The organism is Pseudomonas sp. 15A4 (assembly GCF_016925575.1).
Lineage (GTDB): Bacteria > Pseudomonadota > Gammaproteobacteria > Pseudomonadales > Pseudomonadaceae > Aquipseudomonas.
The window spans coordinates 698488-813465 of the sequence record NZ_CP068986.1; the positions used below are offsets into that span (position 1 = coordinate 698488).

Consider the following 114978-nt stretch of genomic DNA (forward strand, 5'->3'; position numbering starts at 1 on the left):
GCATGAAAGCGTGCGCGGGACAGGCATCGTGCCGGACCTGATCATGCAGTCGATGCGTTCGCATGATCAGTACAACACCACTATCTATGGCCTGGACGACCGTTATCGCGGCGTGAAAGGTCAGCGTGACGTGATGTTCGTGAACGAGGCCGACATCATTCGGCTGGGCTTCGTACCGGGTCAGAAAGTCGACATCGTGTCGATCTGGGGCGATGACATCACCCGGCGCGTGAAGGGCTTCACCCTGCTGCCGTTCGACATCCCGGCCGGCCAGGCCGCTGCGTACTACCCGGAAGTGAACCCGCTGGTACCGCTGGAAAGCGTCGGCGACGGCAGCAGTACGCCAACGTCCAAGTTCGTCGCGATCAAGCTTGAGCGCCACGCGGACACAGCTCGGATTATCTGATCTGCGTAGCAAAGCATGTCTATGTGGGCGAGATGGCCCACATAGACATGCTTTCAGTCTCTAGAGAAATCGGCTGAATGTTCCGGCCCATTCGTGAGCAAGCTCACTCCCACAGGTTCAGCGGCCTAGCCAAATATCAAGTCGACCGCTGCGCACGTGGGGGCGAGCTTGCTCGCTAAGGCTTGCTTCCAGTCTCTAGAGAAACTGGCTGAATGTTCCGGCGCATTCGTGAGCAAGCTCACTCCTACACGTCCAGCGGCCTGGCCGAATATCAAGTCGACTGCTGTCCATGTGGGAGCGAGCTTGCTCGCGAGAGGGATCTAACAACCGCTGGATAGTTAGCGGATGTACCAGCCTCGTCGCAAGAAAAGCTCATCCTTCCTGCAGCCACAAAAAAGGCCCGAATCGCGAGATTCGGGCCTTATCAAGTAGCGTATGACTCACCAACTTGACTTAGGTTCCCGAGCCAAAACAATAAGTTAGGGTTTTGTATACAGGTCGTGCTATTCGTCGGAATTCGATTGTGACATTTTCTTCATGATCGCAGGATCGCGGCGTCATCCCTATGAGCATCCATATATGAAGTATTCCTCGATTCTGTTGTTGTCGTTCTCACTGGTCAGCGGTTTTGCCTCAGCAGGCGATAACGTGACGGCCGGCGTAGGCGGCGCATTGGGTGGGGTACTCGGCTCCGTCGTTGGCCAACAGGTCGGCGGCAGCACAGGTTCGGCAATTGGTGCCGGCCTTGGCGGTGCGGCCGGTGGCGCAGTGGGCGCCAACCGCCGGAACCGTACCGAAGCCGCAATCGGCGGCGGCCTGGGCGCCGCTGGCGGTAACGTGATCGGTCGCAGCGTCGGTGGTAGCACCGGCAGTTTGATCGGCGCAGCAGCAGGCGGCGGCGCGGGCGGCGCACTTGGTAACTACATGGGCGACGAAAGCCGCCGTGACGACGACCGAGGCCGTGGCTACCGTGGCTACCGTGGCGATCGCCGCGACTACAAACATGGTCGCGGCCACGCGTATGGTCATCGCAAGCACCATCGTGACTGATGCCGTCGAGTTCCTCTCGCGCATCTGACCCGATAAACGCCGGCCGCCGATAACGCGGCCGGTTTTATGTTCAGGCCACCAATCGCTCAAGCGCCTGCCGCAACCCTGCCGGGATCGGCACTGGCTGATTGGATGCCCGATCCACAAACACATGCACGAAGCGGCCTGCTGCCCGCGCCTCCTCCTCTCCCGCCTTGAATACTGCCAATTCATATTGCACCGAGCTGTTGCCCAGCTTGCCGACCCGCAGCCCGACCTCGATCAGCTCGGGATAGGCGATCGACGCAAAGTAATCGCACGACGAACTCACCACGAATCCCACTGTTTCACCGCCATGAATATCCAGCCCGCCCTGTTCGATCAGATAGGTATTCACCGCGCTGTCAAAAAAGCTGTAGTACGTGACGTTATTGATATGGCCGTACACATCGTTGTCGTGCCAGCGCGTCACGATCGGCTGGAAGTGGCGATAGTCGGCGCGCTGCGGGGTGTCATTCATGGGGCTCCCTCCGGTGTGTCTGTCGTGTTTCTTCGTTCATGAGGTTCGTGACCACTATTGGATCTGGCGCTGAATCCACTGACGCACCTTCGCATACGGATACGCCTCCAGCGCCGCAAATCCGCCGATATTACGGGCCTTGAGCCGGGTAAACATCGGCACGCTGATCCCGCAGAGAAACCGCGTCAGGCACTCAGCTCCAGGCTCATGCCCTCGGACCTCGAGGTGCTTGCTGACGAAATCGCTGCACAGGTCCGCAAAGTCCTGCTCGCTCAAGGACGTCAAGGCTGGCGGCTCGGGGAGTACGGCCACATGCCCCTCGCACACCGAACAATGACCACAGCGCTCGGGCGCACGGTCGTCGCCAAAGTATTGAGCGAGACGATGACTAAGGCACTGCTCGCTGGCGAACAGCTCGAGCATCGCTTGGATGCGCGCGACTTCGGTCTTTTCATGATGGACGAAGTAGTCATGCAACTCCTCGCTCAGCGCCTGTGCGTCGAAGTCGGCGGCGATCAGGCTGTAGACCTCGGTCATCTGCTTGCTTTCAAGCTCGATCCAGCCCTTCTCCTGAAAGAAATCCAGCGCCGTCACCACGCGCCCGCGCTCGGCCTGATACTGCTGATACATCGCGTCGAAGTTGACGGTTGCCCACGTCCGCGCCCGGCTTGATGTCTCGGTCAGCGCCTGCACGAATTCGCGTCGTTCGCCCTGAAACCGCTGCACCAGCACCTGCGGCTCGATCAGGTACTTGAAGCGGTACTCCGCGAAATACGAATAACGCGGCGCGATGATCCCGCGCAGTTCCAACTGCACCAGCAGCGTCTTCAGAGGCAGTTGGCGGATGTTGCTGAGGTCCGACAAGGGCGCCAGCAGAAACTCCCATTGACTGTCGTTGCGCGCGCCTTGCAGATCTTCCAGCACCAGTCGAATGCCTTCCTGCTCCGGCGTATCGCCGTACACGAAGTTCTCCAGCACGTTCAGGCTGTCGCGATTGGCCAGCACCAGACACTCCGACGTCGCCCCATCCCGGCCTGCACGACCGATTTCCTGGCTGTAGTTCTCGATGGATTTGGGCAAGTCGAAATGGACGACGTTGCGGATGTCACTCTTGTCGATGCCCATCCCGAAAGCGATCGTGGCGACGATGCAGTTGAGCCGCCCCTCCATGAACTGGCGCTGAATCGACTCGCGCTTATCGTGGGGCAGGCCTGCATGGTAAGCGTGCGCCGGGATGCCGTTCTGCGACAGATGAGCGGCCACGAACTCGGCAGTTTTCTGCAACGTGACGTAGACAATGCTCGGCTGCCCGGCCCGTTCGCCGAGCCACTCCACCAGCCGCCGGCGCTTGTCCCGACCTGCGACGGGCTCAACCCTCAGGGTAAGGTTTGGCCGGTAGAAACCGGTCGTCACCACATCGTCCGGCGCGATGCCGAACTTGCTCTGCATGTCATCGATGACTTGAGGTGTCGCGGTCGCTGTCAGTAGCAGCGCCTGGGGGATGTTGAACTCGCGCTGGTAGTCAGGGAGTTTCAGGTAATCGGGCCGGAAGTTGTGGCCCCACTCGGAGATGCAGTGCGCCTCGTCGACGACCAGCAGGGAAATCGGCACTTGGGTGATGAAATGCCTGAAGCGTTCGTTTTTCAGGCGTTCGACGGAAATCATCAGGATTTTCAACTCACCCGAACGCGCCCGGGCCATGACATCGGCGACCTCGTCGCGACTTTGCGCGGAGTCGATGCTCGCCGCCGCAATGCCGTGCCGCTGCAGGAAAGCCAACTGGTCCTGAATCAGCGCCAACAGCGGTGACACCACCAACGTCAGATGCGGCAGCAGCAATGCCGGCAGCTGATAGCAGAGGGATTTACCGGAACCCGTGGGAAAAATCGCTGCGGCGGAGCGCCCGGCCAACACCGTACTGATGGCGGCCTCTTGTCCGGCGCGAAACTGCCGATAACCGAAAACCTGCTCAAGGGTTTGATGCATGTGCTGCCACTCCTTTGACCGTCGCCAGGGCGTGAACCATAGCGCGGTGGGTCTGGGCGCAGTACACCTAAACCATTACAGAAATATCGGACAGGATACATCCCGGATACAAACACCGCGCGCAATGCTGGCAAAACGTCATTCCGAGGATTAATCTCGCGCGACGCGTATTCAAGCGCGGCACGTCAGACGCCCCAATCAACTGCAAACCGGTCGACACCACACGATTCGCCAAGGAGAGGCAATGCAATCCACGCCCCAGCCCGAGGATGACGGGCTCACCATGAAACGACTGGCGCCCGGCCAGTTCGACGTTGTACTCGGCTCTCACCCTGCCCGGCGAACCGCGGCGTCCGGCAATAGCAACTGGCCGTTCAGCAGCGTGCTGATCTGCTTGGCGCTGCTGATCGCAATCATCTTTCTGATCGCCCAGATGTTTCGCACACCCAAGCCAGCAGCGATGGTCATTCCCGCCCCGCCCACCGCGGAAGTCGTCAGCGAGCCCGAGGCGATACAACCCGTTGCCCCAGTGCGCAACGTCGAACAAGTCGTTTATATCGCCCCCAAGGCTGACGTCTCGCAACCCGTCACCGCGCGGCCGCTCGATACCTGCCTGAAAGGCGGCAACCTCATCGACCAGGATGTCGTGAACTGCCGCTTCGGGGACGCTCAGGGCAGCGACGCCCAAGCCGTCCGCCCCCAAGGGATGGTTTCAGAGCATTACATGGCGAGCTACAAGGCCGCTGCCGCAAAGCCCAGAACCGAGCCCGCTCGGCGTTATGAAGTAGCGGGTGTGTTTATCCGTGAAATCGACGGGCGAAACCGATATGAAGCCCGCTATCGTATTTCCAACAATCATATTGAAACCAGCAGTGTCTGCATGAACTTCCTGGCCGACAGTGTCGAACACCGTGAGTGCCGCCGGGCTGCCGTACCCTACTTCAAAGACATGTGCAGCGATTGGAGCAAACGCGTCGCCAAAGACAAAAGTGATAAAAATAAACTGGCGCAAGAACAGTACTGTACAGCGGCCCGGGATTATTCAGCGTGATGGATAACCCATTCACGCCGCTGGATATTTATTTACGCTCGTCACTCAACATGAAGTAACAACAACCGCGGACGCTTCCCCAAACAGTCTTCTAACCTCGTGGTTCCTATCAACCAACGAGGTTAGAAATATGACAACATTTACAATTTTCTTTTGCGGCACGGGCTCGACTAAATACGACAACCTGCACAAGAACTACTGGAACGGTGAACTGGTTGCGACGCTGGCCAATAACATTGCCGGTCACGAGTTCGCGGAGTGGATTGTTATCGACGGCCCGGGTAGCGGCAACATGCAGGCCGACGAACTGTTTACCGAATCCAAAGGATTTGGCTGGACTGGCACTGCATTCGGCAAAGGCTGGCATGAGAATGTGCAGCATGCTCTCAACATCATCCGGGGCCAATTCGATTGGCAAAGAACCAAGCTGTCTGAAGCCGACTACCAGCGTCTCAAGCGAGCCGACGTGCCTATTCCAGACGCGCAGGCGCACGGCTCGTGGTTCTGGCGGCAATACGACTACGGCAATCGCATCAGCCCGCAGGAACTCCAGCGACAGCTGATCAAGAACCTGAGAAAAGACGGCTTGATTCCCAAACAGATCAACCTGGTGGGGTGGAGCCGCGGCGGGGTGAGTTGCCACATGCTCGCCAACGCGCTGATGGCGAATCCGGAAACGCGCCAGATACCGGTCAACATATTCGCGGTAGATCCGGTGCCCGGTCCCTTGAATTACCAGCTTGAGAAAGTTTCTCTCGGCAGCAACGTCAAAGAATACGTGGCGTTCTATGCCCGCGACGAACGCTCTAAAGGGTTCTCATGCATCATTCCGAAAACAGACGCCAGAACTAAAGTCAGCATCTTTCCCATGGCAGGGCGCCATGCGTCTTTGGTAGGTAATGCGTCGCTCACAGGGGCAAGCGGGCCCGGAGACCTTACAGAACCGGGCACAATCGTTCGACACTATGCCGAAGTCTGCCTGTCCCGATGGGGCACGAAGCTGCAACGAAAACTGAATCTGTCAGCGACCGATGTCAGCCGGCTTCATCAGAGCGTCGTCATGCACGAGGCTGACTTCATCAAGATGCGCAATCATTCTTACACTGTCTTGCGTGAAGACCATAAAACAGAGCGTTACGTCAGCTATGCAGATAAAGGGACTGGCTTCAGCATGGTTGCCGGTACTCCATTCAAGCCAGCGCAGGGCCTGGCTGCCACACTCGCGAAGGGGAATGAAGCCTACAATGACATCTGCTGAAACCAGACCCGGCGTCATGGGCAACTAAAGCCCTCTGATGGCTGTCCAGTCCATCGCCAATGGCCTCCTCGCCGAGCGCCGCGGTGGCGAAAACCAAATTCCTGAAGAAACCGCCCACGAGGGCGGTTTCTTCATCCCGCTTTTTGTCATTGCTGGATTGACCCGTCAGCGCTTTCTGCGGTCATACGGAGCTACAGTCAGAGCCAACCGCAGCGATTACGGACGGAATACCATGCCTCAAGCAGCCACGCGAACCACCACCCGCCTTTTCCCGCTGCTATTGGCCGTCACGACCGCCATGCTGTGCGGCTGCGGCGATGATTCCAAGACCTCTGACGTCGCGACGGGAAGCGCCTCGCCAGCGCAGAAAACCATGAGCGTGGATGTCAGCGGTGCGTTGAACCTTCATTACGAAGCGCGCGGGGATCAGGTGAGCCTGGGCTTCTTGCCCGGCAAACTGCCTGGCTCCAACTGGTTGACGCTGAGCGCGGACCAGGAAGCAGAAGGTGACCGCAATGAGGTCAGCATCGGGCCGATCCTCGGATTCTCCTTCGATAACCCCGATCAGGAAAAGAAGGCGATCATGTTTCAGGGAGGCCGCGTCGAAGTGGCCCACGATGAAAACAGCGCGTCCTACGACACCGGTTCGTACTACCAGTATTTCGATACGGACAAGAACGGCAGCAACAGCAACGTCCAACTCGTCTTCAGCAAAATCGAGAAGCTAAGCTCCCTAACAAACTGCTCGACCGCTACCGGTTGATCGGTACGTTTCAGTTCAATGCGGCGCTGTCACCTGAGCAACCCACCGACGACTGCACCCGGGAAGCCGCTGCTTACGCGGCAGAGCACGGCGAGCGCCACCCGGGGTTCGACGCCAGGCTGTGTAACGCGAAAAGCGTCGTGGCGAAGGGCAGCTTTGATATCACCCAGGACTTTCCGGCAACGACGAAAGCAGACGGATAACATCGCGCAGGCATAAAAAAACCGCCCCGAAGGGCGGTTTCTTTTTAACAGGTGCCGATCTTACAGCTTCGGACCCGCTGCCTTGATCGCGTCGCTCACTTCAAACTTCTTGAAGTTCTCGATGAAGAGGCCGGCCAGAGCTTTGGCTGCTTCGTCATACGCGGCTTTGTCAGCCCAGGTGTTGCGCGGGTTGAGCAGGCCGGTTTCGACGCCCGGTACGGAAGTCGGGACGTCCAGGTTAACGGTGTCGAGGTGCTCGGTTGCTGCACCGATCAACGCGCCGCTCTGGATGGCCGCGATGACGCCACGGGTGGTCGGAATGTTGAAGCGTTTGCCGACGCCGTAGCCGCCGCCGGTCCAGCCTGTGTTGACCAGATAGACCTTGGAGCCGAAACCGCGGATGCGCTTGATCAGCAGCTCTGCGTATTCGCCCGCCGGACGCGGGAAGAACGGTGCGCCGAAGCAGGTGGAGAACGTCGACTTGATGCCAGCGCCCGAGCCCATTTCAGTGGAGCCGACCAGTGCGGTGTAACCCGACAGGAAGTGGTAGGCCGCTTGTTCTTCGCTGAGGATCGACACGGGTGGCAGCACGCCGGTCAGGTCGCAGGTCAGGAAGATGACTGCGTTTGGCTCGCCGCCCAGGTTCTTCTCGGAGCGCTTTTCAACGTGCTCTAGTGGATACGCGGCGCGGCTGTTCTGAGTCAGGCTGCTGTCGGCGTAGTCGGCATGACCGGCTGCGTCCAGCACCACGTTTTCCAGCACAGCGCCGTGCTTGATGGCCTTCCAGATAACCGGCTCGTTCCTCTCGGAGAGGTCGATGCACTTCGCATAGCAACCGCCTTCGATGTTGAAGACAACGCCTTCGCCCCAACCGTGTTCGTCGTCACCGATCAGGTAACGGGTCTCGTCGGCGGACAGCGTGGTTTTACCAGTCCCGGACAGACCGAAGAACAGCGTCACGTCGCCGTCTTCACCGATGTTGGCCGCGCAGTGCATTGGCAGCACGTCGGACGCCGGCAGCAGGAAGTTCTGCACCGAGAACATGGCTTTCTTCATTTCACCGGCGTAACGCATACCGGCAATGAGCACCTTCTTCTGGGCGAAGTTGATGATGACGCAGCCGTCCGAGTTGGTGCCGTCACGCTCAGGCACGCACTCGAAGTTGGCCACGTTGAGCACTTGCCATTCTTCACGACCGGCCGGGTTGTACTGGGCCGGGTTAATGAACAGGCAGCGACCGAACAGGTTCTGCCAGGCTGTCTGCGTGGTCATCTTGACCGCGAGGTAGTGATCTTCGGCTGCGCCTACGTGAACGTGGGAAACGAAGTGTTCCTGGGCGTTGTTGAACGCCTCGACACGGGCCCACAGAGCGTCGAACTTATCGGCAGGGAATTTGCGGTTGATCGGACCCCAGGCGATCGCGGCCTGAGTGGTCGGTTCATCTACGATGAAGCGGTCGACAGGCGAGCGGCCGGTGCGGTGGCCTGTTTCCACGACGAGTGCGCCAGTATCGGACAGCACGCCTTCTTCGCGTTTGAGGGCTTCTTTAACCAGATCGTCGACACTGAGATCGGTGTGAACGGCGTTATTGGCTTGCGTCATGAGATTCCCCGTCGGCTCGATGGCCGAGTGCTCCAAACGTTTTGTAGTAGAAAAACCAACACTACTACAGCTAAAAAGTGGCCGGATTATGCCAGAAAAGCCCAAAAAAGGTAGGGCCCTCCTGTCAGAACTACATGAAGAAGAGTCAAGCGGGCCGGGCGGAAAGCTTTCAGCGCAGGACCCGCACTACATTAATGGCGGGTATCGGAAGGGGTATCCACCCCACCCCCTGCAAACAGCTGCGCTACATCGGTCGCATCGAACAGATAGCGCTGATTGCAGAACTGGCAGTCGATCTCCACCGCACCGTGATGCTCGATCACCAACTGCTGTGCATCTTCCAGACCAAGACTGACCAGCGCATTGCCAGAACGTTCGCGCGAGCAGCTGCAACGGAACACCAATGGCTGGACGTCGAACATGCGCACGACGTCTTCGTGGAACAGCCGATGCAACACGGTTTCGTTGGTCAGGCTGAGCAGTTCCTCGGCGGTCAGGGTGTCGACCAGTGTGTTGACGTGCTGCCAGCTGGCCTCGCGTTCTTCAAGCTCTTTCAGCTTTTCAGCTGGCAGCTGTTGCAGCAGCAGGCCCCGTGCGCGCTTGCCGTCGGCCTTGATCCAGAAGCGAGTCGGCAATTGTTCCGACATCACAAAATACTCGGACAGGCACGCCGACAGGTCGACGCCATCAAGGCCCACGATGCCCTGATAGCGTTTGCCCTGACGCGGGTCGATGGTCATGGTCAGGTCGCCATTGGGCATCAGGTCGAGTAGCGTGGCGTCAGGCTTGACCAGGGTTTCGTCGTAGCGCGCAATGCCGCGCAATTCCCGCTCGCTGGAGCATTCGACCATCAGCAACGATACCGGCCCAAGCGACCGCGCCTGCAAAATCAGCAAGCCGTCGAACTTCAGTGTGCCGACCAATAGCGCGGCGGCGGCGAGCATCTCGCCGAGTAACTGGGCGACTGGCTCGGGGTACGGGTGCTTGGCAAGTACCTCGGCGTAGCTGCGCTCAAGGGCCACGAGCTCGCCGCGAACGTCGCTCTCGTCGAAGATGAAGCGCTGGGTGTAATCGGTATCCGCAAAGTCTGACATAGGAGAAGGTATCTGAATGGATGACAAAATGATGACAAGCGCCTATAAAGCGCGGTTTAGCACCGACGGGTGCACTGTCATGCCGATGGGGGCATTTTATGGACTATCCCGCATTGTTCCAACCCAAGTGGAACGCCAAAAAATTCATGCTGTGCAATCTGGTGGCGCTGGCACTGCTGCTGCTTTGGATCTGGCCCACGGGCCACGCGGCTTTCACGCACTTCGATGAAGGCCTGTTTCACGTACTGAACCGCCCGCTTGAGCAAAACAAGGCGTGGTTGTGGATCTGGACGATTGCCAGCATGCGGCCCTTCGATGTCGTCGTTGGCCTGATCCTTCTTACGCTGCTTATCAAAGGCGAGTGGGTATTCAAATCACTGCAAACGCGTGCTGCGCTGATCGGCTTTGTGTTGACGCTGATTCTGCTGCTTATCATTCGAACGGTGTTTTCCAAAATCATCGACCACAGCGCACTGCAACATGACAGCGCATCGATGATGATCCCTGATGCCATCAAGCTCAGCGACATATTCCCGGGGCTTGAAGACAAGTGGCAGCTCAAGGATCGCTCCAGCCAGAGCTTCCCGGGCGACCACGCTTCGGTGCTGTTGATCTGGGCGATGTTCATGAGCGTCTATAGCCGCACGGTTGGCCAGCGTGTCGTCATCTGGGCGCTGGCGTTCCTGTTCATGATGCCGCGCCTGGTTGCTGGCGCTCATTGGGGTCAGGACGATTACATCGGCGGCGTGATGATCGCGTTGCTCGCCCTTGGCTGGAGCTGCTACACCCCGTTCGTTGCCACCGTCACCGCTTTCCTGTTTCGACTGACCGCGCCCGTGTTCAATGTGCTGGGCCGCCTGCCGCTGCTCAAATGCCTGAGCATCATGAAGCAGGGCTCTCATTTGTAAGCTGCCTGTCGCCACTGAGCAGTCCGGGGTCGATGAGTGCGCGATCCCGGAAAGCGGCTAGATCGTCAGTCGTCACCCGAACGAAAATGAAACAATTGCCGGCGCTGCTTCTTGGTCGGCCTGCCGTCAGTCGTCACGCCCAGGCTTCCGGCCTTGCGCATCTCGGCGGCTTGCTCGCGTTTGGCAAGGCTCTCCGGCGTTTCGCTGTACAGCAACTGAGCCTCAGGCGCGCCACGGCGGACAATCGACAATGCCTTGACGACGACGGTCCGCTCATCGAAGCCTGCTCTGATCTGCAACTCATCCCCCACACGCGGCTCTTTTCCCGGCTTGCAACGCTCGCCGCGGCAATGAACCTTGCCGCTTTCAATGGCGGCTTTCGCCAAGGCGCGCGTCTTGAAGAAGCGTGCCGCCCAAAGCCATTTGTCCAGACGGACTTTGTCGTCCTCGTCTGACTTCTGTGTCATCTGAATTCCTCAATCGTGTAATGGTCAGAAACCGTACTACGTCACGCCGGGGACGCAGTAACCGCCACCCTCGTTTACACTGCCCACCAAGACTAAAGCACCGGCTTCAGGAGAACGACGTGACAGACTTCCCAACGTCATTGACTGGTGGGTGCCAGGGCTGCAAAGAAGGCTCCGCGCTGGATTTCGACTTTGAATTTGCCTATCAGCCTATCGTGGACGTCCGCGACCACTCGGTGTTTGCCCACGAGGCGTTGGTACGTGGCGTCAACGGCGAGGGTGCCTTGTCTGTGCTGAACCGGGTTGACGACACCAACCGTTACCGTTTCGATCAATTGTGCCGAACCCGCGCGATTTCAACTGCCGCCCGGCTGGGAATGGACGAACACCTGTCGATCAACTTCCTGCCAAATGCGGTTTATCGCCCCGAACTGTGCATTCGCAGCACCCTGGAAGCCGCCCGGGCCCACAACTTTCCGCTGGACCGACTGATCTTCGAGACCGTCGAAACCGAGCACATTTGCAACAACAGCCACCTGACCAACATTCTTCGCCAATACCGTCAGTTTGGCTTCAAGACCGCCATCGACGACTTTGGCGCCGGGCACTCGGGACTGACCCTTCTTGCCGACTTTCAGCCTGATTTGATCAAGCTCGACATGGCGCTGGTGCGCAATGTCCATCTCGACCCCGCACGGCAGGCCATCGTGCGTGGCATTGTCACAATGTGTGCGGAGCTGGGCGTTACAGTGATCGCCGAAGGCATTGAACATGCAGGCGAACGGGATTTTCTCGCCGACTGCGGCATTTACCTGATGCAAGGCTACTGGTTCGCCAAGCCAGCATTCCAGGCGCTGGCGCATATCGATGCCGCCGCCTGGCAGAACGTGTAAACGAACGGAACCGCTTTGAAAACATTTGACCATCTGACAGTTATCGGCCTTCGCGAATGGGTGGCTTTGCCCCATCTGGGAGTCGCCGGGTTGCGCGCGAAAATCGACACCGGGGCCAGCACTTCCAGTCTGCACGCGACAGAAATAGAACCGTTCGAACGGGACGGCGAGAAATGGGTGCGCTTCAACGCGCACCTGGGGACGGTGGTGCAGCTGCGTCATCGTCGCTGCGAGGCTCAACTGGTGGCGATGAAAACCATTAAAAGCTCCAACGGCCACGCCCAGGTTCGCTACGTCATTCGTACGACCTTGGCGCTGGGGGATCGGGTCTGGCCAGTGGAATTCACGCTGGCCTGCCGCAAGGCCATGCGCTACCGGTTGCTACTGGGCTCCAAAGCCCTGATTGATGGCCAGTTGGTGGTCAATCCGGGTGTTACTTATATTCAGGACAAGCCGGTATTCCCGGCTTCAAATCTCTCTGCCACAGGTGCTGCATGAAGATCGCTGTGCTTTCGCGAAACCCGCGTCTGTATTCAACTCGTCGTCTGGTCGAAGCTGGCATTCAGCGCGGCCACGAGGTCGTGGTGGTCGATACCCTGCGCGCCTATATGAACATCGCCAGTCATAAGCCGCAGATCCACTACCGAGGAAAACCCCTGGAAGGCTTTGATGCGGTGATACCTCGCATTGGCGCCTCCGTGACCTTCTACGGCTGCGCCGTGCTGCGTCAGTTTGAGATGATGGGCGTGTTCCCGCTCAATGAGTCCGTCGCGATCGCACGATCGCGCGACAAATTGCGCTCGCTGCAGTTGTTGTCGCGTCGGGGTATCGGTTTGCCCGTCACCGGCTTCGCTCACTCACCGGATGACATCCCAGACCTGATTCAAATGGTCAACGGCGCGCCCCTGGTCATCAAAGTGCTTGAAGGCACGCAAGGCATTGGCGTGGTGTTGTGCGAAACCGCGACGGCGGCCGAATCCGTGATCGAGGCCTTCATGGGTCTGAAGCAGGACATCATGGTCCAGGAGTACATCAAGGAAGCGGGTGGCGCCGACATCCGCTGCTTCGTGGTGGGTGACAAGGTCATTGCTTCGATGAAACGTCAGGCGAAGCCCGGGGAATTCCGTTCCAACCTGCATCGTGGCGGCACCGCCAGCCTGATCAAGATCACGCCGGAAGAGCGCATGACGGCCATACGCGCTGCCAAGGTCATGGGTTTGAGTGTTGCGGGCGTCGATATCCTGCGCTCCAACCACGGGCCACTGGTGATGGAAGTGAACTCGTCGCCAGGTCTTGAAGGCATTGAAACCACCACCGGCAAGGATGTGGCGGGAATAATCATCGAATACATCGAAAAAAACGGCGGGCCGCACATGACCCGCACCAAAGGCAAAGGCTAACGCCTTAGCCCGTCTCTGCACGGAGGCTTTGGTCGCGAGCACGCCAGTCGCCCAGAGCCCCCAGGCAGAATCACGAACGAATCAATCGGCATCCCGCGGCAACAACAGCCCCAACGGCAGCCGAACCCTGGCCTCCAGCCCGCCTCCCGAACGATTGCGCAGCTCGACATTGCCGCCGTGCATTGCCGCAATGCGCTTGACGATCGCCAGGCCAAGCCCTGTGCCCTTGCCACTTCTGGCGCGGTCGCCACGGATGAAGGGATTGAAAATCCCCTCCAGTTCCGACGGATCAATACCCATACCGCGATCCAGCACGCTTAGCACCACATAGGGCGCACCGCTGTCGCCGGAAACGTAGGCCGCCACTTCAACGCCGTCACCGGCATGGTGCATGGCATTGCCGATGAGGTTATTGAGCAGCCGCTTCATGGAAACCCGTCGCAGCGGGAAAGGCGGAATGGACTCCAGACACAGCCGGACCTGCTCTACCGGGTTGTTGTATGGCGCGACAACTTCGTGGACCAGCTCAACCAGATCGACTTCCTCGACCTCTTCATCACGCCCATCCCTGATAAATGCCAGGAACTGATCGAGGATGGCGTCCATGTCTTCGATGTCGCGCACCATGCCTTCCATGAACTCGTTGTTGGTCGGCATCAACTCCAGTGACAGGCGCAACCGGGTCAGCGGTGTCCGCAAATCGTGGGAAACTCCCGCCAGCATCAGCTCGCGCTCCTGACCGGCTTGCTCAACGTCTTCGGCCATCTGGTTGAACGCGCGGTACACCTCGGTGATCTCGCTGGGCGTGTCGCCGACCGGCAAACGCACACTGCGCCCCTGCCCTAGCTGGCGCGCGGCAAAGACGAGGCGTTTGAGCGGCTGATTGAGCTGGCTGACGAAGATCCACGCCGATGCCGTCGAGAGCAACCCGATCGCCAGGAACCAGCCCAACACGCTCCAGATTTTCTGCCCGCGCAAGGGATGTGGGTACAGCGGCACTTTCAGCCAGCCATCGCCGAGACTCGGCGCCCTCACCCACAACGCCGGGGGCGCGTGGACACGCAGGCGCACTTCGGTGTCCGCGCCCAACTCATCCTGCATTTGCCGCTGATAGATCTCTGAGTACGGCCAGTGCTGCTCGCCTTCCGGCACACCGCCGCCTACCACACGGATAAGCCCGGCAGCGTCGGCGATGGTCTGCCGGTCGCTCTCATCGGCCGCCCAGTAAGCCCGCAAAGTGAGTGCAACGCCGTGGCTGTACTGGCGATCGACCAGAACATCCTCGTTCATCAGCAGATAGACGAGGGTCAGCGCCTTCGAAAACAGCACGACAATGAGCACCAGCCACAGGGTGCGGGAGAAAAAGCTTTGCGGGAACCAGAGCGGTGTCTTCATAACAGCAGCTATACACTTTGCGGAAGCGAGGCGGGCTCGCGAATTTGCGGAACACATGACACAGCAAAAACCAGTCACGCCAATGGCCGCTTTCGCGAACATTGAGGTGACTGGCTAACGGAGGCGGGCGTGAGACAGGCCCGGCAGGTTACCGTCGAACTTGCTGCTACTGCTTGTTGGCACCGTCTGGCACGAAAACATAACCCACTCCCCAAACCGTCTGAATGTAACGCGGCTTGGCAGCGTCCACCTCAATCAGACGACGCAGGCGGGAGATCTGGACGTCAATGGAGCGCTCCAGCGCGTCCCATTCGCGGCCACGGGCCAGGTTCATCAGTTTGTCCCGCGTCAACGGCTCACGGGCATGCATGACCAACGCCTTCAGCACGGCGAATTCACCGGTGGTGAGCATGTGAACTTCGTCGCCGCGCTTGAGCTCGCGGGTGGCGAGCGACAGAGCGTAATCGCCAAAGGTGACGGTTTCGTCTTCGGTGGCGGGTGCGCCGGGTACGGGTGCGGATTGACGACGCAGCACGGCGCGGACGCGAGCCATCAGTTCGTCAGGATTGAAAGGTTTTGCGAGGTAGTCGTCGGCGCCGAGCTCAAGGCCCTTGATGCGGCTAAGCTCGTCGCCCTTGGCGGTCAGCATGATGATGGGGACTTGATTGTTCGCGGCGCGCAGGCGGCGGCAGGCGGACAGGCCGTCTTCGCCCGGCAGCATCAGGTCCAGCACCACGAGGTGGAACACTTCGCGCGCCAGCAGCCGATCCATTTGCTCCACGTTGGGCACAGCCCGGGCGCGGTAGCCCTTGCTGTTGAAAAAGCGTTCTAGCAGGCTGCTCAAGCCCGGGTCATCGTCAACGATGAGGATTTTCTCGCCTTCAGCCGTTTGTGCAGTGCTGCTCATTGGAAGCTCCTTTGATCTCGGCGCGCATTATGGCGTAGCTGCAGTTATGCGCACCGTGTGCATTGTTAGCAGATTTTTCCTGACTCCACATGGGCGCTCTCGTCCAGTCGCCTGAGGGAAATTCACAGCGTCCGCGCGGGCTGAAACCGGCGTATTGACGGGCCGATCCCCTATTCAGGGCTCACTGGGTATAATGCGCCGCCTTCAAGGTCAGGCAACGCTCGTTCAAGGCGGTTCGCCAGTCGCTGATTTTATGCACACACATTTGCCAGGTGGTTTTATGGACAGTATCAACAGCCGCATCGCCGAGGAACTCGGCGTCCGCCCGCAACAGGTCGAAGCGGCCGTAGCGCTACTGGATGAAGGCTCAACGGTGCCTTTCATCGCTCGCTACCGCAAGGAAGTCACTGGCAGCCTCGATGACACTCAACTGCGTCATCTGGAAGAGCGCCTGCGCTACCTGCGCGAACTCGACGAGCGCCGCATCAGCATCCTTGCCAGCATCGAAGAGCAAGGCAAGCTGAACCCTGAACTGGCGCGCGACATCAAGCTCGCCGACACCAAGACCCGCCTTGAAGACTTGTACCTGCCGTATAAGCAGAAGCGCCGCACCAAAGGCCAGATCGCACTGGAAGCCGGCCTGGGCGAGCTGGCCGACGGCATCTTCAACGATCCGACCCTGACCCCTGAAACCGAAGCCGCGCGCTTCGTCGATGCCGAAAAAGGCTTCGCCGACGTCAAAGCCGTACTTGAAGGCGCCAAATACATTTTGATGGAGCGCTTTGCCGAAGACGCGACGCTGCTGGAAAAGCTGCGCAGCTTCCTCAAGCACGAGGCCGTGATCAGTGCCCGGGTAGTGCCAGGTAAAGAGGAAGAAGGCGCCAAGTTCCGCGACTACTTCGGACACGACGAGCCACTCAAGAGCATGCCGTCACACCGCGCGTTGGCGATCTTCCGGGGTCGCAACGAGGGCGTGCTGAGCTCGGCCCTGAAAGTCGGTGAAGAGCTACCAGGCACCCTGCACCCCTGCGAGATGATGATCAGTGAGCGCTTCGGCCTGCAGAATCAGAACCGTCCTGCGGACAAGTGGCTGGCGGAAGTCGTGCGCTGGACCTGGAAGGTCAAGCTGTACTCCAGCCTCGAAACCGACCTGCTCGGCGAGCTGCGCGAAGGTGCTGAAACCGAAGCGATCAACGTCTTCGCTCACAACCTGCACGACCTGTTGCTGGCCGCTCCAGCGGGGCCGCGCGCCACGCTGGGCCTCGACCCGGGCCTGCGCACGGGCTGCAAGGTCGCCGTGGTCGACTCCACCGGCAAATTGCTGGACTACGCCACGGTTTACCCGCACGTACCGAAAAACCAGTGGGATCAGACCATCGCCGTGCTGGCAGCCCTGTGCGCCAAGCACTCGGTTGACCTGATCGCGATCGGCAATGGCACCGCCAGCCGCGAAACCGACAAGCTGGCCGGCGACCTGATCAAAAAGTACCCAGGCCTGAAGATGACCAAAGTCATGGTCTCCGAAGCCGGCGCTTCGGTGTACTCGGCGTCGGAACTCGCCGCCAAGGAATTCCCGGACCTCGACGTTTCGATCCGCGGCGCCGTGTCCATCGCCCGCCGCTTGCAGGACCCGCTCGCCGAACTGGTGAAAATCGACCCGAAATCCATAGGCGTTGGCCAGTACCAGCATGACGTATCGCAGCTGAAGCTGGCCCGCGGCCTCGACGCAGTGGTGGAAGACTGCGTGAACGCCGTCGGTGTGGATGTGAACACCGCCTCTGTCGCCCTGCTGGCGCGGATCTCCGGCCTGAACACCACGCTGGCGCAGAACATCGTTTCCCATCGTGACCAGAATGGCGCGTTCAAAACCCGGGCTGCGCTGAAGAAAGTCCCGCGCCTGGGCGAGAAAACCTTCGAACAGGCCGCAGGCTTTCTGCGCGTCATGAGCGGTGACAACCCGCTGGATTCGTCCGCGGTTCACCCTGAAGCGTATCCGCTGGTGCAGCGCATTGCCGCCCAGACCGATCGCGACATCCGCTCGCTGATCGGCGACGCAAGCTTCCTGAAGCGTCTCGACCCCAAGAAATTCACAGATGAAACCTTCGGGCTGCCGACCGTCACCGACATTCTTCAAGAGCTGGAAAAACCAGGCCGAGATCCGCGTCCGGGGTTCAAGACCGCTGAGTTCCAGGACGGCGTTGAAGACTTGAAGGATCTTCAGCCGGGTATGATCCTTGAAGGCGTTGTCACCAACGTCACCAACTTTGGTGCATTCGTTGATATCGGCGTTCATCAGGACGGTTTGGTACATATCTCTGCGCTTTCGGAGAAGTTCATCAAGGACCCTCGCGAGGCGGTCAAAGCCGGCGATGTGGTGAAGGTCAAGGTGATGGAAGTGGACATCCCGCGTAAGCGCGTGGGTCTGTCGATGCGCATGAGCGATACACCGGGTGAGAAGGTAGATGGCGCTCGCGGTGCCCGTCCGGGAGCCGCGCCGCGTCAGCAGCAAAGCAATGCCCCTCGCAAGGAAGCCGCCACCCCGGCGCCGAGCAATAACCCGATGGCGTCGCTGTTCGCCAACGCCAAGCAACTGAAGAAGCGCTGATGGATATCCCTGACGAACTGACCCAGAGCGCCTACTTCAAGACGCTCGGATGCCGAGTGGTGCAACTGGACGAAGGCGTTGCTGTGGTGGCCTTGCCGCTTGAGCCACACCTGCGCAATCGCGGCAACGTCATGCATGGCGGCGCGCTGTTCAGTCTGGTCGACATCACCATGGGCCTGGCCTGCTCCAGCGCCCACGGCTTCGACAAGCAAAGCGTCACCGTGGAATGCAAGATCAATTACATGCGCGCCGTGGCCGAGGGCGAAGTCATCTGCACCAGCACGGTGCTGCATGCCGGACGCCGAACGCTGGTGGTTGAAGCTGACGTTCGCCAGAACGACAAGCTGGTTGCCAAAGCGCAGGGCACGTTCGCGATCGTCTAGCTGTCCGATAGCGTTATGAGTTAATTTCGGCACTGTTCAGCAGTGTCGAAATTTTCTGATTTCCTAGTAGGAACGATCAGCGACGGGCATCGGCGTTAGGGCCATCGACGAGGCGAAAACGCCAGTTCCTTTCTTCACCCTTGTAGACCGCCATATCGCCCCCATATAGGGCCGACTGACGCGTGAAGGATTCCAACTTGAGCGAACTTCTCAACCGCCGCCTGACTCTGCTTGGCGAGCACTCCAACCTCTCCCTTCTGGAGAAGTGCTTGCACGGCATCGAGCGTGAATGCCTGCGCGTTACGGGCGAAGGCCGTCTGGCACAAACCCCGCACCCGGAAGCCCTCGGCGCGGCGTTGACCAATGAGCAAATCACCACCGATTACTCCGAGTCTTTGCTGGAGTTCATCACTCCGGCCTTGGCCAACCCGGCCGACACGCTGGAAAGCCTGGAGAAGATTCATCGCTTCGCATACAGCAAACTGGGCAGCGAATACATCTGGAGCCCTTCGATGCCGTGCCCGCTGCCGGCCGAAGCGGATATCCCGATCGCCTATTACGGCACCTCCAATATCGGCAAGCTGAAATATGTCTATCGTCAGGGCCTTGCCTTGCGTTACGGCAAAACCATGCAGTGCATCGCCGGCATTCATTACAACTTCTCGCTGCCCGAAGCCATCTGGCCCGTGCTCAAGCAGGACGCGAAATTCGAAGGTGATGACCGCGACTTCCAGTCCGAAAGCTACATCGGCCTGATTCGCAACTTCCGTCGTTACAGCTGGCTGCTGATGTACCTGTTCGGCGCATCGCCGGCGCTGGACGCCAGCTTCCTGCGCGGCCGCTCGCATCAGCTTGAGCAGTTCGACGCCGACACGCTGTATCTGCCGTACGCCACCAGCCTGCGGATGAGCGATCTGGGTTATCAGAGCAATGCCCAGGCGGACCTGACGCCTTGTTACAACGATCTGCTGACCTACACCGACAGCCTGCGCCGCGCGGTGGCAACGCCCTACGCGCCCTACGTCGAGATCGGCACACACAAGGATGGCGAGTGGATTCAGCTGAACACCAACGTCCTCCAGATCGAGAACGAGTACTACTCAACGATACGCCCGAAACGCGTCACCTACTCCGGTGAGCGTCCGATTCAGGCGCTCGTCGCGCGCGGGGTGCAGTACGTGGAAGTCCGCTGCCTGGACATCAACCCTTTCCTGCCGGTCGGCATCGACCTTGAGCAATCGCGCTTCATTGATGCGTTCATCCTGTACTGCGCGCTGCACGACAGCCCGCAACTGGCGAGCAACGAATGCGGCAACGCCAGCACGAACTTCCTGACCGTGGTCAAGGAAGGTCGCCGTCCCGGTCTGCAATTGAACCGCAACGACACGACAATTGACCTGAAGGTCTGGGCCAACGAGATGCTGGACACGATCAAGCCGATCTGTGAACTGCTCGACGCCAGCCAGGGCACGGATCAGCACGTGCAGGCGCTGGAGGTTCAGCGGGCAAAAGTCGCAGACGCTTCTCTGACGCCTTCAGCAAAGGTGCTGGCGGCGATGACCGAGCACAAGGAAGGCTTCACGGCCTTCTCGCTGCGCCAGTCACAGATTCATGCCGAGCATTTCCGCAGCAATCCGCTGAGTGCCGAAGACCAGACCCATTTTGAAAGCAAGGCGCGCGAGTCTCTGGCTCAGCAAGCGGAGCTGGAACAGACCGAAGAGAAAGTGGATTTCGATACGTTTGTGGGTGCCTATCAGGCAAGCATTCTGGCGATCAGCAACTGATCAGAGTGGGTCGTGTCATCACTGACACGACCCGATCAACCCTGTGGGAGTACCACGCCCTTCCTACATTGGATTTCGGTCGTTCAGCACCTGAGCAGCTGACCCACCGCCTTCGCGAGCAAGCTTACTCCCACAAGGTTTGTATCGAACCGAAAATGCGCGTCAGGCTTCAGGTCCTGACGCGCTTCGCTTAAATCGCCTTTTCGAAAATCTTCGAATTACGCTGGTAGTTGTAGAGCGACGCACGTGCGCTGGGCAGGCGATCAACACTGCTGGCCTCGAAACCGCGCTCCTGGAACCAGTGGGCGGTGCGCGTGGTGAGGACGAACAGGGTTTTCAGACCCAGTGCCCGGGCGCGTTCTTCGATGCGTTCAAGCAGCTCGTCACCGCGCCCGCCGTGGCGGTACTCGGGGTTCACTGCCAGACAGGCCAACTCACCCGTTTCGGAATCGGCAATCGGGTACAGCGCGGCGCAAGCGATGATCAAGCCTTCGCGCTCGACCACGCTGAACTGCTCGATTTCACGCTCAAGCACTTCCCGCGAACGACGCACCAGGATGCCCTGCTCTTCAAGCGGCGTGATGAGGTCGATGAGCCCGCCAACGTCGCCAATCGACGCTTCGCGCACCAGTTCGAACTGCTCCTGGGCCACCAGTGTGCCGCCGCCGGCGCGGGTGAACAGCTCCGAGAGCAGCGCGCCATCTTCGGCGTAGCTGACGATATGGCTGCGCGCCACACCACCACGACAGGCCTGAGCCGCCGCATCCAGCAGCTCCGCCTGGTAGTTGCTGCCCAGCCGCTGAAGGTGCGCGGGGACCTGTTGTGGGCGCAGCTCACGAACCAATCGGCCCTGCTCGTCCAGCAAGCCTGACTCGGCGCCAAACAACAGCAGCTTTTCCGCCCCCAGATCAATCGCCGCACGCGTCGCAACGTCTTCGCAGGCAAGGTTGAAAATCTCGCCTGTGGGCGAATACCCCAGCGGTGACAGCAACACGATGGAGCGTTCGTCGAGCAGCCGGCTGATGCCCTTGCGGTCGATGCGGCGTACTTCACCGGTGTGTTGGAAATCGACGCCTTCAAGGACGCCGATCGGACGCGCCGTGACGAAGTTGCCGCCTGTGACGCGCAACCGCGAGCCCTGCATCGGCGAGGCGGCCATGTCCATCGACAGACGCGCTTCGATGGCGATCCGCAGGGCGCCGACGGCGTCGATCACGCATTCAAGGGTGGCGAAATCGGTCACGCGCATGTCGTGATGAAAATGCGGCGTCAGGCCACGGGCCTGCAAGCGGCTTTCGATCTGCGGGCGGGAGCCGTAAACCAGTACGAGGCGCACGCCAAGGCTGTGCAGCAACACGAGGTCGTGGACGATGTTGCCGAAGTTCGGGTGCTCGACGCCATCGCCTGGAAGCATGACGACGAAGGTGCAATCCCGGTGGGCATTGATGTAGGGAGACGCGTGGCGGAGCCAATTAACGTAATCGGGCATATCCGAAAGGAGCCTGTAGTAGATGGACGAAGGGTGGAAACACTCAAGACGGCATGAGCTTTATCGTCGGAACAGGCATCGCAACACGCGTACTCTCCTTTTCGGTTGATTCTGAGACAGGCCCTGCCTCATGCAGCACCTGGGTGCACTTAAGGGGTACCCAGGCAGTAATGTTCGATCAATTGACGTAACAGACGCACTGTAGGCTGCAAACGTGACATTTCAAGATACTCACCGGGCTGGTGCGCGCAGGCAATGTCCCCAGGCCCCATCACGATGGTTTCGCAACCAAGGCGCTGAAGATAAGGCGCTTCGGTGCCAAATGCCACTGCTTCGGCCGTATGACCGGTCAGACGCTCGGCGATTCGCACCAGTTCCGCGTCGGCGCTTTCTTCAAAAGGTGAGACTTCCGAAAACAGTGGCGCGTAATCGATCTGCACCTGATGCAGCTCGGCGACGGGCTGCAGTTTTTGCCTGATAGCGTCCCGCAGCACTTCAGGGTCCATGCCCGGCAGTGGACGCAGGTCGAACTCCAGCGAGCATTGCCCGCAGATCCGGTTCGGGTTGTCGCCGCCATGGATGCAGCCGAAGTTCAGGGTCGGTTGCGGCACGCTGAACTGCGGATTGCGGTATTGCTCCTGCCATTGGCGGCGCAGGCCTTTGAGCTCGCCGATGGCGTCGTACATGGCTTCAAGGGCGCTACGCCCCAGGCTCGGGTCAGAGGAGTGACCGCTGCGGCCGAGGATCTCGATGCGCTCCATCATCACGCCCTTGTGCAGGCGGACCGGCTTGAGGCGCGTCGGCTCGCCAATAACCGCCGCGCGACCCAGCACACCGCCCGCTGCAGCCAAGGCCTTGGCACCTGCCATGGAGCTCTCTTCGTCGCAGGTGGCGAGGATGATGAGCGGCTGCTTGAACGGCTGATCGAGCAGCGGTTGAAGCGCCTCGATGGCCAGCGCGAAAAAGCCCTTCATGTCGCAGCTGCCCAGTCCTACCCAGTTGCCGTCGACTTCGGTCAGCTTGAGCGGATCGGTCTTCCACAACGCATCGTCGTAAGGAACGGTATCGCTGTGGCCCGCCAGCACCAGCCCGCCGGGGCCAGTGCCAAACGTCGCCAGCAGATTGAACTTGCCGGGGCTTACCTGCTGGATGTCGCAGGCGAAACCCAGATCACCCAGCCATCCCGCCAGCAGGTCAATGACGGCGCGATTGGACTGGTCGAGCGCTGGCTGCGTACAGCTCACAGACGGCGCTGCGATCAGGGCGGCGAACTGGTCTTTCATGGACGGCAACGGCATAGGCGACTCCGGTGATGGGGTGCGACACGCCAGCCATCATAGGTCGATTGGCCCGCATGAATAAACTGTCTCGGTTGATGTCCTGTACACTGCACGGCCCACGCAGCTGTGTCGATTCCGGCTGCGCCCCTCGTTATCAGCGATAGAGCGTTTGGATTCTCCGGCCATGCAGAAAGAAACCGAAATCAAACTCCGCGTCAGCCGCGAAACCCTCATAGCCCTGCGCGAGCACCCGTTGCTGAAGAAGCGCAACAAGGGTGGCTGGGAGCGTCTGGAGCTGTTCAATCAGTACTTCGACACCCCCGAGCGTGAGCTGGCCCATGCCAAGGTTGCGCTGCGGCTGCGTCGCGACGGCGACGCGATCATTCAGACCCTCAAGACCCGCGGCCAGAGCGTGGCGGGCCTGTCCGAGCGCAACGAATACAACTGGGACGTGCCCAAGGCCAAGCTGGACCTGAAGAAGCTCGACGGCGAATGCTGGCCCGAGCAACTGGCGGATCTGGACAAGAAAACCATCAAGCCGGTGTTCACCACTGATTTTGTCCGCGAGAAAGCGGAAATCGCATGGGGCCGTGGCAAGACCAAGGTGGTGATCGAAGCAGCACTGGACCTGGGCAAGGTTGTCGCTGGCAAGCAGCAGGAAGAAATCTGCGAGCTGGAACTGGAGTTGCGCGAAGGCGACCCTGCCGCCCTGCTGGAACTGGCCGCAGAGCTGGCCGAGAAGCTGCCGCTGATGCCCTGCGATATCAGCAAGGCCGAGCGCGGCTATCGTTTGTTCGACGCCAGCAGCTACTCGATCAAGCTGCCGACGCCCGAGCTGCATGGCGAACTCTCGGTAGACGACGCGTTTAACGCCATCGCCTGGTTCCTGCTCGGCAGCAGCCAGCGTCTGGCCGAACAATACCGCTTCAACGGCCACTGGAGCCTGTTGCAGGAATGGGTCGAAGTGCTCGCTGAACTGCGCGCCCTGGCCGGCAGTCTGGGCCAAGCCGCTCCGCGCTCAACGACCCATGACCTGCGCGCCGCGCTGGACGCCTTGCTGGAAGACTGGCGCACGCTGGTGCTCGCCGGCCAGGAAGATGGCGATGTACGCGCCGCTGCCCATGAGCAGTTCATCGAAGAGTTGCAGGACACCCGCTGGGGCCTGTTCTCACTGACCACCTCACGCTGGTTGATGGCGCGCAGCTGGACGGTCGAGCGCAATAATCGTGGCAATCGTCAGGGCCACGCGATGCTCAGCAGCTGGGTGCCGCGCTTCCTGGGTGATGAAGCCACCGCGCTGAACCTGCCGCGCTACCAGCAGCAGCCGGAAGACCTTGCCGAGCAACTGCCACGCATCGAGCGCATCCAGGTCTGGCTGCACTATGCCCGCCAGGCCCTCGACCTGCCTGAGCTGGACCGCTTGTATGGCGAGTTGAACAAGCTCGAGCAACTGGCGCATCTGGACATCACCGATGAAATCCTTGATGCCCGCGTCCAGCAAACCATCACCGTCCTGCAAAGCCGGGCGTGGAAGACATTGTTGAAGTTGTAAGGCGCTGGCAGTAGGACCGGCTGACGCTGTTTTGGTAGGACCGGCTTCAGCCGGGAAGAGGCCAGTAATAGCACCCTCAATTTTTGCAGTGTGCCTACCTACGCTTTCCCGGCTAAAGCCAGTCCTACGAAAGGCGCGCGGGTGTCAGTAGGACCGGCTTCAGCCGGGAAGAGGCCAGTAATAGCACCCTCAATTTCGCAGTGTGCCTACCGACGCCTTCCCGGCTAAAGCCAGTCCTACGAAAGGCATGCGTGTGTCAGTAGGACCGGCTTCAGCCGGGAAGAGGCCAGTAATAGCACCCTCAATTTCGCAGTGTGCCTACCGACGCCTTCCCGGCTAAAGCCAGTCCTACGAAAGGCATGCGTGTGTCAGTAGGACCGGCTTTAGCCGGGAAGAGGCCAGCCGCCCCTCAATTTTTGTAGTATGTCCAACGACGCCTTCCCGGCTGAAGCCGGTCCTACGAAATGCGCGCAGTATGTCAGTGGGACCGGCTTTAGCCGGGAATTCGCACCCTATCTGCCAATTGGCAAGCTCGTCGTCGATTTGATTTCCGACAGCGCCACGGTCGAATTCACTTCCTGAATCCCCGGCACCAGCGAGAGCTTTTCGAAGAAGAATCGCTCGTACGCTTCGATGTCCGGCGTGACGATGCGCAGCAAAAAGTCCACCGACCCCATCAGCACATAACACTCCAGCACTTCCGGGAAACTACGGATTGCCTCAGTGAATTCAGTGAAGTTGGACCGACCGTGGGCGTTGAGTTTTACCTCTGCAAATATTTGCGTATTCAAGCCGATCTTCTTGCGATCCAGCAGCGTCACCTGCCGTCGGATAACGCCCTCATCTTTGAGCCGCTGGATCCTGCGCCAGCAAGGCGATTGCGACAGGCCCACCTGCTCGGCGATTTGCGCGCTGGACAGCGACGCATCCTCCTGCAGCAGCGCGAGAATCTTCCGGTCGTAGGCATCCAGCTCAATTTGCATACTCAATTCCTGAAAGGAAGCTGCGGCACATAAACAAGTCCAATACAGCCTAATACAGCGCATCTCCGATCAGAAATTTCTTTTTCAACGTGTAAGACTTTCTGCCATTCAACGTCATTGCCACGACGAGATTGTCAGGAGATATCCCATGCCGCATTTCGACGCCGCCAGCCCTGCCCCTTTCCGCCACGATGCCTGGTCGGTCGGCAATGCTCATTGCCTGTCGCGCTACCAAATCCTCGCCGAGGCAGAAGCTGACGTGCTCTGCCGGCTGCTCAACCTCTTCGCGATGCAGTACCTGATCCCCCAACAGGTCAGTCTGCTGCAGCAGGACGGCATGCTGATGGTGAATGTCGAGGTGGGCGGCATGACGTGGCACCGCGCTCAGGTGATTGGCGAAAAAATGCGCAATCTGGTCAGTGTTTGCTCGGTTGAACTTGAACCCATGGGCAATTTGCACGTCGTAACCGAGGTCGTCTCACTCGCCGCCAGTTGAGTGCTCCGAAAATATTGGCAACGCTTCGCTACCGGCAGGGCGCTACAACTGGCACGCTTGGGACTACTCTTGCTCAACACCGAAGTAAGCCGTCTCGTCCGAAGGAGCCTGCATGTCCGTCCTCGCCTCATCATCTCAGGACCGCTGGCTGGATCTGAACGAAGTATTGCGTGACCTCGTCGCGCAGGGATACCTCGACCAGGACAACGCCGAATATGCGCTCACGCTGCGCCGAGCCGCGCAGAATCTCCACGCCCACCCGCTCGAACTCATCGCCACCCAGCAGTTCGACAATCACAAGCGGCCCGGCAAGAAACTAGACCTCGAAACCCTGACTGCCTGGCTGGCGGAGCAATCGGGCCAGCCCTATCTGCGCATTGACCCGCTGAAGATCAACGTCGCCGCCGTGACCCCGTTGATGTCCTACGCCTTTGCCCAGCGCCACAAGATTCTTGCGGTGGACGTCGATCGCGACGCAGTAACCATCGCCAGCGCGCAACCGTACGTGAATGCATGGGAAGCCGACCTCACCCACGTGCTGAAGATGCCGATCAAGCGCGTCGTCGCCAATCCCGTGGACGTACAGAAACTGGCCGTCGAGTTTTACCGGCTGGCAAAATCGGTCAGCGGCGCGAGTGCCAGCGATCAGAAAATCAGCAACATGGGCAACTTTGAACAGTTGCTCAAGCTCGGCGCCAGCGATCAGGAGCCGGACGCCAACGACGCGCACATCGTCAATATTGTCGACTGGCTGTTCCAGTACGCCTATCAGCAGCGGGCGAGCGATATTCACATTGAGCCCCGGCGCGAGGCCGGTACCGTCCGCTTCCGCATCGACGGCGTGCTGCACAACGTTTATCAATTCCCGCCCCAGGTGGCGATGGCCGTGACCAGCCGCCTGAAAAGCCTGGGCCGGATGAACGTGGCCGAAAAGCGCAAGCCCCAGGATGGCCGGGTGAAGACCAAGACGCCCGACGGTGGCGAGGTGGAGCTGCGGTTATCGACGCTGCCCACGGCCTTCGGCGAAAAGATGGTCATGCGGATTTTTGACCCGGAAGTGCTGCTCAAGGACTTCGACCAGCTCGGATTCTCCGGCGATGACTTGCGTCGATGGGAGGGCATGACCCGACAGCCCAACGGCATTATTCTGGTGACCGGCCCGACCGGTTCCGGCAAGACCACCACGCTGTACACGACGCTCAAGATGCTGGCGACTTCGGAGGTGAACCTCTGCACCATCGAGGACCCGATCGAGATGGTGGAGCCGGCGTTCAATCAGATGCAGGTGCAGCACAACATCGATCTGACCTTTGCCAGCGGCGTGCGCGCGCTGATGCGGCAAGACCCGGACATCATCATGATCGGCGAGATTCGCGACCTGGAAACCGCAGAAATGGCGATTCAGGCAGCGTTGACCGGTCACTTGGTGCTGTCGACCCTGCACACCAACGACGCGCCCAGCGCCATTAGCCGTCTGCTGGAGTTGGGTGTGCCGCATTATCTGCTCAAGGCAACGATCCTCGGCGTGATGGCGCAGCGTCTGGTGCGCACACTGTGCCCGCACTGCAAGGCGCCGATCGACATGGATGAGGTTGACTGGCAGACCCTGACGCGGCCATGGCAGGCACCCGTGCCAAGCGGCGCGCACCGGGCGGTGGGTTGCGCGGAGTGCCGTGACACAGGTTATCGCGGGCGTGCGGGGGTGTACGAGATCATGCTGATGTCCGATGCCGTGAAGTCGCTGATCACGGCGGACCTGGACCTGACGGCGTTGCGCCGTCAGGGCTTCAAAGACGGCATGCGCAGCCTGCGCTTGTCCGGCGCACAGAAGGTCGCGGCGGGCCTGACGACGGTTGAAGAGGTGCTGCGTGTGACACCGCAGAGCGAACAGCGCTAAACCGCCCCCACACGGGAGATGACCCGTCGCGCAGCAAACGCCGTCCATGTGGGAACGAGCTTGCTCGCGAAGGGGATCTCATAACCGCTGGATATTGAGCGGATGTCCCGGCCTTTTCGCGAGCAAGCTCGCGCCCACAGTTCCGATCAACCCTGGCACAGGCCTGAACTGACCGCAGTCCATTACTGGTCCGGCACCCCGAAATCCAGCACCACTTTCATCGCCTGCTGCTTGTCCCCCGCCAGCTCGAACGCCTGGACCGCGTCCTGAAACGCAAGGGTGTGGGAGATCACCGGCGTCACGTCGATTACCTTGCGGTTGAGCAGGTCCACCGCCTGAGCGAACTCGGGGTGGAAGCGAAAGGTGCCGCGCAGATCGATTTCCTTGCCCACCACGAGGTTCAGCGGAATCGCCACATCGCCACCGAGCCCGACTGTCACCACAATCCCGCGCGGGCGCATGCAGGTCAGGCCATCGCGCAAGGCTTGCGCGCTGCCGGAGGCCTCGAACATCACGTCGAAATAACCCTTGTCGGCGGTATAGCGCGCCAGTGCTTCAGGCTCGTCGCGCAGATTGTGGGTTTCGCTGGCACCCATGCGCCGCGCGCACGCCAGAGCGCTATCGCTCAGGTCCGCGGCAATGATCTGCAACGCACCTGCCGCACGCAGGCTGCCGATCAGGAGGTTGCCGATTGGACCGCAGCCGGTCACCAGTACGCGCTTGCCGAACACGCCACCGGCGCGCTGGATCGCATGAAGCCCGACCGACAAGGGCTCGGCCAGTGCGCCTTCAGCCAGCGTCGTGGTCGGCGCCAGCGCATGGGCCTGGCTTGACTCGATCACAAGACGCTCGCGGAACGCGCCCTGAATGTGCGGAAACGGCATCGCGCTGCCGTAAAAACGCATGTTCAGGCAATGGTTGAGCAGGCCTTCGTGACAGTATTTGCAGTCGCCGCACGGCCGTGACGGCGACACGGAAATCCGTTGCCCGACGCTGAAAGCGCTCTGGGCGTCGCCGACTTCTTCAATGACCGCCGAGATTTCATGGCCGAGAACCATAGGCTCTTTCAACCGAACGGCACCGAAACCGCCGTGCTGGTAGTAGTGAAGATCCGAGCCGCAGATACCGCCGCGAGCAACGCGTACGCGCAACTGGCCGGCAGACAACGGCAACGCTTCGGTACCGGGCTCGACACGCAGGTCTTTCGCGGCATGGCAGACAATCGCTTGCATCATCGTTCTCCGGATTACAGCGATGCCGTAATGGCACCGTCGACGTAAAGAATATGGCCATTGACGAAGCTGGCTGCGTCCGAGGCCAGAAACACCGCCGCGCCCGCCAGCTCCGACACTTCGCCCCAACGACGGCTCGGCGTGCGCTGCACCAGCCAGTCGCTGAATTCGGTATTGGCGACCAGCGCAGCATTCAGCTCGGTCTTGAAGTATCCCGGTCCGATTCCGTTGACGTTGAGACCGAAAGGGCCCCAGTCGATCGCCATGCCCTTGGTCAGCATCTTCAGCGCGCCTTTGCTGGCGGTGTACGGCGCGATACCCGGCCGGCCCAGCTCGCTTTGCACCGAACAGATGTTGATGATGCGCCCGCGACCACGGGGATCATGCAGCGCGCGACGGCCTGGCCGACGAAGAACGCACTGTCGAGGTTGGTGCGCATCAGCTCGTGCCAATCTGCCTCGGCGAACTCCGCCAGCGGCCCGCGCCGTTGGATGCCGGCGTTGTTGACCAGGACTTCCACCGGCCCGACGCGTTCTTCGATGTCCTGAACCGCAATGGCGACCGCCGCACTGTCCGTCACATCAAAACTTTGTGTGTGAACCCCATGACCCTCGGCCGCCAGGGCCTGGGCAGCTGATTGCAGCGTCTTGGCATTGCGGCCGTTGAGCACGACCGTGGCGCCCGCTTCGGCCAGACCCCGGGCAATCGCCAGACCAATGCCCGCGCTGGAGCCGGTGACCAACGCTACCCTGCCGTCGAGACGAAAACTTTCCAGAACAGCCATGACACCCTCCTATTGTTTTTGCGGCTTGAATCTCTATTGGCTGCGCCAGCCGTTCCTCCGCTCAAGCACAGAAGCCGCGCAGAATGCAGTTACCTTACTCTGCCCGATCGATTTCCCACCGTCATCAACCGTGACCCTCTGAACGATGATCAACTCCCGGGACCAGCCGACTTGGCAGGCCGTCGCACTATGACGCCCTTTGCCTGGGGAACTAGAGCAGGGAACGGCGTATCAAATCGTTTCAGAACAAACAAACATCGGAGTACCTCTCATGCGTCTCAAACTTGCTGTAGCTACGTTAGCCTTGCTTTCCCTGCCGGTCGGTTCAGCGATGGCTGACGGTTTTCTGCGGGACGTGCTGTCGTCTGGTGCCACAACCGGTTCCACCTACCTTACCTTCCGTCACCACAAGCTGATCGTCGCCGCACAAGACGACGCTGGCAGCTTCGTCGCCAGCAACGGCGAAATCCGCGGGCCATACCTGGAAGCAGCCATGGATCAGGTGCGCAAAGACAATCCGGCCCTGAAGGCATCGGACATGGACCTGGCAAACGCCATCCTGGCGAAGAATCTGGTTGCCGAGCAATAAGTCGGACCTGTTGTGACGAGTTGGCGGCATAACGTCAATCTCGCTTCCACAAAAAAGCCGCTCATCCGAGCGGCTTTTTTATGTCTGACCGACCGGCTTATTCGCCGATCAGCGCCTTGTAGCCCGCTGCGTCGAGCAGCTTGCCCAGGTCCGCGGCATTGGCTGGCTTGACCTTGAAGATCCATGACGCGTATGGCGCCTCGTTCAATGCCTCTGGGCCATCAGCCAGCGCCTCGTTGACCTCGACGACTTCGCCCGCCACTGGCGAGTAGATGTCAGACGCAGCCTTTACCGACTCAACGACACCTGCCTGATCACCTGCGGCCGAGAAAACTTTCCCAACCTCAGGCAGCTCGACGAACACGACGTCACCCAGCGCTTCCTGCGCATGATCAGAGATACCGACAACGATCAGATCACCCTCTTGCTTGGCCCACTCGTGGCTCTCGGCAAAACGCAGTTCGGCGGGAATAGTGCTCATGTTCTTCTCCTCTCTACTTCATCAGGTCAGCGGAAAAACCCGCCAGGGATGGCTTCAAAATCAGGGTTATATCAGGGCCTTGCCGTGACGCACGAATGCGGGTCGAACCACTCGGACCGGGTACCACTTGCCCCGGATTTCAACCTCGGCACGGTCAGCGGTGGCCATCGGCACTCGCGCCAGCGCGATCGACTTGCTTAGCGTAGGAGAGAAACTACCACTGGTGATCTCTCCTTCGCCAACTTCCGCTATTCGGACGACCTGATGAGCGCGCAAAACGCCTCGTTCTTCAAGGACCAACCCAACAAGCTTGGAGGGAATCCCTCGCATGCGCTCTGCTTCGAGTGCAGCGCGCCCGATGAACGTGCGGTCTTCAGGCATCCACGCGACCGTCCAGGCCATGTTGGAGATCAGGGGCGAAACCTGCTCGTCGATTTCCTGACCGTACAGGTTCATCCCTGCTTCCAGGCGCAGCGTATCGCGGGCGCCCAGACCGATCGGCGAGATACCGGCGCCGACCATGTCGTTGAAGAAACTGCAGGCCTCGGTTGCTGGCAGGATGATCTCGAGGCCGTCTTCACCGGTATAACCCGTGCGGGCAATGAACCACTCGCCCTCTTGCTGGCCTTCGAAGGGTCTGAGGGTGTGGATAAGCGCGGTGCGTTCCTGATTAACCAGTTCGCCGATCTTCTGCCGGGCGTTCGGCCCCTGAATGGCAAGCATCGCCAGTTCCGAGCGGTGCTTGACGCGCACGTCGTAGCCGGCAACGTTGGCGTTCATCCAGGCCAGATCCTTATCGCCGGTGGCTGCGTTGACCACCAGGCGATAACCCTCGTCGGTCAGGTAGACGATCATGTCGTCGACGATACCGCCCTGGGTGTCCAGCATCGCGCTGTAAAGCGCCTGCCCGGTCTGTTGCAACCTGCCGACGTCGTTGGCCAGCAGATGTTGCAGCCAAGGCTTGGCCTGGCTGCCGGATACGTCGAGCACATGCATGTGCGACACGTCGAAAATCCCGCAATCCCGGCGCACCTGATGGTGCTCCTCAACCTGCGATCCGTAGTGCAAGGGCATGTCCCAACCACCAAAATCAACCAGCTTCGCGCCAAGCGCGAGGTGCAGGTCAAAGAGGGGCGTACGCTGTCCCATGGGTTTCTCCTTCCGGGCGTGGCGAAGACGCGGTCACTGGCAATCCCGCAGATCCCCCGTGAATTGGGGTCTGACACCATTGCTAATTTGAGGAATTGTCTGACAGACCGAGTCGATTGCGGCGCATTGTAGCCGCAAGGTTAGGACCCCGCACCTAACCAATCGGTCTGGCCGAACGTCTAATCAGCCCGATGACCGGCAGCAGCCCGACGAACACCAGCGTCAGCGCAGGCAATGCCGCACGCGCCCACTCACCTTCGCTGGTCATTTCGAAGATGCGCACCGCCAGCGTGTCCCAGCCAAACGGCCGCATGAGCAGTGTGGCGGGCATTTCCTTGAGGACATCAACGAAGACCAGCAGCGCAGCGCTCAACGTGCCGGGTATGAGCAGCGGCAGATAAATCCTGAAAAACAATCGCGGGCCGCTGACCCCCAGACTGCGCGCGGCTTCGGGCAGTGATGGACGAATGCGCGACAGGCTGTTCTCGAGCGGCCCGTACGCGACCGCAATGAAGCGCACCAGGTACGCAAGCACGAGCGCCCCCAGGCTGCCCAGCAGCAAAGGCCTGCCAGCGCCGCCCAGCCAGCTGGATAACGGCACGACCAGTTCCCGGTCCAGATAACTGAACGCCAACATGATCGACACCGCCAGCACCGAGCCGGGCAGTGCGTACCCAATGTTGGCGACGCTGACGCCCGCGCGAATGGCGCGGGTGGGGGCAAGGCGCCGGGCAAACACGAGGATCATCGCGACGCACACCGTGACCAGCGCAGCGATGCCGCCCAAGTAAAGCGTGTGCAGGATCAACCCGGCGTAGCGCTCGTCGAGGTCGAAGCGCCCGCGTTGCCAGACCCAGACAATCAGCTGCAACAGCGGCACCACAAACGCGCAGGCGAACACCAGCCCACACCATGTGCTGGCGGCGACGGCTTTCAGGCCATGCAGGTGATACAGCGCATTGACCCTCGGACGCTCGTTGCTCGGTCGGCTCGCCCCCGTGCGCGATGCTCGCCGTACAGCAGGACCATGACGGCCAACAGCAGCAGGCTCGCCAGTTGCGCCGCGCTCGACAGGCTGAAGAAGCCGTACCAGGTTTTGTAGATGGCGGTGGTGAAGGTGTCGAAATTGAACACCGACACCGCGCCGAAATCCGCCAGGGTTTCCATCAACGCCAACGCGACCCCAGCACCGATCGCCGGCCGCGCCATGGGCAATGCCACGCGCCAGAACGCTTGCCACGGCGACTGCCCCAAAATGCGGGCGGCCTCCATGAGGCCTTTGCCCTGCGCCAGGAATGCCGTGCGCGCCAACAGATAGACGTAGGGGTAAAACACCAGCACCAGCACGATGATCACGCCACCGGTCGAGCGCACTCGCGGCAGACGCAGGCCGGAGCCGAACCACTCGCGCAACAGCGTCTGCACCGGACCTGCGAAATCCAGCAATCCCACAAAGACAAACGCCAGCACATACGCCGGGATGGCAAACGGCAGCATCAGCGCCCAGTCGAGCCAGCGCCGCCCCGGGAACTCACACAGCGCCGTCAGCCACGCGAGACTCACGCCCAAGACCGTAACGCCCAGCCCGACGCCGAGCACCAGCGTCAGGGTGTTGCCAAGCAACCGTGGCATCTGGGTTTCCCAGAGGTGGGACCAGATCTGCTGATCGACGGTTTGCCAGGAGGACAGCAGCACGCTCAACGGCAGCAGCACCAGCGCGGCGATGGTGAAAACCAGGGGTACCAGCGACGCTGGGGAGAGTGGGCCAAAGGGGTTACTCATGGAGAGTTGCGGGTTGCCGAAGCCCTTGGGGGAGCGACCGGGGTGGCGCTCCACCTTGCTCGCGAAGAGGCCGGCACATCCGCTAGATCTCCAGCGATTGAAATGCCGTCTTCGTGAGCAAGCTCACTCCCACAGGATCTTCACCAAAATGCAAAAACCGGCGTTAATCCGGGCTTTTTTTGCGAGAGATCAGTTCCATCCAGCACGGTCCATCATGCGAATCGCTTCGGCCTGCCGCCGACCGGCCACTTCAACCGGGATTGTGTCCGCCTTGAATGCGCCCCAGCTCGCCACTTCTTCGGACGGTGCGACTTTCGGGTTGGCCGGGAATTCCTGGTTGGTGCCGGCGAATATCGTCTGGGCTTCGGGGCCCGTCATCCATTCCACCAACGCCTTGGCGGCGTTGGCATGGGGCGCGTACTTGGTCAGGCCAATGCCGGAAAGATTGACGTGCACGCCGCGATCCGACTGATTGGGCCAGAACAAGCGCACGGCAAGGTCCGGATTGTCCTTGTGCAAGCGACCGTAGTAGTAAGTATTGACGATGCCGACGTCGCATTGGCCGGCATTGATGGCTTCCAGCACCGCGATGTCATCGGAAAACACATCGGTCGACAGGTTATTCACCCAGCCTTTGAGGATCTTTTCAGACGCCTCGGCGCCGTGGGTTTCGATCAGCGTGGCGGTCAGCGACTGGTTGTAGACCTTCTTGGCGGTACGCAGGCAAAGACGTCCTTCCCACTGTTTGTCGGCCAGCGCTTCGTAGGTGGTGAGTTCTTCAGGTTTGACGCGATCGGTGGAGTAGGCGATGGTCCGCGCGCGCAGGCTCAGGCCGGTCCAACTGTGAGTGGAAGAGCGGTATTGCGGGGGAATATTCGCGTCGATGACCGGCGAAGTGAACGGCTGCAGGATACCCATCTGTTCCGCTTGCCAGAGGTTGCCTGCGTCGACAGTGAGCAGCAGGTCAGCCGTTGCGTTCTGGCCCTCGGCCTTGATGCGCTGCATCAGCGGGGCTTCCTTGTCGGTGATGAACTTGACCTTCACACCGGTCTTGGCGGTGTAGGCATCGAACACCGGTTTGATCAGCTCGTCGATTCGGGAGGAATACACCACCACTTCATCTGCGGCCTGGGCGGTGCTGCCGAGCACGGTTAAAGCCAGGGCAGCCAAAAGACGCTTGCTCGCCTGCATGCAGGTTCTCCTGATTCGAGAGAGGGGAAAAACGAGGCGAAATGGTAGTGAATCGCATCTACCATCTCAACCGAAGTCAGGATTGAGCCGTTACCGGATGTTGCGGAGTGCTGGCGGTGACCCCCTGAACGCGCGCGGTTTCAGTGGGACCGGCTTTAGCCGGGAAGAGGCCGGCTTCAACGCCATCAGATTCCCCGCGTAGCAAATGGCGCTTTCCCAGCTAAGCCGGTCCCACAGTGAAGCGCGCGGACAGAAAGCGCTGTGCCGTCAGAGCTTCGCCAACTCGGGGAGGTCCCCGGTCAGCCCCAACGCCTGACGCACGAACAATGCTTTGGCTTCTGCCGAATGATCGACCATCTTCAGCCCGGCATTGCGCAGCAAACGAACCGGCAGCGCATCGGCCTGGAACAGCCGCTCGAAGCCTTCCATCGCCGCCATCAACGCCAGGTTATGCGGCATGCGCCGACGCTCGTAACGGCTCAACACACGCTCATCGGCCAGACGCTCTCCGCGCCCGACCGCATCTCGCAGCACTTCGGCGAGCACTGCTGCGTCGAGAAAGCCCAGGTTGACGCCCTGCCCTGCCAATGGATGGATGGTGTGGGCGGCATCGCCGATCAGCGCAAGGCCCGGCGCCACATAGCGCTTGGCATGGCGTTGACGCAGCGGGACGCAAACCCGCGAATCAGCTGAGATCACCTGCCCGAGACAGCCTTCGAACGCACTCTCCAGCTCACGGCAAAAGCGTTCGTCGTCGAGCTTCATCAAGCGCTCGGATTGCTCAGGCGTGACCGACCAGACGATGGAGCACCAGTGCTCACCCTCTCGGTCAAGCGGCAAAAAAGCCAGCGGGCCGTCGTCAGTGAAACGCTGCCACGCAGTTTTGCGGTGGGAATCCGCCGTGCGCACGCTCGTCACAATGGCGTGATGCAGGTAGTCCCATTCCCGCGTTGCGGTGCCGGTCATGCGCCGCACGGTCGAGTTGGCGCCATCGGCCGCGACCACCAGCGGCGCGCGCAATGTGCGGCCGTCGGACAGCGTCAGGAGCCAGTCATCGCCGGAGTGACGCATCTGCTCCAGACGTGCATCGGCCAACAAGCCGATGTCGCTGTCATGCAGACGTTCGACCAGCGCATCCTGCACCACGCGGTTTTCGACGATGTGCCCAAGCACCTCAGCGTGAACGCTTGAGGCAGAAAAATGCACCTTGCCTGTGCCGCTGCCATCCCACACATGCATGTCGCTGTAGGGGCTGACCCGCCGCGCGACGATACCGTCCCAGACGCCAAGCCGCTCGAGGATGCGCTGACTGGCGATGGACAGCGCGCTGACCCGGGCTTCAAATGGGGCATCAGCCACGAACGGTTTGACCGTCAGAGGACCACCATCCACCACGAGGATGTTCAGCCCACTGTCTCGCAGCGCCAGCGCCAGCGCGCTCCCCACCATTCCGGCCCCGACAATCAGCAGATCTGCGCGCGTTTCCATGCTTTAAATCGTTCTCGGTTGTGGCGACGGCCACGAATGAATGGAGTGTTCAGACATCGCTTCGCGTTCCCAGGCCCATGGCCTGACGGGCAAACCAGCTCTTGGCGGAAGGCAGCAGATCCAAACCAAGAAGGCCCAGGTTACGACCCGCCGTGACGAGGGACTGCTGACTGCTGAACAGCCGCGTGACCTGATCGGAGAAGCCGACGGTCAGTTTTTGATCAACCCGCTGACGCTCGCGGTAGGCCTGCAGCGTCGACAGCTCACCCAGCGGCGCGTCACTGACCAGCAGCGCCTCGGCCAGGGAGGCAGCATCACGCAATGACAGGTTGAAGCCCTGCCCTGCAATCGGATGCAGACTGTGGGCAGCGTTGCCGAGCACCACCAGATGGGATCGGATCTGCTCTTCGGCCTCGATCAACGCCAGCGGATAGTTGTGACGCGCACCCACTTGCTTCAGCGCGCCCAGACGGTAGCCGAAGACCCCCTGCAGTTCTTTGAGAAAGCTTCGGTCGTCCAGCGCCATCAGCCGCTGAACGTCATCGCCGGTGCGCGTCCAGACCAGTGCGCAACGATTATCCGGCAGCGGCAGCAACGCCATGGGGCCATTTTCGGTAAACCGCTCGAACGCCTCACCCCCGTGTGCGTCTCCCGGCGTGATGTTGGCGATCAGCGCGCTCTGATCATACGGCGTGTGTCGAACGGCAATCCCCAACTGCTCGCGCAGACTGGAACGGCCGCCGTCGGCCAGCACCGCGAGGTCGCAGGTGAGCAGAGTTTCGTCGTTGAGCGTGAGTTGGTAGCCATCGGGCAGCGCCTGCATGTGCGTGACTTCGGCCGGCACACGCCAACTGATCACGTCCTTGTCCAGCGCCTGCCACAGGCATTGGCCCAGCCAGGCGTTTTCAACCACATAGCCCAGGGCCGGAACGCCTTCCTCCATCGAAGACAGGTGCGCTGCGCCAAACCGGCCTTTGTCTGAAACGTGAATTTTGAGGATGGGCTCGGCGCGGTGGCTGATCTGCTGCCACAGGCCCAGACGTTCGTAGATCTGCCGCGCGCCGAACGACAGCGCTGAAGAGCGGGCGTCGTAGCTGGGCTGGTACGTGTCGCCGGGCGCAAACGGCTCGATCAGGACAATCTTCCAGCCCCGAGCCTTCGCTCCAGCTTGCAGGGCGAGAGCCAGGCTTGCGCCGACCAGCCCGCCACCGACGATGGCCAGATTAAAGCGGCTCATGCGGCTTGCGTTCGTGCGGCGGCCATTAACGCCTCGATCTCGGCCACGGTCTTCGGCACATCACCCGTCAGGATTTCACAGCCTTTTTTGGTCACCACGACGTCATCCTCGATTCGCACGCCAATCCCGCGCCATTTTTTAGCGACGGCCTGATTGTCCGGGGACACATAAATACCGGGCTCGACCGTCAGCGCCATCCCGGCCTCCAGCACACGCCATTCTCCGCCGACCTTGTATTCGCCGACGTCGTGCACGTCCATGCCCAGCCAGTGTCCGGCGCGGTGCATGTAAAAAGCTTTGTACGCTTCGGCGGCAATCAGTTCATCCACCGCGCCTCGCAGCAGCCCAAGTTCAACCAAGCCTTCGGTGATGACCCGAACCGTCGCCTCGTGGGCCTGATTCCAGTGATTGCCGGGTTTGATCGCCGCAAACGCTGCTTCCTGGGATTTGAGCACCACCTCGTAAATCGCTTTCTGTTCGGCGGAGAATTTGCCGCTTACCGGGAAGGTACGGGTGATGTCACTGGCGTAGCAATCAATCTCGCAACCGGCATCGATCAGCACCAGATCGCCGTCTCTGAGCGGCGCGTCGTTCTCCTGATAGTGCAGGATGCAGGCGTTGCGCCCCGACGCGACGATCGAACCGTATGCCGGCATCTTCGCGCCGCCCTTGCGGAATTCGTAATCGACCTCCGCTTCCAGGCTGAACTCGTAGAGCCCGGCGCGACTGGCCTGCATCGCCCGCACGTGGGCTCGGGCCGAGATCTGTGCCGCCTCGCGCATCACTTTCACTTCGGCCGCCGATTTGTACAGGCGCATGTCGTGCAGCAGGTGATCCAGCGCAACGAACTCTTTCGGCGGCTGCGCACCCAGATGCGCTTTGGACCGGATGACGTTGATCCACTCCATCACATGCCGGTCGAATTCGGGGTTGCTGCCCATGGACGAATACACCCGGTCGCGACCCTCAATGAGGCCGGGCAGGATGTCGTCGATGTCGGTGATCGGGAAAGCATCTTCGGCGCCGTACTCGCGCATCGCACCATCCTGACCCGCGCGCAGACCGTCCCACAACTCGCGCTCGGGGTTGCGCTCGCGACAGAACAGGACGTACTCACCGTACTCGCGGCCGGGGATCAGCACGATCACCGCCTCAGGTTCGGGAAAGCCACTCAGGTACTGAAAGTCGCTGTCCTGGCGGTACACATGTTCAACGTCCCGGTTCCGAATGGCCACAGCCGCCGCCGGCAGAATGGCTATGCTGTTGGGCTCCATCTGCTCCATCAACGCCTTGCGGCGGCGGGCATATTCGGCTTTCGGGATATGAATCATGGGCAAGTGCGGTTCTCCGGGAGGTGTGCGTCGGCCATCGCCGCGCATAGGCGGCGTGGCCGAGGCCGCATTGACGCGCTGTCAGTGCAAAGAAGGCTTGGCTTCGTCTTCAGCGTCGGATTTCTGGTTGAACTCGGTGAACAGCAGCAACGGCGCAACGCGCAGGTACTCCATGACTTCCATGTAGTCGCTCTCGCCGTCTTCGGACTCGTCCAGCGCGTCATGAACCTGAGCAATAGCGGCCAAGTCTTGCAGCACGTCCCTGGCATCATCGCTCAGCGACTGACCACCCACCCGGGCAAAGCCGCTGAGGAAACCCTGGCACCACTGGGCCATGGCGGCAGTGCGGGCAGCCAGAGGCTCATCATCGCCGGGCAACAGCAACACGACGGTCATGTCGTCGCCGGTCAGTTCGCTTTTGACCATTGCCTGCAGGCCGATCAGCGCTTGGCGCACTTTGTCGTCAGGCTCTGTTTCCAGCAGCAGATGAGCGTCGGCCAGCCACTCCTCAGCATCGAAGCCTGCGCCGGCGCAACTGCGGCCCAGCAAAAGGCCGTGCAATTCGGCAGGAGATACGTGATGACCACTGCTGGTGAGCAGGGTGGCGAAGCCGTTGTACGGGGAATTCTGAATAGGCATGGGCAACTAGGCGCCAAGCGGCGCAATGTCTAGAATGAAGGCCTTGTATCGTAGCACCGGCAGACGCGCCCAAGCTATCAGGCGATGCCCGGGGCGAATCCAGACGCCAGCGACTGCACCACTCATCTGAAAGTAATCAGTGGAAAACAATGGAAGACAATGACCTGCAAGCGCTGATGGCTCGACTGGAGTTATTGATCAATCGTGTCGAGCAACTAAAAAGTCAAAACGGACTCCTATTAGCTCAGGAAAAATCCTGGCGCGAGGAACGCGCTCAACTCATTGAAAAAAACGAAATCGCCCGGCAAAAGGTCGAGTCCATGATTTCGCGCCTCAAGGCCCTGGAGCAAGACTCATGAGTAATGGCAACAGCATCACAGTGCAAATCCTCGACAAAGAATATTCGATCATCTGTCCGCAAGAGGAGCGCACCAATCTGGTCAGCGCCGCGCGTTACCTGGACGGCAAAATGCGCGAGATCCGCAGCAGCGGCAAAGTCATCGGCGCCGACCGTATTGCGGTGATGGCCGCTCTGAACATTACCCATGACCTTCTGCACAAACAGGAACTGCCACCGGTAAAGGCCCAGGCCAATGGCGCCAATAGCGAGCAGGTTCGCGATTTGCTGGACCGAGTAGACCTGGTCCTTGCCACGGATTCGGATAAAGCACAAGGCTGATTGTTCGGACATCATTCGGTATACTTGCGACCGCTCCCTGGAGTGCTTGCCAGTCGGTCATGTCCCTGAGCCGATACGCACAACCACGGGGGTTGCACGTTGGGGTTGGTGTGCATGTCCGCTCGACGGAAAGCCTTAAAACCTCCTGCAATCTCCACCTTGAACTTTCGGGTTCAAGGGCTACACCGACAGCGGTTCGTCGGGGAGTCTCGAACCTTCTACCCATCGCCAGGCGCCCCGTCTGGCGGTGGGCATCGTGAATCGTCTGATTACACGACATCACCTTCTAAAGCCTCACGGACCCGCCAGCATGACCTCATCCGGCGCCGCTCCCCTCCCAGATCACTCAAACCTCTCTCGGCCACAGTTGCGTCGGTTGCTTCGTCACAATCGTCGCGCGCTGAGCCCGGCAGAACAGCGACAGGCGGCAAAGGGTTTGTACCGTCAGCTTGCGCAAAACCCTCTGTTTCGCCGCGCCCGGCACGTTTCTCTCTACCTTCCGATGGACGGTGAGATCGACCCGCGCCTGCTGCTTCGTGCCGCTCAAAAACGCGGCAAGACCACGTACTTGCCAGTGCTCAGTGCCTGGCCGCGAACGAAAATGGTGTTTCAGCGCGTCCGCCCTGGTGAGAAGTTCAAGCCGAACCGGTTCCGTATCCCGGAGCCACGTATCAATGCCAGGCGACAGCGCAAGATCTGGACGCTGGATCTGGTGCTGATGCCGCTCGTGGGGTTCGATCCGGAAGGGGGACGCCTTGGCATGGGTGGCGGCTTTTACGACCGCAGCCTGGCGTATCTCGCACGCCGTAAAACCTGGCGCAAGCCGATATTGCTAGGGCTGGCCCATGAGTGTCAGAAAGTCGCGAAGCTGGCGGTCGCCAGTTGGGACGTCCCGTTGGCGGGAACGGTGACGGATAAGCGTTGGTATATGGCGGGGTGAGTCGTCATCGAGGCGCGCTCTGCGAGGAAAGCGCGCTGCGAAAGAGCGGTTTAGCGGCGGAGCTGTGGCTGCTGTTGCTGAGTGATTTCGACCGGCGCGTCAGCCTTGGCAGCCCACAGACTTTGCGCGTAACCGGTGGTGACGATTCCCAAGCCGAACAAAATTGCCAAAATCCACAGTACATCCGGCTTGCGTCGCATTCATCGTCCCCTTTGTAACGAATCAGAATCTAAAATCGATAACGTTTAAACAGGCTGCCACATCGTGCAGCCCTTAAAATCCCGGCATTCTGCGGCAACGTGACGCAACACGCAAATACTGACGCCAGCCGACCGTCGGGTTGTCATCAAACCGTAGGACAACTTTCCCAACACCTGTTCAGGAGCCTTGTAAATGGCCTATTGGCTGATGAAATCCGAGCCCGACGAGCTCTCGATCAGCGGGTTGAAAAAGCTCGGGCAGACGCGCTGGGACGGTGTCCGCAACTATCAGGCCCGCAACTTTCTGCGCGCGATGGCCGTAGGCGATCAGTTCTTTTTCTACCATTCCAGCTGCCCCGAGCCCGGGATCGCCGGGATCGGAGAAATCGTCAAGGCCGCGTATCCCGATCCCACTGCGCTGGACCACAAAAGCCCCTACTACGACGCTAAAGCCACCGAAGAGAAGAACCCCTGGACCGCCCTTGATGTGGCATTCGTCGAGGCGTTTCCGAATGTGCTGGGGCTGGGTTTTCTGAAACAACAAGCTGCCCTTGAGCAGTTGCCGCTGGTGCAGAAAGGCAGCCGTCTGTCCGTCATGCCGGTGACCGACGAGCAATGGGCCGCCGTGCTTGACCTGCGCTGAATTCGGAGTGTCGCGCTTTACTGGGCAATAAAGTTATTGAACAGCAGATCATCAACCACAGGCTTGCCCGTTTCCTGGGTGAGCACTTGCTGGGTCTGCTTCAGTGCTTCCTGACGCAGTTTTTCCTTGGCATCGACGTTGCCCATGCTGTCGACCGTTTGCTGAGTGAACAGCGCCACCAGCTGATTGCGAATCAGCGGCTCGTTCTGCTTCACCAGTTTCTGCGCTTCGGCGCCAGTCACGCGCAAGGCGACGTCAGCCTTGTAGACGTGCAGTTTCGGGCTGCCATCCAGTGAGTAGTTGCCTACGAAGGGTGGCGTCAACGCCACGTAGGAAACCTTGTTCGGATCTTCTTTCTCGCCGCCCTCTTCGGCCAGCGCCGCAACAGGCATCGACAATGCCATCAACATCACAATCCACGCTTTCACAGTCCGCTCCTCAATCCGCTTCGCCGCATAGCTTACTTCAGCTTATGCATACCTATCAGGCCGGGCCATGCTCATTGACCCCACAACCTCGCTACCTGTACTTATCGGCCATCCCCGAAAAAGGAATAGCCCTCGATGAAAGCCGTGCTTTGTAAAGCCTTCGGTCCCGCTGCAGATTTGGTGTTGGAGGAAATCCCCAGCCCGGAGCCGAAGAAAAACGAGATTCTTCTGGACGTGCACGCTGCCGGGGTCAACTTCCCGGACACGCTGATCATCGAAGGCAAATACCAGTTCAAGCCGCCTTTTCCGTTTTCGCCCGGAGGTGAAGCCTCGGGCGTTGTGACCGCTGTCGGCGAGAAGGTCAGCCATGTCCGTGTCGGTGACCGGGTGATGGCGCTGACCGGCTGGGGCAGCTTCGCTGAACAGATCGCCGTCGTCGGTTACAACGTCCTGCCCATTCCCGAAACGATGGACTTCACAACCGCCGCCGCCTTCAGCATGACCTACGGCACGTCCATGCACGCCCTCACACAGCGCGCCAAGCTGCAGGCAGGCGAAACCCTTCTCGTCCTCGGTGCCTCCGGGGGCGTCGGCCTCGCCGCGGTAGAGATCGGCAAAGCCATGGGCGCTCGCGTGATCGCCGCCGCCAGCAGCACAGAAAAGCTGGAGGTCGCCAAAGCCGCAGGCGCCGACGAGTTGATCAACTACAACGAAAGCAATCTGAAGGATGAAATCAAACGCCTCACCAACGGCAACGGCGTCGATGTGATCTACGACCCTGTGGGCGGCGACCTTTTTGATCAGGCTGTTCGCGGCATCGCCTGGAACGGTCGATTGCTGGTGGTCGGCTTCGCCAGTGGTCGTATCCCTGAACTGCCCGTTAATCTCGCACTGTTGAAAGGTGCGTCGGTTGTAGGTGTGTTCTGGGGCTCATTTGCTCAACGCCAGCCCCAGGACAACGCGGCGAATTTCCAGCAACTGTTCACCTGGTTCAGCGAGGGCAAGCTGAAGCCTCTGGTGTCGAAGGTTTACCCGCTGGAGCAGGCGGGGAAGCCATTGATTCGTTGGCGCAGCGTAAAGCGGTGGGCAAGGTGGTGGTGAGCGTCAGGTAGCGTGTATCGAGACCGATCCCGTTCCGAAGGGGCCGACGTGGCGGTACTCCCCCACGCGCTCACAGCATCATGCTCACCTGATCAGGCAATACGTCCTTATAACGCAGTGCCGGATTCGCCCGGCATCGCTGAATGGCCTCCGGCACTGCCTCTGCCAGCGCATCACCCAGCGCGAACCTTTGCTCGTCGGACAGCTTTCTGTAAGTCGCCACCCTTGCAAGCACGCTGTAGGTATGCCGGAACACGCTCATCTCCACCTGTTCAAGATCAGACGAGTTCTGCTGGAAGTCTTTGAAGCGTTTGTTGAATTTCGCGCAGGACAGGTGGCGCAGACTGCGATGAAGCCAAGGGACGGGAGCATTTCCTTCACGCGGGTGGACGAAGTAATGCTCCTGACGCAGCGAAATGACTGCCGGACGCTGCTCACTGACGACCCAGGGTTTTACGCGCCACGTTGGCACAACGTTGACGACGGAGAGGGAAAACAGAGGGTGAGAGCTGTCCAGCACCTCAGGCTTGGAAACCCGTCCGTCATGGTGCGCCTTCAGGTCGTAGACGACCCACCCGGATATTCCGGATTTTGAAAGCGAATACGGCCAGGCGGGCGCCCTGCGGTAATCAAACTCCACACTGCGCTCATCTGCATTGGCACCGATACATGCCGCGAACATCATCCAAAAAATCCACCTGCTCATTAATGCAATCACCTGCGCGTTTCTTCCAGTCTGCCTCCTGCGCGGGTGCAAAAGGCTGGCGCGCATTCTGTGCGCCGGTCTGCGGCGGCAACAGCTCATGACTTCCCAGGGCTGCGTAGGATCGGTCCCAAAAAGGACACTTAGCTAAACAACCCACGACGGCGCCTGATGTGTTCCGTATATTTCACGGCCGATACATACCGAACGGGCTCTCATTCGGTATCGACTCCAATACACACTGCGGACCCCGTATTGATGACCGTCACTCTGATTTTGATCACGCTATACGCGCTGTCGATCGCGCTATTTTGCTTCGCCACCCGGCGTCTGCCGATTCTCTCCCAGGACGCGCTCCACCGCGTTTCGTCGCTGGACGGGCTGCGTGGCGTGCTCGCAACCGCTGTCATCGTCCATCACTTCATCGTCAGTTATTACTGGCACGTCAACGGCGTCTGGGAAACCACGGACAGTCGCGTGCTGAACAACATGGGCACGGTGCCGGTGTCGTTGTTTTTCATGATTACGGGTTACCTGTTTACCGCGAAGATCTACCGAAGCGAGCCTAAATGGCGTCAGATTCTGTCGTCACGGATACGACGAATCTTCCCGATGTACCTCTTCAGCGTCGCGCTGATTACGGCCATCGCGCTGTACCAGTCCGCAGGCATCAGCGCGCCGGTCATGGACACCATCAAGTCGCTCGGCCGATGGGCGATTTTCATCGGCAGTCCTATCAACGGGTTCCCGGACACCGTGCGTATCAACGCCTCGGTGCAGTGGACGCTGCTCTATGAAGCGGTTTTCTACCTGTCGCTGCCGGTGCTGTATTGCCTGCTTCGGCGCAAGCTCCCCGGCATGGCCGTCGTCGTCGCGCTGATAGTGCTGGCGTGCCTGTGGGGCGAATACCACCATCACTTTCACAACCGGTTCATCAAACTGTTTGCTGTCGGCATTGCAGTGGCGGTCTTTGAAGACCGGATGCGCCGGTGGAAAATCGACTTCTCGGGCGTGCGCTGCACGTTGGTTGCAGTCGCGATACTGCTGATCTGCATGAAGCTCAAATCGTATTCAACGCTGCAAATGCTGATCCTCGGCGTTCCGTTTGCGCTGTTTGTGCTCGGTAACAGTTTGCACGGGGTACTGGAGATCCGCGGGTTGAAGATTCTGGGCGAGGCCAGCTTCAGCATCTATCTGCTGCATGGCATCGTCATCTACAGCGTGTTCAGCCTGCTGGGCGCGTATGACTTCGCCACGCCGGATCCGCTCAGCTACTCGCTGTACTTACCGCTGATCATCCTGCTCACCAGCAGTATCAGCGTCGCGACGTACTGGTGCATCGAGCACCCATTCCTGCGCAAGGTATCGCCAAGTGCCAAAGCAACCCTGCCGAATGCTTAAGGTTCGATAACGGGTAACCGCGGCGGGCTGGCTGGGGGCGGACTGAAAACCTCGTTCGCCCAACTGGCCATGCTGTACCGCTGCACGACTTCTTCGGGCAGGTCCACGTAGTCCCCGTTAATGAACGACTCAGGGATAACGGGGTGATCGCTGTCGATGATCAGAATGTTGCACGGATCATAGAAGTCGTAATCCGCCACCGATGCATTGTTGGTGATCATTTTCTTGCGATACAGCAGCGCCTCAAAAAAACGGAAGCTCAAACCCGCGTGGCCCGGCCGGACGATGTCGATGAGTATTTCCGAACGCCTGACGTATTCGGCCGTTTCATCGATGTCCATGCGCTGGCGAAAGAATGTCAGTAACGAACTGGCTCCGGGCACTGGCTTGCTCTGCACCAGGAATTTGCAGGTACCGGTGTAGCCCAGTTGTTCAAACGCCTGGGCCACCCGGCCGAGCACATCAACGCGATGCTTGCCGCCCATCACGACAAAGGCCTTGAAGTCGGACGTTGTTTTGAAATCGGCGTGTTCTTCGTAGATGTAGTTGTAGAGCTCGCGCAGTCGATACTCGCGAGCATCAGCGCCATCGAAGGTGTAGACCTTGTCAAACGTCGCCAGTTGATCAATCGGCATCGATAATCGCGCAATCCCGTCAGACAAATAGGCGACGCTGAGCGCCGCCGCAACCTGGGCCTGCGTGACCAAACCCTGATCCAGCTGGCTTGGATTCACCACCAGCAGTGCATCGACATGGCCCGCCGCCCGAATGGCTGCACGAGCACGCTTAACGATCAGGTACTTTTTTAGCCATCGCCGCAGTTTCCCCGGAAGCCATGGCAGTTCCTTCGCGCCGCGGGTCAGGTCAATGAACACAACGTCGTTCGACTTGCCGAGAAAGTTGCCGAGCCGGGCGAGGTATCCGCCGATATCGCGGCACAGAATGATGATCTTTTGATTCTGAATCTCAAGCGGGGGTGACTGCATGTGGGTTTGCCAATCGTGAGCGCGTGAGCGCGCATTTTACCTGTCCCGCGCAACGAAACCCATCGTTGGGCAGCCCTGCACAAACGGGATGTTCGCAAAGGAATTTCCTCCCGGCCCGTGTTTACGCCCTTTTTATCCGATGAGAAGCCTTCCTATTTTCTGTAACGAAAATGTAATATTCGGATTCGCATAACAAGAAAATAAATGGAGTGTCCCGATGTTTGCCTTTTTCCGTCCTGCCGCGCATCAGGCTCCGCTGCCTGCGGAGCGTGTCGACTCCACCTACCGCCGCCTTCGCTGGCAGATTTTCGCCGGTATCTTCTTCGGTTACGCCGGCTACTACTTGCTTCGCAAGAATTTCTCGCTGGCCATGCCCTACCTGATCGATGAGGGATACACACGGGGTCAGCTGGGTCTTGCGATCTCGGCGATCGCCATTGCGTACGGCCTGTCAAAGTTCCTCATGGGGCTGGTGTCGGATCGCTCCAATCCGCGTTACTTCCTACCATTCGGGCTGTTGATTTCCGCGCTGGTGATGTTCGTGTTCGGATTCGCACCCTGGGCGACGTCCAGCGTGACGATCATGTTCATTCTGCTGTTCATCAACGGATGGGCGCAGGGCATGGGCTGGCCGCCAAGCGGACGCACGATGGTGCACTGGTGGTCGCAGAAGGAACGAGGCGGCGTAGTGTCGGTGTGGAACGTGGCGCACAACGTCGGCGGCGGCTTGATCGGGCCGCTGTTCCTGCTTGGGCTTGGCTGGACCAACGACTGGCACGCAGCGTTTTACGTGCCTGCGGCGGTTGCCCTGTTTGTCGCCCTGTTTGCCTTCGTGACCATGCGCGATACCCCGCAGTCTGTGGGCTTGCCGCCGGTCGAGGACTACAAGAACGACTATCCGGAAGGCTACGACGCGAGCCACGAAGAGGAATTCACTGCTAAAGAGATCTTCGTCAAATACGTCCTGCGCAACAAAATGCTCTGGTACATCGCGTTGGCCAACGTGTTCGTCTACCTGCTGCGTTATGGCGTGCTGGACTGGGCGCCAACGTACCTGAAAGAAGCCAAACACTTCGACGTCGACAAGACCTCGTGGGCCTACTTCTTCTATGAGTGGGCAGGCATTCCGGGCACGCTGCTGTGCGGCTGGATGTCCGACAAGATCTTCCGTGGCAACCGTGGCCTGACCGGCATCGTGTTCATGGCGATGGTGACCGTCGCGACGCTGGTCTACTGGCTCAACCCGCCAGGCAACCCCACCGTCGACATGATTGCGCTGGTCTCGATCGGCTTCCTGATCTACGGCCCGGTCATGCTGGTCGGCTTGCAGGCGCTTGAGTTGGCTCCAAAGAAAGCCGCTGGCACTGCAGCAGGGTTCACAGGCCTGTTCGGCTATCTCGGTGGCTCGGTCGCCGCCAGCGCGCTGATGGGTTACACGGTCGACCACTTCGGCTGGGACGGCGGCTTCGTGCTGTTGGTGTCCGCCTGCATCCTGGCGATAGCTTTCCTGGTGCCGACGCTGCGCCATACGCGGGTGGCGAGCCAGTCGCGAGAGGAGAAGGAGCAGGTATAACGTCACTCAGATGACTGTAGGAGTGAGCTTGCTCGCGATGAGGCCGAAATATCCGCTGAATATCATCGGTTGGAAGCCCGTCTTCGCGAGCAAGCTCACTCCCACAAGGGCAGTGTTCGCCGCATGTTAGCGTGGCGTACAGACAAAAACTTAAACCCTGCAGGTGGTACTGATACCGCCATCTTCGGCGGTAGCAGACGCGAAATAGCACACCGCTATATCGCCAACAACACCGGCCTGCAGCGCTTGAACCGCGCTTCCAGGCTCAGGTCCGGCATGGCGTGGGTGCGCAGCGCGTGGATGGTTTGCTCGACATATTCCCACGTGGTCCCGTACCGCCCGCTGGCATTGGCCAGCACCTGGGTGAGCACGCTGTCTGGCAGGTTGCCGGCGTAACTGGGCAGATGCCGCTCCAGCACAAACCCCAAAGCCTGCACCTTGGTGCCGTCTTCAAGTCGGCAGTTGAGCCAGTGTGGGCGATAGGACGGGAACGGCATTTCTCTCTGCCACAACGCCAGCAGGGACTCGTCGATATTGTCTTCGGGCAAACGGTACGCGAAGCCGCTGCAGGAGCCCCCGCGGTCGAGACCGAAGACCAGCCCTGGCTGCTCGGGCGTGCCCCGGTGTTCGTGGGACCAGAGATAGAGACCGCGGTGATAGCCGTGGACCCGACCGCGCTGACGCTCGACGGCGCTGCACTCGGGCCGCCAGATCAATGATCCGTACGCGAATAACCAGATTGGGCCGCCCTGGTGACGACTCATCGTGGCGTGGATAGAGGCAAGAAGCTGTTCCCGGGTGAGCTTCGGCCCAAGATCGATGACCGGCGGGTAGGACAACCCCAAGCCGTCATGGACAGCTTCCGCCAGGATATTGATTTGATTACCCATCTGGTTCCCCCCACCGGCAAGGCTGACGCCGGTGCAACGCTGAACACTCATGAAACGGGTCTGGCAACAACGAATGAACAATCAGACGGCATCGCAGGCAGTGTGACGTTGTGACTCGGTCGCCGGCGCATGGGTCACGCCGGAAAAACCGTTATCTGACAAACAGTCATGCAATACGCTGTCCACATCCCGTGTCGACGAGTGGCTGCGCTTCAGGGTCTCGGCGCATAAGCGAAGACATCGGCACGCATTTGATGCGCATCCATGCCGGCCAGCACCAGCGCATCCAGGGTCGAATAGACCATCGCCGGTGAACCGCTGGCGTACACATAAAGGGACCTCAGATCGCTGAAGTCCTCGCAGACCGCCTCGTGCAGCATGCCGCAGCGCCCTTCCCAACCGCACAGGTCACTGACAACTTTGTGCAGGAACAGGTTGGGCAGCGTCTGCCATTCATCCCAGTGCTTGAGCTGGTAAAAATCTTCCGGACGGCGCATTCCCCAATACACATGTACCGGATACGGAAAGCCTTTGGAGCGGCAATGCTCGATCAGGCTGTGCATCTGCCCCATACCGGTGCCTGCCGCGATCAATACCAGCGGACCATCGGGCAATTCGCCCAAGTGAGTATCACCGAAGGGCAGGTCAACCCGCGCCATGCCATCGCGCTGCAACTGCTTGATCAGATTTTGCGCACTCGCCTCACGGGCAAGCACGTGGAATTCCAGATCTCGCCCGCTCTCCGGCGCTGAGGCCATGGAAAATGCGGATTTCTCGCCGTCGTCCCGATGGATCATCAAGTACTGGCCGGCGTGATAACGCGGCGGCTTGCCCGCGGGCGCTCTGAGCATGACGCGCCAGACATCGCCGCCGACTTCCACACACTCGCTGACCTGGCAGGCAAAGGTGCGCACCGGCAGCTCGCCGAGCGCCAGAACGCTGTCCCACAGCACGACGCAGTCTTCCTGCGGCACCGCCAGGCACGTATAGATTTCGCCGTGGTTGCGGATCTCTCCAGCCTGCTCGACGCTGCCTTCAACTAGCAGCGCGGAACAGATGTGACAATTGCCGTTGCGACAGCTCTGGGGGCATTCGTAGCCCAGACGTTGAGCGGCGTCGAGGATCCGCTCGCCTGGCAATGTCTCGATGACCGCGCCCGATGGCTGCAAGGTTACACGCATCAATCAATTCCCAGCTGAGTCCAGATTTCATCGATCCGGCGGGTCACCGCTTCGTCCTTGACGATAGCGCGACCCCATTCACGGGTGGTTTCGCCCGGCCACTTATGGGTGGCATCGAGCCCCATTTTCGAGCCGAGACCTGAGACCGGCGAGGCGAAATCGAGGTAGTCGATTGGCGTGTTGTCGATCATCACCGTGTCGCGCTTGGGATCCATGCGCGTGGTGATCGCCCAGATGACGTCATTCCAGTCACGGGCATTGATGTCGTCATCGGTAACGATAACGAACTTGGTGTACATGAACTGTCGCAAAAACGACCAGACGCCCAACATCACGCGCTTCGCATGGCCGGGGTACTGCTTCTTGATCGTCACGACCGCCATGCGGTACGAGCAACCCTCGGGCGGCAGGTAGAAGTCGACGATCTCCGGGAACTGCTTCTGCAGGATCGGCACGAACACTTCATTCAGCGCGACACCCAAAATCGCGGGCTCGTCAGGCGGCCGGCCTGTGTAGGTGCTGTGGTAAATCGGCTTGATGCGGTGGGTGATCCGTTCGACCGTGAAGACCGGGAAGCTGTCGACCTCGTTGTAATAGCCGGTGTGATCGCCGTACGGGCCTTCATCGGCCATTTCGCCGGGATGAATCACGCCCTCGAGGACGATCTCTGCACTGGCAGGAACCTGGAGGTCGTTGCCACGGCACTTGATCAGCTCGGTACGGTTGCCACGCAGCAGGCCGGCGAATGCGTACTCGGAGAGGCTGTCAGGCACTGGCGTAACGGCGCCGAGAATGGTGGCCGGGTCAGCGCCCAACGCCACGGACACCGGAAATGGCTGACCCGGGTGCTTGTCGCACCAGTCCTTGAAATCCAGCGCGCCGCCACGATGGCTGAGCCAGCGCATGATCACCTTGTTGCGGCCGATTACCTGCTGGCGGTAGATGCCCAGATTCTGCCGTTCTTTATTGGGCCCGCGAGTGACCGTCAGGCCCCACGTGATCAGCGGGCCGACATCGCCGGGCCAGCAGGTCTGCACCGGCAGCATGCCAAGGTCGACGTCGTCGCCCTCGATTACGATTTCCTGACACGGGGCATCCTTGACGACTTTCGGCGCCATGGCGATGACTTTTCTGAAGATAGGCAGCTTGGACCAAGCGTCTTTCAAGCCCTTGGGTGGCTCGGGCTCTTTGAGGAACGCCAGCAGCTTGCCGATTTCCCGTAGTTCGGACACCGATTCGGCACCCATGCCCATGGCGACGCGCTCGGGTGTGCCGAACAGATTGCCAAGCACCGGAATGTCGAAACCCGTCGGCTTTTCGAACAGCAGTGCCGGCCCCTTGGCGCGCAGGGTCCGGTCGCAGATTTCGGTCATTTCCAGTACAGGGGAAATGGGTACCTGAATGCGTTTCAACTCTCCGCGCTGCTCAAGCTGCTGCACGAAATCCCGTAGATCCTTGAATTTCATTAACCCGGCCACTCACCAAATAGATGCACATCCTACCTGCTCTGACCGCAGACGGCAGCTTGTGTCCCACTCAAATGCGCGGTGTTGCGCGGAATACCGGTATGAACAGCGGCTGCATCTTCTCGCCGCCCAGATCCGACAGGTGATCTTCGTCCTTGTACAGAGAATGCCCGTCGACTTCGGCACGGCAAAGGCCGCCCTCACACAGCAGCGGTTTTGGATCAATCAGGTGAACGCCCGGATCCGCTTCGCTAAGGGTGGCAAACAGCTGACTGATGAACGCTTGCCGCGCATCGAGCTCCGCTGCCGGCCGTCCAACCTGTGCAGCGGAAAGCCCAACCCGCGCCAGACTGCTCAATCTTTCGATGGATCCCTTGCGCTGCTGCGGCACCTCCTTGAACAGCCATACCTGAGCGCCAGCTGCGCGCAATTCAGCGATCTGCGCTTTCAAAGCCTCGGCGAAATACGCTTCGTTTCGGGGAATGGTTTCGTGTTTCAGCAGCACGTTGCTCTTGTTGCCGTCTTCCAGGCCGTAGATATACAAACTCCAGCGTGCGGCCAGCGTCACGTCAGGGATTTTCTGTGCTCGAACGCGCTCGACGTTCAGGGCGTTGAAGTCCTGACAACGTTTGCTTGTTGCAGTGCTGACAAGCGGCGCGCATCCGCTCATGCTCGCCAGCCAGACAGGCGTGCGAGCTTGCTCGGCCGCACTTCTGACCCCAGGCCACAAGGCCGCTGCATGACTGTCGCCCCAGATCAGATGGGACGGCACGGCGTCCGCGCTGCCCCCCGCTTGACAGAGCTTGTCCAGGTCTTTGCTTTTCTTCGATCCCAGCAGGAAGCAGTCCATCTGCCCGGCGCCCCACTCCCGCGACTGCGCATACGTAAGCGCCTGACCCGACAGGCGTTGCGGCACACCTTCATTGGAGCGCACCGCCTGCCCCATCAGCGCCAGCACAGCCAGGGTCAGCAGGCCGCCAATCAGTATCGGCTTGCGGCCGGCCAATACGCGGCGCTCACGGAATGGGAGCTCGACGAAGCGCCAGCTCAGCCAGGCAAGCGCAGCCGCCAGCAGGATCCAGCCGATCGCTTCCGGATCAGAAATACCGTCGGCGGAAATGGCGTTGGCGTAGACATGAATAGGCCAGTGCCACAGGTACAGCGAGTAGGAAATAAGCCCGATCGCCACCAACGGTTTGATACTCAGGAAGCGCCCTACCCATGACGCGGGATGACCGTTGGCCCAGATCATCGCGGTCGTGCCCAGCACCGGCAGCAGCGCCGCCCAGCCGGGGAATTGAGTGGTTTTGTCAAAGCTCAGCATCGCCAGCACCACTGCAGCAAAACCGCTCAGGCTGATCGCTTGATAAAGCCAGCTCGGCAGCCGGTCTTTGGGCGTCGGCGCGACGGCCAGCATCGCCCCGCACAGCAGCTCCCATGCACGCATCGGCAGAAGAAAGAACGCGGCTTCGGGTTTGTGCTTCATCGCCCAGATGTTCAGCCCGAACGACAGCACCAGCAAGCCAAGCAGCAACCAGCGCCAATGCCGTACGTACCGCGTCGCCAGAACCATCAGCAATGGGAAGAAAATGTAGTACTGCTCTTCCACCGCCAGCGACCAGGTGTGAAGGAGTGGTTTGAAGTCTGATGCGGAATCGAAGTAGCCGTCCTGGCGCATGAACAGCAGGTTGGACATGAACATCGACTGATAGCGCACTTCCCGGCCCAGCTCGGCGTAGTCCTTGGGCGTCAGCAATATCCAGCCAAACGCCAACGTGGCCAGCACGACAACGGTGACGGCAGGGACGATACGCCTTGCTCGACGGGCCCAGAAGTCGACGAAGCTGAAGCGCCCTGCGCTGATCTCGCGGAAGATGATGGACGTGATCAGGAAGCCGGAGATGACGAAAAACACGTCGACGCCGACGAACCCGCCGTTCAGGCCAAGACCGAAGTGAAACAACAGCACCGGGACCACGGCCAAGGCTCGCAGCCCATCGATATCACGGCGATTGCCAAACGTGTGCATGACGCTCCTTGTCTACGGGAGATATCTAGTAAAAAGGTCAAAAAAAATGGTGCCCAGAAGGACACCATTTTTCTACGAGCGGTTCAGCGCGGTGTTACTTGCGCTTCATCGACAGGAAGAACTCATCGTTGGTCTTGGTCTGTTTCAGCTTGTCGATCAAGAACTCGATGGCTGCGACTTCATCCATGGGATGCAGCAGCTTGCGCAGAATCCACATGCGCTGCAGCTCGTCGTCGGCCGTCAGCAACTCTTCGCGGCGTGTGCCGGAGCGGTTGATGTTGATGGCCGGGAAGACGCGCTTCTCCGCGATCTTGCGATCCAGAGGCAGCTCCATGTTGCCGGTGCCTTTGAATTCTTCGTAGATCACTTCGTCCATCTTCGAGCCGGTTTCAACCAGCGCGGTGGCGATGATGGTCAGCGAGCCGCCTTCTTCGATGTTACGTGCCGCACCGAAGAAACGCTTTGGCTTCTCAAGGGCGTGTGCATCGACACCACCGGTCAGGACCTTGCCGGAGCTCGGAATGACAGTGTTGTAGGCGCGAGCCAGACGGGTGATGGAGTCGAGCAGGATGACCACGTCTTTCTTGTGCTCGACCAGGCGCTTGGCCTTTTCGATCACCATTTCGGCGACCTGCACGTGACGGGTTGGTGGCTCGTCGAAGGTGGAGGCAACCACTTCGCCGCGCACGGTGCGCTGCATTTCGGTTACTTCTTCCGGACGCTCATCGATCAACAGAACGATCAGATGGACTTCAGGGTTGTTGCGCGTGATGTTCGACGCGATGTTCTGCAGCATGATGGTCTTGCCCGCTTTTGGCGGAGCAACGATCAGGCCGCGCTGACCTTTACCGATCGGGGCACACAGATCGATGACGCGACCGGTGAGGTCTTCCGTGGAACCGTTACCGGCTTCCATCTTCATGCGAATGGTCGGGAACAGCGGCGTCAGGTTTTCGAACAGGATCTTGTTCTTCGCGTTTTCCGGACGGTCGAAGTTGATGGTGTCGACCTTGAGCAGTGCGAAGTAACGCTCGCCTTCCTTCGGCGGACGGATCTTGCCGACAATGGTGTCGCCCGTGCGCAGGTTGAAGCGGCGGATCTGGCTGGGCGAGACGTAAATGTCGTCTGGGCCGGCGAGGTAGGAGGCGTCTGCAGAACGAAGGAAGCCGAAGCCATCCTGGAGGATCTCCAGCACGCCGTCACCCGAGATTTCCTCGCCGCTTTTCGCGTGCTTCTTCAGCAGGGAGAAAATCACGTCCTGCTTGCGCGAACGGGCCATATTTTCTATGCCCATCTGTTCGGCCATTTCGAGCAGATCGGTAATAGGCTTTTGCTTGAGTTCAGTCAGGTTCATATAGGAATGACGTAATCATGTATGGAGGGGAAATTAAGCTTTTGGCTTAATGAGGCCGCGCCGCAGAGAAGGCGACAGGATCGCGTGCAAATCGAAAGGAGACGGTCGGCGACGGCTAGCAGGGGGCAACGGAGAAGCCGTTGCGGGGCCGAATGTACCACTTGATTTTCTAAGCGTCTAGTACGACGCCAGAAAAAACCCCGCGATTTGCGGGGCTTTAACGTCATCAGATATTGGCGTCGAGGAACGCCTGCAACTGTGACTTGGACAGTGCGCCGACCTTGGTCGCCGCAACTTGACCGTCCTTGAACAGCATCAGCGTCGGGATACCACGAACGCCGTGCTTGCTTGGGGTTTCCTGGTTGTCATCGATGTTGAGCTTGGCAATGGTCAGCTTGCCTTCGTAGGTAGTAGCGATGTCGTCCAGAACCGGAGCAATCATCTTGCACGGGCCACACCATTCAGCCCAGTAATCGACCAGTACAGGGCCGCTGGCCTTCAGGACATCGGCTTCGAAGCTCGCGTCGCTGACGTGTTTGATCAGGTCGTTACTCATGAGATTTCTCCGAGGTCATAGGCAAAAAAACGTGGGCCATCATAACTGTGTCGCGCGGTGACAGGAAGCCGAGGTTGATTGTCTCTTGCTATGACTCGACAGGGTTGCCTCAATCGACGGAGCTCAGCCGGAGGGTGCGACGAACACAATGCCGGTGCGTAACGCCGCGCCCCGAATGTGCTCTTGCATGGCCTTCTGAGCCGGGCCAGACGCATTTCGCGCCAGCGCCCGCAGGATCTTGCGGTGCTCCTGCCAGGTTTCCATGGCCCTGCCCGCGCGAATAAAAGGCAGTTTCTGGCTCTCCAGAAAAATATCGGCGCTGGTCGTGATGATCCCCAGAATCGCCTGATTGCCACTGGCGACGAGGATGCGCCGGTGGAAATCAAAGTCCAGCCGGGCCGCGCAGTCAAAATCCCCTGCCTTGAGTTCAAGGCGCATGGCTTCGACGTTGTCTTCCAGTACATCGCGCTCGTCGGCTGTCAGAGTGACCGCTGCAAGCCCGGCGGCGAACCCTTCCAGCGCATAGCGCAACTGGAAAGTTTCTGCGGGCGAGGCGTGCGCTGCATACGGCCAGGAAAATCCACTCGTGCTCCGTTGTGGTTCAGAAACCGCTTGCACGAAAACACCCTTGCCGGGCTGAACACTGACCAGCCCCAAAGCGCTCAGTGACGACAACGCCTCACGCAACGAAGCGCGACTGACGCCCAGACGAATTGCCAGATCCCGCTGGGATGGCAGGCTATCGCCGGGGACATAGCCTTGCTCGGCGATCAATTTGCGGATGGCCTGGAAGGCGGCTTCAGGCACTGCGACAGGGCTCGGATGCATGGCGATCAACGTGCGTAAACCGTGAGAAAACCCCTTGTATCGCCCCCGGAGGCATCCGGCAAGTGACGCCCAAGCGAGGGGCGCCGGGCCTTTCAGGCGCGCCAAAGCGGGGCGCCCTTCGCACTCACTGTTCAGACCAGTTAGACCGGATCGTGCATGCGGCCCGCATTCCATGGTCGCGAGCGAGCGGCTGGCATGGGCTGTGCACTGGTGCTTGGCCATCATTTGGGCTTTGCCTACACACTGATCGATTCGGAGACACCCCATGACCCAGCGTTACAGCGCCCTGCTCGCCGCCCTGTTTGCCAGCCTCATGCTCGGCCAGGCTCCCGCCCACGCTACCGGCCTGGATGATGTAACCGCCCGCGGCACGTTGAAAGTCGCCGTTCCGCAAGACTTCCCTCCCTTTGGCTCGGTCGGCCCCGACATGAAACCGCGCGGTCTGGACATCGACACCGCACAACTCATCGCCAATCAGTTGAAGGTCAAGCTTGAGCTGACGCCGGTCAACAGCACCAACCGCATCCCGTATCTGACCACTGGCAAGGTTGACCTGGTCATTTCCAGCCTCGGTAAAAACCCGGATCGCGAAAAGGTCATCGACTTCTCCCGCGCCTACGCACCGTTCTACCTCGCTGTGTTCGGGCCGCCGGAAGACGCGATCAAAACCGTGGACGACCTGAAGGGCAAAACCATCAGCGTGACCCGCGGCGCCATCGAGGACATCGAGCTGACCGCCGTCGCTCCGAAGGAAGCCACGATCAAGCGCTTCGAAGACAACAACTCGACCATCGCGGCCTACCTGGCCAAGCAGACCGATCTGATCGCCAGCGGCAACGTGGTCATGGTCGCCATCAGCGAGAAGAACCCCAAGCGCATCCCTGAACTGAAAGTGAAGCTCAAGGACTCGCCGGTCTACGTCGGTGTGAACAAAGGTCAACCCGAGTTGCTCGCCAAAGTGAACGAGATTCTCGAAGCGGCGAAACAAGACGGCTCGCTGGAAAAGAACGCGCAGACCTGGCTCAAGCAGCCATTGCCTGCCGACCTCTGATCATCGACTGCCGAGGCGCATAAATGGCTTATCAGTTCGACTTCATTCCGGTCCTGCAAAACACTGACCTGCTTCTGCGCGGCGCGCTGTTCACGCTGGAACTGACCGCCATCGGCACGTTGCTCGGCGTCAGCGTCGGCATCGTCGGGGCGATTGTCAGGGCGTGGAAAATCCAGCCGTTCTCGGCCATTTTCGGTGTCTACGTCGAGCTGATCCGCAACACGCCCTTTCTGGTGCAGCTGTTTTTCATCTTCTTCGGGCTGCCGTCCCTGGGGCTGCAGATATCCGAGTGGCAGGCTGCGGTGCTGGCGATGGTCATCAACCTCGGCGCCTATTCGACGGAGATCATCCGCGCGGGTGTGCAGGCCATTCCGCGCGGCCAGATCGAGGCGTCGGCTGCGCTGGCGATGACTCGCTTCGAGACGTTTCGCCATGTCGTGCTGGTCCCGGCGCTGGGCAAGGTTTGGCCGGCACTGAGCAGCCAGATCATCATCGTGATGCTGGGCTCGGCCGTCTGTTCGCAGATCGCCACCGAGGAGCTGAGCTTCGCCGCGAACTTCATTCAGTCGCGCAATTTCCGCGCGTTTGAGACGTACATCATCACCACGCTGATCTACCTGTGCATGGCGCTGCTGGTGCGTCAGTTGCTGGCGTGGATCGGCCGACGCTACATCGCGAGGAGCCGCTGATGGATTTCACCCTGTGGGACGTCGTGCGCAATTTGCTGACCGGGCTGCAATGGACGCTGGCATTGTCGCTGGTGGCGTTCATCGGCGGCGGTGTGATCGGGTTGCTGGTGATGACCCTGCGCATCTCCGAAAAAGCGGCCCCGCGCAGGCTGGCACGTTGCTACATCGAGCTGTTTCAAGGCACGCCGCTGTTGATGCAGCTGTTTCTGGTGTTCTTCGGCGTGGCGCTGATGGGCATCGATATTTCGCCCTGGCTGGCGGCGGCGCTGGCGTTGACATTGTTCACCAGCGCCTATCTGGCTGAAATCTGGCGGGGGTGCGTGGAGTCGATTTCCAACGGCCAGTGGGAAGCTTCCGCCAGCCTGGCGCTGACGCCTTTCGAGCAACTGCGTTATGTGATTCTGCCGCAGGCGTTGCGCATCGCGGTGGCGCCGACAGTGGGGTTCTCGGTGCAAGTGGTCAAAGGCACAGCGGTGACGTCGATCATCGGCTTTACCGAGCTGACCAAAACCGGCGGCATGCTCGCCAATGCCACGTTCCAGCCCTTCATGGTCTACGGCTTCGTCGCCCTGGGCTACTTCCTGCTTTGCTATCCGTTGTCGCTCAGCGCGCGCTACCTGGAAAGGAGACTTCATGCCTCTGCTTAGAATTTCCGCCCTGCACAAGTATTACGGCGACCACCATGTGCTCAAGGGTATCGACCTCAGCGTCGAGGAAGGCCAGGTCGTGGCGATCATCGGGCGCAGCGGTTCCGGCAAAAGCACGCTGCTACGCACGCTCAACGGACTGGAGTCGATCAATGACGGCGTGATCGAGGTCGACGGCGAATACCTCGACGCCGCGCGGGCTGACCTGCGCAGCCTGAGACAGAAAGTCGGCATGGTCTTCCAGCAATTCAACCTGTTTCCGCACCTGACCGTGGGCGAGAACGTGATGCTCGCGCCACAGGTGGTGAAGAAGGTCTCCAAAGCTGAAGCGACCAGGCTGGCAAAGGAAATGCTGAATCGCGTGGGCCTGGGCGAGAAATTCGACGCGTTTCCGGACCGGCTGTCTGGCGGTCAGCAACAGCGCGTGGCGATTGCCCGTGCGCTGGCGATGTCGCCCAAAGTGCTGCTGTGCGACGAAATCACCTCGGCACTTGACCCGGAGCTGGTCAACGAAGTCCTCGCCGTCGTTCGCGAGCTCGCCAAAGACGGCATGACGCTGATCATGGTGACCCACGAAATGCGCTTCGCCCGTGAAGTAGGCGACAAGCTGGTGTTCATGCATCAGGGCAAGGTGCACGAAGTGGGCGACCCGAAAGAATTGATGGCCAACCCGAAGACGCCCGAGCTGGCGAATTTTATCGGCTCAGTCGAGCAGGCTTGAGCCCGGGTGCAGGACCGGCCTCGGCTCAAATCGTAGGACCGGCTTTAGCCGGGAAGGCGTCAGCTGCCATACCGTAAAACTGATGGCGTACACACCGGCCTCTTCCCGGCTGAAGCCGGTCCCACTAAACAGCGATGCTCGTGCCGCAAATGCATCCGCGAGGCGTTGCCGGTTTGGCGACGGGGATGGATCGTGGCACGATGTCGGGGTTATCGACCGAGACCTTTTGACCATGCCGCTATCCACAGCCAAAAAACTCTCGCTGATCGCCGCGATCGACCTGGGCTCCAACAGCTTCCACATGGTTGTCGCCAAAGCCAACGAGGGCGAAATTCGCATCCTTGAGCGGCTCGGTGAGAAAGTGCAGCTGGCCGCGGGGATCGATGACGACCGCCGCCTCAGCGAAGAATCCATGCAGCGCGGGCTCGATTGCCTCAAGCGTTTTGCCCAGCTGATCAACGGTATGCCGCCCGGCGCCGTGCGCATCGTTGGCACCAACGCCTTGCGCGAGGCTCGCAACCGCAACGAATTCATCCACCGCGCCGAAGAAATCCTCGGCCATCCGGTCGAGGTCATCTCCGGCCGTGAAGAAGCGCGCCTGATCTACCTCGGCGTCTCCCACACCCTGGCCGACACGCCCGGCAAACGCCTGGTCGCCGACATCGGCGGCGGCAGCACCGAGTTCATCATCGGCCAGCGCTTTGAACCGCTGCTGCGCGAAAGCCTGCAGATGGGCTGCGTCAGCTTCACTCAGCGTTATTTCAAGGACGGCAAGATCACACCCGCGCGCTACGCTCAGGCCTACACCGCCGCGCGGTTGGAGATCATGAGCATCGAGCACGCGCTGCATCGTCTGACGTGGGATGAGGCCATCGGGTCGTCCGGCACCATTCGCGCCATCGGCCTGGCGCTGAAGGCAGGCGGCCACGGCAATGGCGAGGTCAACGCCGAAGGCCTGGCCTGGCTCAAGCGCAAGCTGATGAAGCTTGGGGAAGTCGACAAGATCGATTTCGAAGGCCTCAAGCCTGATCGTCGGGCGATCTTCCCGGCAGGGCTGGCGATTCTCGAAGCCATCTTCGATGCCCTCGACCTCAAGCGCATGGACCATTGCGAAGGCGCACTGCGTGAAGGCGTGCTCTACGACCTGCTCGGCCGTCACCACCACGAAGACGTGCGTGAACGCACCCTCAGCTCGCTGATGGAGCGCTACCACGTTGATCTTGAGCAAGCCGCCCGTGTCGAGCGCAAGGCGCTGTCAGCGCTGGAGCAAGTGGCAAAAGCGTGGGAGCTTGAGGACAATTCGTATCGCGAATTATTGAGCTGGGCCGCCAAGGTGCATGAAGTGGGCCTGGACATCGCTCACTATCACTACCACAAGCATGGCGCGTACCTGATCGAGCACTCGGACCTGGCCGGTTTCTCACGGGAGGACCAGCAAATGCTCGGCCTGCTCGTGCGCGGTCATCGCCGTAATATTCCGAAGGACAAGTTTGCAGAATTCGGCAACGAAGGCGTGAAGCTGATTCGTCTGTGCGTGCTGCTGCGTTTCGCGATCCTGTTTCACCACATTCGCGGCACCCAAGAGATGCCGCAGCCTGTGCTGACCGCCAACGAAAACCACCTGGACATCGTGTTCCCGGATGGCTGGCTGGAAAACAACCAGCTGACTCAGGCCGACTTCGCGCTCGAAGCGGAGTGGCTGACCCGAGTCGGCATCATCCTCAACGTACGCTGAGGACCGGGTTGCTCAGCTTCTCAAGCAGACTCGCCTGCACATTGCGGGCGTTCTGGTTCCCGGTCGGGGTGCTGCGAATGTAGCGTCCGTCCGGCTGCAGCAGCCAGCTATGGGTGTTGTCGGTCAGATACCCCTCCAGCTCTTTCTTCACACGCAAGATCAGCTTCTTGCCTTCCACCGGAAAGCAGGTCTCGACGCGCTTGTCGAGGTTGCGCTCCATCCAGTCGGCGCTCGACAGGAACATCTGCTCGTCGCCGCCATTGAGGAAGTAAAAGACCCGCGTGTGCTCAAGGAAGCGCCCGATGATCGAGCGCACCTGAATGTTGTGGGACACGCCCGGCACGCCAGGACGCAGGCAGCACATGCCGCGCACGACGAGGTCGATCTTGACCCCGGTCTGACTGGCCTTGTACAGCGCGCGAATGATCTTCGGGTCGGTCAGCGAGTTGAACTTGGCGATGATGTGCGCAGGCTTGCCCTCGGACGCGAACTGCGTCTCCCGGGCGATCATGTCGAGCATGCCCTTCTTCAGGGTGAACGGCGCGTGCAGCAGCTTCTTCATGCGCAGCGTCTTACCCATGCCGATCAACTGGCTGAACAGCTTGCCGACGTCTTCGCACAACGCATCGTCCGAGGTCAGCAGGCTGTAGTCGGTATAGAGACGCGCGTTGCCGGCGTGATAGTTGCCGGTGCCCAAATGCGCGTAGCGGACGATCTCGCCGGCCTCACGGCGCAGGATCAGCATCATCTTGGCGTGGGTCTTGTAACCGACCACACCGTAGATCACGACCGCACCCGCCGCTTGCAGGCGGCTCGCCAGTTGCAGGTTCGACTCTTCGTCAAAACGCGCACGCAGCTCGATGACGGCGGTGACTTCTTTGCCGTTGCGCGCGGCATCGACCAGCGCATCGACGATTTCCGAATTGGCGCCGCTGCGATACAGCGTCTGCCGCACCGCCAGCACGTGAGGGTCCTTCGCCGCCTGGCGCAGCAGGTCGACGACCGGCGTGAAGGACTCGAACGGGTGCAGCAGCAGAATGTCCTGCTTGCTGATGACGTTGAAAATGTTTTCGCTGTTCTGCAGCAGCTTTGGAATCGCCGGGGTAAACGGCATGTACTGCAGCTCGGGGTGACTGTCCAGGCCAGTGATGCTGAACAGCCGCGTCAGGTTCACTGGGCCATTGACCTGATACAGCTCGGTCTCGCTCAGGTTGAACTGTTTGAGCAGGTAGTCCGACAGCAGTTTCGGGCAGGTGTCTGCCACTTCCAGACGCACCGCATCGCCGTAGCGACGGGAGAACAGCTCGCCACGCAGCGCGCGGGCAAGGTCTTCCACATCTTCGGAATCGAGGGCCAGGTCAGCGTTCCGGGTCAGACGGAACTGGTAGCAGCCCTTGACCTTCATGCCTTGGAACAGGTCATCGGCATGGGCGTGAATCATCGACGACAGGAACACATAGTTATCGCCCGTGCCGCCCACGTCTTCCGGCACCTTGATGATGCGCGGCAACAGGCGCGGTGCCGGGATGATCGCCAGACCGGAATCGCGACCGAAGGCATCGATGCCCTCCAGCTCGACGATGAAGTTCAGCGACTTGTTCACCAGCAGCGGGAACGGGTGCGTCGGGTCCAGACCGATCGGCGTGATGATCGGCGCGATCTCGTCACGGAAATAACGGCGCACCCAGGCCTTGATCTTGGCATTCCAGTTGCGACGCCGGATGAAGCGCACTTGATGCTTTTCCAGCTCGGGCAACAAGATGTCGTTGAGAATGGCGTACTGGCGATCCACATGGCCGTGAACCAGTTCGCTGATGCGCGCCAGCGCCTGATGAGGCTGCAGGCCGTCAGCGCCAGCCTGTTCGCGGGCGAAAGTGATTTGCTTCTTGAGGCCGGCGACGCGGATTTCGAAGAATTCGTCGAGGTTGCTGGAGAAGATCAGCAGGAACTTGAGCCGCTCGAGCAGAGGGTAGGACTCGTCCAGCGCCTGCTCCAACACGCGGATGTTGAACTGCAGCTGCGACAGCTCCCGATGGATGTAGAGACTGCTGTCATCCAGATTGGGCACCGCGATGACATGCGGAGCTGGATGAGGCGGTTCCAGCGCGGGGACCACTTCAATGGTCGGCTCGACCACGGCAGTGACCTCTTGGTTGACGGGCGGCTGATTGACAGGCTGAGGGTCAAGCTCGACTGCGGCTTCGGTAGATCCTTCGGTGCTCATGAATAATCCTGTAAGGCAACTGGCCTTGTAACAGTTGGGCCGCGCATACGGCCGATGTCGGAATGCCGCTTGCGCCACAACAGTGGTGACGTACAGCGTGGGGCAACGGTCACGCCCAAGGCGTGGCGGTTCTGAAGATGTTTGCAGCCTGACTCGATGTCGTGCGGCGGGGCGACCGGCGTCAGGCTCGATGCTGTGAGCGGTTTGACTCTCCACGCTACGGATTTCTCCGTACGGTGCAAGCCCTGACCTGCAAACATTCGGGTGGTGCCAGGTGGAGGGCAATGTGCAAGGAGGGGCTCCGAGCCCATCCAGACGGGCAAGCGTGACATTTATAAGTGGCGATTATGACGCTTGCGTGACAAGCGTAATTGCGACGTAACGTGTGAGACACAAACCTGCTCTTCGCGCGAACAATCGCTCCCGAACGTAGGAAACTTTAACGCGGTGACACATTTGCATACTTTCCTGAATGCCTTGGGCGCGTTAGGCTGCGCGTTCATTTCGCCAGCACCCAAATGATGCTCCAGCATTTTTTACAAGAATTTGGCTACTTCGCCCTTTTCCTCGGGACCTTTTTTGAAGGCGAGACCATTTTGGTGCTTGCCGGCTTTCTTGCGTTCCGCGGATACATGGATATCAATCTGGTCGTGGTGGTTGCCTTCTTCGGCAGCTACGCCGGCGACCAGCTCTGGTATTTCATGGGGCGCAAGCATGGCCGCAAGCTTCTGGCGCGCAAGCCTCGCTGGCAGTTGATGGGCGATCGCGCGCTGGAGCATATCCGCCGCCACCCCGACATCTGGGTGCTGAGCTTCCGCTTTGTTTACGGCTTGCGCACGGTTATGCCGGTCGCCATCGGCCTGTCCGGCTATCCGCCGGGGCGCTACCTGTTGCTCAACGGCATCGGCGCAGCGGTATGGGCAGCAGCGTTGGGCGCAGCGGCGTACAAGTTCGGCTCCGTGCTCGAAGGCCTGCTGGGCAACGTCAAGAAATACGAGCTTTGGGTCTTGGGCGCATTGCTGGTGATCGGTGTGCTGCTGTGGATTCGCCGCCGCATCAAAAATGCGCGCATCGCCCGGGAAGAGAAGCTGGCCGTTGCGGCCAATGCCGAAGCCAAGGTAGAAGCCAGAAACACCCCTGATGAGTAAATCCTCGGCGCAGGCCGATGAATCAGGAGACATTCGCTGACGGCGTTGTCCTAGGTTCATGGCTTGCGACAATCAGCGCAATGCTGACCTGCGTAACCGGCAAATGGCCGGAGCGCCCGAAGGAGGAACACGCGAATGACCAAAACAGTGGCCGTTATTCTTTCTGGCTGTGGCGTTTACGACGGCGCGGAAATCCACGAAAGCGTGCTCACGCTGCTGCGCCTTGATCAGCGCGGCGCAGTCGTAAAGTGCTTTGCACCCAATATTCCCCAGCACCACGTCATCAATCATCTGACCGGCGAAGAGATGCCCGAATCGCGCAACGTGCTGGTCGAATCAGCCCGCATCGCCCGCGGCGCCATTGAAGACCTCCGCGAAGCCGACGTCACTGAATTCGACGCATTGATCATCCCCGGCGGCTCCGGTGCCGCGAAAAACCTGTCGAACTTCTCCACCCAAGGCGCTGGCTGCAAGGTCCAGGCTGAAGTGCTGGCAATGGCCGAAGCGTTTGCGGCAGCCGGCAAACCCATCGGGCTCATCTGCGTATCGCCTGCGCTGGCCGCCAAAATCTATGGCCCCGGCGTCACCTGCACGATCGGCAACGATGCCGATACCGCTGCAGCGATCAACCGCATGGGCGGCACTCACCAAGAGTGCGAGGTGACGGAAATCGTTGAAGACAAGGACCGCAAGTTGGTGAGCACACCTGCTTATATGGTCGCCACGTCCATCGGCGAAGCAGCGTCCGGAATCAACAAGCTGGTGGATCGGGTCCTGGAGCTGGTACAGGAAAATGATGACCGTCTCGCCGACTGATCTTTTAAAGCGGGGCGGGTGACACATCTCCTGCTCACCCTGACTCGGCCCTAATGGCTCTCGCCTGCTGGCGGTGCGGGATACTCGCGGGCCAGCCGCGTCAGGATCCGGTCCAGGCAATTGGCGAAGGCCTGTTTCTCCCGCTCGCCATAGGCGCCCTGCCCGCCACTGGCCTGGCCTTGCTCCCGCAGATCCGTGAAGAGGTTACGCATCGCCAGGCGCTGACCCATGTTCTGCGCATCGAACTCCTTGCCCCGGGGATCGAGCGCTGCAACGCCCTTCTTGACCAGCCGATCAGCCAACGGCACATCGCTGCAGATCACCAGCTCGCCCGGCACGGCGTGCTCCACCAGATAGTCGTCAGCCGCATCCGGCCCGCTGGGTACCACGATCAACTTCACCAGGGTCAGGCTCGGCTTGATCTGGCTCTGCCCCGCCACCAGCACCACTTCAAACTTGCGCTTGAGGGCGAACTTGATGACCAGGTCCTTGGCAGCCTTGGGACAGGCGTCGGCATCGATCCAGACGCGCATAAGCGACTCCAATTCCAGAAATGAATTTATGCAGCAGCCGCTCGGCGCTTCTCAGCTATCCGGCTGCGGCCATACAGCACCACAATCGCCAACAACGCTATGGCTTGCGCACCGAGCGAATAGGCGTCGGCGTGGATCCCAAGCCAGTCGAAATCGAAGAACGGTACTGGACGCGTTCCGAAAATCCCGGCTTCCTGCAGCGCCTTGACGCCATGGCCGGCGAACACCACCGACAGCGCGCACAGCAGCGCAGCATTGATGCCGAAGAACAGCGTCAGCGGCAGCTTCGCCGAACCCCGCAAGATCACCCATGCCAAGCCGACAAGCAGCACCAACGCCGTAGCGCCTCCCGCCAAGACGGCGTTGTGGCCAGCGGGGCCTGCCTGCAGCCACAGGGTCTCGTAGAACAGAATGACTTCGAACAGCTCGCGATAGACCGAGAAGAACGCCAGCACCGCAAAACCAAAACGGCCACCGCCGCCTACCAGGCTGCTCTTGATGTAATCCTGCCAAGCGGCGGCATGACGTCGGTCGTGCATCCACACGCCCAGCCACAGCACCATGACGCTGGCGAACAGCGCCGTCGCGCCTTCCAGCAACTCGCGCTGCGAACCACTCACATCGATGACGTACGCTGCCAGCGCCCACGTGCCCAAGCCTGCCAGCAACGCCAGCCCCCAGCCGACGTTGACGCTGCGCACCGCCGATTGCTGACCGGTGTTGCGCAGGAACGCGAGAATGGCCGCGAGCACGAGAATCGCTTCCAGCCCCTCGCGCAGCAGGATCAGCAAACCGGAGATGAAGCTCAATGTGGTGCTCAGGCCATCGCTGCCAAGCAAATCGGCCGATTCCTTGAGCTTGACCTTGGCATCATCGAGCTTCTGCGCCGCTTGTGCTGCGGGCAGGCCGTCCTGCAACGACTGCCGATAGGCCATGAGCGCTTTTTCTGTGTCCTTGCGCACGGTGGCGTCGACGTTGTCCAGCGAGCTTTCGACCAGCTCGAAGCCCTCCAGATACGCTGCGACGGACAGGTCATACGCCTGCTCGCGATCGCCGGCCTGGTACGCGGCGAGACTCTTGTCCAGAGTTGCGCTGGTATAGTCGAGCAGCTGCGCCGGGCCGCGTTGAACCTGCGGCGGCTGCGCGCGCTGGGCACGGAAGCTGGCAGCGGCTTGCGGCCCTTCGCTGGCGCTGACTTCTGCCGGTGTCTGCCGCGCCAGATCAGCGAGGTTGTAGGGCTTGTCCTGCTTCGCAGCAGAATCCGCGCTGAAGCCTGCGATGTAAGTGGCGAGGTCCCAACGCTGGCGGTCATCCAATTGGTCCGCGAAGGCTGGCATTTCAGTGCCTTCAAGGCCCAGACCGAGGGTGTTGTAGATGTCGTAGAGACTCAGGCGGTCGAGCCGCACCGCGTCACGGAGGTTCGAGGGCGGCGGCAAAAGGCCTATCCCGGCGGGACCGTCGCCTGCGCCCGCATCGCCATGGCACACCGAACAATACTGCGCATACAAGGGTGCGCCACGGGCGGGATCCGGGGTAATCACTGGGGCCTGACTGACTTCGTACGCCACTGCCAGCTTTGCGCCGAGCTGACGCGCCTGACGGGACACTTGAGCGCCGTCCTGCTTCTGGTTGACCGCATTCATCAGCGCTGTGAGGCCCTGCTCCAGCGCTGCCCGCTCTGGCTTGGCGGGTAACGCGGCGATCGTGCCCTGCAGCGCCGCGAGAGATTCCAGCTGCTCGCGGTATCCGGCGTCATCCACGACCTTGCCGTCCGCGATCGTCGCCGGGTAGTCCGCTCCGACGTAATCGAGTAAATGCAACGCCTGAGCCGCGTCCTCGGCAGGCGCTGCGCAGGCACTGGCGCTGAACAGGCTCAACAGCACGAGGCTCAGGCAGGTCAAAAAGCGGGAGCGGAACATGAGGGTGGATCTCAATCAGGAATGCGACGGGTTGCCATTGTTCATGTTAGGCGCTGAGGACTCAAGCGCTGCGTTGATGGCTACGACTCAATTGTGGGACTGGCTTCAGCCGGGAAGGTGTCAGGTGTCACACCGCAAAGATGAGGGTGCTGCCAATGGCCTCTTCCCGGCTGAAGCCGGTCCCACTGAGACATCATGTGCATCCAGTGGAACCGGCTTTCGCCGACTCAAGCCCTATGCAAGGTGGCGAGGAAGGCCGCGGCGCTGACGAACAATCCGGCGAAGGTGCGGTTCATTCGACGCTGCTGTTTGGGGGTTTTGAGGGCGCGGAGCACTTTCGAAGCAAGCCCGGTGTAGCCCGCCATGACGATCAGATCCACGCAGACCATGGTCGAGGCGATGATCAGGTATTGCGGCAGCAGCGGCAGATGCGTGTCGATGAACTGCGGCAGGATCGCCAGGATGAACACCAGCGCCTTGGGGTTACTGATGTTCACCAGAAAGCCGCGGGCCATGAGCACAAGCGGCTTGCCCACCGGGCGGACAGCTGACTCATCCGCCAGATCGCTAGGCAGCGCACGCCACTGTTTGATGCCCAGATAGACCAGGTAGGCAACGCCGAACCATTTAATCAGGGTGAACGCCAGCGCCGAAGTGGCCAAAACCGCGCCAAGCCCTACGGCGACCACAGCGATCTGCACGACAAGGGCGATCTGCAGGCCCAGCGCGTTCCAGTAGCCACGCCAGAACCCGTATTGCAGACCGCTGGACATCGAGGCAATAGCGCCCGCGCCCGGAGACAGGCTGATAACCCAGCAAGCGGCGAAGAACCCCAACCATGTTTCGAGCGACATCACACACCTCAGGCAACGAAATCTACGCTTAACCTAGTGTTTCCGGGCCCTTGAAGGCCAGTTATTTCTGACTGTTGCGGCGACTTGCCAGACAGCTGTAACGGTCGCCTGCGGTAGACGGCTAACGCAGGCGACGCTGTCAGGACAACGCTTCCAGCTCGGCTTGCATCGACTCCAGTAACTCCAGCGCCTCCATCCAGGCTTTTTCGAGTTCGGCCTCACGGGATTTGAGCTTCGCCTGATCGGCCAGCAGGTCGCGCAATTTGTCTTTGTTGGCCGCTTCGTAGATACCGCTGTCGCCCAAGGCCACTTCTATCTTCGCCAGCTTCTCGTGCAGCGTACCAAGCTCTTTTTCAAGCTTGTCGGCTTCGCGTTTGTGTGGCGCGAGTTGCTGGCGCAGTGCGGCAGCCTGCTGACGCTGGGCCTTCTTGTCGGTCTTGTCGACATTGACCGGTGTATTACTGGCCGGCGCATTGCGCAGGCGGTAGTCCACCAGCCATCGCGCATAGTCATCCAGATCGCCATCGAACTCCTGAACCAGGCCATCGGCGACGAGAAGAAAGTTGTCAGTCGTGCTCTTGAGCAAATGCCGATCGTGTGAGACCACCAGCACCGCGCCACTGAACTCCTGAAGCGCCATGGTCAGGGCCAGGCGCATTTCCAGATCCAGGTGGTTGGTCGGTTCGTCGAGCAGCAGCAGGTTGGGTTTGTCCCATGCAATCAGGGCCAGCGCCAGCCGCGCTTTCTCGCCACCGGAGAAATTCAGCACCGGCTCGTCGAGGCGCGCACCGCGGAAATCGAAACCGCCGAGGAAATCCCGCAAGGCCTGTTCGCGCTCGGTGGGCGCGATACGCTGAAGGTGCAGCAGCGGACTGGCCTTGGCGTCCAGGGAATCGAGCTGATGCTGCGCGAAGTAACCGACCACCGTGTTTTCGCCGCGCACCATACGCCCGCTCAGCGGTTCGAGTTCGCCCGCGAGGTTTTTGATCAGCGTGGACTTACCGGCACCGTTCGGGCCCAGCAAGCCGATGCGTGCACCCGGCGTCAGTTGCAGCTTCACCTTTTGCAAAATGGCTTTGTCGCCATAACCCAGTCGTGCGTCAGATAAATCCATCAGCGGGCTGGAGATCTTGGTCGATTCACGGAAGGTGAAGTCGAATGGAGAATCGACGTGGGCCGCCGACAGCTCTTCCATTCGCTCAAGCGCCTTGATCCGGCTCTGGGCCTGTTTGGCCTTGGTGGCCTGGGCCTTGAAGCGCGTGATGAATTTCTCCATGTGCGCGCGCTGGGCCTGTTGTTTGTCGTAGGCCTGCTGTTGCTGGGCCAGGCGTTCGGCACGAGCGCGTTCGAAAGCGCTGTAACCGCCGCGATAAAGCGTGATCTTTTTCTGCTCGACGTGGGCAACGTGATCGACCACCGCATCCAGAAAATCGCGGTCGTGGGAAATCAGCAGCAGCGTGCCTTGGTAACTCTTGAGCCAGTCTTCGAGCCAGAGAATGGCATCGAGGTCCAAGTGGTTGGTCGGTTCATCGAGCAGCAACAGGTCCGAAGGACACATCAACGCCTGCGCCAGGTTGAGACGCATCCGCCAGCCACCGGAAAAATCGCTGACCTGGCGCTCCATCTGCTCGTTGGTAAAGCCCAAACCTGCCAGCAACTTGCGCGCCCGCGCGTCGGCCGTGTAGCCATCGGCACTGTCGAGCTCCGAATGCAGACGTGCTTGCGCGGCGCCGTCCTGAGCGGCCTCGGCAGCCGCGAGGTCATGCTGCACCTGACGCAGACGCAGGTCGCCGTCGAGCACATAATCCACCGCCACACGATCGAGGGTATCGACCTCCTGACGCATGTGGGCGATGCGCCAATCGGCAGGCAGCAGGCAGTCGCCGTTGTCGGGGGTCAGCTCACCCCGAAGCAGCGCGAACAGGCTGGATTTACCGGCGCCATTGGCGCCGATCAGGCCGGCTTTCTGGCCGGCGTGCAGGGTCAGCTCGGCGTCTTCTAGCAGACGTTGCGGACCACGCTGTAAGGTAAGGCTTTGAAGTCTGATCATAATGGCGGCGGAGTCTACCAGCTTCGCCCAAAACAGGTAGATGACGATGCTTTCGGACCTATGGAGTTTCACCCTCGATTTTTATGCGCGCCCAGGCGTCGAGCAGGCGTGCCTGAACCTGCAAGCCAATGGCGCCAATGTCTGCGCGCTGCTGTGCGGGGTCTGGATGGACCGGCGTGGTGTGCAGTTCGACCCGGAGCGGGCACGACAAATCGGACAATTGGCCGATCCGTGGCACGAGCAGGTGGTGGGGCCATTGAGGGATGTTCGGACACGCTGGAAGGCCGACGCGATTGAAGACGAAGAACTGAAGGCGTTACGCGACAGACTGAAAACCCTGGAGCTCGATGCCGAGCGTGAGCTGCTGGTGCGTTTGCAACGGCTGACCAAAGACTGGCCTGAGCGAGATGCTCAACCTACGGGCGTGTGGCTGGAAGCGCTGGCGGGAGGTGCTGCTCAAGCCAGTCCCGACGCGTTGCAGATTCTGCTTCGCGCCGGGACCGATATCGCTTAGGACGCGCTGTTCGAGGTCGAATCAGCAGCTGGCGCGGCCGGAGCGGCTGGCGCAGCGGAGGCTGCCGGAGCGACAGACGTGGCGGCTGGCTTTGCCGCAGGCTTGGCTGCGACTGGCTTGGCGGCAGCAGGTTTTGATGCAGCTGGCTTGGCGGCTGGCTTGGCTGCTACCTTGCTCGCGGCCGGCTTGGCGGCGGCAGTGGCGCCTGGTTTTGCCGCAGGCTCTTTAGCTGGAGCAGGTTTGGCAGCGGCTTTCACGGCAACCGGTTTGGCAGCGGTGCTCTTGGCTACAGGCTTGGCCGCCGATTTCGCGGCAACAGCCGTTTTCGCCGCCGGCTTGCTCGCAGCTGGCTTGGCGGCCACGGTTTTCGCAGTCACTTTGGCAACGGTTTTCTCAGCGACGGCTTTGACCGCAGTTCTGGCAGCAGGCTTTGCCGGGGCGGCTTTAACCGCAGGCTTTGCAGGTGATTTCGCAGGCGATTTTACAGCGACAGGCTTGGCAGCTGCTTGAACCGGGGGTTTTGCAGCGCGATCGTTCAGCGCTTTGCCAACGGCTTCCTTCACGCGGCCAATGCCTTGGGCCAGCTTCAGGCTTTCCTGAGCATCACGCTTGAGGTTGAGGATGTAGCTGCGGGTTTCAGTCTGACGATCTTTCAGAGCGTCGAGCAGCGACTCGAGCTCGGCCACGCTGTCTTTGGCCTTGCCTTGGGCCTTGGCTTTACCGGCGGCGGCAGCGTCCTGCAATTTGGTGCGCGACTTGTGCAGTTTTTCCTGCGCCTTGCCACGTTGTTTTTCGAGTTTGGCGAGCAGTTTTTCAGCGTCAGCCAATGCTTGAGAGCAGGCCTCTTCGAGATGCTCGAGCAGGCTGCTCGAAAGCTGTTGAAGCAAATGCAACGGAGTGTTTACTGGCTTCTTGGTGGCCGACATGACTTACCTCCTGGCTGATTTGAGTGCGGCCATACTAGACCTCCGCCCGCACCGCCGCTAGGGCATCTTGACACTACTATCCCCGCTCTGTTGCAAGACGCCGAAAAACGCGGCAATACCCGTCACGCTCGGGCTTCAGCGCTGGCATAATCGCTCACTTCCCAGGCCGGAGAGCATTCATGTCGCGCTACCTGTTTATGTCGTTGTTCCTCTTGGTACCCTTTGCTCACGCGACTGATGCTCCGGCGTCCGACAACACTCACGACCTTTCATACAGCCTTGGCGCAAGTCTGGGGGAGCGTCTGCGCCAGGAAGCACCTGACCTGCAGCTGCCCGCACTGCTTGAAGGTCTGCAGTCGGCGTATCAAGGCAAGCCGCTGGCGATCAAACAGGAACGCATGGAGCAGATTCTCAGCGACCACGACGCCGCCCTCGCCCAGGCTGAAAGCTCTGGCCAGACTGAACCGCAAACCGAAGCGGCGCTGAAGGACGAACGCAAATTCATGGACGTCGAAAAGGCCAAACCTGGCGTTCGCCAACTCGCGGATGGCATCCTGATGACCGAACTGACGCCGGGCAACGGCGCCAAACCCGACATCAATGGCCGTGTGCAGGTGAAGTACGTGGGCCGTCTGCCTGATGGCACGATCTTCGATCAGAGCCAGCAGCCACAATGGTTCCGCCTGGACAGCGTCATTGCCGGCTGGACCACCGCCCTCGCCGACATGCCGGTGGGTGCCAAATGGCGGTTGGTCATCCCTTCGGCTCAAGCGTATGGCGCAGAGGGCGCGGGTGATCTGATCGATCCGTACACCCCGCTGGTGTTCGAAATCGAGTTGCTCGGGGTGTCGCAGTAACGCCAACGATGACCGAGACTCCACCGGGCAGACCAAAAACAGATCATAAAAAAGGGTGCCCAAGGCACCCTTTCTTATATCAATGGTCTTCTCAGACCTCTTCCCCGACCTGTTCCTTGTGCGCGTTGTGCAGCACTTCGATCAGGCAGTCTTCCAGTTCAAAGCGCTCGTGCAGCAAGCCGCCCAATTCCTTGAACTTCTCGACGACGCACTTGCCTTCATCACAGAGATCGTTGAATGCCAGCAGCTTTTCGGTGATGACGTCGATCCGAGGATAGATCGTGTCAGCCAGCTCAAGGCCGCGCTGATTCTTGAACGCCTTGGCCTCGTTGGTGAGCTGCTCGTAAATTTCGAAATGACCCGCCGACACGTAATCGACCAACGAGCCGCAGAATTCCTGCAAGGGCGTGCTTTTTCGGCAAACGCTTCCGGATCTGCACTCAAGGCGTAATAAGCCGTGATCAACTCGTTGCGCTCCAGCAACCAGCGGTCAATCAGCTTGTGAACCCCACCCCAGCGTTCCTGAGCGTTCTGACAACTTTCCAGCATGATGTTCTCTCTTCCCTTCAGGGGCATGCTGCTCCAAGCGCTTTGCGGTTCGGTCCGAGACGTGTCGGGGCCGGCCGGGAAATGCGCAAACAGCAGCATTGATCCGATGATGCGTGCGGCCCAGATTATGCCCGCATGACTAGCCCATCAAGGTACGCAGGACATAAAGTTCATACAAGTGTTTAATCGGCCGTCCCCACATCCATTGATCTGAAGCGGCGAAACTCGATAAAAAGGTAGTACAGCGCGAACAGGCTTAAACCTGAAAACGCCAACAGGCTCCACTCCGGCAAGCTGATGCCAAACAGCGACCAGTTGATCTCGGAGCACCCTGCGTTTCCCGCCAGCACCATCGCCATGACCTTCACGTAGCTTTGCGTTTCCATGAGGTAGTGCAGGTTTTCAATACATGCTGCCATGTTCTCGGGCGGCGAAGCCTGCAACCAGACCTGACGTGCCGCGACGCTCGCTCCCAAAGCGGAAAACAGTAAAAGAAAGCCCGCGTAGATACGCCAGCCAGATTTGCCCGGCGCGTGCAGCGCGGCGAGCAAACACACACCCGCAGATACCGCCATGAGCACACGCTGAAGCAGGCACATCGGACATGGCGCTGCATCAACTACAGGGCCGAGATAAACCGTCGCTCCCACAATCGATGCGCAGGCCAGAAACGCCAGAGAGAACAAGGAGCGCGTACGAGCCAGCTGCATGGAAAATCCGTAACAAAAGACGAAGGCGGCTACGGTAGAGGAAAGCGCGAGTCGCTTTCAAGGCGCTCAACGGAGGATATTTCTTTGTTGATGTAGGTAAATCCCGACGCCGTGTTTAAGACGTTATACCGGTAGCCCAAAGATCCTCTCAACAAGCCACACGAAGCACGGAAATGCCCTACACAAATAAAAGACTCAGACACTGAAGAGGCCCGCAAGCGGGCCTCTTAGAGTTGACGTCTTACCCCAGTCTAAGCGCGCGTCAGTGCTGGCAACGGACGGGCGAGCAAACGCTCATCCAGCAAACCCAGACCTTCCTGAAACAGCTGATTGCTGCGATCAGTCTCGCCCAGCTGCGCAAGCAGACGAGCCAGTTCGGCACACGCTTCCGGGTTGCGCTGCAACCTCAAGCTCGACTCGAGGTAATCACGCGCTTTACCCCAAAAGCTGCTTTGCAGGCATAGACGACCCAAGGTCAACAGCAAGCCTGGGTCATCGGTATGACTTTTCAGCCAGCCTTCGGCAGTCTGCAGTTGTTTGGCAGGATCGGCGCCGCGCACCAGTCCGTACAACCGCGCAAGGTGGGTGTTGTAGTCGCGCTTCATGGCCGTGCGCAGGACTTCCTCGGCCTGCACATCGGCGCCCAGCCGACGCAGTTGTTCGGCGTACGCCAATACCAGCGCGGGCTCCTGGCGCTGAGCCGAAGTCAGTTGTTGCCAAGCGCTTTCCAGCGACGGCAGGCCCGTGGCTACGGTATCGCTGCCGGATTCACGATGGGCCGCCAGTGAGAGATTTTCGCCCCAGGCACGTCTCTCCAGTTCAGCCAGCTCTTGCGCCGGAAGCACCTTGTCTTTTCGCAACTCCGGCATCAGACGAACCAACTCCGCCCACTCACCACGTTCGCGATACAGGCGTTGCAATTGACGCAAGACCTGCGGGTTATGCGGATGGCGTTCTTGCATGGCCTGCAGGGTAACCAGTGCTCCATCGAGGTCGCCACGGTCCACCTGCAGCTGCGCGTGACTCAGCGCGATGGCCAGTTCGGCCTGTGGCTGACGCTCAAGCGCGCGCTCGAGCAGGTTATCGCTTTCTTCATAACGGCCCTGCTCGTTCGCTGCCCGGGCAGCACCGAGGTAGTACAGCAGCGGCTGACGCTCCGCTTCAGCGGCGCGATGCAAGTTGCGTTGCGCACTGGCCCAACGTCCTTCTGCGAGATCCATCTGCCCTTGTTCGATCGCGTTCTGCACACGACGGCTTCGATTGCGCCGTGACCAAGGATTGACCACTCCGCCAGAGGTCGTCAGCAACGCGATCAGCACGCGCACCAGCCACAGCATAAAGAGGACGGCGACCAGCAGCGCAAGCGCTGCCCAGATGCTCGATTCGTAGCGGAAGGTGTCGTAGGAAATCAGCACGTAGCCCGCATGACGGGAGATCGCGACGCCTATCAGCGCCGCAGCAACGACCAGCACGAAGAGGATGACGTAAGCGCGCTTCATGGCTGTTTCCCAGGCTGCGCCTCGTCAGTGCGTTTCTCCAGCGCACCGCCAACAGGCGTGTGACGCTGTTCGAGGTAGGCCTGAACCGCCGCCAGACTTTGTGTCAGGTCAGGGGTCGCGACGGAGACCGGCTGTTTGCTGAGCTCGTCCAGACGCTGGCCAAGCGCTTTGCTTTGCTGGTTGTCGCGATTGAAATTGTCGTCCAGGACGCTGCGCGCTTCAGCCATGGCCTTCTCGTAGACCGGGGCCTGGCCGTTGAGCGCAGCCCATTGCGCCTGCTCGATTGCCAGGCTCAACGCTAGACGAACCTGGGTCAGGCTCTGGCCTGCCAGCAACGGACGAATATTCTTGTCTGCGTTAAAGTCGATGCGCACGAACTGGGAAATCTTGTCCCACCACTTGGCCCAATAGCTGTCCTCACTGCCATCGGTCAAACCGAACAGCGAATCGCCCTTGTCCTTGTATTCCGGCGCCAGCTCATTCAACTGCGCGACTTGATCCCGCACGGCCGCCAATTGCAGAAACAGTCCGGTGCGATCCGGTTGGTCGACGCTGCGCAGCGCGGTCAGGCTTTTGGCCAATTGCTCGCGAGCCGCGAACGCACCCGGATCGTCCTGCTCGCGCAGAATCTCGTCGGCGCCCTGAACCAGCGCTGCAGCGCTGTTGATGTCTTGCAGTGCAGACAGTCTCAGGCTCGCCAGCCGTAGCAGATGCTCCGCCTCGGCCAGACGCCAATCCTTGCGGCTGGCGCCGAGGACAGTCTCCACACGCTGGCTCAGTCGCTGCTGATCACCCTGCAACTGCGTAACGAGGCGACGGCGATCCTCCAGCTCCTGGGCCGGTGGCAATTGCGCCAGACGTGCGGCGATTTGCTGCTCGCTCTGCTTGAGCGCCTGGGTCTGCGAACCGATGTCCTGCAGTTGACCTGACTGCTCCTGGTGACCGGCCTGCATGGCGCGCAGTTGCCAAACACTCCAGCCGCCAACGGCAACGCCCGCAGCGCCCAGCAACAGCGCCAGTATGGCGAGCCCGTTGCTGCTACGGCGACTCGACGGTTCTTTGTACGCTGGATCCGGCAGCGGCTCAGGTTTGGCCAGTACCGGTTCAACGTCATCTTTTGGCAAGACTGTTTCGCTCACGTATCCATCCTTTGCATTTTGGGCGTCGCGTAATCCGACTGATCGACCCTTACGCCTGTAAGGCAGGCGCGGGGTGTTCACGCAATGCTGCCAACAAGGCCGGGGCGCTGGCGCCACGGCAATCCACTACGGTAAGGACCCCGGCAGCACGCGCCATTTCGGCGACCCGGGGGCTTGGTACAAACAAAGGCATCTGCGCAAGCGTAGGCCAGGCGTCGCCCGCCAACTCACGCAGATGCTCGAAACCCTGTCCACTGCTGACCACCAGCCCATTCAAGCGTTCCGCCTTTACGGTATGAGGCAGTGTGAAAGCCGGGTATTGCGGCAGGTTGCGACGATACAGCGGCAGGTAATCGACCACCACACCACGATCACGCAACCGTTCGGCCAGCAGCTCGCGACCGTCTTCGCCACGCATGATCAGCACTTTGGGGTCGTAACCCGAGACGGCCTGTTGAAACTGCGGCAGGTCGAGAAGCGCTTCGCTGTCGTCGCCATGCTCGGGGAAGAACACATGCAATCCGTAATCATCAAGAATTTGCGCGGTAGCGGCGCCCACGGTGAACCACTTCTGCATTGGCGGCTGTGGCCAGACTTCATCGAGCATCGCCAGCCCCAGGCGCGCGGCCGGCTTGCTGACGACGATAACCGCGCAGTACGCGGCGAGGTCGTAGATGATCGAGCGATTGGCTTCTGACACCGGCAAAGGCTCGATCTGCAGCAGCGGCAGGCTGGCGCTGTGCACGCCAACCTCAGCCAAGATCTGCGCAAGCGCCTGCGATTCTTCAGTCGGACGCGTGAGCAGCAGGCGCCAGGCTTTCACTCGCCGTCAGCCTCGCCGTATACCGCTTTGAGAATCTTCGCTGCACCTTGAGCCAGCAGCGCTTCGGCCACCTGCACGCCCAGCGCCTGGGCGTCCACTTGTGGCGCGCGCGCTTCTGCGTGCAGCAGCACGGTGCCGGAGGGATCTCCCACCAGACCGCGCAGCCACAGTTGCTCGCCTTCCAGCACGGCGTAGCAGGCGATCGGCACCTGGCAACCACCGTTGAGGTGCTTGTTCAGCGCGCGCTCGGCGGTGACCCGCACGGCAGTGTCGTCATGGTGCAGCGGGGCCAGCAAGGCATGAAGTTCGATGTCGACGCTGCGGCATTCAATGCCCACTGCGCCCTGCCCGCCAGCCGGCAGGCTGTGGTCGATGCTGATGGGGGCGGTGATGCGGTCTTCGAAACCCAGACGGATCAGGCCGGCCGCGGCAAGGATGATCGCGTCGTACTCACCCGCGTCCAGTTTGGCGAGTCGCGTGTTGACGTTGCCACGCAGAAACCGGATTTGCAGGTCAGGCCGACGCGCCAGCAACTGAGCCTGTCGACGCAGGCTCGACGTTCCGACCACGGCTCCGGCGGGCAGCTCATCGAGACTGGTGTAAGTGTTGGAGACGAAGGCGTCGCGCGGGTCTTCGCGTTCGCAGATACAGAAGAGGCCGAGCCCCTGAGGGAAGTCCATCGGGACGTCTTTCATCGAGTGGACGGCGATGTCGGCTGTGTGCTCCATCAGTGCTGTTTCCAGCTCCTTGACGAACAGACCCTTGCCACCGATTTTCGAGAGCGGCGAGTCCAGCAGCTTGTCGCCGCGACTGACCATCGGCACCAGCGTCACGACCAGGCCGGGATGCGCCTGCTCCAGACGCGCCTTGACGTACTCGGCTTGCCAGAGGGCCAGGGCGCTTTTGCGGGTGGCGATGCGGATTTCGCGAGAAGACATGAACCGGTCCGTACTGAGTGAATGCGGCGAATAATAACAGCTCGGCCGGATCGGACCGAATGACTGTATTCAATCGTTGCGCATCATGATCTCAATCAACCTGCCCACGCCATGCGACGGCATGTCGCCCGCATCGCACGGCATCGCCTTCGCGGCACTTGCTTACAACTGCTGCATCATCTTGCGCACACCGGCAACGTGCCGGCGGCTGACGATCAACGCATCACCGTTGAGCCCCTTGAGGAACAACTGGAAATGGCCCAGCGGCGTGCGCTGCAGGCGTTCGATGCGCTCACGGGCAACCAGCGCGTTGCGGTGAATACGCACGAAGCGATCGCCGAACTCATCTTCCAAGGCTTTAAGCGGCTCATCCAGCAGCACTTCGCCGCCTTCGTGGCGCAGGGTCACGTATTTATGATCAGCGATGAAATAGATCACCTCAGCGAGCGGGATCAGCTCAATGCCCTTTCGGGTACGCGCGCTGATGTGACTGCGCGGGCCGGCGCCGCTTTCCGCAGCAGGCCGGGTCATCGCTGCCAGCTGCACGCGATTTGGCCGCTCGGCCTTGCGCAACGCATCGATCAAGTGCTCTGGACGAACCGGCTTGACCAGGAAACCCACGGCGCTGACCCGGAAGGCTTCTAGCGCAAATTCATCGTGGGCCGTGCAAAACACGACGGCGGGAGGGGCGTCGCGCTCGCACAATTTTGCCGCGACCTGAAGTCCATCCAGGCCAGGCATGCGGATATCCAGCAACACCACGTCGGGTTTCAAATTTTCAATCAGCTGCAATGCTTCTTCGCCATTTGTGGCGCTGGGTTCCAGAACCTTGTAACCCTCGAGCTCGCTTACCATACGGCTCAGGCGCTCTCGGGCTAGGGGTTCGTCATCAACGATCAGGACATTCATATTGCTCTGGCTTCCTGCGTGAGTCTCGCACAAGGATAGCGTAGACAGGTGAAGTGACGACCGTCTCGGCGCTCCACGCTCAGACTGGCGAGAGGGCCGAAAAGTGCCGTGAGTCGAGCGCCGATGTTTGCCAAGGCCTGCTGAGTGCCGCTCGGGTTTTGCCCCAGGGCGGCCTCATCGTAAGGATTACTGACGCGCAATATGAATACTCCCCGTTCGTAGTCCGCCTCAACTCTGACCACGCCGCCTTCAATGCGGGGCGCGATGCCGTAAATCAGCGCGTTTTCCAATAATGGCTGCAAGGTTAGCTGGGGAATTGGCAAGTCGTCGGGAATTGCACTTATGGCCCAGTCCAACTGTAGACGCTCGCCAAGTCGATATTGCTCAATCGATAAATAGCGTTTCGCCAAATCAAGCTCTTCACGCCATGTCGTCAGGCTGCCGGGCTTGCCCAGACTGGCCCGAAACAGGTCAGACAGATCAAGCACCGCCTGCTCCGCCTTGACCGGATCACTGGTGACCAGGCTGGCGATGCTATTGAGTGTATTGAACAGAAAATGCGGGCGAATACGCGCCTGCAGGGACTCGATCCTGGCCTGAAGTTCGGCCTGCTGCTGTTTTCGCCACTGACTCTGCAGGTAAAAGTACCGCAGCATCAGTGCGGACATGATCAAGGCGATCAAGGCGTAACGCAGGTACCGCTCGACGACCCCATTGAACGAGGTCGGGGGACTCACTGGGTAATAGTCAGTCACGGCGGTGCACATCAGCGTCACCGCGACCACCAGCAGACAACCGATGCAGCCGGCCACGCCAGCACGCATCCGCGCCAGCCAGGGACGCAAGCCACACAGCAGCGCGGCGGACAGCAGCACGATCCACTGCACGAAGAGAGAAATCAGCGCCAGACGCACCCAGTCGAACTCCGGCCGCATGGGCTCGATGAGCACGAGCACGAAGACCAGCAACTCCGCCAGCACCACCAGCATCAGCAACGCCTGTGGCAGGCACAGTTCCGGGAGGAAGAACTCTTTGCCGGGCGCACTGCTCTGCCCCGGTTGTTTGCGCTCGTTTTGCATGGCCGCCAGTCTCTTCGCTCATACCGTCGCAGGCAAGCCGCCGGGGATAAATAAGCGGCAATGCTGTTATCATCGCCCGCGTCTTTAGAATCGGCCGGCGCCGGTTTTTCATCAGTTTCAGCCACCAGCAAAGCAGCGAGCGAATCATGAGCACCGACAAGACCAACCAGTCCTGGGGCGGCCGCTTCAGTGAACCCGTCGACGCCTTCGTCGCACGCTTCACCGCCTCCGTCACCTTCGATCAGCGCCTTTATCGCCACGACATCATGGGCTCCGTCGCCCACGCCACGATGCTGGCCAAAGTCGGCGTGCTGACCGACGCCGAGCGCGACACGATCATCGACGGGCTGAAGAGCATTCAGGGCGAGATCGAAGCCGGCACGTTTGACTGGCGCGTGGACCTCGAAGACGTGCACATGAACATCGAAGCGCGCCTGACTGATCGAATCGGCGTCACCGGTAAAAAGCTGCACACCGGGCGCAGCCGCAACGACCAGGTCGCCACCGACATCCGCCTGTGGCTGCGTGACGAAATCGACCTGATTCTGGCTGAAATCACTCGCCTGCAAGAAGGCCTGCTGGGGCTCGCCGAACGCGAAGCCCGCACCATCATGCCGGGCTTCACTCACCTGCAGACCGCGCAACCCGTGACCTTCGGCCACCACATGCTCGCGTGGTTCGAAATGCTCAGCCGTGATTACGAGCGTCTGGTCGATTGCCGCAAGCGCACCAATCGCATGCCCTTGGGCAGCGCCGCGCTGGCCGGCACCACGTACCCGATTGACCGCGAACTGACCTGCCAACTCCTGGGCTTCGAGGCCATCGGCGGCAACTCGCTGGACAGCGTCTCCGATCGCGACTTCGCCATCGAGTTCTGCTCTGCCGCGAGCATCGCGATGATGCACCTGTCGCGTTTCTCCGAAGAGCTGGTGCTGTGGACCAGCGCGCAATTTCAGTTCATCGACCTGCCTGATCGCTTCTGCACCGGCAGCTCGATCATGCCGCAAAAGAAAAACCCTGATGTTCCTGAACTGGTCCGTGGCAAAAGCGGCCGCGTATTCGGCGCTCTGATGGGCCTGCTGACCTTGATGAAGGGCCAACCGCTGGCCTACAACAAGGACAATCAGGAAGACAAGGAGCCGCTGTTTGACGCTGCCGACACCCTTCGCGACTCGCTGCGTGCCTTCGCCGACATGATCCCGGCGATCAAACCCAAGCACGCCATGATGCGCGAGGCCGCGCTGCGTGGCTTCTCCACGGCAACCGACCTGGCCGACTATCTGGTTCGCCGTGGCTTACCATTCCGTGATTGCCACGAGATCGTGGGTCACGCGGTGAAGCATGGCGTGGAGACCGGCAAGGATCTGGCCGAGATGACGCTGGACGAGCTCCGTCAGTTCAGCGACCAGATCGACCAGGACGTCTTTGCGGTGCTGACGCTCGAGGGCTCGGTCAACGCTCGTAACCACATCGGCGGCACGGCGCCGGAGCAGGTCAAGGCCGCGGTTGTGCGTGGCCAGCATTTGCTCGCCACCCGCTAAGCGCATAAACGGCGTCGCCCGATGCGGGCGATGCCATTCAATTGGCAGGACATCGAGAACGACATGAGCGACAACATCGAAAACGACGAAGAAGAGTTTGCGGAAGCGACGCTGATTGAAGCCATCGAAAATCAGATCGAGAGCGACAACCCGCCAGCGGCCAAAGCCACCTACAACAAGCTGACCCTTGTGGGCATCGAGCGCGAAGAGATTCTGCAGATGATGGCCCACATTCTGGCATTGGAGATCGACGGGATCCTGGCTGAAGATCGCCCGTTCAATACTGCCTGGTACGAAGCCGCCCTGCGTGCACTGCCTGACATGCCGCCGGGCGTGCGACTGGCGGAAAACGAGTAACACCTGCCAGATATGCCGGTCGCTCACCCGACCTGACGACCGGCCAGATACTTCCTGCAAAATCCCCAGACCTGACTACACTCCAACAGCCTCGCTGCCGCATGGCGACGGGGCCGTCACGCCTGCGATTCTGATCGCGGTGTATCCACTGGAAAAAGTCTGGAGCACCTATGTCGTTTACCCCTGAATTGGTTGCCGAGCTGGAAATCCTGTCGCTGTTCAATCTGAGCAACACCAAAGAGGGACTGAAGGTCCACCACCATTCCGCAGCTCCCGCAGCCATCGCTGCCGCCCAACGACTCTTCGACAAAGGCCTCACCACACAACACGACGGAGGCTATTTGACCAGCCTGGGGCTGGATGCCGCCGACCACGCTCAATCGCTGCTGATCATTCTTGCCACCAGCCAGGAAGCTGCCTGACTCGACCCTCGCGAAACCTTTGCCTGTACGCATCAAATAAAGGTTTCGCGAATCCTCCATTTCGACGATGCTGCGCCGATAAAATAATGGCGCCATAAATAAGACCCGCGATTGTGCCGTATCGGCCTGACGCCACGCTGTCTTGATTATCGCTACACCTTTACTTCATGCAGTGCCGCCCGCCGGCTTCGAGTCGCGATGACGCGTAGTTCCGAAATTCGCCCGGATCTGGATGAGGGCATTGATCGCAAGGTCCTCGCTCAGTTACGCAGCCGCTTCCTGGCCCTGAGTGAGAGTCGACTGGCGCGCGCATACGAAGGCTTATCGCCTCGCCAGCAAAGCGTGCTATCGCTGCTGCCGTTGTTTTTCCACGTTAATCATCCTCTGTTGCCAGGCTATGTGTCGGGCTCCACCCCCGCTGGCGTTTCCCATTACGAGCCTGACGCCCAGGCCCTTGCCGAAGCGCAGCGCCTGACGCGGTCGTTCTCCTACAAACCACGCCGGGTGAATCCCCCCAGCCGATTCACGGCATCTTTCTGATGGGCAGCCTTGGGACCCTTGCCCAGGCTGACCAGAGCGACATGGACGTGTGGATCTGCCACGACCCGCTGCTGTCGGCCGACGAAATCCAGGAGTTGCGCAGGAAGTGCCAGTCCCTGGAAAGCTGGGCGGCGAGCATGGGAGCCGAGGCGCATTTCTTTCTCGTCGATCCGGAGCGTTTTGTCGTCGGCGAGCGCGACGCGCAGCTGAGTGGGGAGGACTGCGGGACGACGCAGCACTATCTGTTACTCGACGAGTTTTATCGCACTGCTATCTGGCTCGCCGGGCGCACCCCGATGTGGTGGCTGGTGCCGGTCTATGAGGAAACGCGCTACGCCGAATACACGCACACCCTGCTGTCGAAGCGCTTTATTCGTGCCGATGAGGTGCTGGACCTCGGCAACATGTCGCACATCCCACCGGGCGAATTTATCGGCGCCGGGCTCTGGCAGTTGTTCAAAGGCATCGAATCGCCCTACAAGTCGGTGCTCAAACTGCTGCTCACCGAGGCCTACGCCAGCGAACACCCGCAGGTGCAGTGCCTGAGCATGCGCTTTAAGAACGCCGTGTTCGCCAAGCGAGTAGACCTCGACGAACTGGACCCGTACGTGATGGTGTACCGGCGCATTGAGGAGTACCTGCTGGCACGGGGCGAGCCCGAGCGGCTGGAGCTGGCACGTCGCAGTTTGTACCTGAAAGTGAACAAGAAACTCACGGGTGCCACTCGCCATCGCAGCAACGGTTGGCAGCGTCTTCTGCTGGAACGGCTGGTCAATGAGTGGAACTGGGACGATCGTCAGCTGGCGCTGCTCGACAGCCGCAGCCAATGGAAAGTGCGCCAGGTCGCCAGCGAGCGTCGCGCACTGGTCGGCGAGCTCAACCTCAGTTACCGCTTCCTGACCCAGTTCGCGCGGGCGCAAAAGGCAGTCAATTCGATCAGCAAGCGCGACCTCAATGTGCTCGGGCGCCGGCTGTATGCGGCCTTCGAACGCAAAGCCGGCAAAGTGGAATTTCTCAATCCGGGCATCGCGCCGGATCTGGCAGAAGATACGCTGACGCTGGCGCAACTGCCGAACAAGCGCGAGCCCGGCAGGTATCAATGGTGTCTCTATAACGGCAACCTGAGTGCCCACGAGCTGGAGACGTTTGCGCCGATCAAGCGCAGCCGCGAGTTGCTGGAGCTGCTTACGTGGTGCCATCGCAACAACGTCATCGACAGCAGCACGCGCCTGGCGCTGCACCCTGGCATCAGCGATCTCACAGAATTCGAGCTTTTTAATCTGCAAAGCGCGTTGCAGCAGAGCATTGCCCTGCCGCTGGGCATGATCGATGAAGACGTACTGCTGAGCCCGAGCGTGCCCCGCGAGATCCTGCTGTTGGTCAACGTCGGCATCGACCCGCTCAGGCACCACAAAGACCTGAACATCCTGATGACCACCGAGCGAACAGACTCGCTGAGCTACGCTGGCGTCCGCGAAAATCTGGTGCTGACCTTCGACCAGATCACCCTCAACAGCTGGAACGAGGTGCTGGTCAATCGCTTCGACGGCCCCCATGCACTGCTGGACTGCCTGACAGAATTGCTCAACAGCCTGCCGGAAAAGTCCGCAAGGCCTGTCATCCGCGTGCGCTGTTTTTGCCACAACCGTGCGCAGGCTATCGCCCAGCGCGTGGAAGAGCTCATCGGCACCGCGCAACTGCTGCTGGACCGGCGCCTGAATCATCGCTATCTCATTCAGGTCGAGCAGCGTTACCACGTTCTGGAAATGATCCCCGGCCAGGTCAGCCACGTCACGCTCGAACATATGCCGGCACTGTTTGATTATCTGGGTGAAGAGCTTTCTGCCTACAGCCCGCTTCATCTGGACCCGCAAGCACTGGACGACTCGGACTTGTCGCTGTTCATCCCGTACGGGCAGCCCGAGTGCATTCAGGTTTTTTACCGGATCAACGAACCCAATGCCGACCTGTACGTGCTCGATGAGCGCAATGCGTTATGGCATCAGCAGGTGCCGTATCACACTGAATCCAGCCTGCTGGTGCCGCTGCAGCGCTTCTTTGAGTCGCTGATGTACCGACGCGTAGCGTTGTTGCCGATGGATAACCCGCTGGAATCAACCTCGCTGGAGGCTTTGTATTACCGCATAACCCCCGATGGATCAGGGCGAGCCCGCCGCGTCGAGCAGCGCTCGCCCCCGGCAATGCTCATCGAAAAACCATTCTTCGATGTGCAGGCGATTATCGAGGAGGCGAGTCCAGGCCAGGTCAGCGTGACGCTGTATTGCGACGGGATGGAGTTCTCCGACCTCGAATTCGGCGATCAGCTGTTCAACGTCGTGGCGCGGAGAATTCTCGACCAGCGCCGTGAGCCGCAACGTTACCGCTGTTACATCACCGACCTGGACCTGTCCGGGATTCTCGGGGATGCGCGCGGTCAGACCATCCTGTTCCTGCGCTACAAGGCCGAGCTGGAACAGTCACTGAATGCCGCGATGGATGAGGTTTGATGACGACCGGCTCGCTACAGACGATTCAGCGTGCGACGGAATTTACACTGCGACGCTGATCCGCCTGCCGCACGATCTCACGCCGACGCTCATCGGTCGCCGCCCGCCACTCGCGGATGTCTTCGACGTGGCGCTGGCACCCCGTGCAGACTTTGTCCTCATCGAGCCGGCAGATGCTGATGCAGGGCGACGGAACAGCCGGGCTGACGTTGCTGAACAGCGGCTTTGGCGGTTTGGCCGGCGTTGCGTTAACGGTCACTGGCGGTTGCCATCGCTGCCGTCGAGGGCATCGAAGTCGATCTCTTCGCCGGCCTGCTGCTTCGCCAGACGATAGAGCATCTCGCTCAACAGCTCTTCGCTCTTGTCGCAGATCCAATGCTTCGCTTCTTCGTCGTAGTCAAAGTGAAAACCACCCGACGCAGCCGCCAGCCACAGCTGACGCAACGGCTCCTGACGGCTGAAAATGAACTGCGAGCCGTTTTCGAATTTCACGGTCAGCACACCGGCCGAACTCTCAAGGTCCAGATCCAGACCGCTCTCGTCGAAGATGTCCTGGAGCTTTTCCTGGGTGGCATCGACCAGATCGTGAAAACGGGCTTCAGTCAAACTCATTGCATGAACCTCAAAAGTGTCGGCGGATGGCGCAGCGACGCACGATACGGTCGCTCCCCGGCAAATGCAAAGCCTACCCGCCCAACTGCAATGGCGGGACCGGCTTTTGTCGGGAAGGTACCGAACGTCAATGCATCACAGACTGCGTCAGAAATCCGCGCGTGCTGCTCAGTCTAATTGCGTGACGGCGTCAAACCCCCGCCGGACGGGAACTCCAGCGCATAGGCAATCTGTCGGGTGGCCGGTATACTCGGGCGCAATTAATGCTTATACAAAGGATTTCGCCATGAAGCGCCTGATTTCCTCCCTGGCCGCGCTGCTTGCAGTTGCGTGTCTGGTCTCTGCCTGCGGTCAGAAAGGTCCACTGTATCTGCCCGACGACGACTCGTCCGACGGCTCCAGCCAGACCAAGTCGCACTCGCACAAGCATCAGACTTCGACCTACTAGGAATCAGTCATGGACGCCTTCAACTACCGCGACGGTGAGCTGTTCGCGGAAGGAGTGGCGTTGTCTGCCATCGCCGAACGCTTCGGCACGCCGACATACGTCTATTCCCGCGCGCACATCGAGGCGCAGTATCGCGCCTACGCCGACGCCCTGAGCGGCATGCCGCACTTGGTCTGTTATGCGGTCAAAGCCAACTCCAACCTGGGCGTTCTCAATGTCCTGGCGCGCCTGGGCGCCGGTTTCGACATCGTTTCCCGTGGCGAACTGGAGCGCGTACTGGCGGCAGGCGGTCAGGCTGACAAGATTGTCTTTTCCGGCGTCGGCAAGACCCGTGATGACATGCGCCGAGCCCTCGAAGTCGGCGTGCATTGCTTTAATGTCGAGTCCACCGACGAACTCGAACGCCTGCAAGTCGTCGCCGCCGAAATGGGCGTGCGCGCCCCGGTTTCGTTGCGCGTCAACCCGGACGTCGACGCCGGCACCCACCCCTACATCTCCACCGGCCTCAAGGAAAACAAATTCGGCATCGCCATTGCGGACGCCGAAGACGTTTACATCCGCGCCGCGCAGCTACCGAATCTTGACGTTATTGGCGTCGACTGCCACATCGGCTCCCAACTGACCACGCTCTCGCCTTTCGTGGATGCCCTAGATCGCTTGCTCGATCTGGTCGACCGGCTAGGCGATTGCGGCATTCTGCTGAAGCATATCGATCTGGGCGGCGGTCTGGGCGTGCGTTATCGCGACGAAGAGCCACCACTCGCGGGCGAGTACATTAAAGCCGTCCGTGACCGTCTTGATGGCCGCGATCTGGCGCTGATGTTCGAGCCCGGCCGCTTCATCGTCGCCAATGCCGGCGTGCTGCTGACCCGCGTCGAGTACCTCAAGCACACCGAGCACAAGGACTTCGCTATCGTCGATGCCGCCATGAACGACCTGATTCGTCCGGCGCTGTACCAGGCGTGGATGGACGTAACTGCGGTCAAGCCCCGTGACGGCGCCAAGCGCACCTACGACATCGTCGGCCCGATCTGCGAAACCGGGGATTTCCTGGCCAAAGAGCGCGAACTCGCGCTGGCTGAAGGCGATTTGCTGGCCGTGCATTCCGCCGGCGCCTATGGTTTCGTGATGAGCTCCAACTACAACACCCGCGGACGTACGGCCGAGGTGCTTGTGGATGGCGAGCAAGCCTTCGAAGTGCGTCGCCGTGAAACCGTGACTGAGCTGTTTGCCGGCGAAAGCCTGCTGCCGGAGTAATCCCATGCTGCTGCGTTTTACCAAGATGCATGGCCTGGGCAATGATTTCATGGTGTTGGACCTTGTGAGCCAGCACGCGCACATTACGCCCAAGCATGCCAAGCAATGGGGCGATCGCCACACCGGCATCGGCTTCGATCAGTTGCTGCTGGTCGAAGCGCCGAACAATCCGGACGTGGACTTCCGTTACCGGATTTTCAATTCCGACGGTTCCGAGGTCGAGCAATGCGGCAATGGCGCGCGCTGCTTCGCCCGTTTCGTGCTGGACAAGCGGCTGACGGCCAAGAAGCAGATTCGCGTCGAGACCAAAGGCGGCATCATCGAGCTGGACATCCGCAACGACGGCCAGATCAGCGTGGATATGGGCGCGCCGCGCCTGGTGCCGGCGGACATCCCGTTCGATGCGCCGGAGCAGGCCACCTGCTATTCCCTTGATGTCGATGGCGAAACCGTCGAGCTCGCGGCCGTGTCCATGGGCAACCCCCATGCCGTGCTGCGCGTCTACGACATCAACAACGCACCTGTGCATGTGCTGGGCGCGAAAATCGAACACCATCCGCGCTTTCCGGCTCGGGTGAACGTGGGCTTTCTCCACGTCGTCGACCGTCAGCGCGCGCAATTGCGGGTGTGGGAACGCGGCGCCGGGGAAACTCAGGCCTGCGGCACCGGAGCCTGCGCGGCAGCGGTCGCGGCCATTACCCAAGGCTGGATGGATTCGCCGATGCTGATCGACCTGCCAGGCGGACGCCTGTCCATCGAGTGGGCCGGTCCTGGCCATTCAGTGGTGATGACTGGCCCGGCGGTCCGTGTTTACGAAGGCCAAGTACGTCTATAAGCGAGAGTATCCAATGACCGATCAGCCTCAGACTTCAAACGACACGCCCGGCCAGCCCCCTGCCGAGACCGCAGTGCCTGCCCTTGAAGCCGAGGCAGTCGCGGCCTGGCTGCAACAACACCCTGATTTCTTCGCCGAACACGACGAGCTGTTGGCGATGATGCGCGTCCCGCACCAACGGGGCGACACCGTCTCGCTGGTCGAACGCCAGCTTAAACTGCTGCGCGAGCGCAATATCGAGATGCGTCACCGGCTTTCGCAACTGATGGACGTGGCCCGGGACAACGACCGGCTGTTTGAAAAAACCCGCCGGCTGATTCTCGATCTGATGGACGCAACCAGTCTGGAAGAAATCGTCATCTGCGTGGAAGACAGCCTGCGCCAAGAGTTTCAGGTGCCCTTCGTCAGCCTTATCCTGTTCAGCGACCACCCGATGACCGTTGGCCGCTGGGTCAGCGCCGCCGACGCGCAGAAAGCCATCGGTGGGCTGATGTCGGGCGGCAAGACCCTGTGTGGCGCGCTGCGCGAGCATGAACTCGAGTTCCTGTTCGGCAGCGAGCAAAGCAAGGAAGTGGGCTCAACCGCCCTGGCGTCCCTCACCCATCAAGGGTTGCATGGCGTTCTGGCCATCGGGAGCCGTGATCCGCAGCATTACAAAAGCTCGGTCGGCACGCTGTTTCTCAGTTACATCGCCGACGTGCTCAGCCGCCTGCTGCCCCGCTTCACCAACTCGCTGCGTTCGGTTCGCTAGTCATGAAAGGGCAACTGGACGCTTACTGCACGCACCTGCGCAGTGAGCGCCAAGTGTCGAGCCATACGCTTGAAGCCTATCGCCGCGACCTGAACAAGGTCTTAGCGTTCTGCGAAAAGCAGCACATCGACAGCTGGAAAGCGCTGGATATTCAGGCCATGCGCAGCCTTGTCGCTCGCCTTCACCAGCAGGGTCAATCCTCGCGCAGCCTGGCCCGACTGCTGTCAGCCGTTCGCGGCTTCTATCACTACCTCAACCGCGAAGGCCTCTGCGATCACGATCCGGCCAATGGCCTGTCACCGCCCAAGGGCGAGCGTCGCCTGCCGAAAACGCTTGATGCCGACCGAGCCCTGCAACTGCTTGAAGGCGGCGTCGAAGACGATTTCCTGGCCCGGCGCGATCAGGCCATCCTCGAGCTTTTCTATTCGTCAGGCCTGCGCCTGTCCGAGTTGACCGGACTGAACTGTGCAGACCTGGATCTGGCGGACGGTCTCGTGCAGGTCCTCGGCAAAGGCAGCAAAACTCGCGTTTTACCGGTCGGCAAAAAGGCCCGGGAAGCGCTGGAGGAATGGCTCAAGCAGCGGGCGCTGGCCAATCCACAGGACGATGCTGTGTTCGTCAGCCAGCAGGGCCGGCGCCTCGGGCCGCGATCAATCCAGCTGCGGGTCAAGGCCGCTGGCGAACGCGAGTTGGGCCAGAATCTGCACCCGCATATGCTTCGCCATTCATTCGCCAGTCACTTGCTGGAGTCGTCCCAGGACCTGCGCGCCGTGCAGGAGCTGCTGGGTCACGCCGACATCGCCACCACTCAGATCTACACCCACCTGGATTTCCAGCATCTGGCCACGGTGTACGACAGCGCCCATCCACGGGCCAAGCGCAAAGGTAACGCCGACAATGAGCATTAAGCTGATCACCTTCGATCTGGACGACACGCTGTGGGAAACCGCACCGGCAATTGTCAGTGCCGAAGCCAAGCTACGTGAGTGGCTGGCTGCCAACGCGCCAAAGCTAGGGCCGGTTCCGGTCGAGCATCTGTGGGAAATCCGCTCGCGACTCATCGAAGAGGATCCGACGTTCAAGCACCGGATCAGTGCGTTGCGCCGTACGGTGCTGTTTCACGCCCTGGAGGACGCTGGCTACAGTCAGGCCGAAGCCCACGAGCTGGCGGACCAGAGCTTTGAAGTATTCCTTCAAGGGCGGCACCAATTGGACATCTTCCCGGAAGTGGTGCCGACACTGGAAATCCTGACCAAGTCTTACACGCTGGGTGTCGTGACCAACGGCAATGCGGACGTTCGACGCCTGGGCCTGGCCGATTATTTCGCCTTCGCTCTGTGCGCCGAGGACCTGGGCATCGGCAAACCAGACCCTGCACCTTTCGTTGAAGCGCTGAAACGCGGCAATGCCGATGCCAGTCACGCCGTGCATGTCGGCGATCACCCGGGTGATGACATCGCAGGTGCTCAGCAGGCCGGTATGCGGGCGATCTGGTACAACCCCGCTGGCAAAGTCTGGGAGGCTGAAAGAGCGCCGGATGCCGAGATCAGCAGCCTGACGCAATTGCCCGAGGTGCTGGCGCGCTGGGGTTGATCCGTGTCTCCCCCGGTATGAATGCCGGCTTTTGCGTCGGCAACCCGGATCGCAGGCAATAAAAAACCCGCAGCGACAGCGGGTTTTTCATCAAGCGCACAACCGGCCCTTAGATAGGACGGCTGCCGTACTTGTTATCAGGCTTCTTGGGCGGATCGGCGACCACATTGGCCTCCACTTCCACGACCTTGCCACCGCGAGCGAGGAATTCTTCCATCGCGCGAGCCAGAGCATCACGCTCTTTGTTCTTGGCTTCCACGCTCGGCAATTCGTCTACCGAGACGGCGGCCTTGGCCTTGCCCTTGGCCGGAGTCGCAGAGACTTCAGCGCTGTCGTCGACCTCCACTACATCTTCATCGGAAGCCGCAGCAAGCCCCTCGCCGCCCTCCTCGTCTTCCAGCTCGTCTTCCAGACCTTCTTCGATGTCGTCGTCGCTCATGTTCTACCTCATGACTTGCGCAAGCAGATTAGTTATAGCCCAGCCGGGCTTGATTTCTTGGACAGCCGGAAAAATTCAACTACCGCAGACTCTCAGCGGTCGTGTCCCTCACCTTGAAGCGTGGCGAGGACTCTACGGGCTCCGCCTGCATCGCGGTGCTCGCCCAGATAAATACCTTGCCATGTGCCCAACGCCAGCCGTCCATTTGTAACCGGCAATGTCAGCTGGCAGCCAAGCAGACTGGCTTTGAAGTGCGCAGGCAGATCGTCGGGTCCTTCGTCGTCATGCTCGTAACCGTCGCGCCCCTGAGGCACCAGACGGTTGAAGAACCGCTCGAAATCGCGACGTACCGCCGGGTCGGCGTTCTCGTTGACGGTCAACGAGGCCGAGGTGTGTTGCAGCCAGACATGCAGCAGGCCAATGCGGCATTCGCGTAATTCGCGAAGGCCCGCAACGATCTCGTCAGTCACCAGATGGAAACCACGAGGCCTTGCCCGCAGCGTGATCAAGGTCTGTTGCCACATACCGTTCTCCGCCCTTCGGCGCGCATTCTAACGCGCTGGAAAAAAAACAAAGTGCGTAATGAGCGACGATTTTTATGGGCGCAGAACAAGGGCATTTATGCCCTCTCAAGCGTCCGGAATCGCCAGGTTTGGCCGAACATCGCAGCGGGTGTCCCTGCCTGGAACACCCGCCCCCTGTGCGGACATCCCTATCGACAAACCCCAGACAAAAAAATGCCCGGAGACCCGGGCATTTTTTCATGCGTGGATTACAAGTTGTAGCCACGTTCGTTGTGTTGCGCCAGATCCAGGCCGACCGCTTCTTCTTCTTCGGTGACACGCAGGCCCATGACCATGTCGAGCACCTTGAGAATGATGAAGGTCACGATCGCGGTGTAGATGACCGTGAAGCCGACGCCTTTGCACTGAATCCAGACTTGTGCCGCGATGTCGGTCACAGTGCCGAAGCCGCCCAGCGAAGGGGCTGCAAACACGCCGGTCAGGATCGCGCCAAGGATACCGCCGATACCGTGAACGCCGAAGGCATCCAGGGAGTCGTCGTAGCCCAGTTTGCGTTTCAGGCTGGTGGCGCAGAAGAAGCAGACCACGCCTGCCGCCAGACCGATGATTAGGCCGCCCATTGGACCGACAGTACCGGCAGCCGGAGTCACAGCAACCAGACCGGCAACCACACCCGAGGCAATGCCCAGCGCGCTTGGCTTACCGTGGGTCAGCCATTCGGCGAACATCCAGCCCAGCGCTGCAGCAGCGGTGGCGATCTGGGTGACCAGCATGGCCATACCGGCGGTGCCGTTGGCCGCAGCTGCGGAACCTGCGTTGAAGCCGAACCAGCCCACCCAGAGCATGGCCGCACCTACCAGGGTGTAACCCAGATTGTGCGGGGCCATCGGAGTGGTCGGGAAACCTTTACGCTTGCCGAGTACCAGGCACGCTACCAGGCCAGCCACACCGGCATTGATGTGAACAACGGTGCCGCCCGCGAAGTCGAGAACGCCCCAGTCCCACAACAGACCGCCGACGCCGCTCCAGACCATGTGCGCAATCGGCGCGTAAACCAGAGTGAACCAGATCGCCATGAAGATCAGCATCGCGGAGAACTTCATGCGTTCTGCGAAGGCGCCGACGATCAGGGCCGGGGTGATGATGGCGAAGGTCATCTGGAAGGTCACGAAAACGGCTTCCGGGAACAGTGCCGCAGGGCCAGTGATGCTTGCCGGGGTGATGCCTGCCAGGAACGCCTTCGACAGACCGCCGACGAAGGAGTTGAAGTTGACGACGTTGGCTTCCATCCCGGTGGTGTCGAACGCCATGCTGTAGCCGTAGACGACCCACAGGATGCTGATCAGGCCGGTAATGGCGAAGCACTGCATCATCACGGAAAGAATGTTTTTCGAGCGGACCATGCCGCCGTAGAACAGCGCCAGACCGGGGATGGTCATGAACAGCACCAGCGCGGTGGAGGTCAGCATCCAGGCGGTGTCGCCGGAATTGAGTACGGGGGCTGCCACTTCGTCTGCCGCCATGGCCAAGCCAGGGGTTACGAGGGACAACAGGGCTCCTAGCCCTGCGAATTGACGCAGAGTCATATTGTTTTCTCCTGGGGCGTTGGGGTTTGGCGGCTTAGATTGCGTCGGTATCGGTTTCGCCGGTACGGATGCGGATGGCCTGTTCCAGATTGACCACGAAGATCTTGCCGTCACCGATCTTGCCGGTGTTGGCCGCTTTGGTTATCGCTTCGATAACGCGGTCCAGATCCTTGTCGTCGATCGCAACATCGATCTTCACCTTGGGGAGGAAGTCGACTACATACTCCGCACCGCGATACAGCTCGGTGTGGCCTTTCTGACGTCCGAAGCCTTTGACTTCAGTAACCGTGATGCCCTGCACGCCGATTTCGGACAGCGACTCGCGTACGTCGTCCAGCTTGAACGGCTTGATGATGGCAGTGACTAGCTTCATGAAACTTTCTCCCGAATTGGTGGACTTGCCCCAGGAAAACAAACCCGACTCAAGTCTAAGCGCAGTGTCTGGCTTTGTAACGCGTCGTGTCCGCAAGAGACCTGACCAACTCCAGAAAACCGCTTCTGACGAAACATTCCCCGCTCCGCCTGCCGCACTGCATTCGTCACAGCGACTGCATCAGTGCATGGGTTACAAGCCACTAAGCAGAAAGCTTGCCATCTCATCGATCGGCGTGAATTTCGGCACTTGTATCGTTAATTCACGCTTCAGCGTAGTCGTCGACTGCCATCGCCGCACAATAACGGTGCGCGCGTGCCCGAGGCGATGCGCGAAAAGCGTGCAGAGCGTTGCGCGTGGCGGGCGGTCGAAAGCTGCGTGCTACACTCGCGCCCTCTGATTCTGGAGTTTCATCATGCTCGCCCCTAAAGCCTTTCTCGACGCCCTGAGCGGCCACGCGTCCCGCCTGTTCAACGGCGAAACCCCGGTTCCCCGCAGCGAATTCGAAACCCAGTTCAAGGCGCTGCTGCAGAGCGGTTTTAGCAAGCTGGATCTGGTCAGCCGGGAAGAATTCGACAGCCAGATGATCGTCCTCGCCCGCACCCGCGCCCGACTTGAGGCACTGGAAGCGAAGATGGCGGAGATGGAAGCGCAGTTGGCGACGCAGCCGAAAGCGCCGGGGGCTGAGCCACAGGGTTGAGCGTTTAACCCTGCGGGTGCTCAGGCGCAGTGCGCAATGCGCTGAACCTGGGCTTTGATGGCCTCCAACGTGGTCATCGACCTATCCTCCTGTGCCCCTGCCCTTCAATACATACCCCGTAAAACATGCCCCCGCCCACGCGCCGGGCCAATGACTATCCTTCAGCTCGCCGCAGGAAGCGGTGCTGCCTTCAAGGAAAGCCATGTCCCTCGCGATCGTTCTGAGCCGTGCCCAAGTTGGCGTTGAAGCCCCTGCCGTGACCGTTGAAACCCATCTCGCCAACGGGCTGCCCAGTCTGACGCTGGTGGGTCTGCCGGAGGGCGCGGTGAAGGAGAGCAAGGATCGGGTGCGCAGTGCGATCCTTAACTGTCGGCTGGAATTTCCGGCGCGGCGCATCACCTTGAATCTAGCCCCTGCCGATCTGCCCAAGGACGGCGGACGATTCGATCTTGCCATCGCGCTTGGCTTGCTCGCCGCCAGCGCGCAGGTGCCGACGCTTGCGCTGGAGGGCATTGAGTGTCTGGGGGAGCTGGCGTTGTCGGGTGCGATTCGGCCCGTGCAAGGCTTAGGAGGACTTGCAACACCCGATCTAAACAAATCTTGCAGAAAAGCGGCGCATTTAGCAGATATACGGTTTGGGCCGCGCATGTAAGTAAACGCCATCTATAGAATGCCGCTGGATGAGGTGACCGACAATACCGGTAGGGGGCTGCCTCGGCAATCTGAACGACGCAATGGCCTGCGTTTCAACGGCAAACACATGGACTGCCCCTCAGAACCACGCGAGCGGCTTTGAGCCATCCTGGCGCGGGATCAGATTTTCTGTGGCCTACTCCCCGCCGAAATCCTGCCTCAGGCAAGAACCAGCGATTAGTGAAAAGGCAATCAGGGTTCACGAGGCATAGATCCAAAGTACAGCTGAGACTCAGGAAATCAACGAAACGCTAGGATAGCGACTCACTTTCCCAGCGCTCGCAGCTCCATTTTGATGACGGCAAGCAATTCATCAGCTGTCTGGTCCTGATCGAGATATGCATACGCCAGAAGCGTTATTGGACTGATTTCCAATAGCGCAGCGAGTTGCTCCAATTTCTGGAGAGTGGGGCTACGAATACCTCGTTCGACTGAGCTTATGAATGATTGACTAGGGCCTAGAGATTCTTGGGAGAGCTGTTTGTGAACCCTAATGTCTCTCAGTGCCGCTCCGAAGTCCTTTTTCCTAGACATGCACAGAACTCGCAAAAGGTACGATAAAGCCCTTTCGCTTATAAAAGTGCTATGCTGCATGCAGTATAGAGCCTTCCTTTTTCATGGCTCGGAGGAAATTAGCTCAAATTAGTTGCTCATCTACGCGAAAACGGCAGTGAGCATATCGCTAGGTCTCGGAGGAATAAATGTTCACTACCGATGCATTCGACGAGGTCTGCCTGGGAAGCGTTTCGATGCTCTCAGGAGATAAGAAGCACTGGAAAAGGCTGAGCATCGCGAGCCCTTTTTTCAGATCGCGGGTTCACCCAATTTCATCGGAACTGAAGAAAACGAAGCTCTGTTGATATCGGATCCTTATGACCTCGCTCGTTTGGCTGCTGCCATGCGGAGGGTCTACAACTCAGAATTAGGAGAAGTGATTATTTCAACCCCTCACAGTGTTAACGGATGTGGAAAATGGCTCCACCAAACGCTCTACGCGATGTTTTTCGTAATGCATAGACCGACAGGAGAAAATGGAATTGTTTATATCACCAGCGGAGGAACTTACGGCATAGCCGATGAGAGCGAGCTGAATCACTACTCTAAAGAGGTACTATATCAATCCCAACATTATCCACTTAATCTCTTTGACGACTACATCGACACTCACAGAATTAAAGGATAATTCGCGTTGAGGGCCCTCTTGGTCAGCAGACCTATAAGACCAAGAACAAATATCGAAATCGAAGTGCAGTCACCCCAGGATGCAGATGTAGTTCATTGAAGTCAGCAGGCAGGCCGAATCGCCCTATATCTCGCAATATTCTCAATCACTGTTGCCGCTGATGCAGAATTGGCCCAGCTGCCGAAATTTCGCTGATCCTAGCTTCTAATTCGTAAAGTGATAGCAGGTCTGGCTTTGGGCTGAATACTTATGGGGCAACGCCAAGTCGGCAGCAGGGTCAATTCTGCATTAGCGATAACATCACCTGCCAAGACAGGGCAGCAGACATCGAATAGAACGATCATTGGCGCTGAATATTTATACATATCGCCTCCAGCTAATAAACCACGAACACCCAACAAAACAAAATTTATTAAGAGACAGTTCGATTTAAGCCATGCAAACCTCACGCGTCTCAAGTTTTGCCAATTGAATCCTTTCGACCATCAAGCGAGCATAGATTGTTGATATGTTTTTGCGAGCGACCGATTCTAAAAAACTTCGGCACCCTCGAACGCATCGCAGGTGTTCATCATCACTCGCACCAACCAACTTATCCTATGTGGCTCACTCGTGAAACACTCCGCCGTAGGATTACCAGCTGTCACTATAAAAATTTCACATTCTCTTGGACAGATTTCGGACAGTCAGCTAGCTTCACTTGAGCGTTTAAAATTCAAAAAAGGAGCTTTGTTATGGTGACGTTTCGACCCAAATCCTCCCGAGTTGGAGGTCATTTATTCAATACGGGTGTTTTGACTGTAATACTAGCTTTACAAGGTTGTGCAAACCTAGAGTCCGTCAGTAATTTTGCAAAGCAATCATCTAGTTTGACTGGTTCTGAGGAAGCAATCGACTACTGGGCCACTTGGGACAAGCGGGTTAGAAAATTTGACCCGATTCTTGATCGAATTCATCAGCCCGGAACACCTTTTCCCGACCGACCCGCAGGACCGACATCGCCACCAACACCTCAGGAGGTTGCCGCAATCAAAAGCCTGCAGGGAGTTTTGTCAGCATACATGTTGCGTCTTGGAGAGTTAGCCGACGACAAAGCTGTCGACGTTTCAGCACAAGTTGATGGGCTAGTGACAAATCTTGGAAATTTACCTGTACGGGGCACTACTCCAACAGAAATAGCAGAGGAGAAAGCTTCAAACGCAGCGGCCTACAAGGCCTATGGAGGAATACTGAAACTGGTAAAACTACCGCTTGAGGCCTACCGCAACTACAAGGTAAAGCAAATAGTTACTGATAACAACTCTGACATCCAGGCTTTAACAAAAGGACTGTTCATTGCAATGAACAGCGTATCAAAATTCGTCTACAGCGAAAAAAATAGCGTCGCAACTTGGTATGACACACAGGCGCGACAAACGCCGATCGGGAAAAATTTTGACGACGCTTATTTAAGAGAGGAAAACAAAGCAAAGTTAATTTCGGGATTTGCTGATAAAAAGAAAGCCATCATCGCTTACAAGGCAGCCCTTTCCACGATCGGGAAGGCTCACCAGGATATGGCAGACAATATCAGCGCATTCAATACAGATTCTTTCAAGCTGCTAGTTAGGGAGCTTAAAGAGGCACAAGAAGAGGTAGTCGCTGCAAGAAAACAATACGAAGACGCATTCAAAACAGAGGAGTAGTATGAAGTGACAGACAATAACACTTTAATGTCCGAGCATTATTTTGCCTTGGCCAATAGTTATCTCGACACCTACAACAGTTGCTCTGACAAGCTACAGGAGGTAGATTCCGGGCTAAGTGATAAGGAAAAAAATGAACTCTACTATCAGAGCAAACCACTGATAGGACAGGCTTATGAGTTTCAAAAAAAGGTTTTAAAGCATTGACGGATGAGCTAAATGTGCCAGCGAAGTCGTTGGCTCAGGCGGCTGACGCTGCAGCTAAAGCCGTTCACGACATTTTTTTGGTCGGTAAGGTGATAGAGATCGTCGCAGATCTCGTTGCGATCGGAGCGATCTTGGTCGTTCCGGCACTTAAACCTACAAGCCTTTTAGCACTTCCAAATCTGCTAGGCGAGCTCAAGTCTGATGTCCAGGATCTAAAATTGGCGGAATGAGTACAATGGGAGTCTCAGCCTTGGCTGGCATTAGATTCCTTTCAACAACATAAGAATTAACGGTTATCTTACCCGATAAATTGGAAGTCAGTAGAGATTCTGTAGCGTATCTCTTCGCTTAACAGTTACACGAACGTATAAATTTCTGTCTCATTCCTCCACCAACCACACTGATTTTTTTCTGCAGGCACTACCTGAACCTCCATACTAATCGCACCATAGAAAGCTGATCCCCTCCGAACGCGATACAGCATATCCGCTTGTGTTATCCAGCGCGCTCGATAGAACAGTACAATAAATCCGCTCACGACTTGTTACTATTGAGTACAGCTGCACCATCGTTGGTGCCGCAAGATTGAATTACCTGCACCAAATCAAGGTGGTTCGATCGTCATCAAAGACACCCTTGGATTTCGTCTTTTTCTAAGCGTGGCGGTTGTCTACGTTTCAACCGGACACTTCTCAACCATTGCCAGCGAATCAGCTGATGAGCGAGTTCAACTCTCACTCCTGCTACGCCAATTGAATTCGCTTGAACTGCTTGTAGATTACGGCGCCGCCCTTCCCGATGAGAGCTCAGCGCGCGTCCATTTCAGTTACATCCGTCTTCGTGAATATCTCCACTGCATTCGCGTAGGAATCCACGGCTACCTGACACCCCTGCGCGCACAACCTCGAGATCCTGCCGCCCTTCACGGTCACTACCACGACGAAGTGATAGTCGCGCCATTAACGCCACTCAACTGACAGCCTTCCAAGCAAACAGCGGCCTCTCGACATCGGTCACAGCCTCGCTACTGATCTCCGCAGTGTTCCCTGAAGATAGTTTTTAAAACTGAATGAGTCGCTTCCACGTTTTTAGGCGCACCAGGTAATTTAGTTGGGTGCACAGGCCCTCTGCCCAATGTCCGCTTCTGGCCGATAGCGGTCGGCCAAGAGCGGCAGCTTCCGAGCCAGAGCTGCCCTGCTGGCTGCTACAAGTCAGAAATAGACACCCGACATTGTTTAGTACGTGCCCGGGATCTGACCAGACTGGGGGGCGTGGTGTTTGTCATAGGAATCCGCTCTCGCGAAGCTAAGGCAGTTGTATTGCAGCGTTCATCAGAAACGTGACCATGAGAGCGCTGTCATATGGCTCGCTCGCCTTGCTACCGTCTGATAGGTGAAAATCCGCTGTCGTTCCATCCGCGCCTCCGTAAATAGTTAGCTCAGACGGAGGAACTCGGCCAGTTTGATCCTCAATGCGAGCAACAAACCGAATGGCGGCGGTGCCATTAGTCGGGAAGAAGCGAGTATTGAGGACTGTCTTTTGGAAAAAGACATTTGATACATGAGCGTCCGACTCGTACTCGGCGACCTGATTAACAAGTGCCTCCTGTGACTGACCGGATCGTTGCGTTGCATCAAACCATTCGCGAAAAAGGGCAGACGTCGGCAGACCGTTATGCAGTTCATCAATGCCTCGGAGAAAGTCAGCATGGATGGCGCAAACGAATTGTGCTGCAAAAGCTCTCCGCTGCTGGTACTCAATATCCCTCCGTGCCTCTTTACGCAGCATGGCCGCTGTTAACTCATCATTGCTCAAGAAAGCTTCTCCGGTTGTTGGCGTGATCAATTGCCGAAGATTAGTGGCGAACTGTGCAAGCGTTGGTCTTTCTGCTGAACGAATGTTACAGGTCTGAGCGATCAGGACCATCGCGTGATGGATTTTCGGAATTGTCGGAAACAGGAGCGCTAGGTCGAACTCCTCTTGAAACCAGACCGGTCCCGGAAAAACTACATGCCTTTGACCATTCACCATGGCCCAGAATACTTTTCCTAGGCTGAACACGTCGCCTTTTTCATCTACATTCGCTACACGCCCTATGCTGTACTCAGGAGGCCGATAGGCCCAGGCCCCGATAGCTCGATGAGTTGGGGTTAGCCTCTCGTCCTCAGCAAGGTACGCGCATCCGAAGTCGCTAAGGGATAGCGAGATCTCGCCATCCCTTAGCTTGTAGAGCAAATTTTCTGGTTTGATGTCTCGATGGTGAATGGGCTGAGGTCGGTTCGCGAGTCGAGCAAGTGTTTCGACAATGGGCAGCAGTGCTTTTGCAGCTTTCTCAGGTTGAGCTTGGTATTCATCGATGACTTCCGCGAGATTACCCTCAAGCAGCTCCATGACGATTTCGATCTCTCCAGCACGCTTCCGCACGTCCACAATAGGTACAACCGCTAATTCAGGGTTTCCGGCCATCCCAGCCAGCAACTGTGCTTCTCGGGCGAACCGTGCAACCGGTTCTTTCGAAGCGTTAGGTTTAAGACGTTTGATAGCATGGGTGCCGTCCGTCCAAACATGGGCGTTACCACCGTCGCCTTTGTGCTTCCACGCTAACGGTATCGAGTCGTGGTTTAGCTTCCAAGGTGGACCGCCGGCATCTATTTCCTTGATTTCCATTACTTACTTCCATGACTAGGAATCCAACGAGAGCGGTACGATTTCACAAATAGTCTCCGTTGTCTGCCCTGGCCGATTGCGCCAATTGTGAACGGCAACTTTGGGTCGAAAGCGGACAGCCACGACTGGCTCCTTTCGACCCAAAGCAGCCTCTCAACCTCAGGGCCTGTGCCAGTACCTAGCCGCGTAGAACGAGGTTTCCGTTAAAGAGGTCTTCGACTTCCAGCGCTTTGGGCTTTTAATTTTGCCATCGGATGACGAGACGAAGCACAGATATGGACATCGATTTGAACCCATCAACCGCATTGAGCGTACCTAGTTTTGGCTTGGGAAATTACGTGCTTCGCGAGATACGATCTGATGACATCCAGGCCGTTTTCGCAGGTCTCTCTAACCCAGGCGTCATACGCCATTACGGCGTGTCTTATCACAGCCTTGAGGCGACCGTAGAGCAAATGCGGTGGTATGAGCGGCTGTTGTCTGAGCGTCAGGGGATCTGGTGGGGTGTTGCAAGGCATGAAGACGACGAGCTCATCGGAGCCTGCGGATTCAATGACTGGATACACGAGCATCGCAGTGTCAGCTTGGGATACTGGCTACTGCCTGCCTACTGGAGGCGCGGAATTATGCAAAAAGCGTTGCCGGAGATTTTACGGCATGCTTTTAGGCATATGAACATCCATCGGGTGCACGCAGATGTTGAGCCCGAGAATGCAGCCAGCTTCCATCTTCTCCGTAAGCTCGGGTTCATTCACGAAGGAACCTTGCGCGACGTCGAATACAAAGAAGGACGCTATGTCTGCCTACATCAACTGAGCCTCATACAAAGTGACCCCACAGCAATGGAGCTTCATGGCCCGAAGATTGGTTGATCGCAGATCCGGGCGTCGCCACTTGCCTCGGGGCTCGGCGTGAACTGAACACCGTGCCGCCGGTGCCGGTGCGGTGATTAAAAACACGGAACTAAGGAACCTGGTAATTCTCCGAATAAGTGAACTTCGTCACATTTCGGGAAAGGAACCGCCCATGCCACACTCCGCTCATTATCGAATCGACTACGTGCACAATGGTGCCGACAAGAGCTTTTACGTCAGCGCGGAAACCATGAGCAATTCTGAGGCATGGCACTGGGCTGCAGTGGATTCGGGGGTTGCGCAGATCCCGAAATATCGCCGAGACAAGGTCAAGGTCGTTAGCAAGCCACTCGCAGAGCGGAACGGTATTGTCCAGGTGCAGTGGTCGCACGCTTAGAGGGTGTTCGTCGGCTGAGGTTAGACCGACCAAGCGGCAGAATTCCTCCAAGTTATTCAGTGAGGCACTGCGGCCTCTAAGAGCGTCCAGATTGGCGCATCATCTCCATACAGCTTCTACTGAGTCTGCTTAGTCGCGACCAGATCTGCATTAAGTCATCTCAGCAACGAAATCAGCCGCTGTCCTGCGCGCATCAAAAAGTAGCCGATAATCGTGAGGAACCTGTTTGTCGCCTTATTGATAGAATGGCCGCAATTTTTGACCTGCTTGCCATCGTCTACAGGGTCTTGGAAGCGTACAAATTTTTAGCAGGTAGCCTTGGATAACCCAGTATGTCTGTGATTCCGCCTGATGGTCAGCAGCTTTTTCCTTGTCTACAGCCCCGCCAAATCCTCGCATCCCCCCATAATTGGCGGCGGTGAAATGGGGAATCGTGTGAGAGGAACCGATTGGTCGCTAACTCCCTTGGGCGATTACGACAGTTGGCCGGTCTCTCTACGCACCTCGCTGTCCCTGGTATTGAATGCGAAGGGCATAGCCGCTTTGTACTGGGGCAAGCAGCAATTACTCCTTTACAACGACGCCTATGGCTTGGCCTTGGGTGATAGGCATCCGCTTGCCTTTGGCCAACCCATGCCCGAGGTACTGACTGATCTAGCTCCCGTGTTAAGTCCTCAAGTCGCCCAGGTGCTAGCAACAGGGGAAGGTTTTGCCATAGAAAATTTGTCCATGATCATGCGCCGTCACGGTCGAGACGAAGAAACGATCTGGACTTACAGCTTTTCGCCCGTTCAAGGCGAGGAAGGTGGGTTTGCAGGTGTGCTGCTTTTGGCCACGGAAATGACTCAGCAAGTGTTGGCAGACCGGGGAAGGGATAGGGCTGAAATCGCCCGCGCACTGGCGGTGTCTCAACTCCTCGCGCTTAACGCTCAACTCGAAGATGAAGTGAATCAACGCACGGCTGATCGCAACCGACTCTGGCTATTGTCCTCAGATATGATGCTTCAGTGCACCTTTGAGGGGGTTATTACCGCAGTGAATCCTGCGTGGACACAGTTGCTCGATTGGCACGAATCAGAATTGCTCGGCTCCAGCCTGTTAGAACTGATCCATCCTGAGGACTTGGAGCGTACTCATGCCGGCGTCAGGGAGTCATCTTCAGGTCATGCCTACTCTCGGTTTGACAACCGTTACCGTCACAGGGACGGAAGCTACCGCTGGATTTCATGGTCTACTCAGCCGGATGCTTATCACATCTATGCTGTAGGGCGTGATTTTACAGTCGAGTACGACAGGATGAAGGCTTTAGCCGCAGCAGAAGAGGCGCTGCGGCAGTCGCTGAAAATGGAAGCTGTAGGGCAGCTTACCGGAGGCTTGGCCCATGATTTTAACAATCTGTTAGCCGGTATATCAGGCTCACTGGAGCTCATGGAGCTTCGAATACAGCAAGGACGTTTCGACGATCTTGCTCGCTACCTGGCCGCGGCTATGGATGCCTCTAAACGTGCAGCATCGCTTACGCATCGCCTGCTTGCTTTCTCGCGTCGCCAGGCCCTCGAGCCCAAGCCTATAGATGGCAACCATCTCATTCGCGGGATGACGGATTTTATCCAACGCAGTATTGGCCCCGCCATAGAGTTACAGGTAATCGAAGGTTCACAACTGTGGCCGGTCCGCGTAGATGGTCCTCAGCTAGAAAATGCACTGCTGAATATCTGCTTGAATGCCCGTGATGCTATGCCAGATGGGGGAAGATCACTGTCGCGATTGCCAACGAATGGCTCGATGAGTCGCTGTTGCCCCCTGGTAATGCCTCGAAAGAAGCTGGTGAGCCCTACATTGTCTTGCGTATTTCAGACACCGGGTCAGGCATGTCGCCGCAAATCGTCGCTCGTGTGTTCGAGCCCTTTTTTACGACTAAGCCTATTGGTCAAGGCACGGGGCTTGGCCTTTCCATGGTGTACGGCTTTGTTCAGCAGTCCGGTGGACAGGTCAGGATCGCGTCCAAAATCGGCGCAGGGACCACCATCAGTATTTACCTGCCTCGCTATGATGGTGAGGAGGTTCATGACGACACCACACTTTCTGCGCCAAACCAGCCTGCATCCGCGCGAAGCGCTACGGTGCTGGTTGTCGATGACGAGCCTACGGTACGGATGCTCATAATGGACGTTGTGGACGACTTAGGTTTGTCTGCTATTGAGGCAGGTGACAGCCTTTCTGGACTCCAACTGCTGCAGTCAGATGTGCCAATTGACCTGTTAATCACCGATGTAGGGCTACCGGGAGGCATGAACGGCCGACAGTTAGCAGACGCTGCGCGTCAGTTCCGAGCTAAATTGCCCATCCTTTTTGTAACGGGCTATGCTGAAACTTCAGCGCTTCGAAACGACCAGCTTGAGTCAGGGATGACGATCATGACCAAGCCCTTTTCCATTGACCTCATAAAGGCTCATATCCAGTCGCTGCTGGATAAAGCGTAAGTTGATGTGGAGTCCCAGAGCAATTCAGACCAGTTTCCATCATCGATCGCCTTGTACTCCGTATCTGACCTTGAAGGTAGGAGAATCCATCGGTCCTATCTGCGGCGGTCTTAAATTTTAGTCGCGCTGATGTGGGCATGATCAGCCACCCCGGAGCGTCTCGTCATCCTTCAAGCTCCAGCTCATCCCTTCGGTGCCGCCGCGCAGTTGGCATGCCATCCAGCCACTATGACGTTGTAAAAGTTCTTCGTGACGCCTGCGTACGTAGTCAGGCGCTTAACGATGGGATCTTTCCCGATCGAACGTCTGCAGTATGTAACTTTCCTGGTGATGGTGTTGTCAAATGGCCATCATGTCTCTGAGCGGTCGAACGCTGAAGATGCTGATAATCAGACGAACCAAATCTTAGCTGAGCTAAGCCGCAGTTTTGCCCTGCGCAATCAACGAGAGTCAAACATGTCCTACCAGATCAAACAGCCCGCGGGCTTTTCAAGCCTCCCACTCAGCCACATCAACGCTCTGGAGCTCTCGCCGGAGCTGCATAGCATGGCGGATACTCTGTTGTACAAGATCCATAAGGCAGACTCGCTCGAGCAACTGAAGTGGACGCATGGCCGAGCGGATGGATTTGCTTTGGGACTGAATGTGGCCGGGCGGTTAACCCTCTGGCAAGCCGACTATCTAATGGCGTGTTATGCCGCTGCACGTGAAAAATGCGAGATCCAGCTCAAGGCAATAACCGATGCTAGCCAGTGCAAGGCCGCAGTTTTTTCTGAGACTGCCGCGCTTAACGCTGCTATCTGAAAGGAGCTTCATCGGGATTGGTGCGCCTGGCTTCTGTCCGACAAAGCTTCCCCTTGTTCCACGGCGAGCCACTCGTTGGTTTTACAGTGCCGTGGAAAGACCTCCTATCGGTAGGAGGTTCAAGGATTGCTGAGTCCAATCGTAAAAGATGCGGAGTACCTAATCGAACCAGCTAGCCTTGGCTGCATACGGACCTCGTATCTGTTCGCATTCCCATGGCAGCCACTTTTTGGCCAGGACTAGCTGGTAGAATCCCGTCGGTTTTTCGATGAAACTCTGAGACGTCACATGAACAAAGAATTGACCGAAGAAGAGATGCGTCAAGCATTGTTCGGGAACCCTCAAATATCCCCGCGAGTAAGCCTGCCATCTTTGACAGAGGTCGAAGCGGACATTATTGCTGCGCCCATCTCAAGGGCGGTAAAAAAGAAGCCTGCCAAGACCTTCACCCCGAGGCTGCTGGTCACACTCCGCGTAAGCAACGAGTTTGAAGGCAAGACGTATGAAATCCTACATGAGGCCGATACCCTGAGTACTCTACTGGCGGAGCAGGAAGCCACAAAGGCAGCCAGGAGGAAATACCGCTATGTGGAAGTCGTATCGGTCAAGTCGATGTAACTGAAATGCACGACACACCGTCATGACTGCTCGCTGTTGGCTAGAGACCTTCGGTGCGCATCGCGCCTGATTCGATGCAATCGGGCCGAGAATCCGTTGCATCCGCAACCCCGTGCTCTTGCTAGCAAAGCGCCTAAGAAATGGACCATAAATGGACCTTTCCAGGTCATCAAGGACGTGCCGGAGAAGGGATATGAAAGCCGACATTAGCGATGCGCCTGAGCGAATCATCCGAGGGCATCACAAACATAACGTCCTCTATATGGCGATCTGTGTGCTAATCGCGAGCCTGGCGACGGTAGCTACACTTCAGTTGATTGGCCGAGCCCCACGCCTCGACTCAGCATACAAGCGGACGGAGAGCCCGACTGGACGAGAAGAGCAACTGACTGTCGTAAATCCGATGCCGCCGAGGCAGGACCTCGATTCATCATGGCTTCGAGCATCATCGGAAATCCGTTCACCAGACAACGCGCCTAGGCAAACGGTTTTCAATGATCAGAACTTCATTCCTAGAGGCGCTGACAATGTGGTCGCTTTTCGAGTTAGCTCCGATGTTTCGCCAAGGCCAGAGGCTCCGAAGAAACCGAAGTTGACGATCGTCCGGCAGTCGCCGAGCATGAAAGAACGTGCGTGCTGGCCTTACAGACAGGGAAGTATCGAATCGCGAAATTGCCACGCCTCAATCGGCCTGAAGCATCGTGACTAAATGACCAGGCGCAGCGAAACCATGTCTGTCTCGTCACAGACGGCTGCGGGTCGGAAGCAGACGGTCGAGGCTGACCGCTTTTCGACCCAGAGCAGCCGCTCCGACTCAGGGCCTTTGCCACCTGCTACCGCTACCTGCGTGGAACGGGATTTCTGTTAAGCCGCGCGGCTATTTTCATAAAGTGGCTATGTGGCAAAGAGTGATCAGATTTTGTCAATTTTGCACTGCGGAAAGAAGCTTCAGAGGCCCAGGGCTCACCCCCGCAGAGGTCCAGAACTTATGAGAGGAAAGGGCGGTGACTGCCTCCAACATTCGTATTGATCGTTATGCGCAAGGTGATGAGCAAGGCATCGTCGAGATGATCGTGCTCATTCAGAGGGGGAGTTTGGCATCAACATTTCGGCGCAGGATCAACCCGATCTGATGGAGATCCAGACGTTCTATCAGACCGGCGCGGGGGATTTCTGGGTGGCAAGGTGTGAGGGGGAGTGATTGGCTCGATCGGCTTAAAGGACATCGGTAACAGTGAGGCGGCATTGCGCAAGATGTTCGTTGCCGCGCCTTGGCGCGGCCGTAAGTACGGTGTGGCACGGCAGTTATTGGAATGCTTGCTTGATGCTGCTCAGCGGCGAGGATTGCAGCGGATCTATCTTGGGACTACGGCGAATTTTCTGGCGGCCCATCGATTTTATGAAAAGCACGGATTCGAGCTCGTCGAGAAGAACGCGTTGCCAGCGAGCTTTCCGCTGATGGCGGTTGACACGCGATTTTACGTATTGCGTTGCCAGCGCTGAGCTTTCTGCTTTACCAGGTCTGGCCGCCATCATGTTTCGATGCAGTTGGCCGGATCGAAAAGCACCCATTCGTCTTCGTCCATGATCTGCATTGCTCGCAGCGAGCCGTTCGTAAATTCCAGTCGGTATTCTTCGACAGCATCGCGAATGTCGAGCCATCCGGTATAGCTCAAATCGCCCACAGGCCGCTCGCTGACATTCTGGGTGCAGACACGGACCAGACGGCCTGAGGTCGTTACCTCGTATCGGTCTTGCGTGCATTCGAGGTCTGTCGTCTGGAAGTTGCCGCCTGCGCGTCCGTTTGGCAGGCGGTAGCTGAAAATGACTTCGTCGTACATTTCCATAGATTTCCCCTTAGTATTTGAAGAACTCTAGACGGCAAGCATACCTCTTCCGGACGTGGCGTTCAGGCGTCCAGCGATTGGTGCAAAGCGCGGTGTACAGGAGAGACTTGCCCCGGGATTGAGAGTCATGTTGCGGGTATAGTGCGAGCTCGAAGATGTATTCTGTATTGAAAAAACTGCGGGAGGCCTCTGCTGTATCTCGCGGCGCTTGCGCCCGTAACCTTCGCAGCCCGGCAGAGCGACCCTTTTGTGTCCTGCTATCTGCCTTACAGTTTTTGTGGAGGTCTGGCCACACGCTGACTGTGTTCGAGCATGCTCGATACTTGGCTGGCGAGCGACTCCAAAGTAAACGGCTTTGTCAGCAGCTGCATATTGGGGCCCAAAAATGAGCCCTTGCCATGGCTCCCTCTGCATAGCCTGTTAGAAACAGGACGGGCAAGCCTGGCCTCAGTTGCTGAAGAATTTCAGCGAGTTGACGGCCATTCATTCCTGGCAAACCAACGTCGGTGACCAGCAGGTCGACATTTCCCAGATCATTGAAGAGAGCCAGGGCCTCCTCGCCATCCCGTGCCATATAAACCTGGTAGCCAAGCTCAGTTAGTACTTCTCCATTGATCAAGCGCACCGAATCATCATCCTCTACCAAAAGAATGGATTGGCCATGCCCTTTGCTGATTTCCGAGGAAGCCATCGATTGCTCCGCTTCGACCTTTTCACGCTCTGGCAAGCAGATCGACACGGTTGTCCCCACCCCGACCGTGCTTTCAATTGAAAGGCACCCGTTACTTTGATTCGCAAAACCATACACCATGGAAAGTCCCAATCCCGTACCCTGGCCGATAGGCTTGGTCGTGAAAAAAGGCTCAGTGACCTTGTCCAGCATATCCTTCGGGATACCAAAGCCCGTGTCCCGCACCTTCACACATACGTGCCGGACAGGACTCCCTTGCATTTCATCCTCAACGCAGGTCGCAATCGTTAACTTCCCTCCGTGGGGCATCGCATCACGCGCATTAATGACCAGATTGAGAACGGCGTTTTCCAATTGATTGGCGTCTGTAAAAACCCACGGTTCTTCCGGGCACAACTCAAACTGGATGAGGACTTGTTCCGCGACGGTTCGCAGCAGCAGATCGGCGAGTGAATGAATGAGTGCGTTGACCGAAACGGCCTTCTCATCCAGCGACTGGCGCCGGGAGAATGCCAGCAACCGATGAGTCAGCGAGGCGGCCCGCTGGGCTGATGTCAGGGCGGCATCCATGAATCGTTCGACCCCTCCAGTCGCCCTTTGCTCATCCGCAGCTTTATGAGATCGAGCGCGTTGATGACCCCTGTGAGCATGTTGTTGAAGTCATGAGCGATCCCGCCAGTCAACTGACCCACGGCTTCCATTTTCAACGATTGCCGCAATTGCTCTTCGGCACGCTCACGCTCTGCACTTTCGGCTTTGAGCTGCTCCATTGCAGCACTCAGCTCTCGTGTTCTTGCTTCAACCTGGATCTCAAGTTGTTCATTGAACCTGCGCAAGGTGAGCTCAGCTTGCTTTTCTTCATTGATGTCGACGATGACGGAGGCGGCACCAATGATGGAGTGTTTTTCGTCGTATAACGGGACTGCACTGACACGCATCCAGGATTCCTGACCTTCATCCAGGCGATGATAAAAATCCACTGCGGTCGCAGTCTCTCCCCTTAAAGCCCTGGCACCCGGAAACATGACGGGTTCAAGGCGGTTACCTTGCGCGTCAAGGCCTACCCATTTCGAAGCGCCATCTGGCTGTCTGGAGGGGATAATGTCTTGCGGTACATACCGCCGGTACAAGGGATTGCTGACGAGCGAGGCGCCTTGCGTGTCCATGAAGCACACCCCGACAGGAATGTTCTCCAGCAAGGTGTGCAACCGACCCCGTTCTTCAGCCAATTCTGTGAGGCTTTCCCGCATCTCGAACTGACGCATGCGCGATCGCCAGGCGGCGGCAACCGTACTCAGCAACGAGGCCGAGCTGAGAGGGCGTTCAAGCACCATGACATGCCCCGCAGCTTTGGGCAGCCTGCCTCTGGCCATCTCGGTGTCTCGTCCAGATCGGCCTTTGTTTGACGCGAGCAGAATGATGGGGATCTCAGACCAACCTGGTTGAAGATCCAAGGCCCTTTCGAGGCTGAGCACATCCCCCTGTAGGCACTCCTCAGTAAGGATCACCAGGCCAGTCTTTTCACCTACAGCAGATGAAAGGTCAGCAATATTGTGGTGAATTTGAAGCGGGTAATGATCTCCAAGCAGTCTGCTGAGACTGATTGCATCGCCTTTGAAAGGAGCCACAACCAGCAGGGTCTTTCCCTCAGCAAATCGCTCAATTTCCACGCTGTCGCTCTTCCATGAGGGGCAGGTCGTCACCAAAATACTCTGGCGTTCCAGTCAACACGCCACGGAATTTGACCAATGGATCCCCGACACGCACACCTTTGGAGTCGATGCGAAGCTCTCGAATCGCATCCTCATGGGCGCCGCTGCGATGTTTCAGGACCGAAATAGCCTTGCGAAGCCGGCCCTGCGCTTCGAAGAAGCGAATGAGGATGACAGAATCTGCGACGTAGGAAATATTGAGATTGGTTGACATTGATCCCACCAGACCGTGTTGCGGATTGATCAGGAAAGTCACAACCCCAAGCTGGCTCAAATAGGAAAGCAGCTCGTGCATCTGCAGGATCAATTGTTGTTCCTGCGGCATTGCGGCCATGTAGCCGTTGAGACTGTCGACGACGATCATGGTGCTTGCACGCTCCTCAACCTCGTTACGCACTCGCCACGCGAATTCGCCAGGCGAGATTTCGGCAGGATCGATTTGCTGAATGACCAACCGACCACTCGATACGTGATGGCTCAAATTCATGCCCATGCTGTCGCCACGTGAGAGCAGGGTAGCGATCCGCTCATCGAACTCATAGATCGTGCAGTTTTCGCCCCTGGCGCAGGCAGCTGCCAGATACGCCAGGGCTATGGTGGTCTTGCCGGATCCGGCAGGGCCTGTAACCAGCGTGCTGGTACCTCTCAAGGGACCGCCCACTAACAGATTGTCCAGTTCCGTAACACCGCTGGCCACTGGCGTGGCATCGAATGGAACGTGACGCCCGGCGGCAATCAGTCTTGGGTATACCTCCAGGCCACCTTTACGAATGGTGAAGTCGTGGAAACCTGCGACGAAGTCAACGCCTCGTAATTTTTGCACCTGAAGCCGTCTGCGGGCAGCACCGAAGTCCAGGGTCTGCCGTTCAAGCGTGATGACGCCATGGCACAGGCTATGAAGATGGTTGTCGCGCTCGCCATTGGAGCCCGTGAGATCGTCCACCAGCACAACGGTGATGTCGCGCCCGGCGAAGTATTGCTTCAAAGCCAGCACCTGGCGTCGATAGCGCAGGGGGTCTTGAGCCAGAAGGCGCATCTCCGAGAGGCTGTCGAACACAAGCCGCTTGGGCTGGAGTTTATCAACCCGCTGCTGAATCAGCCTGATGGTGTCTCCAAGCTCGGCTTCCCACGGGTGGAGGATCGACTGCTGGTACTCATCGCCCAGCACTCCTTCCGTAGAGGAGAACTCGAAAAGGTCGATACCCTCCAGCGACCACCCATGTGAGCGCGCGACGCTGTCAAGCTCCTCGCTTGTTTCTGAAAGCGTGATGTACAGCACCGGCTCGCCACACCTGAGGCCCTCCAGCAGGAACTGAAGACCGAGCGTGGTTTTGCCTGCGCCGGGCGTTCCCTCAAGCAGATAGAGCCTGTTGCTGGGAAGTCCCCCCTGAGGATCGAGTCGAATCCAGCATTGCCGGTCGAGACCAGCGGACGCAGTGGGGGCATATTTCTAACCTCAGAGGAGCTGTGTGTGGGCAAGCGGCTTAAGTATGAGGCTGCCGAATTCCCGCTGCTACGGAAAGCCAGGTGCTTCGCAAAATAAGTTGAACTTCCTGACAGGCTTGTACCCCCTAACCACGGATTTCTTCTGTGTAGCCAAGCATGCGCCGAGGGAATCTACCGCAGTTTGCCGCTAACTGAGCATTGTCTTGAAAAGGATCGGTGAATCGTTAGCTAACTCCATTAGGGCCTTCCAGTACCTGCCGTACCTTCTTCGCCAGGTCGGTGGGCACGTAGGGTTTGGATATCACATCAAACTCGTTGCCCCCCGCATCCGTACGCTCTAGCGAGTTCTCGGAATAACCAGTTGTCAGCAACACCTTTAAGCTGGGATAAAAACGCTTGGCTTCCCGGGCCAGCATCACACCGTTCATTCCACCAGGCATGATCAGGTCGGTAAAAAGCAGATCAAATTGTTCTCCTTTGAGAATGGCAAGTGCCTCCTGGCCGCTGTAAGCCAGTCCGCACGTATAGCCATATTCTTCCAAGACCATTCTGGCCAGTTCCGCGACGTCCGGACGGTCTTCCACAATCAAAACCCGTTCTCGGCCTGATGGCTCGACGATCGCCTCCATGACGGGCAGGGTGTTGAGCTGGCTGTCATCCGCAGGGAAATACATCCGAATCGTTGTGCCGATGCCCTCTTCGGAATAAATTCGGGCCGTTCCTCCGGATTGCTTCATGAATCCGTACACCATGGAAAGCCCCAATCCGGAGCCCTTTCCTTCATCTTTTGTGGTGAAGAAGGGGTCCATCACCCGGCTGACGATGGAAGCCGGCATACCAGCGCCGTTGTCAGTAATAGCCACGCTGACATAACGTCCAGGCATCAGCCCGTCATATGACATTGAGGCGAGGTTCTGAATTTGTACGTTCTTGGTCTCCATGGTCAGAAGTCGCTGCTGCCGTGATTCCATGGCATCACGAGCATTGATGAATATGTTCAGCAACGCGACCTCTGTTTGGGTCGTGTCCACCCTGCAATTCCACAGATCGCTTGCCAGGGCCAGCCTGATGTCAGTACCGACCAACGTGCGCTCGGCCATCTCCTGCGATGAGGTGATGATGGCATTCAGGTTCACCACACGGCCCTGAAGCTTCTGCTTGCGCGAAAAGGCAAGCAGCTGTTGAGTGAGCGTTTTCGCCCGTTCAGCAGCGTCTCGTGCGTTACTTGCGCTGCGCAGAATCCGCTGCTGATCGTAATGCGGTTTATCGGCGGTACGCTGGATCATGTCCAGATAGCCAATCATCACCTGCAGCAGATTGTTGAAGTCGTGTGCAATACCACCGGTGAGCTGGCCCAGCGCTTCCATTTTCTGAGCCTGGCGCAACCCGTCCTCGGCATCACGCCGGCGGCTGACATCCAGTTGCGAGGCAAAGAAATAGATCAGCTCACCGGACTCGTTGTACACCGGCGAAATAAAAAGCGCGTTCCAGAAGGCCGAGCCGTCTTTCTTGTAATTCACCAGCTCAACAGCCACTTCGATATTGGCAGCGATGGCCTCACGAACTTGCTTGACTGCAGCTGGATCGGTTTCGGGCCCCTGCAGAAATCGACAGTTGGAGCCCACGATTTCATCGCGGCTGTAACCCGTCATGTCGATGAATGC

At 59.1% G+C, this 114978-nt stretch carries 102 protein-coding genes, 1 other RNA gene and 10 pseudogenes (2 of these 113 cut by a window edge); 55 read left to right on the forward strand and 58 right to left on the reverse strand.

Annotated features, from left to right (window positions below; translation table 11 throughout):
* Together JN403_RS03050 and JN403_RS03055 are read left to right on the forward strand one after the other, a co-directional pair.
* A protein-coding gene (locus JN403_RS03050) for an FdhF/YdeP family oxidoreductase (protein ID WP_205487216.1) crosses the window boundary here: on the forward strand, positions 1-406 show its 3' end. The gene continues 1925 nt to the left of window position 1, outside the view; the window shows 406 of its 2331 coding nt (coding positions 1926-2331); the start codon falls outside the window, past its left edge; its stop codon occupies positions 404-406.
* A gap of 579 nt (positions 407-985) precedes the next feature.
* Entirely contained in the window at positions 986-1456 is a 471-nt protein-coding gene (locus tag JN403_RS03055) for a glycine zipper domain-containing protein (protein WP_205485212.1), read from the forward strand.
* 70 nt (positions 1457-1526) lie between these two features.
* Here JN403_RS03055 and JN403_RS03060 read toward each other — a convergent pair whose 3' ends face one another.
* Entirely contained in the window at positions 1527-1955 is a 429-nt protein-coding gene (locus JN403_RS03060; RefSeq protein WP_205485214.1) for a thioesterase family protein, read from the reverse strand.
* 54 nt (positions 1956-2009) lie between these two features.
* Positions 2010-3941, reverse strand: coding sequence for a RecQ family ATP-dependent DNA helicase (locus tag JN403_RS03065; protein WP_205485216.1), 1932 nt, complete (start codon positions 3939-3941; stop codon positions 2010-2012).
* A gap of 244 nt (positions 3942-4185) precedes the next feature.
* Here JN403_RS03065 and JN403_RS03070 point away from each other — a divergent pair, with 244 nt between their 5' ends.
* The 4 genes from JN403_RS03070 to JN403_RS03085 all read left to right on the forward strand — a co-directional run bounded on the left by JN403_RS03070 (position 4186) and on the right by JN403_RS03085 (position 7216).
* Entirely contained in the window at positions 4186-4992 is an 807-nt protein-coding gene (locus JN403_RS03070; RefSeq protein WP_205485218.1) for a hypothetical protein, read from the forward strand.
* 130 nt (positions 4993-5122) lie between these two features.
* A complete protein-coding gene (locus tag JN403_RS03075) occupies positions 5123-6250 on the forward strand; it encodes a hypothetical protein (protein WP_205485220.1) in 1128 nt (375 codons plus the stop codon).
* A 37-nt stretch (positions 6251-6287) separates the two neighbouring features.
* Positions 6288-7013, forward strand: coding sequence for a hypothetical protein (locus JN403_RS03080; RefSeq protein WP_205485222.1), 726 nt, complete (start codon positions 6288-6290; stop codon positions 7011-7013).
* The gene (locus JN403_RS03085; protein WP_205485224.1) at positions 7010-7216 is read left to right on the forward strand and encodes a hypothetical protein; all 207 of its coding nucleotides are present in this window, start codon (positions 7010-7012) and stop codon (positions 7214-7216) included. Before JN403_RS03080 ends, JN403_RS03085 begins: the two co-directional genes overlap by 4 nt.
* Before the next feature lie 60 nt (positions 7217-7276).
* Here the strand turns inward: JN403_RS03085 and JN403_RS03090 are convergent, their stop codons facing one another.
* Entirely contained in the window at positions 7277-8818 is a 1542-nt protein-coding gene (locus JN403_RS03090) for a phosphoenolpyruvate carboxykinase (RefSeq protein ID WP_205485227.1), read from the reverse strand.
* A gap of 191 nt (positions 8819-9009) precedes the next feature.
* A complete protein-coding gene (hslO, locus tag JN403_RS03095; protein ID WP_205485229.1) occupies positions 9010-9912 on the reverse strand; it encodes an Hsp33 family molecular chaperone HslO in 903 nt (300 codons plus the stop codon).
* A 98-nt stretch (positions 9913-10010) separates the two neighbouring features.
* Here hslO and JN403_RS03100 point away from each other — a divergent pair, with 98 nt between their 5' ends.
* A complete protein-coding gene (locus JN403_RS03100; protein WP_122534068.1) occupies positions 10011-10820 on the forward strand; it encodes a phosphatase PAP2 family protein in 810 nt (269 codons plus the stop codon).
* 65 nt (positions 10821-10885) lie between these two features.
* Here JN403_RS03100 and JN403_RS03105 read toward each other — a convergent pair whose 3' ends face one another.
* Positions 10886-11287 (reverse strand): S4 domain-containing protein, encoded by a 402-nt coding sequence (locus JN403_RS03105; RefSeq protein ID WP_205485232.1) that lies wholly within the window; start codon positions 11285-11287, stop codon positions 10886-10888.
* A 119-nt stretch (positions 11288-11406) separates the two neighbouring features.
* Between JN403_RS03105 and JN403_RS03110 the strand changes: the two genes are divergently transcribed.
* Genes JN403_RS03110 through rimK form a run of 3 tightly spaced genes read left to right on the forward strand, consistent with a single transcriptional unit; the run spans position 11407 to position 13580 of the window.
* Entirely contained in the window at positions 11407-12180 is a 774-nt protein-coding gene (locus tag JN403_RS03110; protein ID WP_205485235.1) for an EAL domain-containing protein, read from the forward strand.
* A gap of 33 nt (positions 12181-12213) precedes the next feature.
* Positions 12214-12678, forward strand: coding sequence for an ATP-dependent zinc protease (locus JN403_RS03115; protein ID WP_172613008.1), 465 nt, complete (start codon positions 12214-12216; stop codon positions 12676-12678).
* The gene (rimK, locus tag JN403_RS03120; RefSeq protein WP_065987438.1) at positions 12675-13580 is read left to right on the forward strand and encodes a 30S ribosomal protein S6--L-glutamate ligase; all 906 of its coding nucleotides are present in this window, start codon (positions 12675-12677) and stop codon (positions 13578-13580) included. Before JN403_RS03115 ends, rimK begins: the two co-directional genes overlap by 4 nt.
* An 81-nt stretch (positions 13581-13661) precedes the next feature.
* On the opposite strand, the gene JN403_RS03125 is transcribed toward rimK, so the two are convergent.
* Positions 13662-14975, reverse strand: a complete 1314-nt coding sequence (locus JN403_RS03125; RefSeq protein WP_065987439.1) for an ATP-binding protein — start codon at positions 14973-14975, stop codon at positions 13662-13664.
* Positions 14976-15141: 166 nt separating this feature from the next.
* Positions 15142-15882, reverse strand: a complete 741-nt coding sequence (ompR, locus tag JN403_RS03130; protein ID WP_065987440.1) for a two-component system response regulator OmpR — start codon at positions 15880-15882, stop codon at positions 15142-15144.
* Positions 15883-16162: 280 nt separating this feature from the next.
* On the opposite strand from ompR, the gene JN403_RS03135 reads away from it, so the two are divergent.
* The 3 genes from JN403_RS03135 (at position 16163) to gshA (ending at position 20654) form a co-directional block, all read left to right on the forward strand.
* Positions 16163-18487 carry a Tex family protein gene (locus JN403_RS03135; protein WP_205485237.1) on the forward strand — a complete coding sequence of 775 codons (2325 nt, stop codon included), beginning with the start codon at positions 16163-16165 and terminating at the stop codon, positions 18485-18487.
* Positions 18487-18870 (forward strand): PaaI family thioesterase, encoded by a 384-nt coding sequence (locus tag JN403_RS03140; RefSeq protein WP_122623487.1) that lies wholly within the window; start codon positions 18487-18489, stop codon positions 18868-18870. The genes JN403_RS03135 and JN403_RS03140 overlap by 1 nt, the downstream gene beginning before the upstream one ends.
* Positions 18871-19067: 197 nt before the next feature.
* Complete coding sequence (gene gshA, locus JN403_RS03145) at positions 19068-20654, forward strand: glutamate--cysteine ligase (protein ID WP_205485240.1); 1587 nt, start codon at positions 19068-19070, stop codon at positions 20652-20654.
* Between the two features lie 190 nt (positions 20655-20844).
* Here gshA and argA read toward each other — a convergent pair whose 3' ends face one another.
* Both argA and argE read right to left on the reverse strand, forming a co-directional pair.
* Positions 20845-22143 (reverse strand): amino-acid N-acetyltransferase, encoded by a 1299-nt coding sequence (argA, locus tag JN403_RS03150; RefSeq protein ID WP_122534074.1) that lies wholly within the window; start codon positions 22141-22143, stop codon positions 20845-20847.
* 149 nt (positions 22144-22292) lie between these two features.
* Positions 22293-23441 carry an acetylornithine deacetylase gene (gene argE, locus JN403_RS03155; protein ID WP_205485242.1) on the reverse strand — a complete coding sequence of 383 codons (1149 nt, stop codon included), beginning with the start codon at positions 23439-23441 and terminating at the stop codon, positions 22293-22295.
* A 166-nt stretch (positions 23442-23607) separates the two neighbouring features.
* Here argE and JN403_RS03160 point away from each other — a divergent pair, with 166 nt between their 5' ends.
* A complete protein-coding gene (locus JN403_RS03160; RefSeq protein WP_205485245.1) occupies positions 23608-24975 on the forward strand; it encodes a CYTH domain-containing protein in 1368 nt (455 codons plus the stop codon).
* Between the two features lie 512 nt (positions 24976-25487).
* On the opposite strand, the gene JN403_RS03165 is transcribed toward JN403_RS03160, so the two are convergent.
* Positions 25488-25958: an Lrp/AsnC family transcriptional regulator gene (locus JN403_RS03165; RefSeq protein ID WP_122534077.1), complete on the reverse strand. Its 471-nt coding sequence runs from the start codon at positions 25956-25958 to the stop codon at positions 25488-25490.
* A gap of 148 nt (positions 25959-26106) precedes the next feature.
* Here JN403_RS03165 and JN403_RS03170 point away from each other — a divergent pair, with 148 nt between their 5' ends.
* Together JN403_RS03170 and JN403_RS03175 are read left to right on the forward strand one after the other, a co-directional pair.
* The gene (locus JN403_RS03170) at positions 26107-26454 is read left to right on the forward strand and encodes a hypothetical protein (RefSeq protein ID WP_205485248.1); all 348 of its coding nucleotides are present in this window, start codon (positions 26107-26109) and stop codon (positions 26452-26454) included.
* Positions 26455-26566: 112 nt separating this feature from the next.
* Positions 26567-28351 carry a GspE/PulE family protein gene (locus JN403_RS03175; RefSeq protein WP_205485251.1) on the forward strand — a complete coding sequence of 595 codons (1785 nt, stop codon included), beginning with the start codon at positions 26567-26569 and terminating at the stop codon, positions 28349-28351.
* Positions 28352-28533: 182 nt separating this feature from the next.
* On the opposite strand, the gene JN403_RS03180 is transcribed toward JN403_RS03175, so the two are convergent.
* Together JN403_RS03180 and JN403_RS03185 are read right to left on the reverse strand one after the other, a co-directional pair.
* On the reverse strand, positions 28534-29586 hold the full coding sequence (locus JN403_RS03180; RefSeq protein WP_240356796.1) for an L-idonate 5-dehydrogenase: 1053 nt from the start codon (positions 29584-29586) through the stop codon (positions 28534-28536).
* 11 nt (positions 29587-29597) lie between these two features.
* Positions 29598-30367, reverse strand: a pseudogene (locus JN403_RS03185) (glucose 1-dehydrogenase).
* Positions 30368-30638: 271 nt separating this feature from the next.
* Between JN403_RS03185 and JN403_RS03190 the strand changes: the two are divergent.
* Positions 30639-30956, forward strand: coding sequence for a DUF2388 domain-containing protein (locus JN403_RS03190; RefSeq protein WP_065987516.1), 318 nt, complete (start codon positions 30639-30641; stop codon positions 30954-30956).
* A gap of 97 nt (positions 30957-31053) precedes the next feature.
* On the opposite strand, the gene gcvH is transcribed toward JN403_RS03190, so the two are convergent.
* From gcvH to JN403_RS03230, 8 genes and pseudogenes are all read right to left on the reverse strand, one after another.
* Positions 31054-31437: a glycine cleavage system protein GcvH gene (gcvH, locus tag JN403_RS03195; RefSeq protein WP_122534082.1), complete on the reverse strand. Its 384-nt coding sequence runs from the start codon at positions 31435-31437 to the stop codon at positions 31054-31056.
* 66 nt (positions 31438-31503) lie between these two features.
* Positions 31504-32586 carry a glycine cleavage system aminomethyltransferase GcvT gene (gene gcvT, locus JN403_RS03200; RefSeq protein WP_205485253.1) on the reverse strand — a complete coding sequence of 361 codons (1083 nt, stop codon included), beginning with the start codon at positions 32584-32586 and terminating at the stop codon, positions 31504-31506.
* 154 nt (positions 32587-32740) lie between these two features.
* Positions 32741-34355 (reverse strand): annotated as a pseudogene (locus JN403_RS03205) (iron ABC transporter permease).
* Between the two features lie 202 nt (positions 34356-34557).
* Positions 34558-35559, reverse strand: a complete 1002-nt coding sequence (locus JN403_RS03210) for an extracellular solute-binding protein (RefSeq protein ID WP_205485255.1) — start codon at positions 35557-35559, stop codon at positions 34558-34560.
* A gap of 267 nt (positions 35560-35826) precedes the next feature.
* Entirely contained in the window at positions 35827-37047 is a 1221-nt protein-coding gene (locus JN403_RS03215; protein ID WP_205485258.1) for a 2-octaprenyl-3-methyl-6-methoxy-1,4-benzoquinol hydroxylase, read from the reverse strand.
* A 49-nt stretch (positions 37048-37096) separates the two neighbouring features.
* On the reverse strand, positions 37097-38284 hold the full coding sequence (gene ubiH, locus JN403_RS03220; RefSeq protein ID WP_205485260.1) for a 2-octaprenyl-6-methoxyphenyl hydroxylase: 1188 nt from the start codon (positions 38282-38284) through the stop codon (positions 37097-37099).
* Positions 38281-39615 carry a Xaa-Pro aminopeptidase gene (gene pepP / locus JN403_RS03225; protein ID WP_205487218.1) on the reverse strand — a complete coding sequence of 445 codons (1335 nt, stop codon included), beginning with the start codon at positions 39613-39615 and terminating at the stop codon, positions 38281-38283. The genes ubiH and pepP overlap by 4 nt, the downstream gene beginning before the upstream one ends.
* A gap of 81 nt (positions 39616-39696) precedes the next feature.
* Positions 39697-40254, reverse strand: a complete 558-nt coding sequence (locus tag JN403_RS03230) for a YecA family protein (RefSeq protein ID WP_172610326.1) — start codon at positions 40252-40254, stop codon at positions 39697-39699.
* A gap of 149 nt (positions 40255-40403) precedes the next feature.
* Between JN403_RS03230 and JN403_RS03235 the strand changes: the two genes are divergently transcribed.
* The 4 genes from JN403_RS03235 (at position 40404) to JN403_RS03250 (ending at position 41873) form a co-directional block, all read left to right on the forward strand.
* Positions 40404-40613 carry a TIGR02449 family protein gene (locus JN403_RS03235; RefSeq protein WP_037016503.1) on the forward strand — a complete coding sequence of 70 codons (210 nt, stop codon included), beginning with the start codon at positions 40404-40406 and terminating at the stop codon, positions 40611-40613.
* The gene (locus tag JN403_RS03240) at positions 40610-40933 is read left to right on the forward strand and encodes a cell division protein ZapA (protein WP_122534090.1); all 324 of its coding nucleotides are present in this window, start codon (positions 40610-40612) and stop codon (positions 40931-40933) included. Before JN403_RS03235 ends, JN403_RS03240 begins: the two co-directional genes overlap by 4 nt.
* Positions 40934-40964: 31 nt before the next feature.
* Positions 40965-41143, forward strand: a non-coding RNA gene (gene ssrS, locus JN403_RS03245) — 6S RNA.
* Positions 41144-41243: 100 nt separating this feature from the next.
* Positions 41244-41873 carry a 5-formyltetrahydrofolate cyclo-ligase gene (locus tag JN403_RS03250; RefSeq protein WP_205487219.1) on the forward strand — a complete coding sequence of 210 codons (630 nt, stop codon included), beginning with the start codon at positions 41244-41246 and terminating at the stop codon, positions 41871-41873.
* A gap of 50 nt (positions 41874-41923) precedes the next feature.
* Here JN403_RS03250 and JN403_RS03255 read toward each other — a convergent pair whose 3' ends face one another.
* On the reverse strand, positions 41924-42073 hold the full coding sequence (locus JN403_RS03255; protein WP_122534092.1) for a hypothetical protein: 150 nt from the start codon (positions 42071-42073) through the stop codon (positions 41924-41926).
* Between the two features lie 193 nt (positions 42074-42266).
* Between JN403_RS03255 and JN403_RS03260 the strand changes: the two genes are divergently transcribed.
* Positions 42267-42716, forward strand: coding sequence for an EVE domain-containing protein (locus tag JN403_RS03260; protein ID WP_205485270.1), 450 nt, complete (start codon positions 42267-42269; stop codon positions 42714-42716).
* A 17-nt stretch (positions 42717-42733) separates the two neighbouring features.
* Here the strand turns inward: JN403_RS03260 and JN403_RS03265 are convergent, their stop codons facing one another.
* Positions 42734-43144, reverse strand: a complete 411-nt coding sequence (locus JN403_RS03265; protein WP_205485272.1) for a flagellar basal body-associated protein FliL — start codon at positions 43142-43144, stop codon at positions 42734-42736.
* Between the two features lie 135 nt (positions 43145-43279).
* Between JN403_RS03265 and JN403_RS03270 the strand changes: the two are divergent.
* Positions 43280-44256, forward strand: a pseudogene (locus JN403_RS03270) (NADPH:quinone oxidoreductase family protein).
* A 59-nt stretch (positions 44257-44315) separates the two neighbouring features.
* Here the strand turns inward: JN403_RS03270 and JN403_RS03275 are convergent.
* A complete protein-coding gene (locus tag JN403_RS03275) occupies positions 44316-45017 on the reverse strand; it encodes an energy transducer TonB (protein ID WP_205485281.1) in 702 nt (233 codons plus the stop codon).
* A 189-nt stretch (positions 45018-45206) separates the two neighbouring features.
* Here JN403_RS03275 and JN403_RS03280 point away from each other — a divergent pair, with 189 nt between their 5' ends.
* A complete protein-coding gene (locus tag JN403_RS03280) occupies positions 45207-46349 on the forward strand; it encodes an acyltransferase (RefSeq protein WP_205485283.1) in 1143 nt (380 codons plus the stop codon).
* Here JN403_RS03280 and JN403_RS03285 read toward each other — a convergent pair.
* Positions 46346-47335: a hypothetical protein gene (locus JN403_RS03285; RefSeq protein ID WP_205485286.1), complete on the reverse strand. Its 990-nt coding sequence runs from the start codon at positions 47333-47335 to the stop codon at positions 46346-46348. The two genes, JN403_RS03280 and JN403_RS03285, sit on opposite strands and share 4 nt — an antisense overlap.
* A 217-nt stretch (positions 47336-47552) precedes the next feature.
* Between JN403_RS03285 and glpT the strand changes: the two genes are divergently transcribed.
* Positions 47553-48908 carry a glycerol-3-phosphate transporter gene (glpT, locus tag JN403_RS03290; RefSeq protein ID WP_205485288.1) on the forward strand — a complete coding sequence of 452 codons (1356 nt, stop codon included), beginning with the start codon at positions 47553-47555 and terminating at the stop codon, positions 48906-48908.
* A 215-nt stretch (positions 48909-49123) separates the two neighbouring features.
* On the opposite strand, the gene JN403_RS03295 is transcribed toward glpT, so the two are convergent.
* The 7 genes from JN403_RS03295 to JN403_RS03325 all read right to left on the reverse strand — a co-directional run bounded on the left by JN403_RS03295 (position 49124) and on the right by JN403_RS03325 (position 57212).
* A complete protein-coding gene (locus JN403_RS03295; protein ID WP_172613006.1) occupies positions 49124-49798 on the reverse strand; it encodes a gamma-glutamylcyclotransferase in 675 nt (224 codons plus the stop codon).
* 212 nt (positions 49799-50010) lie between these two features.
* The gene (locus JN403_RS03300; protein ID WP_205485291.1) at positions 50011-50979 is read right to left on the reverse strand and encodes a CDP-6-deoxy-delta-3,4-glucoseen reductase; all 969 of its coding nucleotides are present in this window, start codon (positions 50977-50979) and stop codon (positions 50011-50013) included.
* The gene (gene ubiD / locus JN403_RS03305; RefSeq protein ID WP_122534102.1) at positions 50979-52445 is read right to left on the reverse strand and encodes a 4-hydroxy-3-polyprenylbenzoate decarboxylase; all 1467 of its coding nucleotides are present in this window, start codon (positions 52443-52445) and stop codon (positions 50979-50981) included. The genes JN403_RS03300 and ubiD overlap by 1 nt, the downstream gene beginning before the upstream one ends.
* Before the next feature lie 70 nt (positions 52446-52515).
* The gene (locus tag JN403_RS03310; protein ID WP_205485293.1) at positions 52516-54474 is read right to left on the reverse strand and encodes an acyltransferase family protein; all 1959 of its coding nucleotides are present in this window, start codon (positions 54472-54474) and stop codon (positions 52516-52518) included.
* Positions 54475-54568: 94 nt separating this feature from the next.
* The gene (rho, locus tag JN403_RS03315; RefSeq protein WP_037016529.1) at positions 54569-55828 is read right to left on the reverse strand and encodes a transcription termination factor Rho; all 1260 of its coding nucleotides are present in this window, start codon (positions 55826-55828) and stop codon (positions 54569-54571) included.
* A 226-nt stretch (positions 55829-56054) separates the two neighbouring features.
* A complete protein-coding gene (gene trxA, locus JN403_RS03320; protein WP_172610313.1) occupies positions 56055-56384 on the reverse strand; it encodes a thioredoxin TrxA in 330 nt (109 codons plus the stop codon).
* A gap of 123 nt (positions 56385-56507) precedes the next feature.
* Positions 56508-57212: a FadR/GntR family transcriptional regulator gene (locus tag JN403_RS03325; protein ID WP_122534105.1), complete on the reverse strand. Its 705-nt coding sequence runs from the start codon at positions 57210-57212 to the stop codon at positions 56508-56510.
* 265 nt (positions 57213-57477) lie between these two features.
* Here JN403_RS03325 and JN403_RS03330 point away from each other — a divergent pair, with 265 nt between their 5' ends.
* The 5 genes from JN403_RS03330 (at position 57478) to ppx (ending at position 62055) form a co-directional block, all read left to right on the forward strand.
* Positions 57478-58263 carry a transporter substrate-binding domain-containing protein gene (locus JN403_RS03330; RefSeq protein WP_205485296.1) on the forward strand — a complete coding sequence of 262 codons (786 nt, stop codon included), beginning with the start codon at positions 57478-57480 and terminating at the stop codon, positions 58261-58263.
* A 23-nt stretch (positions 58264-58286) separates the two neighbouring features.
* Entirely contained in the window at positions 58287-58952 is a 666-nt protein-coding gene (locus tag JN403_RS03335; RefSeq protein ID WP_122623513.1) for an amino acid ABC transporter permease, read from the forward strand.
* Complete coding sequence (locus JN403_RS03340) at positions 58949-59599, forward strand: amino acid ABC transporter permease (RefSeq protein WP_172613005.1); 651 nt, start codon at positions 58949-58951, stop codon at positions 59597-59599. Before JN403_RS03335 ends, JN403_RS03340 begins: the two co-directional genes overlap by 4 nt.
* Positions 59586-60320: an amino acid ABC transporter ATP-binding protein gene (locus tag JN403_RS03345; protein WP_122534109.1), complete on the forward strand. Its 735-nt coding sequence runs from the start codon at positions 59586-59588 to the stop codon at positions 60318-60320. The genes JN403_RS03340 and JN403_RS03345 overlap by 14 nt, the downstream gene beginning before the upstream one ends.
* A gap of 232 nt (positions 60321-60552) precedes the next feature.
* Positions 60553-62055, forward strand: a complete 1503-nt coding sequence (gene ppx / locus JN403_RS03350; protein ID WP_172610309.1) for an exopolyphosphatase — start codon at positions 60553-60555, stop codon at positions 62053-62055.
* On the opposite strand, the gene ppk1 is transcribed toward ppx, so the two are convergent.
* Entirely contained in the window at positions 62042-64279 is a 2238-nt protein-coding gene (gene ppk1, locus JN403_RS03355; protein WP_205485304.1) for a polyphosphate kinase 1, read from the reverse strand. The two genes, ppx and ppk1, sit on opposite strands and share 14 nt — an antisense overlap.
* A gap of 518 nt (positions 64280-64797) precedes the next feature.
* Here ppk1 and JN403_RS03360 point away from each other — a divergent pair.
* Together JN403_RS03360 and elbB are read left to right on the forward strand one after the other, a co-directional pair.
* A complete protein-coding gene (locus tag JN403_RS03360; protein WP_240356798.1) occupies positions 64798-65427 on the forward strand; it encodes a DedA family protein in 630 nt (209 codons plus the stop codon).
* Between the two features lie 135 nt (positions 65428-65562).
* Positions 65563-66243 (forward strand): isoprenoid biosynthesis glyoxalase ElbB, encoded by a 681-nt coding sequence (gene elbB, locus JN403_RS03365; protein WP_172610307.1) that lies wholly within the window; start codon positions 65563-65565, stop codon positions 66241-66243.
* Positions 66244-66293: 50 nt separating this feature from the next.
* Here elbB and JN403_RS03370 read toward each other — a convergent pair whose 3' ends face one another.
* The 4 genes from JN403_RS03370 to JN403_RS03385 form a co-directional block, all read right to left on the reverse strand.
* Positions 66294-66776, reverse strand: a complete 483-nt coding sequence (locus JN403_RS03370) for a YaiI/YqxD family protein (RefSeq protein WP_172610306.1) — start codon at positions 66774-66776, stop codon at positions 66294-66296.
* A gap of 26 nt (positions 66777-66802) precedes the next feature.
* Positions 66803-68695 carry a cytochrome c/FTR1 family iron permease gene (locus JN403_RS03375; RefSeq protein WP_205485307.1) on the reverse strand — a complete coding sequence of 631 codons (1893 nt, stop codon included), beginning with the start codon at positions 68693-68695 and terminating at the stop codon, positions 66803-66805.
* A 227-nt stretch (positions 68696-68922) separates the two neighbouring features.
* On the reverse strand, positions 68923-69549 hold the full coding sequence (locus JN403_RS03380) for a LysE family transporter (protein WP_122534115.1): 627 nt from the start codon (positions 69547-69549) through the stop codon (positions 68923-68925).
* A gap of 139 nt (positions 69550-69688) precedes the next feature.
* Complete coding sequence (locus JN403_RS03385; RefSeq protein ID WP_205485316.1) at positions 69689-71599, reverse strand: ATP-binding cassette domain-containing protein; 1911 nt, start codon at positions 71597-71599, stop codon at positions 69689-69691.
* Between the two features lie 46 nt (positions 71600-71645).
* Here JN403_RS03385 and JN403_RS03390 point away from each other — a divergent pair, with 46 nt between their 5' ends.
* Positions 71646-72113: a TIGR02444 family protein gene (locus tag JN403_RS03390; RefSeq protein WP_122534117.1), complete on the forward strand. Its 468-nt coding sequence runs from the start codon at positions 71646-71648 to the stop codon at positions 72111-72113.
* On the opposite strand, the pseudogene JN403_RS03395 reads toward JN403_RS03390, so the two are convergent.
* Positions 72113-73039: pseudogene (locus tag JN403_RS03395) on the reverse strand (AlgP family protein); the annotation flags it as partial. The gene JN403_RS03390 and the pseudogene JN403_RS03395 overlap by 1 nt on opposite strands.
* Before the next feature lie 179 nt (positions 73040-73218).
* Here JN403_RS03395 and JN403_RS03400 point away from each other — a divergent pair.
* The gene (locus tag JN403_RS03400; RefSeq protein WP_122623522.1) at positions 73219-73896 is read left to right on the forward strand and encodes an FKBP-type peptidyl-prolyl cis-trans isomerase; all 678 of its coding nucleotides are present in this window, start codon (positions 73219-73221) and stop codon (positions 73894-73896) included.
* A gap of 91 nt (positions 73897-73987) precedes the next feature.
* Here JN403_RS03400 and rsd read toward each other — a convergent pair.
* The 8 genes and pseudogenes from rsd to JN403_RS03440 all read right to left on the reverse strand — a co-directional run bounded on the left by rsd (position 73988) and on the right by JN403_RS03440 (position 81542).
* A pseudogene (rsd, locus tag JN403_RS03405) lies at positions 73988-74445 on the reverse strand (sigma D regulator).
* A gap of 182 nt (positions 74446-74627) precedes the next feature.
* Positions 74628-75155, reverse strand: a complete 528-nt coding sequence (locus JN403_RS03410; protein WP_205485321.1) for a disulfide bond formation protein B — start codon at positions 75153-75155, stop codon at positions 74628-74630.
* 251 nt (positions 75156-75406) lie between these two features.
* Complete coding sequence (locus JN403_RS03415; protein WP_205485323.1) at positions 75407-76654, reverse strand: heme biosynthesis protein HemY; 1248 nt, start codon at positions 76652-76654, stop codon at positions 75407-75409.
* Positions 76651-77793 (reverse strand): uroporphyrinogen-III C-methyltransferase, encoded by a 1143-nt coding sequence (locus tag JN403_RS03420; protein ID WP_205485325.1) that lies wholly within the window; start codon positions 77791-77793, stop codon positions 76651-76653. Before JN403_RS03420 ends, JN403_RS03415 begins: the two co-directional genes overlap by 4 nt.
* Before the next feature lie 49 nt (positions 77794-77842).
* A complete protein-coding gene (locus JN403_RS03425) occupies positions 77843-78616 on the reverse strand; it encodes a uroporphyrinogen-III synthase (protein WP_205485327.1) in 774 nt (257 codons plus the stop codon).
* Positions 78613-79554, reverse strand: coding sequence for a hydroxymethylbilane synthase (gene hemC / locus JN403_RS03430; RefSeq protein WP_205485334.1), 942 nt, complete (start codon positions 79552-79554; stop codon positions 78613-78615). Before hemC ends, JN403_RS03425 begins: the two co-directional genes overlap by 4 nt.
* Before the next feature lie 162 nt (positions 79555-79716).
* A complete protein-coding gene (locus JN403_RS03435) occupies positions 79717-80463 on the reverse strand; it encodes a LytTR family DNA-binding domain-containing protein (protein WP_172610293.1) in 747 nt (248 codons plus the stop codon).
* Positions 80460-81542, reverse strand: a complete 1083-nt coding sequence (locus JN403_RS03440; protein ID WP_205485336.1) for a sensor histidine kinase — start codon at positions 81540-81542, stop codon at positions 80460-80462. Before JN403_RS03440 ends, JN403_RS03435 begins: the two co-directional genes overlap by 4 nt.
* Positions 81543-81688: 146 nt before the next feature.
* On the opposite strand from JN403_RS03440, the gene argH reads away from it, so the two are divergent.
* From argH to JN403_RS03460, 4 genes and pseudogenes are all read left to right on the forward strand, one after another.
* Complete coding sequence (gene argH, locus JN403_RS03445; protein ID WP_205485338.1) at positions 81689-83083, forward strand: argininosuccinate lyase; 1395 nt, start codon at positions 81689-81691, stop codon at positions 83081-83083.
* Between the two features lie 63 nt (positions 83084-83146).
* The gene (locus tag JN403_RS03450) at positions 83147-83440 is read left to right on the forward strand and encodes a hypothetical protein (protein WP_205487221.1); all 294 of its coding nucleotides are present in this window, start codon (positions 83147-83149) and stop codon (positions 83438-83440) included.
* A 170-nt stretch (positions 83441-83610) separates the two neighbouring features.
* Positions 83611-83862: a TIGR02647 family protein gene (locus JN403_RS03455; RefSeq protein WP_122534129.1), complete on the forward strand. Its 252-nt coding sequence runs from the start codon at positions 83611-83613 to the stop codon at positions 83860-83862.
* A 198-nt stretch (positions 83863-84060) separates the two neighbouring features.
* A pseudogene (locus JN403_RS03460) lies at positions 84061-86909 on the forward strand (class I adenylate cyclase).
* Positions 86910-86934: 25 nt separating this feature from the next.
* Here JN403_RS03460 and JN403_RS03465 read toward each other — a convergent pair.
* A complete protein-coding gene (locus JN403_RS03465; RefSeq protein WP_205485340.1) occupies positions 86935-87168 on the reverse strand; it encodes a DUF1289 domain-containing protein in 234 nt (77 codons plus the stop codon).
* On the reverse strand, positions 87165-87521 hold the full coding sequence (gene cyaY, locus JN403_RS03470; RefSeq protein ID WP_122534132.1) for an iron donor protein CyaY: 357 nt from the start codon (positions 87519-87521) through the stop codon (positions 87165-87167). The genes JN403_RS03465 and cyaY overlap by 4 nt, the downstream gene beginning before the upstream one ends.
* Positions 87522-87807: 286 nt before the next feature.
* Here cyaY and JN403_RS03475 point away from each other — a divergent pair, with 286 nt between their 5' ends.
* Genes JN403_RS03475 through JN403_RS03500 form a run of 6 tightly spaced genes read left to right on the forward strand, consistent with a single transcriptional unit; the run spans position 87808 to position 92405 of the window.
* Positions 87808-87969 carry a lipoprotein gene (locus tag JN403_RS03475; protein ID WP_037016591.1) on the forward strand — a complete coding sequence of 54 codons (162 nt, stop codon included), beginning with the start codon at positions 87808-87810 and terminating at the stop codon, positions 87967-87969.
* Between the two features lie 9 nt (positions 87970-87978).
* Complete coding sequence (lysA, locus tag JN403_RS03480; protein WP_205485342.1) at positions 87979-89226, forward strand: diaminopimelate decarboxylase; 1248 nt, start codon at positions 87979-87981, stop codon at positions 89224-89226.
* Positions 89227-89230: 4 nt separating this feature from the next.
* Entirely contained in the window at positions 89231-90061 is an 831-nt protein-coding gene (dapF, locus tag JN403_RS03485; RefSeq protein ID WP_205485352.1) for a diaminopimelate epimerase, read from the forward strand.
* Between the two features lie 13 nt (positions 90062-90074).
* A complete protein-coding gene (locus tag JN403_RS03490) occupies positions 90075-90812 on the forward strand; it encodes a DUF484 family protein (protein WP_205485354.1) in 738 nt (245 codons plus the stop codon).
* 2 nt (positions 90813-90814) lie between these two features.
* Entirely contained in the window at positions 90815-91720 is a 906-nt protein-coding gene (gene xerC, locus JN403_RS03495) for a tyrosine recombinase XerC (RefSeq protein WP_205485356.1), read from the forward strand.
* On the forward strand, positions 91710-92405 hold the full coding sequence (locus JN403_RS03500) for an HAD family hydrolase (protein ID WP_205485358.1): 696 nt from the start codon (positions 91710-91712) through the stop codon (positions 92403-92405). The genes xerC and JN403_RS03500 overlap by 11 nt, the downstream gene beginning before the upstream one ends.
* Positions 92406-92514: 109 nt before the next feature.
* On the opposite strand, the gene JN403_RS03505 is transcribed toward JN403_RS03500, so the two are convergent.
* The 4 genes from JN403_RS03505 to glnK all read right to left on the reverse strand — a co-directional run bounded on the left by JN403_RS03505 (position 92515) and on the right by glnK (position 95327).
* Positions 92515-92844, reverse strand: coding sequence for a hypothetical protein (locus tag JN403_RS03505; RefSeq protein WP_122534138.1), 330 nt, complete (start codon positions 92842-92844; stop codon positions 92515-92517).
* Positions 92845-92936: 92 nt separating this feature from the next.
* Positions 92937-93368, reverse strand: a complete 432-nt coding sequence (locus JN403_RS03510; RefSeq protein WP_122623534.1) for a secondary thiamine-phosphate synthase enzyme YjbQ — start codon at positions 93366-93368, stop codon at positions 92937-92939.
* Positions 93369-93616: 248 nt separating this feature from the next.
* A complete protein-coding gene (locus JN403_RS03515; RefSeq protein WP_037016614.1) occupies positions 93617-94954 on the reverse strand; it encodes an ammonium transporter in 1338 nt (445 codons plus the stop codon).
* A 34-nt stretch (positions 94955-94988) separates the two neighbouring features.
* The gene (glnK, locus tag JN403_RS03520) at positions 94989-95327 is read right to left on the reverse strand and encodes a P-II family nitrogen regulator (RefSeq protein ID WP_002555808.1); all 339 of its coding nucleotides are present in this window, start codon (positions 95325-95327) and stop codon (positions 94989-94991) included.
* 415 nt (positions 95328-95742) lie between these two features.
* Between glnK and JN403_RS03525 the strand changes: the two genes are divergently transcribed.
* Together JN403_RS03525 and JN403_RS03530 are read left to right on the forward strand one after the other, a co-directional pair.
* Entirely contained in the window at positions 95743-96027 is a 285-nt protein-coding gene (locus tag JN403_RS03525) for an accessory factor UbiK family protein (RefSeq protein WP_172610284.1), read from the forward strand.
* A gap of 202 nt (positions 96028-96229) precedes the next feature.
* Positions 96230-96595 (forward strand): annotated as a pseudogene (locus JN403_RS03530) (magnesium chelatase domain-containing protein); the annotation flags it as partial.
* 389 nt (positions 96596-96984) lie between these two features.
* Here JN403_RS03530 and JN403_RS03535 read toward each other — a convergent pair.
* Positions 96985-97314: a helix-turn-helix transcriptional regulator gene (locus JN403_RS03535; protein WP_345945833.1), complete on the reverse strand. Its 330-nt coding sequence runs from the start codon at positions 97312-97314 to the stop codon at positions 96985-96987.
* 1323 nt (positions 97315-98637) lie between these two features.
* Here JN403_RS03535 and JN403_RS03540 point away from each other — a divergent pair.
* Genes JN403_RS03540 through JN403_RS03550 form a run of 3 tightly spaced genes read left to right on the forward strand, consistent with a single transcriptional unit; the run spans position 98638 to position 100025 of the window.
* The gene (locus JN403_RS03540) at positions 98638-99588 is read left to right on the forward strand and encodes a hypothetical protein (RefSeq protein ID WP_205485362.1); all 951 of its coding nucleotides are present in this window, start codon (positions 98638-98640) and stop codon (positions 99586-99588) included.
* A 6-nt stretch (positions 99589-99594) separates the two neighbouring features.
* Complete coding sequence (locus JN403_RS03545) at positions 99595-99795, forward strand: hypothetical protein (RefSeq protein ID WP_205485364.1); 201 nt, start codon at positions 99595-99597, stop codon at positions 99793-99795.
* Positions 99792-100025 carry a hypothetical protein gene (locus JN403_RS03550; RefSeq protein WP_205485366.1) on the forward strand — a complete coding sequence of 78 codons (234 nt, stop codon included), beginning with the start codon at positions 99792-99794 and terminating at the stop codon, positions 100023-100025. The genes JN403_RS03545 and JN403_RS03550 overlap by 4 nt, the downstream gene beginning before the upstream one ends.
* Before the next feature lie 1075 nt (positions 100026-101100).
* Here the strand turns inward: JN403_RS03550 and JN403_RS03560 are convergent.
* Positions 101101-102462 carry a protein kinase gene (locus JN403_RS03560; RefSeq protein WP_205485376.1) on the reverse strand — a complete coding sequence of 454 codons (1362 nt, stop codon included), beginning with the start codon at positions 102460-102462 and terminating at the stop codon, positions 101101-101103.
* A gap of 275 nt (positions 102463-102737) precedes the next feature.
* Here JN403_RS03560 and JN403_RS03565 point away from each other — a divergent pair, with 275 nt between their 5' ends.
* The 6 genes and pseudogenes from JN403_RS03565 to JN403_RS03590 all read left to right on the forward strand — a co-directional run bounded on the left by JN403_RS03565 (position 102738) and on the right by JN403_RS03590 (position 109121).
* Positions 102738-103334 carry a GNAT family protein gene (locus JN403_RS03565; protein ID WP_205485378.1) on the forward strand — a complete coding sequence of 199 codons (597 nt, stop codon included), beginning with the start codon at positions 102738-102740 and terminating at the stop codon, positions 103332-103334.
* A 154-nt stretch (positions 103335-103488) separates the two neighbouring features.
* The gene (locus tag JN403_RS03570; protein ID WP_205485380.1) at positions 103489-103713 is read left to right on the forward strand and encodes a DUF6555 family protein; all 225 of its coding nucleotides are present in this window, start codon (positions 103489-103491) and stop codon (positions 103711-103713) included.
* 513 nt (positions 103714-104226) lie between these two features.
* Positions 104227-106196 (forward strand): annotated as a pseudogene (locus tag JN403_RS25850) (ATP-binding protein).
* A 282-nt stretch (positions 106197-106478) separates the two neighbouring features.
* On the forward strand, positions 106479-107000 hold the full coding sequence (locus JN403_RS03580; protein ID WP_205485382.1) for a hypothetical protein: 522 nt from the start codon (positions 106479-106481) through the stop codon (positions 106998-107000).
* A gap of 288 nt (positions 107001-107288) precedes the next feature.
* Positions 107289-107618, forward strand: a complete 330-nt coding sequence (locus tag JN403_RS03585) for a hypothetical protein (RefSeq protein ID WP_205485384.1) — start codon at positions 107289-107291, stop codon at positions 107616-107618.
* Between the two features lie 1004 nt (positions 107619-108622).
* Positions 108623-109121 (forward strand): annotated as a pseudogene (locus JN403_RS03590) (GNAT family N-acetyltransferase).
* Between the two features lie 29 nt (positions 109122-109150).
* On the opposite strand, the gene JN403_RS03595 reads toward JN403_RS03590, so the two are convergent.
* The 5 genes and pseudogenes from JN403_RS03595 to JN403_RS03610 form a co-directional block, all read right to left on the reverse strand.
* Entirely contained in the window at positions 109151-109465 is a 315-nt protein-coding gene (locus JN403_RS03595) for a hypothetical protein (RefSeq protein ID WP_205485386.1), read from the reverse strand.
* A gap of 358 nt (positions 109466-109823) precedes the next feature.
* Positions 109824-110726, reverse strand: a complete 903-nt coding sequence (locus tag JN403_RS25230; RefSeq protein WP_240356799.1) for an ATP-binding protein — start codon at positions 110724-110726, stop codon at positions 109824-109826.
* On the reverse strand, positions 110711-111826 hold the full coding sequence (locus JN403_RS25235) for a PAS domain-containing protein (RefSeq protein WP_240356800.1): 1116 nt from the start codon (positions 111824-111826) through the stop codon (positions 110711-110713). Before JN403_RS25235 ends, JN403_RS25230 begins: the two co-directional genes overlap by 16 nt.
* Positions 111816-113314, reverse strand: a pseudogene (locus tag JN403_RS03605) (ATPase domain-containing protein). Before JN403_RS03605 ends, JN403_RS25235 begins: the two are co-directional and overlap by 11 nt.
* 224 nt (positions 113315-113538) lie before the next feature.
* Positions 113539-114978, reverse strand: the 3' portion of a protein-coding gene (locus tag JN403_RS03610) for a histidine kinase famiy protein (protein ID WP_205485388.1). 156 nt of this gene lie beyond the right edge of the window; only the last 1440 of its 1596 coding nucleotides appear in the window; its start codon lies off the right edge, out of view; the stop codon is at positions 113539-113541.

Bases quoted from the DNA above. Each gene is read 5' to 3' on its own strand.
- JN403_RS03330 (WP_205485296.1), top strand. From the start codon at position 57,478: ATGACCCAGCGTTACAGCGCCCTGCTCGCCGCCCTGTTTGCCAGCCTC.
- JN403_RS03060 (WP_205485214.1), bottom strand. From the start codon at position 1,955: ATGAATGACACCCCGCAGCGCGCCGACTATCGCCACTTCCAGCCGATC.
- ppk1 (WP_205485304.1), bottom strand. From the start codon at position 64,279: ATGAGCACCGAAGGATCTACCGAAGCCGCAGTCGAGCTTGACCCTCAG.
- ppx (WP_172610309.1), top strand. From the start codon at position 60,553: ATGCCGCTATCCACAGCCAAAAAACTCTCGCTGATCGCCGCGATCGAC.
- JN403_RS03165 (WP_122534077.1), bottom strand. From the start codon at position 25,958: ATGCAAATTGAGCTGGATGCCTACGACCGGAAGATTCTCGCGCTGCTG.
- JN403_RS03310 (WP_205485293.1), bottom strand. From the start codon at position 54,474: ATGCACACGTTTGGCAATCGCCGTGATATCGATGGGCTGCGAGCCTTG.
- JN403_RS03210 (WP_205485255.1), bottom strand. From the start codon at position 35,559: ATGCAGGCGAGCAAGCGTCTTTTGGCTGCCCTGGCTTTAACCGTGCTC.
- JN403_RS03370 (WP_172610306.1), bottom strand. From the start codon at position 66,776: ATGCGCGTCTGGATCGATGCCGACGCCTGTCCCAAGGCTGCCAAGGAC.
- JN403_RS03435 (WP_172610293.1), bottom strand. From the start codon at position 80,463: ATGAATGTCCTGATCGTTGATGACGAACCCCTAGCCCGAGAGCGCCTG.
- JN403_RS03500 (WP_205485358.1), top strand. From the start codon at position 91,710: ATGAGCATTAAGCTGATCACCTTCGATCTGGACGACACGCTGTGGGAA.
- glnK (WP_002555808.1), bottom strand. From the start codon at position 95,327: ATGAAGCTAGTCACTGCCATCATCAAGCCGTTCAAGCTGGACGACGTA.
- gcvH (WP_122534082.1), bottom strand. From the start codon at position 31,437: ATGAGCACTATTCCCGCCGAACTGCGTTTTGCCGAGAGCCACGAGTGG.
- pepP (WP_205487218.1), bottom strand. From the start codon at position 39,615: ATGATTCATATCCCGAAAGCCGAATATGCCCGCCGCCGCAAGGCGTTG.
- JN403_RS03540 (WP_205485362.1), top strand. From the start codon at position 98,638: ATGGTGACGTTTCGACCCAAATCCTCCCGAGTTGGAGGTCATTTATTC.
- trxA (WP_172610313.1), bottom strand. From the start codon at position 56,384: ATGAGTAACGACCTGATCAAACACGTCAGCGACGCGAGCTTCGAAGCC.
- JN403_RS03565 (WP_205485378.1), top strand. From the start codon at position 102,738: ATGGACATCGATTTGAACCCATCAACCGCATTGAGCGTACCTAGTTTT.
- gcvT (WP_205485253.1), bottom strand. From the start codon at position 32,586: ATGGGACAGCGTACGCCCCTCTTTGACCTGCACCTCGCGCTTGGCGCG.
- JN403_RS03175 (WP_205485251.1), top strand. From the start codon at position 26,567: ATGTCCGTCCTCGCCTCATCATCTCAGGACCGCTGGCTGGATCTGAAC.
- JN403_RS03360 (WP_240356798.1), top strand. From the start codon at position 64,798: ATGATGCTCCAGCATTTTTTACAAGAATTTGGCTACTTCGCCCTTTTC.
- rimK (WP_065987438.1), top strand. From the start codon at position 12,675: ATGAAGATCGCTGTGCTTTCGCGAAACCCGCGTCTGTATTCAACTCGT.
- JN403_RS03285 (WP_205485286.1), bottom strand. From the start codon at position 47,335: ATGCAGTCACCCCCGCTTGAGATTCAGAATCAAAAGATCATCATTCTG.
- JN403_RS03410 (WP_205485321.1), bottom strand. From the start codon at position 75,155: ATGCAGCTGGCTCGTACGCGCTCCTTGTTCTCTCTGGCGTTTCTGGCC.
- argA (WP_122534074.1), bottom strand. From the start codon at position 22,143: ATGCCCGATTACGTTAATTGGCTCCGCCACGCGTCTCCCTACATCAAT.
- JN403_RS03105 (WP_205485232.1), bottom strand. From the start codon at position 11,287: ATGACACAGAAGTCAGACGAGGACGACAAAGTCCGTCTGGACAAATGG.
- JN403_RS03560 (WP_205485376.1), bottom strand. From the start codon at position 102,462: ATGGAAATCAAGGAAATAGATGCCGGCGGTCCACCTTGGAAGCTAAAC.
- JN403_RS03450 (WP_205487221.1), top strand. From the start codon at position 83,147: ATGAGCGACAACATCGAAAACGACGAAGAAGAGTTTGCGGAAGCGACG.
- JN403_RS03295 (WP_172613006.1), bottom strand. From the start codon at position 49,798: ATGGGTAATCAAATCAATATCCTGGCGGAAGCTGTCCATGACGGCTTG.
- JN403_RS03390 (WP_122534117.1), top strand. From the start codon at position 71,646: ATGCTTTCGGACCTATGGAGTTTCACCCTCGATTTTTATGCGCGCCCA.
- JN403_RS03505 (WP_122534138.1), bottom strand. From the start codon at position 92,844: ATGAGCGACGACGACATCGAAGAAGGTCTGGAAGACGAGCTGGAAGAC.
- cyaY (WP_122534132.1), bottom strand. From the start codon at position 87,521: ATGAGTTTGACTGAAGCCCGTTTTCACGATCTGGTCGATGCCACCCAG.
- JN403_RS03570 (WP_205485380.1), top strand. From the start codon at position 103,489: ATGCCACACTCCGCTCATTATCGAATCGACTACGTGCACAATGGTGCC.
- JN403_RS03475 (WP_037016591.1), top strand. From the start codon at position 87,808: ATGAAGCGCCTGATTTCCTCCCTGGCCGCGCTGCTTGCAGTTGCGTGT.
- JN403_RS03075 (WP_205485220.1), top strand. From the start codon at position 5,123: ATGACAACATTTACAATTTTCTTTTGCGGCACGGGCTCGACTAAATAC.
- JN403_RS03140 (WP_122623487.1), top strand. From the start codon at position 18,487: ATGGATATCCCTGACGAACTGACCCAGAGCGCCTACTTCAAGACGCTC.
- JN403_RS03335 (WP_122623513.1), top strand. From the start codon at position 58,287: ATGGCTTATCAGTTCGACTTCATTCCGGTCCTGCAAAACACTGACCTG.
- elbB (WP_172610307.1), top strand. From the start codon at position 65,563: ATGACCAAAACAGTGGCCGTTATTCTTTCTGGCTGTGGCGTTTACGAC.
- JN403_RS03230 (WP_172610326.1), bottom strand. From the start codon at position 40,254: ATGCCTATTCAGAATTCCCCGTACAACGGCTTCGCCACCCTGCTCACC.
- JN403_RS03250 (WP_205487219.1), top strand. From the start codon at position 41,244: ATGACCTCATCCGGCGCCGCTCCCCTCCCAGATCACTCAAACCTCTCT.
- JN403_RS03385 (WP_205485316.1), bottom strand. From the start codon at position 71,599: ATGATCAGACTTCAAAGCCTTACCTTACAGCGTGGTCCGCAACGTCTG.
- hslO (WP_205485229.1), bottom strand. From the start codon at position 9,912: ATGTCAGACTTTGCGGATACCGATTACACCCAGCGCTTCATCTTCGAC.
- JN403_RS03135 (WP_205485237.1), top strand. From the start codon at position 16,163: ATGGACAGTATCAACAGCCGCATCGCCGAGGAACTCGGCGTCCGCCCG.
- xerC (WP_205485356.1), top strand. From the start codon at position 90,815: ATGAAAGGGCAACTGGACGCTTACTGCACGCACCTGCGCAGTGAGCGC.
- argH (WP_205485338.1), top strand. From the start codon at position 81,689: ATGAGCACCGACAAGACCAACCAGTCCTGGGGCGGCCGCTTCAGTGAA.
- JN403_RS03080 (WP_205485222.1), top strand. From the start codon at position 6,288: ATGGCTGTCCAGTCCATCGCCAATGGCCTCCTCGCCGAGCGCCGCGGT.
- rho (WP_037016529.1), bottom strand. From the start codon at position 55,828: ATGAACCTGACTGAACTCAAGCAAAAGCCTATTACCGATCTGCTCGAA.
- JN403_RS03170 (WP_205485248.1), top strand. From the start codon at position 26,107: ATGCCGCATTTCGACGCCGCCAGCCCTGCCCCTTTCCGCCACGATGCC.
- JN403_RS03240 (WP_122534090.1), top strand. From the start codon at position 40,610: ATGAGTAATGGCAACAGCATCACAGTGCAAATCCTCGACAAAGAATAT.
- JN403_RS25230 (WP_240356799.1), bottom strand. From the start codon at position 110,726: ATGGATGCCGCCCTGACATCAGCCCAGCGGGCCGCCTCGCTGACTCAT.
- JN403_RS03260 (WP_205485270.1), top strand. From the start codon at position 42,267: ATGGCCTATTGGCTGATGAAATCCGAGCCCGACGAGCTCTCGATCAGC.
- JN403_RS03525 (WP_172610284.1), top strand. From the start codon at position 95,743: ATGCTCGCCCCTAAAGCCTTTCTCGACGCCCTGAGCGGCCACGCGTCC.
- JN403_RS03580 (WP_205485382.1), top strand. From the start codon at position 106,479: ATGGGATCTTTCCCGATCGAACGTCTGCAGTATGTAACTTTCCTGGTG.
- JN403_RS03090 (WP_205485227.1), bottom strand. From the start codon at position 8,818: ATGACGCAAGCCAATAACGCCGTTCACACCGATCTCAGTGTCGACGAT.
- ompR (WP_065987440.1), bottom strand. From the start codon at position 15,882: ATGAGCAGCACTGCACAAACGGCTGAAGGCGAGAAAATCCTCATCGTT.
- JN403_RS03100 (WP_122534068.1), top strand. From the start codon at position 10,011: ATGGACTATCCCGCATTGTTCCAACCCAAGTGGAACGCCAAAAAATTC.
- JN403_RS03455 (WP_122534129.1), top strand. From the start codon at position 83,611: ATGTCGTTTACCCCTGAATTGGTTGCCGAGCTGGAAATCCTGTCGCTG.
- JN403_RS03300 (WP_205485291.1), bottom strand. From the start codon at position 50,979: ATGCGTGTAACCTTGCAGCCATCGGGCGCGGTCATCGAGACATTGCCA.
- glpT (WP_205485288.1), top strand. From the start codon at position 47,553: ATGTTTGCCTTTTTCCGTCCTGCCGCGCATCAGGCTCCGCTGCCTGCG.
- JN403_RS03380 (WP_122534115.1), bottom strand. From the start codon at position 69,549: ATGTCGCTCGAAACATGGTTGGGGTTCTTCGCCGCTTGCTGGGTTATC.
- argE (WP_205485242.1), bottom strand. From the start codon at position 23,441: ATGCCGTTGCCGTCCATGAAAGACCAGTTCGCCGCCCTGATCGCAGCG.
- JN403_RS03510 (WP_122623534.1), bottom strand. From the start codon at position 93,368: ATGTGGCAACAGACCTTGATCACGCTGCGGGCAAGGCCTCGTGGTTTC.
- lysA (WP_205485342.1), top strand. From the start codon at position 87,979: ATGGACGCCTTCAACTACCGCGACGGTGAGCTGTTCGCGGAAGGAGTG.
- JN403_RS03375 (WP_205485307.1), bottom strand. From the start codon at position 68,695: ATGTTCCGCTCCCGCTTTTTGACCTGCCTGAGCCTCGTGCTGTTGAGC.
- JN403_RS03535 (WP_345945833.1), bottom strand. From the start codon at position 97,314: ATGCAGCATAGCACTTTTATAAGCGAAAGGGCTTTATCGTACCTTTTG.
- JN403_RS03345 (WP_122534109.1), top strand. From the start codon at position 59,586: ATGCCTCTGCTTAGAATTTCCGCCCTGCACAAGTATTACGGCGACCAC.
- JN403_RS03275 (WP_205485281.1), bottom strand. From the start codon at position 45,017: ATGCGCGCCAGCCTTTTGCACCCGCGCAGGAGGCAGACTGGAAGAAAC.
- JN403_RS03490 (WP_205485354.1), top strand. From the start codon at position 90,075: ATGACCGATCAGCCTCAGACTTCAAACGACACGCCCGGCCAGCCCCCT.
- JN403_RS03070 (WP_205485218.1), top strand. From the start codon at position 4,186: ATGCAATCCACGCCCCAGCCCGAGGATGACGGGCTCACCATGAAACGA.
- hemC (WP_205485334.1), bottom strand. From the start codon at position 79,554: ATGTCTTCTCGCGAAATCCGCATCGCCACCCGCAAAAGCGCCCTGGCC.
- JN403_RS03160 (WP_205485245.1), top strand. From the start codon at position 23,608: ATGCAGAAAGAAACCGAAATCAAACTCCGCGTCAGCCGCGAAACCCTC.
- JN403_RS03440 (WP_205485336.1), bottom strand. From the start codon at position 81,542: ATGCAAAACGAGCGCAAACAACCGGGGCAGAGCAGTGCGCCCGGCAAA.
- JN403_RS03325 (WP_122534105.1), bottom strand. From the start codon at position 57,212: ATGCATCCGAGCCCTGTCGCAGTGCCTGAAGCCGCCTTCCAGGCCATC.
- JN403_RS03055 (WP_205485212.1), top strand. From the start codon at position 986: ATGAAGTATTCCTCGATTCTGTTGTTGTCGTTCTCACTGGTCAGCGGT.
- JN403_RS03280 (WP_205485283.1), top strand. From the start codon at position 45,207: ATGACCGTCACTCTGATTTTGATCACGCTATACGCGCTGTCGATCGCG.
- JN403_RS03255 (WP_122534092.1), bottom strand. From the start codon at position 42,073: ATGCGACGCAAGCCGGATGTACTGTGGATTTTGGCAATTTTGTTCGGC.
- JN403_RS03215 (WP_205485258.1), bottom strand. From the start codon at position 37,047: ATGGAAACGCGCGCAGATCTGCTGATTGTCGGGGCCGGAATGGTGGGG.
- JN403_RS03065 (WP_205485216.1), bottom strand. From the start codon at position 3,941: ATGCATCAAACCCTTGAGCAGGTTTTCGGTTATCGGCAGTTTCGCGCC.
- JN403_RS03585 (WP_205485384.1), top strand. From the start codon at position 107,289: ATGAACAAAGAATTGACCGAAGAAGAGATGCGTCAAGCATTGTTCGGG.
- JN403_RS03235 (WP_037016503.1), top strand. From the start codon at position 40,404: ATGGAAGACAATGACCTGCAAGCGCTGATGGCTCGACTGGAGTTATTG.
- ubiD (WP_122534102.1), bottom strand. From the start codon at position 52,445: ATGAAATTCAAGGATCTACGGGATTTCGTGCAGCAGCTTGAGCAGCGC.
- JN403_RS03180 (WP_240356796.1), bottom strand. From the start codon at position 29,586: ATGATGCAAGCGATTGTCTGCCATGCCGCGAAAGACCTGCGTGTCGAG.
- ubiH (WP_205485260.1), bottom strand. From the start codon at position 38,284: ATGAGCCGCTTTAATCTGGCCATCGTCGGTGGCGGGCTGGTCGGCGCA.
- JN403_RS03400 (WP_122623522.1), top strand. From the start codon at position 73,219: ATGTCGCGCTACCTGTTTATGTCGTTGTTCCTCTTGGTACCCTTTGCT.
- JN403_RS03595 (WP_205485386.1), bottom strand. From the start codon at position 109,465: ATGGAAATGTACGACGAAGTCATTTTCAGCTACCGCCTGCCAAACGGA.
- JN403_RS03515 (WP_037016614.1), bottom strand. From the start codon at position 94,954: ATGACTCTGCGTCAATTCGCAGGGCTAGGAGCCCTGTTGTCCCTCGTA.
- JN403_RS03415 (WP_205485323.1), bottom strand. From the start codon at position 76,654: ATGAAGCGCGCTTACGTCATCCTCTTCGTGCTGGTCGTTGCTGCGGCG.
- JN403_RS03190 (WP_065987516.1), top strand. From the start codon at position 30,639: ATGCGTCTCAAACTTGCTGTAGCTACGTTAGCCTTGCTTTCCCTGCCG.
- dapF (WP_205485352.1), top strand. From the start codon at position 89,231: ATGCTGCTGCGTTTTACCAAGATGCATGGCCTGGGCAATGATTTCATG.
- JN403_RS03125 (WP_065987439.1), bottom strand. From the start codon at position 14,975: ATGAAGACACCGCTCTGGTTCCCGCAAAGCTTTTTCTCCCGCACCCTG.